Annotated in this window: 93 protein-coding genes, 4 tRNA genes, 3 other RNA genes and 2 pseudogenes (1 of these 102 running past the window's edge); 78 read left to right on the top strand and 24 right to left on the bottom strand. The window is 52.4% G+C overall.

Annotated elements, in window-relative coordinates; translation table 11 throughout:
• The 12 genes from dppA to MUG06_RS19425 form a co-directional block, all read left to right on the top strand.
• Positions 1–871, top strand: partial view of a dipeptide ABC transporter periplasmic-binding protein DppA gene (gene dppA, locus MUG06_RS19480; protein WP_215848020.1) — the 3' portion only. The gene continues 740 nt to the left of window position 1, outside the view; only the last 871 of its 1,611 coding nucleotides appear in the window; its start codon lies off the left edge, out of view; it ends in the stop codon at positions 869–871.
• 172 nt (positions 872–1,043) lie between these two features.
• Entirely contained in the window at positions 1,044–2,063 is a 1,020-nt protein-coding gene (gene dppB, locus MUG06_RS19475; protein ID WP_215848019.1) for a dipeptide ABC transporter permease DppB, read from the top strand.
• Between the two features lie 9 nt (positions 2,064–2,072).
• Complete coding sequence (gene dppC, locus MUG06_RS19470) at positions 2,073–2,975, top strand: dipeptide ABC transporter permease DppC (protein WP_243079747.1); 903 nt, start codon at positions 2,073–2,075, stop codon at positions 2,973–2,975.
• A gap of 12 nt (positions 2,976–2,987) precedes the next feature.
• Complete coding sequence (gene dppD / locus MUG06_RS19465; RefSeq protein ID WP_215848017.1) at positions 2,988–3,974, top strand: dipeptide ABC transporter ATP-binding protein; 987 nt, start codon at positions 2,988–2,990, stop codon at positions 3,972–3,974.
• Positions 3,964–4,986, top strand: coding sequence for a dipeptide ABC transporter ATP-binding subunit DppF (gene dppF / locus MUG06_RS19460; RefSeq protein ID WP_215848016.1), 1,023 nt, complete (start codon positions 3,964–3,966; stop codon positions 4,984–4,986). Before dppD ends, dppF begins: the two co-directional genes overlap by 11 nt.
• A gap of 521 nt (positions 4,987–5,507) precedes the next feature.
• Positions 5,508–6,167 (top strand): cellulose biosynthesis protein BcsO, encoded by a 660-nt coding sequence (gene bcsO / locus MUG06_RS19455; RefSeq protein ID WP_215848015.1) that lies wholly within the window; start codon positions 5,508–5,510, stop codon positions 6,165–6,167.
• A complete protein-coding gene (gene bcsQ / locus MUG06_RS19450; RefSeq protein ID WP_243079746.1) occupies positions 6,158–6,961 on the top strand; it encodes a cellulose biosynthesis protein BcsQ in 804 nt (267 codons plus the stop codon). Before bcsO ends, bcsQ (MUG06_RS19450) begins: the two co-directional genes overlap by 10 nt.
• A gap of 53 nt (positions 6,962–7,014) precedes the next feature.
• On the top strand, positions 7,015–9,123 hold the full coding sequence (gene bcsA / locus MUG06_RS19445) for a UDP-forming cellulose synthase catalytic subunit (RefSeq protein ID WP_215848013.1): 2,109 nt from the start codon (positions 7,015–7,017) through the stop codon (positions 9,121–9,123).
• Positions 9,120–11,600 (top strand): cellulose biosynthesis cyclic di-GMP-binding regulatory protein BcsB, encoded by a 2,481-nt coding sequence (gene bcsB, locus MUG06_RS19440; protein WP_243079745.1) that lies wholly within the window; start codon positions 9,120–9,122, stop codon positions 11,598–11,600. The genes bcsA (MUG06_RS19445) and bcsB (MUG06_RS19440) overlap by 4 nt, the downstream gene beginning before the upstream one ends.
• A gap of 9 nt (positions 11,601–11,609) precedes the next feature.
• Positions 11,610–15,413 carry a cellulose biosynthesis protein BcsC gene (locus tag MUG06_RS19435; protein WP_243079744.1) on the top strand — a complete coding sequence of 1,268 codons (3,804 nt, stop codon included), beginning with the start codon at positions 11,610–11,612 and terminating at the stop codon, positions 15,411–15,413.
• Positions 15,413–15,859: a cellulose biosynthesis protein BcsD gene (gene bcsD / locus MUG06_RS19430; protein WP_243079743.1), complete on the top strand. Its 447-nt coding sequence runs from the start codon at positions 15,413–15,415 to the stop codon at positions 15,857–15,859. The genes MUG06_RS19435 and bcsD overlap by 1 nt, the downstream gene beginning before the upstream one ends.
• A 9-nt stretch (positions 15,860–15,868) precedes the next feature.
• Entirely contained in the window at positions 15,869–16,873 is a 1,005-nt protein-coding gene (locus MUG06_RS19425; RefSeq protein WP_243079742.1) for a glycosyl hydrolase family 8, read from the top strand.
• 416 nt (positions 16,874–17,289) lie between these two features.
• On the opposite strand, the gene bcsG is transcribed toward MUG06_RS19425, so the two are convergent.
• From bcsG to bcsE, 3 genes are read right to left on the bottom strand one after another with little or no spacing between them, the layout of a single operon-like run.
• Positions 17,290–18,951 carry a cellulose biosynthesis protein BcsG gene (gene bcsG / locus MUG06_RS19420; protein ID WP_243079741.1) on the bottom strand — a complete coding sequence of 554 codons (1,662 nt, stop codon included), beginning with the start codon at positions 18,949–18,951 and terminating at the stop codon, positions 17,290–17,292.
• Entirely contained in the window at positions 18,951–19,139 is a 189-nt protein-coding gene (bcsF, locus tag MUG06_RS19415; protein ID WP_243079740.1) for a cellulose biosynthesis protein BcsF, read from the bottom strand. The genes bcsG and bcsF overlap by 1 nt, the downstream gene beginning before the upstream one ends.
• The gene (gene bcsE / locus MUG06_RS19410) at positions 19,139–20,689 is read right to left on the bottom strand and encodes a cellulose biosynthesis protein BcsE (protein WP_243079739.1); all 1,551 of its coding nucleotides are present in this window, start codon (positions 20,687–20,689) and stop codon (positions 19,139–19,141) included. The genes bcsF and bcsE overlap by 1 nt, the downstream gene beginning before the upstream one ends.
• A gap of 236 nt (positions 20,690–20,925) precedes the next feature.
• On the opposite strand from bcsE, the gene bcsR reads away from it, so the two are divergent.
• The 8 genes from bcsR to MUG06_RS19370 all read left to right on the top strand — a co-directional run bounded on the left by bcsR (position 20,926) and on the right by MUG06_RS19370 (position 35,663).
• The gene (gene bcsR, locus MUG06_RS19405) at positions 20,926–21,123 is read left to right on the top strand and encodes a cellulose biosynthesis protein BcsR (protein WP_215848007.1); all 198 of its coding nucleotides are present in this window, start codon (positions 20,926–20,928) and stop codon (positions 21,121–21,123) included.
• Entirely contained in the window at positions 21,123–21,854 is a 732-nt protein-coding gene (gene bcsQ, locus MUG06_RS19400; protein WP_243079738.1) for a cellulose biosynthesis protein BcsQ, read from the top strand. Before bcsR ends, bcsQ (MUG06_RS19400) begins: the two co-directional genes overlap by 1 nt.
• Complete coding sequence (bcsA, locus tag MUG06_RS19395; RefSeq protein WP_243079737.1) at positions 21,851–24,448, top strand: UDP-forming cellulose synthase catalytic subunit; 2,598 nt, start codon at positions 21,851–21,853, stop codon at positions 24,446–24,448. The genes bcsQ (MUG06_RS19400) and bcsA (MUG06_RS19395) overlap by 4 nt, the downstream gene beginning before the upstream one ends.
• Positions 24,449–24,475: 27 nt before the next feature.
• Entirely contained in the window at positions 24,476–26,773 is a 2,298-nt protein-coding gene (gene bcsB / locus MUG06_RS19390; protein ID WP_243079736.1) for a cellulose biosynthesis cyclic di-GMP-binding regulatory protein BcsB, read from the top strand.
• Positions 26,766–30,236 carry a cellulose synthase complex outer membrane protein BcsC gene (gene bcsC / locus MUG06_RS19385; RefSeq protein WP_243079735.1) on the top strand — a complete coding sequence of 1,157 codons (3,471 nt, stop codon included), beginning with the start codon at positions 26,766–26,768 and terminating at the stop codon, positions 30,234–30,236. The genes bcsB (MUG06_RS19390) and bcsC overlap by 8 nt, the downstream gene beginning before the upstream one ends.
• Before the next feature lie 148 nt (positions 30,237–30,384).
• Positions 30,385–32,391 carry a biofilm formation regulator HmsP gene (gene hmsP, locus MUG06_RS19380; RefSeq protein ID WP_243079734.1) on the top strand — a complete coding sequence of 669 codons (2,007 nt, stop codon included), beginning with the start codon at positions 30,385–30,387 and terminating at the stop codon, positions 32,389–32,391.
• A gap of 229 nt (positions 32,392–32,620) precedes the next feature.
• Positions 32,621–33,907, top strand: coding sequence for a dicarboxylate/amino acid:cation symporter (locus tag MUG06_RS19375; RefSeq protein WP_215848004.1), 1,287 nt, complete (start codon positions 32,621–32,623; stop codon positions 33,905–33,907).
• 238 nt (positions 33,908–34,145) lie between these two features.
• Complete coding sequence (locus MUG06_RS19370; protein WP_243079733.1) at positions 34,146–35,663, top strand: pitrilysin family protein; 1,518 nt, start codon at positions 34,146–34,148, stop codon at positions 35,661–35,663.
• A gap of 4 nt (positions 35,664–35,667) precedes the next feature.
• Here MUG06_RS19370 and MUG06_RS19365 read toward each other — a convergent pair whose 3' ends face one another.
• The 4 genes from MUG06_RS19365 to MUG06_RS19350 form a co-directional block, all read right to left on the bottom strand.
• Positions 35,668–36,540, bottom strand: coding sequence for an alpha/beta hydrolase (locus MUG06_RS19365; protein ID WP_215848003.1), 873 nt, complete (start codon positions 36,538–36,540; stop codon positions 35,668–35,670).
• Positions 36,541–36,924: 384 nt separating this feature from the next.
• On the bottom strand, positions 36,925–37,146 hold the full coding sequence (locus tag MUG06_RS19360) for a hypothetical protein (RefSeq protein ID WP_215848002.1): 222 nt from the start codon (positions 37,144–37,146) through the stop codon (positions 36,925–36,927).
• Positions 37,147–37,175: 29 nt separating this feature from the next.
• Positions 37,176–37,496: a hypothetical protein gene (locus MUG06_RS19355; RefSeq protein WP_215848001.1), complete on the bottom strand. Its 321-nt coding sequence runs from the start codon at positions 37,494–37,496 to the stop codon at positions 37,176–37,178.
• 280 nt (positions 37,497–37,776) lie between these two features.
• Positions 37,777–38,709, bottom strand: coding sequence for a sugar kinase (locus tag MUG06_RS19350; RefSeq protein ID WP_243079732.1), 933 nt, complete (start codon positions 38,707–38,709; stop codon positions 37,777–37,779).
• Positions 38,710–38,979: 270 nt separating this feature from the next.
• Between MUG06_RS19350 and pdeH the strand changes: the two genes are divergently transcribed.
• A complete protein-coding gene (pdeH, locus tag MUG06_RS19345) occupies positions 38,980–39,753 on the top strand; it encodes a cyclic-guanylate-specific phosphodiesterase (protein WP_243079731.1) in 774 nt (257 codons plus the stop codon).
• Between the two features lie 63 nt (positions 39,754–39,816).
• Positions 39,817–41,877, top strand: a complete 2,061-nt coding sequence (locus tag MUG06_RS19340) for an AsmA family protein (RefSeq protein ID WP_243079730.1) — start codon at positions 39,817–39,819, stop codon at positions 41,875–41,877.
• Here MUG06_RS19340 and ppiC read toward each other — a convergent pair whose 3' ends face one another.
• Positions 41,878–42,159 carry a peptidylprolyl isomerase PpiC gene (gene ppiC, locus MUG06_RS19335; protein ID WP_243079729.1) on the bottom strand — a complete coding sequence of 94 codons (282 nt, stop codon included), beginning with the start codon at positions 42,157–42,159 and terminating at the stop codon, positions 41,878–41,880. It lies immediately after the preceding gene.
• A gap of 139 nt (positions 42,160–42,298) precedes the next feature.
• Between ppiC and rep the strand changes: the two genes are divergently transcribed.
• Entirely contained in the window at positions 42,299–44,320 is a 2,022-nt protein-coding gene (gene rep, locus MUG06_RS19330; RefSeq protein ID WP_243079728.1) for a DNA helicase Rep, read from the top strand.
• A gap of 97 nt (positions 44,321–44,417) precedes the next feature.
• On the opposite strand, the gene gppA is transcribed toward rep, so the two are convergent.
• Positions 44,418–45,902: a guanosine-5'-triphosphate,3'-diphosphate diphosphatase gene (gppA, locus tag MUG06_RS19325; RefSeq protein WP_243079824.1), complete on the bottom strand. Its 1,485-nt coding sequence runs from the start codon at positions 45,900–45,902 to the stop codon at positions 44,418–44,420.
• A 7-nt stretch (positions 45,903–45,909) separates the two neighbouring features.
• Entirely contained in the window at positions 45,910–47,202 is a 1,293-nt protein-coding gene (rhlB, locus tag MUG06_RS19320) for an ATP-dependent RNA helicase RhlB (protein WP_215847997.1), read from the bottom strand.
• Between the two features lie 117 nt (positions 47,203–47,319).
• Between rhlB and trxA the strand changes: the two genes are divergently transcribed.
• The 21 genes and pseudogenes from trxA to MUG06_RS19215 all read left to right on the top strand — a co-directional run bounded on the left by trxA (position 47,320) and on the right by MUG06_RS19215 (position 63,399).
• A complete protein-coding gene (trxA, locus tag MUG06_RS19315; protein WP_003851963.1) occupies positions 47,320–47,652 on the top strand; it encodes a thioredoxin TrxA in 333 nt (110 codons plus the stop codon).
• 346 nt (positions 47,653–47,998) lie between these two features.
• Positions 47,999–49,258 carry a transcription termination factor Rho gene (gene rho / locus MUG06_RS19310; protein WP_215847996.1) on the top strand — a complete coding sequence of 420 codons (1,260 nt, stop codon included), beginning with the start codon at positions 47,999–48,001 and terminating at the stop codon, positions 49,256–49,258.
• A 280-nt stretch (positions 49,259–49,538) separates the two neighbouring features.
• The gene (gene wecA / locus MUG06_RS19305) at positions 49,539–50,618 is read left to right on the top strand and encodes a UDP-N-acetylglucosamine--undecaprenyl-phosphate N-acetylglucosaminephosphotransferase (RefSeq protein WP_215847995.1); all 1,080 of its coding nucleotides are present in this window, start codon (positions 49,539–49,541) and stop codon (positions 50,616–50,618) included.
• A 30-nt stretch (positions 50,619–50,648) separates the two neighbouring features.
• Positions 50,649–51,701, top strand: a pseudogene (wzzE, locus tag MUG06_RS19300) (ECA polysaccharide chain length modulation protein); the annotation flags it as partial.
• A gap of 10 nt (positions 51,702–51,711) precedes the next feature.
• Positions 51,712–52,842, top strand: a complete 1,131-nt coding sequence (gene wecB, locus MUG06_RS19295) for a UDP-N-acetylglucosamine 2-epimerase (non-hydrolyzing) (protein WP_215847993.1) — start codon at positions 51,712–51,714, stop codon at positions 52,840–52,842.
• The gene (wecC, locus tag MUG06_RS19290; RefSeq protein ID WP_243079726.1) at positions 52,839–54,098 is read left to right on the top strand and encodes a UDP-N-acetyl-D-mannosamine dehydrogenase; all 1,260 of its coding nucleotides are present in this window, start codon (positions 52,839–52,841) and stop codon (positions 54,096–54,098) included. The genes wecB and wecC overlap by 4 nt, the downstream gene beginning before the upstream one ends.
• Positions 54,095–55,165, top strand: a complete 1,071-nt coding sequence (gene rfbB / locus MUG06_RS19285; protein ID WP_243079725.1) for a dTDP-glucose 4,6-dehydratase — start codon at positions 54,095–54,097, stop codon at positions 55,163–55,165. Before wecC ends, rfbB begins: the two co-directional genes overlap by 4 nt.
• 18 nt (positions 55,166–55,183) lie before the next feature.
• Positions 55,184–56,065, top strand: a complete 882-nt coding sequence (gene rfbA, locus MUG06_RS19280; RefSeq protein ID WP_243079724.1) for a glucose-1-phosphate thymidylyltransferase RfbA — start codon at positions 55,184–55,186, stop codon at positions 56,063–56,065.
• Positions 56,043–56,750 (top strand): dTDP-4-amino-4,6-dideoxy-D-galactose acyltransferase, encoded by a 708-nt coding sequence (gene rffC / locus MUG06_RS19275; RefSeq protein ID WP_243079723.1) that lies wholly within the window; start codon positions 56,043–56,045, stop codon positions 56,748–56,750. Before rfbA ends, rffC begins: the two co-directional genes overlap by 23 nt.
• On the top strand, positions 56,737–57,867 hold the full coding sequence (gene rffA, locus MUG06_RS19270; protein ID WP_243079722.1) for a dTDP-4-amino-4,6-dideoxygalactose transaminase: 1,131 nt from the start codon (positions 56,737–56,739) through the stop codon (positions 57,865–57,867). The genes rffC and rffA overlap by 14 nt, the downstream gene beginning before the upstream one ends.
• Entirely contained in the window at positions 57,867–59,117 is a 1,251-nt protein-coding gene (wzxE, locus tag MUG06_RS19265) for a lipid III flippase WzxE (protein WP_215847990.1), read from the top strand. Before rffA ends, wzxE begins: the two co-directional genes overlap by 1 nt.
• Complete coding sequence (locus MUG06_RS19260) at positions 59,114–60,181, top strand: TDP-N-acetylfucosamine:lipid II N-acetylfucosaminyltransferase (RefSeq protein WP_243079721.1); 1,068 nt, start codon at positions 59,114–59,116, stop codon at positions 60,179–60,181. Before wzxE ends, MUG06_RS19260 begins: the two co-directional genes overlap by 4 nt.
• The gene (gene wzyE / locus MUG06_RS19255; RefSeq protein WP_243079720.1) at positions 60,178–61,521 is read left to right on the top strand and encodes an ECA oligosaccharide polymerase; all 1,344 of its coding nucleotides are present in this window, start codon (positions 60,178–60,180) and stop codon (positions 61,519–61,521) included. Before MUG06_RS19260 ends, wzyE begins: the two co-directional genes overlap by 4 nt.
• A 37-nt stretch (positions 61,522–61,558) precedes the next feature.
• Positions 61,559–62,299, top strand: a complete 741-nt coding sequence (gene wecG, locus MUG06_RS19250; protein ID WP_215847988.1) for a lipopolysaccharide N-acetylmannosaminouronosyltransferase — start codon at positions 61,559–61,561, stop codon at positions 62,297–62,299.
• Positions 62,300–62,457: 158 nt separating this feature from the next.
• A tRNA-Arg gene (locus MUG06_RS19245) sits at positions 62,458–62,534 on the top strand.
• 97 nt (positions 62,535–62,631) lie between these two features.
• Positions 62,632–62,707: transfer RNA gene (locus MUG06_RS19240), tRNA-His, on the top strand.
• A gap of 16 nt (positions 62,708–62,723) precedes the next feature.
• Positions 62,724–62,810: transfer RNA gene (locus MUG06_RS19235), tRNA-Leu, on the top strand.
• A gap of 21 nt (positions 62,811–62,831) precedes the next feature.
• Positions 62,832–62,908, top strand: a tRNA-Pro gene (locus tag MUG06_RS19230).
• Between the two features lie 34 nt (positions 62,909–62,942).
• Positions 62,943–63,072, top strand: a non-coding RNA gene (locus tag MUG06_RS19225) — RtT sRNA.
• Positions 63,073–63,105: 33 nt separating this feature from the next.
• Positions 63,106–63,235, top strand: a non-coding RNA gene (locus MUG06_RS19220) — RtT sRNA.
• A gap of 34 nt (positions 63,236–63,269) precedes the next feature.
• Positions 63,270–63,399: non-coding RNA, RtT sRNA (locus MUG06_RS19215), on the top strand.
• A gap of 572 nt (positions 63,400–63,971) precedes the next feature.
• Here the strand turns inward: MUG06_RS19215 and hemY are convergent.
• From hemY to hemC, 4 genes are read right to left on the bottom strand one after another with little or no spacing between them, the layout of a single operon-like run.
• A complete protein-coding gene (gene hemY / locus MUG06_RS19210; RefSeq protein ID WP_243079719.1) occupies positions 63,972–65,168 on the bottom strand; it encodes a protoheme IX biogenesis protein HemY in 1,197 nt (398 codons plus the stop codon).
• A gap of 2 nt (positions 65,169–65,170) precedes the next feature.
• Complete coding sequence (hemX, locus tag MUG06_RS19205) at positions 65,171–66,304, bottom strand: uroporphyrinogen-III C-methyltransferase (RefSeq protein WP_243079718.1); 1,134 nt, start codon at positions 66,302–66,304, stop codon at positions 65,171–65,173.
• 24 nt (positions 66,305–66,328) lie between these two features.
• Positions 66,329–67,069 carry a uroporphyrinogen-III synthase gene (gene hemD, locus MUG06_RS19200; RefSeq protein WP_243079717.1) on the bottom strand — a complete coding sequence of 247 codons (741 nt, stop codon included), beginning with the start codon at positions 67,067–67,069 and terminating at the stop codon, positions 66,329–66,331.
• A complete protein-coding gene (hemC, locus tag MUG06_RS19195) occupies positions 67,066–68,007 on the bottom strand; it encodes a hydroxymethylbilane synthase (protein ID WP_243079716.1) in 942 nt (313 codons plus the stop codon). The genes hemD and hemC overlap by 4 nt, the downstream gene beginning before the upstream one ends.
• A gap of 316 nt (positions 68,008–68,323) precedes the next feature.
• Here hemC and MUG06_RS19190 point away from each other — a divergent pair, with 316 nt between their 5' ends.
• The 9 genes from MUG06_RS19190 to MUG06_RS19150 all read left to right on the top strand — a co-directional run bounded on the left by MUG06_RS19190 (position 68,324) and on the right by MUG06_RS19150 (position 79,038).
• The gene (locus MUG06_RS19190) at positions 68,324–70,882 is read left to right on the top strand and encodes a class I adenylate cyclase (protein ID WP_215847984.1); all 2,559 of its coding nucleotides are present in this window, start codon (positions 68,324–68,326) and stop codon (positions 70,880–70,882) included.
• A gap of 147 nt (positions 70,883–71,029) precedes the next feature.
• Positions 71,030–71,230: a lipoprotein gene (locus MUG06_RS19185; RefSeq protein WP_243079715.1), complete on the top strand. Its 201-nt coding sequence runs from the start codon at positions 71,030–71,032 to the stop codon at positions 71,228–71,230.
• A 29-nt stretch (positions 71,231–71,259) separates the two neighbouring features.
• Entirely contained in the window at positions 71,260–72,084 is an 825-nt protein-coding gene (dapF, locus tag MUG06_RS19180) for a diaminopimelate epimerase (protein WP_243079714.1), read from the top strand.
• Positions 72,081–72,785 carry a DUF484 domain-containing protein gene (locus MUG06_RS19175; RefSeq protein ID WP_215847982.1) on the top strand — a complete coding sequence of 235 codons (705 nt, stop codon included), beginning with the start codon at positions 72,081–72,083 and terminating at the stop codon, positions 72,783–72,785. Before dapF ends, MUG06_RS19175 begins: the two co-directional genes overlap by 4 nt.
• Positions 72,782–73,687 carry a tyrosine recombinase XerC gene (xerC, locus tag MUG06_RS19170; RefSeq protein WP_243079713.1) on the top strand — a complete coding sequence of 302 codons (906 nt, stop codon included), beginning with the start codon at positions 72,782–72,784 and terminating at the stop codon, positions 73,685–73,687. Before MUG06_RS19175 ends, xerC begins: the two co-directional genes overlap by 4 nt.
• Complete coding sequence (gene yigB, locus MUG06_RS19165) at positions 73,684–74,400, top strand: 5-amino-6-(5-phospho-D-ribitylamino)uracil phosphatase YigB (RefSeq protein ID WP_243079712.1); 717 nt, start codon at positions 73,684–73,686, stop codon at positions 74,398–74,400. Before xerC ends, yigB begins: the two co-directional genes overlap by 4 nt.
• A 54-nt stretch (positions 74,401–74,454) precedes the next feature.
• Positions 74,455–76,617, top strand: coding sequence for a DNA helicase II (gene uvrD, locus MUG06_RS19160; protein ID WP_243079711.1), 2,163 nt, complete (start codon positions 74,455–74,457; stop codon positions 76,615–76,617).
• Positions 76,618–76,928: 311 nt separating this feature from the next.
• A complete protein-coding gene (gene corA / locus MUG06_RS19155; RefSeq protein WP_215847978.1) occupies positions 76,929–77,882 on the top strand; it encodes a magnesium/cobalt transporter CorA in 954 nt (317 codons plus the stop codon).
• Positions 77,883–77,979: 97 nt separating this feature from the next.
• Positions 77,980–79,038, top strand: a complete 1,059-nt coding sequence (locus tag MUG06_RS19150) for an AbrB family transcriptional regulator (protein WP_243079710.1) — start codon at positions 77,980–77,982, stop codon at positions 79,036–79,038.
• Here MUG06_RS19150 and rarD read toward each other — a convergent pair.
• Both rarD and MUG06_RS19140 read right to left on the bottom strand, forming a co-directional pair.
• Entirely contained in the window at positions 79,003–79,908 is a 906-nt protein-coding gene (rarD, locus tag MUG06_RS19145) for an EamA family transporter RarD (RefSeq protein WP_215847977.1), read from the bottom strand. The genes MUG06_RS19150 and rarD overlap by 36 nt on opposite strands.
• Before the next feature lie 54 nt (positions 79,909–79,962).
• Complete coding sequence (locus MUG06_RS19140) at positions 79,963–80,433, bottom strand: thioesterase family protein (RefSeq protein WP_243079709.1); 471 nt, start codon at positions 80,431–80,433, stop codon at positions 79,963–79,965.
• 195 nt (positions 80,434–80,628) lie between these two features.
• On the opposite strand from MUG06_RS19140, the gene pldA reads away from it, so the two are divergent.
• From pldA to rhtC, 3 genes are read left to right on the top strand one after another with little or no spacing between them, the layout of a single operon-like run.
• Complete coding sequence (pldA, locus tag MUG06_RS19135; protein ID WP_215847975.1) at positions 80,629–81,507, top strand: phospholipase A; 879 nt, start codon at positions 80,629–80,631, stop codon at positions 81,505–81,507.
• A 24-nt stretch (positions 81,508–81,531) separates the two neighbouring features.
• Positions 81,532–83,358 carry an ATP-dependent DNA helicase RecQ gene (recQ, locus tag MUG06_RS19130; protein ID WP_215847974.1) on the top strand — a complete coding sequence of 609 codons (1,827 nt, stop codon included), beginning with the start codon at positions 81,532–81,534 and terminating at the stop codon, positions 83,356–83,358.
• A gap of 12 nt (positions 83,359–83,370) precedes the next feature.
• Positions 83,371–83,994, top strand: a complete 624-nt coding sequence (gene rhtC / locus MUG06_RS19125) for a threonine export protein RhtC (RefSeq protein ID WP_243079708.1) — start codon at positions 83,371–83,373, stop codon at positions 83,992–83,994.
• A 59-nt stretch (positions 83,995–84,053) separates the two neighbouring features.
• Here the strand turns inward: rhtC and rhtB are convergent, their stop codons facing one another.
• Positions 84,054–84,677 (bottom strand): homoserine/homoserine lactone efflux protein, encoded by a 624-nt coding sequence (gene rhtB / locus MUG06_RS19120; RefSeq protein WP_215847973.1) that lies wholly within the window; start codon positions 84,675–84,677, stop codon positions 84,054–84,056.
• Between the two features lie 113 nt (positions 84,678–84,790).
• Here rhtB and pldB point away from each other — a divergent pair, with 113 nt between their 5' ends.
• Together pldB and yigL are read left to right on the top strand one after the other, a co-directional pair.
• Positions 84,791–85,783 carry a lysophospholipase L2 gene (gene pldB, locus MUG06_RS19115; RefSeq protein WP_243079707.1) on the top strand — a complete coding sequence of 331 codons (993 nt, stop codon included), beginning with the start codon at positions 84,791–84,793 and terminating at the stop codon, positions 85,781–85,783.
• Between the two features lie 55 nt (positions 85,784–85,838).
• A complete protein-coding gene (yigL, locus tag MUG06_RS19110) occupies positions 85,839–86,639 on the top strand; it encodes a sugar/pyridoxal phosphate phosphatase YigL (RefSeq protein WP_243079706.1) in 801 nt (266 codons plus the stop codon).
• Between the two features lie 50 nt (positions 86,640–86,689).
• On the opposite strand, the gene glpT is transcribed toward yigL, so the two are convergent.
• The gene (gene glpT, locus MUG06_RS19105) at positions 86,690–88,030 is read right to left on the bottom strand and encodes a glycerol-3-phosphate transporter (protein ID WP_243079705.1); all 1,341 of its coding nucleotides are present in this window, start codon (positions 88,028–88,030) and stop codon (positions 86,690–86,692) included.
• A 365-nt stretch (positions 88,031–88,395) separates the two neighbouring features.
• Between glpT and MUG06_RS19100 the strand changes: the two genes are divergently transcribed.
• Positions 88,396–89,256: a carboxylate/amino acid/amine transporter gene (locus tag MUG06_RS19100; RefSeq protein WP_215847970.1), complete on the top strand. Its 861-nt coding sequence runs from the start codon at positions 88,396–88,398 to the stop codon at positions 89,254–89,256.
• A 115-nt stretch (positions 89,257–89,371) separates the two neighbouring features.
• Here MUG06_RS19100 and MUG06_RS19095 read toward each other — a convergent pair whose 3' ends face one another.
• Both MUG06_RS19095 and metR read right to left on the bottom strand, forming a co-directional pair.
• On the bottom strand, positions 89,372–89,851 hold the full coding sequence (locus MUG06_RS19095) for a DUF1456 family protein (RefSeq protein ID WP_243079704.1): 480 nt from the start codon (positions 89,849–89,851) through the stop codon (positions 89,372–89,374).
• Between the two features lie 82 nt (positions 89,852–89,933).
• Positions 89,934–90,860, bottom strand: coding sequence for an HTH-type transcriptional regulator MetR (metR, locus tag MUG06_RS19090; RefSeq protein WP_215847969.1), 927 nt, complete (start codon positions 90,858–90,860; stop codon positions 89,934–89,936).
• A gap of 144 nt (positions 90,861–91,004) precedes the next feature.
• Here metR and metE point away from each other — a divergent pair, with 144 nt between their 5' ends.
• Positions 91,005–93,275 (top strand): 5-methyltetrahydropteroyltriglutamate--homocysteine S-methyltransferase, encoded by a 2,271-nt coding sequence (metE, locus tag MUG06_RS19085; protein WP_243079703.1) that lies wholly within the window; start codon positions 91,005–91,007, stop codon positions 93,273–93,275.
• A gap of 51 nt (positions 93,276–93,326) precedes the next feature.
• Here the strand turns inward: metE and MUG06_RS19080 are convergent, their stop codons facing one another.
• On the bottom strand, positions 93,327–94,163 hold the full coding sequence (locus MUG06_RS19080; protein WP_243079702.1) for a dienelactone hydrolase family protein: 837 nt from the start codon (positions 94,161–94,163) through the stop codon (positions 93,327–93,329).
• A 304-nt stretch (positions 94,164–94,467) separates the two neighbouring features.
• On the opposite strand from MUG06_RS19080, the gene udp reads away from it, so the two are divergent.
• The 10 genes from udp to tatD all read left to right on the top strand — a co-directional run bounded on the left by udp (position 94,468) and on the right by tatD (position 103,804).
• Positions 94,468–95,229 carry a uridine phosphorylase gene (gene udp, locus MUG06_RS19075; protein ID WP_215847968.1) on the top strand — a complete coding sequence of 254 codons (762 nt, stop codon included), beginning with the start codon at positions 94,468–94,470 and terminating at the stop codon, positions 95,227–95,229.
• 97 nt (positions 95,230–95,326) lie between these two features.
• Positions 95,327–96,595, top strand: coding sequence for a tetratricopeptide repeat protein (locus MUG06_RS19070; protein WP_243079701.1), 1,269 nt, complete (start codon positions 95,327–95,329; stop codon positions 96,593–96,595).
• Positions 96,596–96,680: 85 nt separating this feature from the next.
• Entirely contained in the window at positions 96,681–98,180 is a 1,500-nt protein-coding gene (rmuC, locus tag MUG06_RS19065) for a DNA recombination protein RmuC (RefSeq protein WP_243079700.1), read from the top strand.
• A gap of 75 nt (positions 98,181–98,255) precedes the next feature.
• Positions 98,256–99,014, top strand: coding sequence for a bifunctional demethylmenaquinone methyltransferase/2-methoxy-6-polyprenyl-1,4-benzoquinol methylase UbiE (ubiE, locus tag MUG06_RS19060; RefSeq protein WP_243079699.1), 759 nt, complete (start codon positions 98,256–98,258; stop codon positions 99,012–99,014).
• A 12-nt stretch (positions 99,015–99,026) separates the two neighbouring features.
• Positions 99,027–99,632, top strand: a complete 606-nt coding sequence (locus MUG06_RS19055) for an SCP2 domain-containing protein (RefSeq protein WP_243079698.1) — start codon at positions 99,027–99,029, stop codon at positions 99,630–99,632.
• Complete coding sequence (gene ubiB / locus MUG06_RS19050; RefSeq protein WP_243079697.1) at positions 99,629–101,266, top strand: ubiquinone biosynthesis regulatory protein kinase UbiB; 1,638 nt, start codon at positions 99,629–99,631, stop codon at positions 101,264–101,266. Before MUG06_RS19055 ends, ubiB begins: the two co-directional genes overlap by 4 nt.
• Before the next feature lie 111 nt (positions 101,267–101,377).
• Positions 101,378–101,632 (top strand): Sec-independent protein translocase subunit TatA, encoded by a 255-nt coding sequence (tatA, locus tag MUG06_RS19045; RefSeq protein ID WP_215847963.1) that lies wholly within the window; start codon positions 101,378–101,380, stop codon positions 101,630–101,632.
• 3 nt (positions 101,633–101,635) lie between these two features.
• The gene (tatB, locus tag MUG06_RS19040; RefSeq protein WP_215847962.1) at positions 101,636–102,163 is read left to right on the top strand and encodes a Sec-independent protein translocase protein TatB; all 528 of its coding nucleotides are present in this window, start codon (positions 101,636–101,638) and stop codon (positions 102,161–102,163) included.
• Positions 102,163–102,921 (top strand): Sec-independent protein translocase subunit TatC, encoded by a 759-nt coding sequence (gene tatC, locus MUG06_RS19035; RefSeq protein WP_243079696.1) that lies wholly within the window; start codon positions 102,163–102,165, stop codon positions 102,919–102,921. The genes tatB and tatC overlap by 1 nt, the downstream gene beginning before the upstream one ends.
• A gap of 100 nt (positions 102,922–103,021) precedes the next feature.
• On the top strand, positions 103,022–103,804 hold the full coding sequence (tatD, locus tag MUG06_RS19030) for a 3'-5' ssDNA/RNA exonuclease TatD (protein ID WP_243079695.1): 783 nt from the start codon (positions 103,022–103,024) through the stop codon (positions 103,802–103,804).
• Here tatD and rfaH read toward each other — a convergent pair.
• Positions 103,801–104,289 (bottom strand): transcription/translation regulatory transformer protein RfaH, encoded by a 489-nt coding sequence (gene rfaH / locus MUG06_RS19025; RefSeq protein ID WP_215847959.1) that lies wholly within the window; start codon positions 104,287–104,289, stop codon positions 103,801–103,803. The two genes, tatD and rfaH, sit on opposite strands and share 4 nt — an antisense overlap.
• A gap of 208 nt (positions 104,290–104,497) precedes the next feature.
• Here rfaH and pepE point away from each other — a divergent pair, with 208 nt between their 5' ends.
• The 3 genes from pepE (at position 104,498) to fre (ending at position 107,531) form a co-directional block, all read left to right on the top strand.
• Positions 104,498–105,223, top strand: coding sequence for a dipeptidase PepE (gene pepE, locus MUG06_RS19020; RefSeq protein WP_215847958.1), 726 nt, complete (start codon positions 104,498–104,500; stop codon positions 105,221–105,223).
• A gap of 80 nt (positions 105,224–105,303) precedes the next feature.
• Complete coding sequence (gene ubiD / locus MUG06_RS19015; RefSeq protein ID WP_215847957.1) at positions 105,304–106,788, top strand: 4-hydroxy-3-polyprenylbenzoate decarboxylase; 1,485 nt, start codon at positions 105,304–105,306, stop codon at positions 106,786–106,788.
• A gap of 41 nt (positions 106,789–106,829) precedes the next feature.
• On the top strand, positions 106,830–107,531 hold the full coding sequence (fre, locus tag MUG06_RS19010) for an NAD(P)H-flavin reductase (protein WP_215847956.1): 702 nt from the start codon (positions 106,830–106,832) through the stop codon (positions 107,529–107,531).
• Between the two features lie 72 nt (positions 107,532–107,603).
• Here the strand turns inward: fre and fadA are convergent, their stop codons facing one another.
• Both fadA and fadB read right to left on the bottom strand, forming a co-directional pair.
• Entirely contained in the window at positions 107,604–108,767 is a 1,164-nt protein-coding gene (fadA, locus tag MUG06_RS19005; protein WP_243079694.1) for an acetyl-CoA C-acyltransferase FadA, read from the bottom strand.
• 10 nt (positions 108,768–108,777) lie between these two features.
• Positions 108,778–110,961 carry a fatty acid oxidation complex subunit alpha FadB gene (fadB, locus tag MUG06_RS19000; protein WP_243079693.1) on the bottom strand — a complete coding sequence of 728 codons (2,184 nt, stop codon included), beginning with the start codon at positions 110,959–110,961 and terminating at the stop codon, positions 108,778–108,780.
• 186 nt (positions 110,962–111,147) lie between these two features.
• On the opposite strand from fadB, the gene pepQ reads away from it, so the two are divergent.
• The 5 genes and pseudogenes from pepQ to MUG06_RS18975 form a co-directional block, all read left to right on the top strand.
• The gene (gene pepQ / locus MUG06_RS18995; RefSeq protein ID WP_243079692.1) at positions 111,148–112,479 is read left to right on the top strand and encodes a Xaa-Pro dipeptidase; all 1,332 of its coding nucleotides are present in this window, start codon (positions 111,148–111,150) and stop codon (positions 112,477–112,479) included.
• Positions 112,479–113,096, top strand: a complete 618-nt coding sequence (locus MUG06_RS18990) for an IMPACT family protein (RefSeq protein WP_243079691.1) — start codon at positions 112,479–112,481, stop codon at positions 113,094–113,096. Before pepQ ends, MUG06_RS18990 begins: the two co-directional genes overlap by 1 nt.
• A gap of 32 nt (positions 113,097–113,128) precedes the next feature.
• A complete protein-coding gene (gene trkH / locus MUG06_RS18985) occupies positions 113,129–114,580 on the top strand; it encodes a Trk system potassium transporter TrkH (RefSeq protein WP_215847952.1) in 1,452 nt (483 codons plus the stop codon).
• Positions 114,581–114,598: 18 nt separating this feature from the next.
• The gene (gene hemG / locus MUG06_RS18980) at positions 114,599–115,135 is read left to right on the top strand and encodes a menaquinone-dependent protoporphyrinogen IX dehydrogenase (protein ID WP_243079690.1); all 537 of its coding nucleotides are present in this window, start codon (positions 114,599–114,601) and stop codon (positions 115,133–115,135) included.
• An 11-nt stretch (positions 115,136–115,146) separates the two neighbouring features.
• Positions 115,147–115,343, top strand: a pseudogene (locus MUG06_RS18975) (hypothetical protein); the annotation flags it as partial.

Raw genomic sequence — 115,343 nt, 5'->3', positions numbered from 1 at the left:
GCCAGATGCATCGGTTCGTTACGCAAAACTGCAGAAGGGCGAATGCCAGGTAATGCCGTATCCAAATCCGGCAGACATTGCGCGCATGAAGCAGGATAAGAACATCAACCTGTATGAGCAGGCTGGCCTGAACGTCGGCTATCTCTCCTATAACGTTGAGAAAAAACCGCTGGATAACCTGAAAGTGCGTCAGGCACTGACCATGGCGGTCAACAAAAAAGCGATCATCCAGGCGGTTTATCAAGGTGCGGGCCAGCCGGCTAAAAACCTGATCCCACCAACGATGTGGGGCTATAACGATGCCGTTGAGGATTATCCTTACGATGTTGAAAAAGCCAAAGCGCTGCTGAAAGAAGCGGGTATGTCGGATGGTTTCTCCATCGATCTGTGGGCAATGCCGGTTCAGCGTCCTTACAACCCGAACGCGCGCCGTATGGCGGAGATGATTCAGTCCGACTGGGCGAAGATTGGCGTAAAAGCCAAAATCGTTACCTATGAGTGGGGCGAGTATCTGAAGCGTGCCAAAGCGGGTGAACATCAGACTGTGATGATGGGTTGGACGGGCGACAATGGGGATCCGGATAACTTCCTCGCTACGCTGTTCAGCTGTTCAGCGGCGAAAGATGGCTCTAACTACTCGCGCTGGTGTGATAAATCCTTTGAGGATCAAATCCAACCGGCACGTGCGACCGCCGACCAGGCGAAGCGCATCGAGTATTACAAGCAGGCTCAAGTTGTGATGCATGACCAGGCACCGGCGCTGATGATCGCGCACTCAACGGTATTTGAACCGGTCAGCAAAAAAGTCACCGGCTATAAAGTCGATCCGCTTGGCGGACACTACTTTGCTCAGGTAGACATTCAAGAGTAATCATTGCCCTTTTCCGGGGTGGCTACGCGTCACCCCGGCTTTATCTCCCTGTTTTACTGGAAACGGTAGAGGCGCAGCCAGTCTGCGTCGCGGTCGAGGCTACTCGATCGTCAGATGTAAGCAATAACTAACCTCGCGACGACGGTCGCGTGGGCAAGAGAGAACCCGGAATATGCTGCAGTTCGTACTCCGACGTCTGGGACTTGTCATCCCGACATTTATCGGTATTACCCTGTTGACCTTCGCGTTTGTTCACATGATCCCGGGCGATCCGGTGCTGATCATGGCGGGCGAACGTGGTATTTCCCCTGAACGCCACGCGCAGTTAATGGCGATGTTTGGCCTCGATCAACCGCTGTGGAAACAATACCTGCACTATATCAATGGTGTGATGCACGGCGACTTAGGTATTTCGCTGAAAAGCCGCATTCCGGTATGGGATGAGTTCGTGCCACGCTTCCAGGCCACGCTTGAGCTGGGTTTCTGCGCCATGCTTTTCGCTGTCGCTGTAGGCATTCCGGTGGGTGTGCTGGCTGCGGTGAAACGTGGCTCTATCTTTGATCACACGGCGGTAGGCATCGCGCTGACCGGCTACTCCATGCCGATTTTCTGGTGGGGCATCATGCTGATCATGCTGGTATCGGTGCAGCTGAACCTGACGCCAGTATCAGGGCGCGTTGGCGACACGGTGTTTCTTGATGACACCAATCCGCTGACCGGTTTCATGCTGATCGACACCCTGATTTGGGGCGAGCCAGGCGATTTCAAAGATGCTGTGATGCACATGATTTTGCCAGCCATCGTGCTCGGCACCATTCCGCTGGCGGTGATTGTGCGTATGACGCGCTCCGCCATGTTGGAAGTACTCAGTGAAGATTACATCCGTACCGCGCGCGCCAAAGGGCTAACGCGTATGCGCGTGATTGTGGTTCACGCCCTGCGTAATGCTATGTTGCCGGTCGTGACGGTGATTGGTTTGCAGGTGGGGACGTTGCTGGCGGGTGCGATTCTGACCGAAACCATCTTCTCCTGGCCGGGCCTTGGTCGCTGGCTGATCGAAGCATTGCAGCGCCGCGATTATCCGGTGGTGCAGGGCGGCGTGCTGTTGGTCGCGGTGCTGATTATCGTGGTCAACCTGCTGGTTGATTTGCTGTATGGCGTGGTTAACCCGCGCATACGTCATAAGAAATAAGGGGGAATCATGTCAATTGTTGATCCCGCGAGCGTAACCGCTGCACCGAAGCCGATGACCCCCGTTCAGGAATTCTGGCACTACTTCAAACGTAATAAAGGTGCAGTGATTGGCCTGGTTTACATCGTTATTATGCTGCTGATCGCCATCTTCGCTGATGTGCTGGCACCGCATGCGCCTGCCGAGCAGTTCCGAGATGCATTGCTTCATCCGCCAGTTTGGCAGGAAGGCGGTAGCTGGAGTTATATCCTTGGTACGGATGACGTAGGCCGCGACGTGCTGTCGCGTCTGATGTACGGCGCGCGCCTGTCGCTGCTGGTCGGGTGTCTGGTGGTGGTGCTGTCACTGATCTTTGGGGTGATATTCGGCTTGATGGCCGGTTATCTTGGCGGCGTGGTTGATAACACGATCATGCGTCTGGTGGATATCATGCTGGCGCTGCCAAGCCTGCTGCTGGCGCTGGTGCTGGTGGCTATTTTCGGACCGTCGATCGTCAATGCCTCTATCGCACTGACTTTTGTGGCGCTGCCGCACTACATTCGTCTAACGCGCGCGGCGGTATTGGTCGAAGTGAACCGTGATTACGTCACCGCGTCGAGCGTGGCAGGTGCCGGTACGCTGCGTCAGATGTTCGTTAATATTCTGCCTAACTGCATGGCACCGCTGATCGTGCAGGCATCATTAGGTTTCTCCAACGCCATTCTGGATATGGCGGCGTTGGGCTTTCTCGGTATGGGTGCGCAACCGCCAACGCCGGAGTGGGGCACCATGCTCTCCGACGTATTGCAGTACGCGCAAAGTGCCTGGTGGGTGGTGACTTTCCCTGGATTAGTCATTCTGCTTACCGTGCTGGCATTTAACCTGATGGGCGATGGTTTGCGTGATGCACTCGACCCGAAACTCAAGCAGTAAAGAGGCACCGAGATGGCGTTATTAAATGTAGACAAATTGTCGGTGCATTTCGGCGACGATAAAGCACCGTTTCGTGCGGTAGACCGCATCAGTTATCAAGTTGAGCAAGGCCAGGTTGTTGGGATTGTAGGTGAATCCGGTTCAGGTAAATCGGTAAGCTCGCTGGCCATTATGGGGCTGATCGACTTTCCCGGCAAAGTCATGGCTGAGAAGCTCGAGTTTAATCAGAGCGACCTGAAGCGCATCTCCGAGAAAGAGCGCCGCCAGCTGGTGGGTGCGGAAGTGGCGATGATTTTTCAGGACCCGATGACCAGCCTGAACCCGTGTTACACCGTGGGCTTTCAGATTATGGAAGCGATTAAAGTGCATCAGGGTGGCAACAAGAAAACGCGACGTCAGCGTGCCATTGATCTGCTGAATCAGGTCGGCATTCCCGATCCCGCTTCGCGTCTGGATGTTTATCCGCATCAGCTGTCGGGTGGGATGAGCCAGCGCGTCATGATTGCGATGGCAATTGCCTGTCGCCCAAAACTGCTGATTGCCGATGAGCCAACGACCGCGCTCGACGTAACCATTCAGGCGCAAATCATTGAGCTGCTGCTGGAGTTGCAGCAGCAGGAAAACATGGCGTTGATCCTGATTACTCACGATCTGGCGCTGGTGGCTGAAGCTGCACATCACATTATTGTGATGTATGCCGGTCAGGTGGTGGAAAGCGGGAAAGCGACGGACATCTTTAAAGCGCCTCGCCATCCTTATACGCAAGCCTTGCTGCGTGCGCTGCCAGAGTTTGCGGCGGATAAAGCGCGTCTGGCGTCATTGCCTGGCGTGGTGCCGGGTAAATATGATCGTCCGCTCGGCTGCCTGCTTAATCCACGCTGTCCTTATGCCACCGATCATTGCCGTCAGGTAGAGCCTGAATTACGCGATATTCCAGGGCGTCAGTCCAAATGTCACTATCCGCTGGACGATGCCGGGAGACCAACTTATGAGTCTTGAGAAAACCAAGCAGGATTACCTGCTGCAGGCCATTGACCTGAAAAAACACTACCCCGTGAAAAAAGGACTTTTCGGTCAGGAACGTCTGGTTAAAGCGCTGGATGGGGTTTCATTCAATCTCGAACGCGGCAAAACATTGGCTGTGGTGGGCGAATCGGGCTGTGGTAAATCCACGCTGGGCCGCTTGCTGACGATGATCGAAACGCCAACCGAAGGGCAACTTTACTGGCATGGCCAGGATTTGTTGAAGCACGATCCGCAGGCACAGAAGCTGCGTCGACAGAAAATCCAGATTGTGTTCCAGAATCCTTACGGTTCGCTCAATCCGCGCAAAAAAGTCAGTCAGATTCTTGAAGAGCCACTGGTGATCAACACTTCACTGACTAAAGCGGAGCGCCGCGAAAAAACGCTGGAGATGATGGCGAAGGTCGGCCTGAAAACAGAACACTATGATCGCTACCCGCATATGTTCTCGGGCGGCCAGCGTCAGCGTATCGCCATTGCGCGTGGCTTGATGCTCGATCCCGATGTGCTGATCGCTGATGAACCGGTTTCGGCGCTCGACGTTTCAGTGCGTGCTCAGGTGCTGAACCTGATGATGGATCTGCAGCAGGACATGGGTTTGTCATACGTCTTTATTTCGCATGATTTGTCAGTGGTGGAGCACATTGCTGATGAAGTCATGGTGATGTACCTCGGACGTTGTGTCGAGAAGGGCAGTAAAGAGGCGATTTTCTCAAACCCGCGCCATCCGTATACCCAGGCGCTGTTATCGGCGACGCCGCGTCTCAATCCAGACGATCGCCGCGAGCGCATCAAACTGACCGGCGAATTGCCAAGTCCGCTGAGTCCGCCGCCGGGCTGCGCCTTTAACGCGCGCTGCCGTCGTCGTTTCGGCACTTGCGTACAGTTACAGCCGAAGCTGAAGCTGTATGGCGAACAGCAAATTGCCTGCTTCGCTGTCGACCAGGATGAAAATCAACCGGTCGGCGCGGCTGAAAAAGTCAGTTAATCAAAGTAATAAGGCTCCTTCTGGAGCCTTTTTTTTAAGCCAATTTTCCGCCAAAACCCTTACCAAAGCTGTTTCCCGCCCGACATGACAAACCAAAAGCCGTGAAAATCATTTATGAAGATTAACCCTTGGTAAACTTGCCGAAAAAAACAGCGAAAGAGTTAACCTGCCATAACGCAGTCAATCTCAGCTAATAACGTCTGTTTAACGTTAAGAGTCAGTCTGAATTTAGTCAGTATTTGGGACTAAAAGCGCTGTTAACAACGATGGTCGTGCCAGCTCAAGGTCGGATGAATGACTACACAGTTTTGTTAATGTTATGTTGCTTGATTTAACTTAAGGCTATCTTATTAATTTCCAGGCATAAACAGTTAACAACCGCGTTTTATCGTTAAATTTCAATCTATCTGATTAAACTCTTTTATTGAATGTGCTGTTTTTGTAATCAGATTTATCTCACTGTGTTTAAAGGGATGTGATATATTCCAGGATAATTCCCCCCTTGTTGTAGGCCACGGCCAATGAAGAATTACGACGATTTACAGCGTTTTAAAGAGAAGACGCAGACGCTCGATATCGCCTTTAAAGATATGTCTGGCCAGACGCAGGAAGCGGCGGAACAGAGTAAATGGGCATTGATTCGCCAGTTGGCAAAAGATGACCAAACCACCCCTTTTGATAGCAATCAGCGTATCGATCTGCCGCAGCCGCAGCCGATTCGTGGTGACGAATTCAGCGATCCCGCGCAAGGCGTGACGTCGCGCCCTGCTGGATTGGCGACGCCTTCCTCGGCACGTGGCTCAATTCTGGATAGCCTAACGCCTAACGCGTCGGTTGCCCCTGTTGCCGCGCCTACATCGGGTTTGTCTTCACTGTTTCCACCACCGCTTGCTCAAGCTCAGCCGGTTGCAGAGCCTGTCACTCAACCTGCGCCCGCCGCTTTTCAGCCTGCTCCGGCTATGATTCAACCCGTGGCTGTTCCCGCACAAGCTGCACCTGTTGCTCAACCTAAGCCTGTGTTTGCCGCAGCGTCTGCGCCTGTGGCGGCACCTGCCGCTGTTTCCAGCGCCGAGCCCGGACGTTTCGGTGCGCTGTTCCGTTCACGTAATAGCGAACCGGTCAGCCTGTCCAAAGAGACTTTACTGAAACCGTTATTGGAGAAGATTGCGTTATGCCGTTAGTTTGTGTGTGCTCGCCGAAAGGGGGTGTTGGAAAAACCACGATGGCGGCCAACCTGGCCTGGAGTCTGGCGCGTTCAGGTAGCAAAGTTCTGGCAATCGATTTCGATGTGCAGAATGCGTTACGCCTTCATTTTGGTGTGCCACTTCACGATGGGCGCGGTTTTGTGGCGCGTTCAGAAGAGCAGGCAGACTGGAGTCAGTCGATTCTCACCACTGGCGGCAACATTTTTGTGCTGCCGTATGGCGATGTTACCGAACCACAACGTGAACGGTTTGAAGAGAATCTGTCAAAAGATCCGCATTTCCTCCGCCGCGGTCTTGATACGGTACTGAATTACCCTGGCTTAGTGATCGTCGCCGATTTTCCGCCCGGCCCAGGCCCGGCGCTTAAAGCAATCAGCGCATTAGCCGATATGCATTTAGTGGTGATGTTAGCGGATACCGCATCGGTCTCATTATTGCCGCATATTGAGGAGAACCGAATGATTGGTCAGCCCCTCAATACTAAACAAGGACATTATTTCGTTCTGAACCAATGCGACAATCGCCGCAATATTAACCGTGACGTTACGGCATTTATACAGCAGCGCCTGGGCGATAATTTGTTAGGTGTGGTTCATCGTGATGAAAGCGTGGGTGAAGCGAATGCCTCACAGCAATCTGTTTATGATTTCAGTCCTGCTTCCGCTGCAGCGTTTGATATTGAACTGATTGCTAAACGCGTCGCCAATATTCTGGATATCACCGTAGGTAACGGCGAAGTTCAGGCCCCCATTCGCACCAGCCACTATTAATCGCCTGGCCTCGCCAGGTGCGTTAAAAAAACAGAGCTCTTTTAGGGTGATTCATGAGTAAAATCGGGTTTTACCTGCTGCTGCTGGTGCTTGCACCGGTCGCTGCGGTGATCATCATCACGCCGATGGATAGCCAAAAGCAGTATATTTTTGGCTTAATCAGCATCGTTATGATGTTTTTATTGGGTTTCAGTAAAAGCCGCAAAATAACTGTGGTCATGGTGATTCTTTCCGCGCTGATGTCCACCCGATATATTTGGTGGCGCACCACTGAGACGCTGCATTTTAATTCAGAAATTGAAGCCATCATGGGCATCGGCTTATATTTAGCGGAGCTTTATGTCTGGCTGATATTAATTTTGGGCTTTCTGCAAACCACCTGGCCATTAAAGCGCACCATTGAACCGCTGCCGGATGATACTAGCCTGTGGCCAACGGTCGATATTTACGTGCCGAGCTATAACGAAAGTCTGGACGTCGTGCGCGACACCGTTCTGGCCGCACAGTGCATCGACTATCCGCGCGACAAGTTAAAAGTCTATTTGCTGGATGATGGCAAGCGCAGCGAGTTTGCGGTATTCGCCGCCGATGTTGGCGTGGGTTACATCACCCGTGACAACAATAATCACGCAAAAGCCGGCAACCTCAACCATGCGATGAAAATCACCAAAGGTGAGCTGATTTGCATTTTTGACTGTGACCACGTTGCGACCCGCACCTTTTTGCAGGCGACTGTGGGCCCGTTCCTGAAAGATCCCAAGCTGGCGCTGTTACAGACGCCACACTACTTCTATTCTCCCGATCCATTCGAGCGCAACCTGCGCGCAGCGCGCAGTATTCCCAACGAAGGCTCGCTGTTTTACGGCCCGGTTCAGCAGGGTAACGACAACTGGAACGCAACCTTTTTCTGCGGTTCTTGTGCGGTGATTCGCCGTTCAGCGCTGGAAGAGATTGGCGGCTTTGCGGTTGAAACCGTGACCGAAGATGCGCACACCGCATTGAAAATGCAGCGTCTGGGTTGGGGATCGGCGTTCCTGTCGATTCCACTGGCGGCGGGCCTCGCGACAGAGCGCCTGGGTTTGCACATTGTTCAGCGTACCCGCTGGGCGCGTGGCATGACGCAGATCTTTCGCGTCGATAATCCGCTGTTTGGTCGTGGGCTGAAATGGCAGCAGCGTTTGTGCTATCTCAACGCCATGTTGCACTTCCAGTTTGGTCTGCCGCGCGTTGCCTTTCTAACGGCACCGCTGGCTTACTTGCTGTTTAATCTCAATATTATTCACTCCTCTGCCTCGTTGATCTTTGCCTATGTTTTGCCGCATCTGGTGATGTCGCTTTACGTCAACTCGCGGATGAATGGCCGTTTCCGTTACACCTTCTGGGGTGAAATCTATGAAACGGTGATGTGTTTCCATCTGATCATCCCGACGATTTTGACCATGCTGTCACCCAAGCACGGCAAATTTAACGTGACCGATAAAGGCGGTGTGCTGGATCAGGGCTTCTTCGATTTCCACATTGTGCGTCCTCACGTCATCGTGGCGGTGCTGCTGACCGTCGGCATCGTTGCTGGCGTGGTACGTGCGGTGATGCATGATTATTTCGGTGTCGATCCTTACGTTATTGCCCTCAACGTAGGTTGGGCGGTGTTCAGCCTGATTATCCTAATGGCGGCGATTGCGGTGGCCCGTGAAACCAAACAGGTCCGTAAAACAATCCGTATTGAGGTGCAGATCCCGGCGATTATTCACTACGCCAGCGGAATTTCCTCGCGCACCATGACCAGCGATATGTCGATGGGTGGCGCGCAGTTGGATGCACCCGATAATCGTCATGAGACGGATGAAATCGAAGAGATCGATCTGTTGCTGAAGTCCGGCACCATTACCATTCCCGTGAGTAAAATTTCCGGCGATGAAAAAACCATTCGCCTGCGTTTTGGCGCCATGCCGCTGTCACGTCGCCGCGAGTTGGTTCGCGTGGTATTGGCGCGTGCCGATGCCTGGATTCAGCCGGAGTATAAGAAAGATAATCCGCTGGTTTCGCTCGGCACTATCGTTCGCACGGTATTTGAACTGTTCTGGCTGACCTGGAAAGGCCGCCACGACAAGCGGAAACACGCCGAACAGGCCGCCGCCGCGAAAGAGGACAGCGCAGCATGAAAACCTTGACGCAAACTCTGCTGGCAAGCTCGCTGGCAGCTGCGCTGTTGCTGACGCCCGCCTGGGCAGAAACGCCGCCCACAGAAAACAACGGCTATGATGCGCCGGTGAACAGTGCAGCGCCCAGCGACCAACCCGTTAACGATGCCGCGCCTGCGGTGACGCAGGACAGCAGTGCGCTTTCACAAGTGCCGCCGCCAGAAGGGCTGCAAAATGCCGATCCGCAACTGGAAGCGGCAGCCAGCGCGCTGCCTTACGCACCAGGTCAGGAAATCACTGCGCCTGAGCCGCTGCCGGTGATCAGCGCGGCCCTGAATCAGCCGATCAGCAGCGCCATTACCGTGGCGCAAATGGGCCAGACTCAAGGCATCACGCTGACTGGCGGTCAGCTGCAATCCGGTATTGTCTTTACGCTGCCAAATGATGAAGTCATCACCAATGCGCATCTCAATTTGTCTTTGCGCGTGTCGCAAGCGCTGGCTGCGCGTAACACCTCGCTGCAACTGATGCTCAATGGTCAGCCGCTGGGGACGCTGCCGCTGGGTTCCAGCGACAGCGATGTCAGCGACTACCAGCTGGATATTCCCGCAGCGATGGTGGTGTCGAGCAATAATCTCAGCTTTAAAATCAACGATGCAGACAAACTGCTGTGCGAGAAAGAGAGCGCCGAGCAGTATCAGGTAACGATTTTGCCGAAAACTACGCTGACGCTTGAAGGGCAACAGCTGAACATTGGCACTGCTCTGCGTAACTTCCCGCGCCCGTTCCTCGATCCGCAACGTATGACGGCAAGCGCCGTAACCATGGGATTTGCCAGCAACGTTGCGCCAGATTCGATTAGCGCGGCGGCGTTGGTGGCGTCCTGGTTGGGCATTCAGAGTGATTATCGCGGCATCCGTTTTCCGGTGATGCGCGGTGAACTGCCAGAGAAAAACGGCATTCTGTTCGGTCATCCGGGCGACAAGATCGGCACGCTGACCTTCCCGGCGGTCACTGGCCCGCATCTGCAGGTAGTCGATAATCCGAACAACCCGGTTTACAAGCTGTTGCTGGTGAGCGGCGAAGATGAGAAGCAGCTGCGTCAGGCGGCTTACCGTTTGACTTCACAGCCGCTGACCACCGATGGCAGCGCGCTGCAAGTGCAGCCGCAGTCAATCGCCAACCGTCAGCCTTACGATGCGCCACGCTGGATCAACACCAGCCGCCCGGTGCGTCTGAGTGAGCTGTTGCGTAAAGATCAGAGCCTGACCAGCACCGGAATCTGGCACGATGCGATGCGCGTTAACTTCCGCGCCGCGCCCGACCTGTTCCTGTGGGATGGCGACACTGTGCCGGTTAATCTGCACTATCGCTTCCCGTCAGAAAGCTGGATTGATGAAAACGCCTCGTTACTCAACGTGACGCTGAACGGCACCTTCCTGCGTAATCTGACGGTAAACAAAGTCGGCCTGCTGGAAAATGCCTGGCATCGTTTGGGCGGTGATGCGCGTCAGGAGCAGTATCAGCTCAACCTCGATCCTTACCTGATCTACGGCGACAACCAGTTGGCGCTCTATTTCAACATCAAGCCAAAGGCCGATGCGCCATGCGGTGTACTGCTGAATAACAACATTAAGAGCCGCATCGAAGAGGATTCTTGGATTGATTTAAGCCATACGCGTCACTTCAGCATGTTGCCGAATCTCTCCTACTTTGTTGGTGCATCATTCCCGTTCACGCGGCTGGCGGACTTTGGCCAGACCACACTGCTGCTGCCAGAAGAGCCCACCGATGCGGAGATCTCTACCCTGCTGGATCTGGCTGCGCGAGCCGGTAACGCAACGGGCGTAGCACTGGCTCAGAATCAGGTGCTGTTTGGCCTGCCAAACGGCGGCACCAACCTGGCGCGTTTACAGCAGAGTGATGTGCTTGCCATTAGCACCACCGGCAACAGCGCGTTTAATCAGGCGATGCTGGCAAATTCACCTTACGAAGCCAGCGGCAGCACCTTTGGCGTGAAAGAGCCGAGTGCGTTGGAAAAAGCCCGCGCCTGGCTGATGGGGGATTGGTATCGCCAGCAGCTGGACGCCGATCGTTATTTCTCTTCGAATGAGTCATGGCGTGGCTTCCTGAGCTATCGCTCACCCTGGAACCCGGATCGCCTGGTGGTGATGACGGTTGCAAGCAGTGACGATCAGCTGCTGCGTCTGCATAACGATTTAAGTTCAGCGCGCATCAATGCCGGCATTCGTGGCGATACCGCCATCATTACTGATGAAAACGGTATCCGCAGCTTCCGCGTCGGGCCGCAGTTCCCGAGCGGAGAAATGCCGTGGTACATGATGGTGGTGTGGTATGCCAACCAGCATTCTGTGCTGTTGGCGATGACGGCGCTGTTGCTTTCGGCATTGGTGGGAAGCGCGGTGTGGGTAATGTTGAAACGTCACGCAGGACGCCGCCTCAACTACAAAAATGATCGTGATTCCGGCAAGAAGTAAGGAACAATAATGAAAAAAAATCTGTTGAGTGCCGGCATACGTCACGCGCTGTTTCTGGGCGGCGCACTGACACTTTCTCAGCCGCTGTTGGCGGCTGAGTCCACCAATCCTGCGTTACAGGCCCTGTTTGATCAGGCGGCTTACTGGCATCAAAAAGCGCATGACGATCTGGCTAAGTCCTCGCTGCAAAAAGTATTGATGGTTGAACCCAACAATACGCAGGCGCTCTATTTGCTGGCGCTCTATTCGCAGCAGGGCGGTGATAACGCCAGCGCGGCGCAGTATCGCGCACGCCTGAGTCAGGTTTCACCCAATGATGCCCATCTGAGCGAGCTGGATAACGCTCGCCAATTGCAAACCATTCCGCAGGCGCAGCTGTCGCTGGCTCGCCAGCAGGCGCGCAGCGGCAATATCGCGGCGGCGTTGCAAACCTGGCGCAATACCTTTAGCGGCAATGAACCCCCTGCCAGCGTGGCGGCAGAATATTATCTGACCATGGCGGGCGATCGCACGCTGCTGCCGCAGGCAGTTGAAGCGCTGCGTCAGTTCTCCGCAGAACACCCGCAAGATACCGGCGCTAAGCTGGCGCTGGGTAAAGCGATGACTTATCAAGAGTCGACACGCCGTGAAGGGGTTGATGTGTTGGGATCGCTGGCGGACGGCAATAAAGATGCCGATCGATCGCTGCGTCAGGCGCTGTTGTGGCTCGCACCACAAGCCACGGATGCGGCGATCTATCAAACCTGGCAGCAGCGTCACCCGCAGGATGCTGAGGTGCTGGATTATTACCGTAAAAACGTCGGCGGTGCTGAGAAAGGCGCAGGTTTCACCGCGCTGAACAGTGGCGACGTGAGCGGTGCCCAAAGTAACTTTGAAAAAGTGCTGACTGCCAATCCGCAAGATGCCGACGCGCTGGCGGGCATGGGGTATGTCGCGCAGCGTGCAGGACGTTATCAGGACGCCGCAGATTATCTGCAACGCGCTGCTCAGATGGGAGGCGATCAAGGTGCCGAGCGTCAGAAACAGGCAGCGGATGCTCGCTTCTATGCGCAGTTGGCTAACGCACAGCAAGCGCTGAAAAGCGGTGACAGCGCGCAGGCTTTGGCTTTGAGCGAGCCGTTAACGCAGGCCGAAGGCGAAAAAGGGATTTCTGCAAAACTGTTCCGCGCCGATGTGCAGCGACGCAGTAATCAGCTGGAGCAGGCAGAACAAACTTATCGCACTGTTTTACAAAGCGATGCGGACAACCGCAGCGCGAAAGAGGGCTTGTTCTACGTGCTGCGTCAGCAGAATCGCAGTGCAGAAGCCAATACCTTGCTCTCTTCTTTACCGGACAGCGTGCGTCAAAGCGTGACGCCGCGTGGCAGCAGCATCGATCCGATTCGTCAGCAGGCCAAACGCCAGCTGGCGGCGGGCAATACCCGTGCCGCAATCGCTACACTACAACAGGGCATTCAGCGTTATCCAAACGAAGGCTGGTTGCGTCTCGACCTGGCGCGTCTCTATCGCCAGCAGGGCGACAGCCTACAAGCGGCTAACGTGATGCAGCCGGTGATGCGTAACGGCGCCAGCAGCAGCGAGCTTTACGCGGGCGCACTGAATGCCAGCGAAAGTGGTGCCTGGCAACAGGCCAGCGTGCTGCTGTCGCGGATTCCGTCCAGCGCACAAACGCGTGAGATGCGAGACCTGGCGCAGCGCGTGAACTTCAATTTGCAGATGAACACCGCCGATCAATATCTGGCGCAGGGTTCGAACGCGGCAGCAGCGAATACGCTAAAAGCGCTGGCGGCCCATCCGCCAACTAATCCAGTGGATGCGGGCAACCTGGCGCAGAAGCTGGCGAAAGCGGGCGATGTCACTACGGCGGTTGCTGTGGTGCGCGGCAACATGCAGCGCGGTGTACAGGGCAATGTAGGCGATTACGCCGCGCAGGTTAACGTGCTGAATCAGGCGGGTCTGGGCAGCGAAGCGCAGAGCTTCCTTAGCAGCCCAGAACTGCAGGCGCGCAGCACGCCAACCCAGCTGGCCGGTATTCGTAACGGTTATTTGATCAATGAAGTAGATCGCTTGCGTCAGCAGAAACAGTACGCGGCCGCTTACGACAAGCTGATCGGCGCGCTGCAACACGATCCGCAAAACCGCGATCTGATGTTCGCTATGGCACGTCTCTATCAAGACGGCAAGATGAACAAAGATGCGGGCGTGGTGTATGACTATCTGATGACGCAGGACACGCCAACGCAAGATGCGCGAGTCGGTGCCATCAATGTTGCACTGGCGCAGAACAACGTCCAGCGTGCCAATGATTTGTCACGCGGCCTGAACAGCGTGCAGACGCCCGATCGGCAACTGCTGATGGCACGCGTGGCTGAAGCCAACGGTGACCATTCACAAGCGATGGTTTATCTGCGCTCGGCGCGTGGGCAGCTGATTGGTTTGCAAGGTGCACAAGGCGGCACGCCAACCGTGGGCGGCCTGGCCTTAGCGGATAATCCGTTTATCAACCGCAGCACCTCGCCAGTAGGGCGCTCGCCGTCCAGCTACGGCACCGTGTTGCCGTGGCAAAGTGCACCGGCTGCTACCAGCAGCGCTGAAGGCGTCACGCTGGCGAGCGGCGCGAGTATGCCGTCACCGCAGACGCAGATGCTGCATCAGATCGACACCATGATGGACGATCTGCAAGAAAAAACCGGCACCTGGGCGCAGGGCACGGTGCAGGTGCGTGGACGTGATGGTGAATCGGGCCTGAGCAAACTGACCGAAGCCAAAGCGCCGCTGACCTTCTCTACCGTGCCGTTTGGTGAGTCGCGCTTCGACTTCACCCTGACGCCTGTTTCCCTGACCGCAGGCAGCGCATCGGGTGATGCATGGCGCCGTTTCGGCACCAACGCGATCACGCAAGGCAACGTTGTGGCGGCAGGCGGGGCAACCGTAACCGATCAGCCAAGCGCCACCACCGATTCACAAACCGCATCGGGCGTTGAACTGAACCTCGCCTTGAAAGGCGACAGTTACAAAGTTGATTTAGGCAGTACGCCATTGGGCCAGGATCTCAGCACGCTGGTGGGTGGCGTTCAATGGTCGCCGAAGCTGACAGACTTCCTGACGCTGATCTTGACGGGTGAACGTCGCGCAATGACTGACAGCCTGCTCTCCTACGTGGGTTTGGAAGATAAAACCAGCGGCAAGAAATGGGGCCGCGTCACCAAGAACGGCGGCAACGCTTTGCTGAGTTACGACAACGGCGATGCGGGTTTCTATGTCGGCGCGGGCGGCTACAGCTATATTGGTGAAAACGTGGCCAGCAACACCAGTATGCAGGCAACCGCTGGCGCGTATGTGCGTCCTTATCATTACGACGACCGCGAGCTGAAAGTGGGCATGAGCCTGTCGTGGATGGATTTTTCGAAAAACCTGAGCTATTTCAGCTACGGTCAGGGCGGTTACTTCAGCCCGCAGAACTATGCTTCGGTGTCGTTCCCGGTCGATTTCTCACGCAAGTTTGATGACCTGAAAGTCAACGTTGGCGGTTCGGTCGGTTATCAATCCTACAGCCAGGATAAGAGCGCCTACTTCCCGGACGATCCAAACCTTCAGTCACAAATGGAAGCGCTGGCTGCCTCGGGTAGCGCGAAGAGCGCCTTCTATTCGGGCGACAGCAAAAACGGCATCGGCTATAACCTGCATGCTGGCGCGGATTACAAGATCAACAAAGACGTGACGATTGGTGGCCAGCTTGGCTATGACACCTTTGGCGATTACAACGAAAGCACGGCGCAGTTGAATGTCCGTTACATGTTCGGAGAAAAGTAATGAGTGAACATTTTGGTGGGGCATCGCATCCGCATCAACCCGGCTGGTTTGATCTGGTCAGCGTATTGCTGGAAGGCATGGTCGCCAACGCCGGCCAGGCTGAAGCAGAAGCCTTTTTACAGAATAGGGGTGAATCACTGGCTGCGCGCTACCCTTTGCCAGAAGCACGCACTGTCCAGGATCTGGAGCGCGAAATTAACCTACAACTGGCACGTTTTAACTGGGGTTTTGTGCAGCTGCAACCGCAAGATAACGCGCTGCTGCTGAAGCATCATGCGTTGCCAGCCGGTGATAATGCGCAGGCAGTAGCAGACTGGCAATCTGCTTTTGGCGCGGTACTGGCCGGATTATATTCGGGCTGGCTGCAAGGCCAGGGCGGTAGCGCAGCAGTACAAATCGTACTTGAACTGAATGACGGCAATACGCTGCATTATCGATATCAATAGGACGTTGGAATGAGAGCGAAGTTCTGCCTGAGATGGCTATTTTGTTGTTTGATAATGGCTTTTAGCGTGCAAGCTAGTGCAAGTGGCTGGGATACGTTCAAAAGCCGCTTTGTGATGCCAGAAGGGCGCATCATTGATACCGCGAATAACAACGTCAGCCATACCGAAGGTCAGGGTTATGGCATGTTGCTGGCGGTAGCTAATGATGATCGCGCCACTTTTGACCAGCTTTGGCTGTGGACGCAAACGCATTTGCGCAATGCACAAAACGACCTGTTTTACTGGCGCTACACACCGGGCAACGACAATCCTGTTGCGGATAAAAACAATGCTTCAGACGGCGATGTCTTGATTGCCTGGGCGCTGCAACGTGCAGCGCAGAAATGGCAGGCAAATGAGTATCAGCAGGCTTCGGATCGTATTCAGCGCGCCATTGTGAAGCTCAATGTGATCACCTTTGGCGGCCATACCGTGATGCTGCCGGGTGCGCAGGGCTTTAATAAAAACAGCTATGTGGTGCTGAATCCGTCTTATTTCCTGTTTGCGGCCTGGCAGGCGTTCGCGCAGCGCAGCCATCTTCAGGTCTGGAGCAAACTGATCGATGATGGCAACGATTTGCTGAGCGAAATGCATTTCGGCAAAACCGGCCTGCCGCTGGATTGGGTAGCCTTGAACGCGGATGGATCGCTGGCACCCGCATTGGGCTATTCCAACCGCTTTAGTTATGACGCGATTCGTATTCCGCTCAATATCTGGTGGTACGATCCGCAAAGCCTGGCATTGGGGCCGTTCCAGCGTGTCTGGCAGGGTTACAGTCGTCAGCAAACGCCTGCCTGGTTTGATGTGTTGGCCAATACGCCGGCACCTTATAACCTCGAGGGTGGATTGTTAGCGGTGCGGGATTTGACGATGAATCAAACCGGTTACATCAGCGATACCCTCGCCCCGGATCAGAACTACTTCTCCTCTAGCCTGCAGTTACTGACGTGGCTGGCGCTTCAGGATAAGCACTGAGTTAAGTGCTCTGCGCATGTTTTTTTGTTCTCTGCGCGCTGTCCCCCATCCCAGCCTTCCCCCGCGACGCGGGGGAAGGAGACGCTGCCACATGCAGCTTTAATACTCGCATATGGCAGCATCTTCCTCCCCCATTTATGGGGGAGGATTGAGGTGGGGGGCAAACGACCTCGCCCTTATGAGGATTGAGGTGGGGGGCAAACGACCTCCTCTGCGCGCTGTCCCCCATCCCGGCCTTCCCCCGCGACGCGGGGGAAGGAGACGCTGCCACATGCAGCCTCATCACTAACATATGGCAGCATCTTCCTCCCCCATTTATGGGGAGGACCGAGGTGGGGGACAAACGACCTCACACTTATGAGGATTGAGGTGGGGGACAGACGACCTCGCACTTAAAAAGGTTGGGACCAGCATCCCTACTGCGGATAAGCCACCCAATCGCCGCCATTAAGGCGAATCCAGGGTTTGCCCTGATACATCACCACCACCGCATTATCATTTTCAGAGACCACAGGCGTTTGCGGCAGATTGTCGGTCAAGGCTGACATATTCACATTCGGCGCATTAAATACCTGGCCATCAATTACCCGCGAAACCAGCGCTGAAATCGCCTGCAAGCTGGTGGGCGTATCAATCGTTAACGGCTGCCCCTGATGGGGTGCTTTCATGCCGACAAATTTAATGCCTACCGGCACATGTGTGATGCTGGGGCTGGGAATGTCGCGTAAACCTGACATCTGCATTTTGTCACCCTGCAACGCTGCGCCATGCTCCGGCACCACCACCACCATGACTCGACGGCCCGATTTCTCCAGATTATTCAGGAAGCTATCGAGTTGGTTAAACAGTTGCTGCGCACGCGGTTTCCAGGCGGCGGTTTGGCTACTGCCCAGTTCACGCGTGCCGTCATGCAGCGGAATCAGGTTATAAAAAGTCGCGCTGCGGGCATCATTACTTTTGCTGCGTTCATCTAACCAGCGCTGCATAAGCTGCGCATCATTGAACACTGTCGACCCTTCAAACGACGTCAGCGCAGGTGCGATACCCACTTGCGACATCAGCGGTGCCTGCAAATCACCATAATCACGCAGCTCTTTAAGATAGCCACCAAACACGCCGGTGTGATCCATCATCAACTGCTGTTTAAAACCCAGCTTAGCGAGATTATCAAACAGGTAGCAGCGCTGATCGGTGGGCTTATAGAGATCGCTGTGCGAGGTTTGCCCACAGCTGGCGCGCAGTAAACGCAGGCCGGCCGGGCCGCTGTAACCGGTTGCCGAGTTATAGTTATTCAACACAATATCAAAGTGCTGCCACAGTGGATGATTGCGCAGTTGAGCGCTATCAACATCTGACCAGGCCAGCGAGCAAATGTTGACGATTAAAATATCAAACGGCTGCGAATCCGCCGGAAGCGCGGCAGGGAATTCTGTCACACGCTGGCGTTCACTGTCGTAAAAACGGTTGAGCCAGGCCGTCAAGTTAGCGCTGCTGGGCGGTGCAGACTGATCGAGCGGGTCTGACGAATTAACGACGGCTTTTTCGCCTGGCGCAACGTTACGTGCCACTTCTGGCGTGGCGGCTTTCGTCGGCAGTAACGCGAACGAGGGACCGGCAAAATTCATGACATTGAGCCAAATCAGCATCAGCGAAACCAGCACTGAAATGCGAACCCACTGCGAAACAAACAGGTACAGCACCAGTAACACGAAAGCCGCACCGATCATCTGCCAGTTAATAAACCGGTTAGTCAGATCAAGCAGATACGCGCCAGAGAATCCCGCCAGCTGATCGCCCTGACTGAGCAGGGAATGCATGCCTGGCAACCAGGTATCGTGCCAGAACAGCGCAATACTCAGCGGAATTGATAGCCCATTGCGCAGACGATGCAGGCGTAAAGAGGGCAGCGGAAACAGCAGCCAGGCAAGGAAGACAAGGTTAGTCAGCGCATGGAAATTCAGATAGCCGTACCATAACAGGCCAAACTTGAGCAGAAAGTAGAAATTCCAGCCGCCCAACCCACGCCAGCCGTTCCACAGCAACGTAGAGGAGGCAGAATCATGTGTGTGGTGATGCATTAACGTTTCACATCCTTTTTCGAGGATTCTCGCTGCCAGTAACCGTGAGACTTCAACACACGTGCAGGCAACAGGCGGTTCAGGAATCCGTTCCAGCGGCGTGGCAACCAGTGGCGATATAACGGCTTCAAAAATAACAAAAGAAACAGAACAAGCAGCGCAATCTGCACGCTATCCATCAAGTTCATCAGCGTCTTTTCCCCTCAAGATTGAGTGAGACGGGTTGCGGTATGCGGCGCAACGGCATACGCGTCGCGCCAGTCGTGATTTTTTCAACAGTCGTCGATTCCACCAACAGCGGCATTTCGCGCAGGGAATCAGGCACGACATTTTTTATCTTGCCAACCTCAGCGAGGATTTGATGATCTTCAAACCACAGCACCCGATTAGCAAAAAGCTGATCGTGCGGCAGCGAAAAGATAAACGTCAGCGCGGTATCGAGATCGTTGAAACGGCAAGACGACAAAAACAGATAGACGCGATCGTCCAGCGTGGTGACTAAATCACCGTAGCGGCGCGGCTTACACAGCGTCAGAATCTGTTCCGTCTTTAGCTCTGGGACGGGACGCAGCGCGACCAACAAGCCTTTATCGTTTTCTGGCAGCAGCGTATTCGACATCAACTGCGACACCGCCAGGCAAAAGGCATCCAACCGGAGATACCCCTTTTGCTGCAAGGGCTGCAATGCGCTGATCAACGCGTCAAGATTGCCCGGCACGTGTCGGCTGAATTGCAAACCCTGCAAGCCTTCCAGCGTCGTCAGGAAACGTGACATCGGTGCCGTTGACGGCACGATGGCATTGACACCGCACGCCAGCAGCAGGCGTTCATCGCTGTAGCGCAGGCTGGTTTTCATCTCACGTATGACAATCTTTAAGCCGTTACCGCGTGAACGGCGCAGGCTATGCACACGTTTTGCCAGCGAGTTGATCTCTTCTGTGTGCGTCAGGCTAAAAATGACCGTTGCCGCACTGGCTTGTTGTGCGCGGGAAAAAACCTGCTCATTATCCGCGAATAAAACCCACTGTTTTGATAGCGGTGGGGCTCCTTCCAGTACAATTTTATCGGCCAGATAATGGGTTACATCATCACGGCTTAAAGGTTCAGGCTGTTCTTTTTCATTAACGGCAATAAAACATTCATTATGCTGTTTTAATCGCAATGCACGATCTGCCAACAATCTATCGGTCGAATACCACCAATTAATTCGATATTGCCAACTATCTTGCTGGAATTCTAAATGTGCGACGCCGTCAATCTGCCGAAAATACCGTTGAAGATTGTCACGAAGGTTAATAATTGTGGAGCCAAAGGTGATGATTAAAAAGGTGAATGCTTTTTTTGTTATTACCCTACGGATACGTTTCATCCATAACGTCAATTCTTCAGCGGATAATTTATCCCATAGAAGCGAATCCGTATAAAACAGCACCAGGCCGCTTTTATTACTGAGAGTTCGCGCTAAATCGCTGTCGAGTTTTAGCAGGCTTTTTTTATTTTTTGGTAGCGAAAACAGCGGAATACGATCGGGGCCCGCTGCGGGTGTGGGTGTCAGTAAGGCGCGAGGTGCTTCATCAGCACTGATTAGCGTTGCTGACTGTTGAGCACTGATCACCTGACGAATAAAGTGTCGGGCATCTTCCTGACGCTGGCAGGTAACCCAATAACATCCCGGTGATTGCATTGCCATTAATTCTGGCTGAACCTGTTGCAGGCCCAGTAGAGAGGAGTTTTTCATTTAAGTATCGCGATTCATTCAGTCAGCGCTAGCTTATTATAGAAAGCGGCGAATGTAACCGAAGATATTTAAAAATACGCTATGACAGAATACCTCTGAATGATTTATGATCGGCGTAACGCAGCATGCCTGTATTAAATTTAAATAATAAAACTGCACATTAACTTGCGTCGCTTATTTGTGACAAAAAGTTCTGTGGCGAACGCTTTGTGACAAACTTTTTGTAGTGAAGAGTAATGAATATTGAAAACACCTTTTCAGTGGTGACCTCTGCCAGTGAGCAGCAAGATGATATCAGTGCCTTGAGAGAAGCTTTTGCGATCAAGACTTTTCACTATATTGATATTGCGCGTGAAGAACGGCTGGCGGGCATCGTGGCGCGCTGGCCATTGCTGACGGAATTAGCGTCTGTTGTCGCGGAGCAGCAGCGCTAATGCCAACGGTGGTGATTCAGGGTTTGCGCGGCGGGACTGGCGCGACGTCACTCACTGCGGCGCTGAGTTGGGCGCTTTCCGCGTTGGGCGAATCGGTATTAGCCATTGATGGTGATGCTGAAAACCAGCTGGCGGCGCATTTCAACGCGCCGCTTACCGCGACACGCGGTTGGATGCAGGCAATCCGAGACGGACAACGCTGGCAGGAGAGCGCACTGCGCTATCAGGCTGGCCTTGATCTGCTGCCGTTTGGTCAGCTCATTCATCAATCTGACTTAACGCTTTTACAGCAGGATGGCGAGATCGCCGCCGAACTGCTCAACGCCATTCCGGTCCTGAAACGCAACTATCAATGGCTTTTTTTGGATATCCCAGCCATCAGCTTGCCCTGGCATCACACTCTGCTGGCGCAGGCTGACTGCGTACTTAAGGTATTAACGCCGGATGCCAATTGCCACTTGCGTTTACATCAACATACCTTTGCGGCCAATACGCGTTTTTTACTCAACCAATTTAATGCTAACAGCAAATTGCAGCAGGATTTGCATCAGCTGTGGCTGGCATCGCTCACCCACCTGATCCCGGTGCTGATTCATCGGGATGAAGCACTGGCAGAATCACTGATGATGAAGCAGCCGCTGGGTGAGTATCGTCCACACGCCTTGGCGAGCGAAGAGATCACCACGTTAGCGAACTGGCTGATTTTGCATATAGCGGGAGTGCGTCAGTGAATCCGCTGCGCTGGCTATTGATCCCTCAGGTTTGTCAGGCGCTGCAACGGCGTTATAGCGGCGCACGTCAACATGACGCGTCTGTCATTGCCAGCGTGTTGCAGCTGTTATGGTGCACGCTGGGCTGGGCCTTTTTACGCTTTGAAACGCCAGCCTGGCAACGTGTGATTCAGGATCGCCGTCGTCTTTATCCTCATATCTCGCCCGAACGGCCGCGGCCACTTGATATTCTGCGTTATCTGCTACAAAGCTTCTGGCTGCTGCTGTTTTTGCCGCTGGATAGCAGCGTCCGCAGCGAACGTCTGCGACTTAACGCGTTTCAGCCGCTGTTCCGCTGGCGTCAACGTTTGTATCAATGGCTGGGACAATTGCCTGAACGCATGGATGCGCAAGGCGTTAGTCAACGCGCAGAAAAACGGTTACGCCGTCTTTCACCCACCCTGCGTCGCGTGTTGTTTATCATCGTTGCTATGGGTACGACGCTGCTGGCGCTGCTCTGTATCTCTCAGCCGTTTGGCTTGATGACGCAATTTATTTTTGTGCTATTGCTGTGGGGATTGGCGATGCTGGTGCGTCGTGTACCGGGCCGTTTATCCACCATCATGTTGATTGTGCTGTCGTTAACCGTTTCCTGCCGCTATTTGTGGTGGCGCTATACCTCAACGCTTAACGGGGACGATCCGCTGAGTCTGAGCTTTGGCGTGTTGCTGATTGCGGCGGAAACCTATTCGTGGACGGTGCTGGTGCTGGGTTACTTCCAGACGCTTTGGCCGCTCAATCGTCAGCCGATGACAATGCCGATTCCCGTCGATCAGTGGCCGAGCGTGGATTTGCTGGTGCCGACGTTTAACGAACCCTTGAGCGTGGTGAAGCCGACGATTTATGCCGCGCTGGGTATCGACTGGCCGAAAGAGAAGCTGAATATCTACCTGCTGGATGACGGCACGCGCGACGATTTTGGCGAGTTTGCGGCCAGCGTTGGCGTGCATTACGTGGTACGTCCAACCCATGAACACGCCAAGGCGGGCAACATCAATCATGCCTTACAAACCCGCTGTCAGGGTGATTACGTTGCTATTTTCGACTGCGATCACGTTCCAACCCGCTCGTTTTTACAGATGACGATGGGCTGGTTCATAAAAGAAGAAAGAATGGCGATGCTGCAAACGCCGCATCACTTTTTCTCTCCCGATCCGTTTGAACGCAATCTGGGTCGCTTTCGTCGTACACCTAACGAAGGTTCGCTGTTTTATGGCCTGGTACAGGATGGCAACGATACCTGGGACGCGACATTCTTCTGCGGTTCCTGTGCGGTGTTGCGCCGTAGCGCGCTGGATGAGATTGGTGGCATCGCCGTTGAAACCGTGACAGAAGATGCTCACACGTCGCTGCGTTTACATCGTCGCGGCTACAAGTCTGCGTATATTCGTATTCCGCAAGCGGCGGGGCTGGCGACAGAAAATCTCTCTGCGCATATTAGTCAGCGTATTCGCTGGGCGCGTGGCATGGTGCAAATCTTCCGGCTGGATAATCCCCTGTTTGGCAAAGGGCTGAAACTGGTACAACGGCTCTGTTATGCCAACGCGATGCTGCATTTTCTGGCGGGGATTCCACGGCTGATCTTCCTGCTCGCGCCGTTAGCGTTTTTGCTGTTCCACGCCTACATCATTTATGCGCCCGCACTGGCGATCGCCCTCTATGTCTTGCCGCACATGCTGCACACCAGCATGACCAACTCACGTATTCAGGGCCGCTGGCGTCACTCTTTCTGGAGCGAGGTCTATGAAACCGTGCTTGCCTGGTATATCGCCCGGCCAACGACGGTGGCGCTGTTTAATCCACACAAAGGTAATTTTAACGTCACGGCCAAAGGTGGACTGGTGGCGGAACAGCATCTCGATTGGGTCATCACGCGTCCTTATATGTGCCTGGTGCTGATCAACCTGGCGGGCATTGGCATGGCGTTTTGGCGCATGGCAAATGGCCCAACCACAGAAATCCTCACCGTTTGGGTCAGCTTGATCTGGGTGATTTACAACATGGTGATTCTGGGCGGTGCGGTCGCGGTATCGGTAGAGGCGCGGCAGATACGCGAAGCGCACCGCGTAGAAATTGCCATGCCCGCTGCGATTGCCCGCAAAGATGGTCACATGGTGCCGTGTACGCTGCGCGACTATTCGGATGGTGGCGTCGGCGTTGAACTGCGCGAAGCCGACGCGCTGGTGGAAGATGAAGCGGTGCACTTACTGTTACGGCGCGGACAGCAGGAGTTCAGTTTCCCCTGCCACGTACAGCGCGTATTTGGGCGTCGCGCCGGGATTCGGCTGCATCAACTGAGCACCGAACAACATATCGAATTTATCCAGTGCACGTTTGCTCGCGCCGATACCTGGGCGTTGTGGCAGGACGGTTTCCCCGAAGATAAACCGGTGCAAAGTCTTGCCGATATTATGGTGCTGGGCTTCAAAGGCTATCTGCGCCTGGCAGAGTATGGGCCGCCGCAATTACGTCAGCTGTTTACGCTGCTTACCGGACTACTGAGTTGGCTGGCCTCGCTGCTGCCAAAAAGCGTCAGTGCGCGCCAACAGGCGTGACAGTTCAACACATTGATTGAGATAACCATGACAAGATTAACCGGTTGGTTCACCGCCCTGCTGATGGGCACCGCGACGCTGAGCTGTTTAGCAGTCCAACCCGCGAGTCCGATGATGCCAACTTACGCTGCAGCAGCACCGATTGCGTTGACAGCGACAGCCAGCGATCCGAATGCGCCACTGCGTGACAGCCTACTGAATTTTGCTCAGGTTGCCCCTTCGCCAGGCAGCATGGCGCTGCGCGGTACCCAGCCCACCAGCCAGATTGAATTTGGTGTGCGCAGTGATGAAGTGGTAACGCGAGCCTTGCTGAATCTCAGCTATCGCCCGTCTCCCGCGCTGATCCCGACGCTATCACAGCTGAAAATTTACCTTAATGATGAGATGGTGGGGCTGGTGACGCTAACAGCCGACCAGCTGGGAAAACGCAACCAAACGCAGATTTCACTCGATCCGCGCTTCATTGCTGATTTCAACCGTATTCGGCTTGAGCTGGTAGGCCATTACGCGAACGTCTGCGAAAACCCGGCCAACAGCACCATTTGGCTGGATATTGGCAAAGAGAGCCGCCTTGATTTAACGCTGCAAAAACTGCCGTTAAAAGATGATCTTTCGCATTTCCCGGAACCGTTCTTTGATACCCGCGATGCGCGTCCGCTGACGTTGCCGATGGTATTCGGCACCCAACCCACGCTAAACCAACAGCGCGCTGCGGCAATGCTGGCCTCGTGGTTTGGCAGTAAAGCTGCGTGGCGTGGTCAAACATTTCCGGTGTTGTATAACCAGCTACCCGAGCAGCAGCATGCGGTGGTGTTTGCCACCAACGCGCAGCGCCCAGATTTCCTCAACGATCATCCGTCAGTCAGCAAGCCAACGGTAGAGATTGTCAGCCAGCCCGGCAATCCCTATGAAAAAATGCTGCTGATTCTGGGGCGTGATGACAATGATTTGATCACGGCCGTGCAAGGGATTGCGCAGGGTGAATTGCTGCTGCGTGGCGACACCTCCACAATCGACAGCGTCAAATTACGTGAACCGCGCAAAGCGTATGACGCGCCGAGCTGGGTGCGAACTGACCGACGCACTACGTTTGCGGAGCTCACGCAGTATCAAAATCAGCTGCAATCTGACGGACTGCAGCCCAATCCGATTAGCCTGACGCTTAACCTGCCGCCTGATCTCTTTTTAGTGCGCGCACGCGGCATCGATATGGATCTGATTTACCGCTACAGTGCGCCGATCCAACAAGATGGATCGCGGCTGGCGGTGCATCTTAACAACCAGTTTATGCAGGATTATCCGCTGCAACCCAAAGATACTGCGGATAAACAGATCCTGCGCCTTTCATTGATTCAGGGTTTGCAGGACAGCAGTCGCCAGCTCACTATTCCGGCGCTGCGGTTGGGCGTAGTGAATCAGCTGCGTTTTGATTTCGATTACGCCAACACCTTTATTGGCGGCACCGCCGACGGACGCTGCGAAACTGTCGCGCCGGTTGGGCATCATGTGGTAATTGACGAAAGTTCAAGCATCGATTTTTCCGGTTATCGCCATTACATCGAAATGCCGTCGCTGCGCGCCTTTGCCAATGCCGGTTTCCCGTTCAGCCGATACGCTGACTTATCACAAACGCTGGTGCTGGTGAATAAAAATCCCGGCCAGCAACAGATGACCACGTTGCTCGATGCGCTAGGCAATATGGGTGCGCAAACCGGTTATCCGGCGCTGCGGGTGCAGTTGACGGACGACTGGCGCAACGCGAAAGAGCAGGACAGGGATCTTCTGATGATCGGCACTATTCCGGCGGATCTGCAGGATGAACGCACGATCAATACGCTGGTTGAAGCCGCGCAGGGCTGGATGAACAAGCCGATGCGCCAGCCGCTGTCGGATATCACGGCGCAAAACAGCAGCGATCGTCAGGTCGAAAGCACCACCACGATTGGCTCACGCGGCCCGCTGGCAGCGATTATCGGCTTCCAGTCGCCGTTTAATGCGCAGCGTAGCGTGGTGGCTTTGCTGGCGGATGGCAGCCCGCGCGCCTGGGATTTGCTGAACAGCGCCATGCTCGACAGCAGCAAGCGTGGCAACGTGTTTGGTTCAGCCGCCATTATTCGTGAATCGGGTGTTGATAGCCTGCGCGTTGGCGAAAGTTATTACGTTGGGCATCTGCCGTGGTGGGAACGTTTATGGAACGCGCTGGCAACGCATCCTTTCTGGCTGGCTTCCTGCGCGGTGATTGTGGTGGTGCTGTTTGCGCTGATGGCATGGCGCCTGATGCGAATGGTGAGCCGCCGCCGTTTAGCTGAAGATGATGATGAATAATATTCGTCTGAGCCTGCTGTTGAGCGGATTGCTGGGCGCGTTAACCGCCCAGGCTTCGGGCCCACAGGTTTCGCCGGTGGCGTGGTTGCTTACGCAGATTCGCACCGGTGAATCGATCAACAAGTACGACTTAGTTCAGCAATCGCTCTATCGACTGGAAAAAATCGACCCTGAAAATCCGCAGGTGCTGGCGGCACGCCTGCGCGTGTCACTGCATCAGGGCGATTTGACGCAGGCGCAGAGCCTGATGGCGCAACTGCGTCATGTCGCGCCAGATTCTGAAGCCGCACGTGAGTCGGCGGCGGGACTGAAGATGATGTCAGGCGAGGGGCGGCAAAAATTGCAGGAAGCACGCTTGTTGGCGGCGTCGGGAAGGCTGGCAGAAGCTAAAGCCGCTTACGATGCGCAATTTGCCGGGATTTTTCCTGATGTCAGTATGGCACTGGAATATTGGCGTTTGGTGGCGCGCTTACCCAGCAATGAAATGACGGCATACCAACAGTTGCAGGCGCTGGAAAAGCGTTATCCGGGCAACATCAGCGTTGAACTGCAGTTGGCACGCATGGCGTTTGAACACCAACAGCCTGCTGAAGCGGTGACGCAACTGCGTCGTCTTGCCAACATCAATGAAGGTCGCGTGGCCGCAGCAGAGCTGTGGCTGACGCAAATCCGTAATCAGCCCGTCAGCGACAGCAGCGTGGCTGCATTGCAACACTATCTCAGTCTCTTCAACAGCGGTGACGAGCAGCGGCAAGGTGAAGAAGAGCTTACGCGCCAGCAAACGTTGCTGGCCGATCCCGCTTATCGCCAGCGCGTACGTGGTTTGGCATTAGTCGAGGCTGGCGGCGGCGCGAATGCTATTCCCTCGCTGACGGCAGCGATCAAAGCGCATCCCGACGATGCCGAATTGCTGGGTGCAATGGGTCAGGCACAGGCGCGAGTCAATCATCGTGCCAGTGCAATCAGCTGGCTGGAACGCGCAGTAAAAGCTGGGCAGCAAAGTACACAGCTTGGCAAATGGCAATCGCTGCTGCAAACCAACCGTTACTGGCTGGCGATTGAGAACGGCGATCAGGCGCTGGCAAAAAAGGATATCGACAGGGCAGAACAGTACTATCGTACGGCGCAGACGCTTGACGATCGCGACAGTTATGCGCTGATTGGCCTCGGTGACGTGGCGCTGGCGCGTAAAAATAGCCAGAAAGCAGAGCAGCTTTGGCAGCAGGCATTGACGCGTGATCGTAGCAATATCACCACCATTCGTCGCTTGATTGGGCTTTATCAAAGCGAATCTCCGGCACGTGCGCTGCAATTTATGAGTAGCCTGCCCGCCGCGCAGCAGCCTGCATTAGCAGAAACATTACGTGATTTACATAGCGATACCTTGCGTGCAGAAGGTGATGCGCTGGCGCAGCAAACCCATTGGGCGCAGGCTGCGGTGAAGTATCAACAGGCGGCACAGTTAACCCCGAATGATGTCTGGCTTAACTATCGCCTTGCGGGTGCGCTGCACAACGGCGGCGAGAAGAAGCAGGGCGATGGCATCATGCACGCGCTGCTGAATCACCATCCTGACGATGTGACTGCTCATTATGCCGCTGCGCTTTATCTTTCCAGCCATGATGATGGCGATGCCGCGCTTTCCGCCATGCACCGGCTGCCGTCGGCAAAATGGGACGATAATATGCGGGCGTTGGCGGCTAGGTTGATGCAGGACAAGCTGCTGGCTGAGGCGCGTGCGCTGCGTGAAAAGGGCCAGGAAGAGGCCGCAACGGCTTTGCTGCTTCAGCAGCCTGTATCAACGCGCCGCGACATGCTGTTAGCGGATTGGGCGTTGGAGCGAGGCGATGCGCGACAGGCGCTGGATACCTATCAAAAAGTTTTAATAAAAGAACCGAATAACAGCGATGCCAGATTAGGCCGTATCGACGCGCTAATTGCTTTAAAACACAGGTCGGAAGCGTACAAGGCGTTGCAAAAACTGCCTTCTACTGAACGGCAAACCAGTAACAGCGAACGTCGTATCGCGCTGGCCTGGCAGCAGGTGGGCGAAACGGCACGCGCGCAGCAGTTGTTTCAGGCGCTAAAGCTTCGCGTGGCTTCTGATCCGCCTTCACCCGATAAGGCGTTGATTTACCGCGATGCGGCACGCGTTGAACTGGCGCAGCAGCAATCCACGGCGGCGCTTAATGATTATCGTGACGCGATGGTCGCCAGCGGCATCACGGCAACACGGCCGGAAAATAGCGAGAGCTTAACGGCGTTAACGCGCAATGAATTGCAGGATAACTGGCTAAAACGCAGCATTCGCCGCGATGCCGCCGATCTTTATCGTCAGCAAGAGACGACGCTGACGCTGGAACAGGATTATTCACGTAATAAAGGCAGCGGCGGACTTTCTGATTTCACCGCGCACACCACCTTGTTGCAGGCCGACACGCCGCTGGCAGCAGGACGCACTTTTGTCCGGCTCGATCATGTACAGCTCTCGGCGGGGAGCTTTGCTCACGCGAACGGTACGCATGACGCCCTGTTCGGCAGTTGTAATGACGCCAACTCTGGCGGCTGTAGCCGAGACTTTACCCAACGCGATGAAGGCACGGCTGTCGGCATCGGTTGGAAGAGTGATCGCTGGTCGGCGGATGTCGGCACCACGCCGCTGGGCTTTGCGGTGACAAATTGGGTCGGCGGCATCAGCTGGAAAACCGATCTGAAAGAGGTTGGCATTGTTATCAACGCTTCACGGCGTCCCATCTCCAGTTCGTTACTGGCTTTTGCGGGTACGCGTGATCCCTCGGCGCAGGGCGGAAAAACTGTTGGCGGCGTGGTCGCCACCGGCGGGGGAATGGGGTTGAGTTACGATCGCGGCGGCGCACAAGGCATATGGGGCGATGTCAGCGCGCACCAGATTAGCGGTGAAAACGTTGCGGATAATAGCCGCGAACGTGTAATGGGCGGCTATTACTACAAGCTGATTAATGAAGACAATCGCCGCGCTACCGTCGGATTGAACAGCATGCTGTGGCATTACCAGAAGGATCTCAGCGGTTACAGCTTTGGTCAGGGCGGTTATTACAGTCCGCAGCGCTACCTCTCTTTCTCGCTGCCGGTGAGCTGGCGGCAGCGCATGGAAAACTGGTCGTATGAACTCGGCGGTTCAGCTTCATGGTCGCAATCTCATCGTGATGCGCAGCGGCGCTATCCGCTGAATCCGGGCTTTATGCTGGCCTCGAATCCCCTGTCAGAAAGCAGCACCAGTCGCGGTATCGGTTACACTTTGCAGGCGCTGCTAGAGCGACGCGTGACCGCAAACTGGTTTATTGGCGCGGGCATTGATATCCAGCAAGCTGAAGATTACACGCCAAGCCACGGTTTGATTTATCTGCGTTATTCAGCCGCAGGATGGCAAGGCGATCTGGCGATGCCACCGCAGGCGTTGGTGCCTTATGCCGATTTTAAATAGCGCGCCTTGTCTGAGGAGAATCTGGCGCGCTGGTCTGATTCTGCGTCGACTTGCCGCATAAGCATCAAAAAAAACATTGCGTTGGGATATACTTGCTGCGCATTTTCCTGTCTGATATCTGAGCTTTTTTGTAGTCGGGAGAGAATTTTTGCGGGTAAGTCGGTCACTTACGATAAAGCAGATGGCGACAGTTTCGCTGGTTGCCGTTATCACGGTCAGCATTTTTATCGTCATTCAACTGTTTCATTTTGTGCAGCAGCGCAGGATTGACTACGCCCAGCAAATGGAAACGATTGCGCATAGCGTGCGTCAGCCGCTGTCGGAAGCGGTACTGCGAGCCGATATACCGCAAGCTGAACACATTTTACATTCGCTGAAACCTGCCGGGATTTTATCCCGCGCGGATGTGGTATTACCCAACGCTTTTCAGGCGCTGCATGCGGATTTCGAACCCGAAAAACCGGTGCCGCGCTTAGTGGCGCGCCTGTTTGAACTGCCGGTGCAAATTACACTGCCGCTCTATTCCGTTGAAAATACCGGTTCGCCTAAACCGCTGGCGTATCTGGTGTTGCAAGCGAACTCCTCGCGCGTGTATCAATTTATTCTCAGCACGCTCTCGACCATGATCATCACCTATTTGCTGCTGGCGCTGATTCTTTCGGTAGCGATCAGCTGGTGTATCAACCGTTTAATCATTCATCCTCTGCGGAATATCTCCCGCGAGCTACAGGAACTGCCGCCGCAATCTATTCTGGCGCACAAGCTGACGCTGCCGCAGGGACATCGCGATGATGAAATAGGCATGCTGATCCGCAGTTACAATCGCAATCAGCAGGTGCTGGAGTCAGTGCATGATGAAATGAGTCGCCTGACGACCCACTTTGCCGTGACTGATTTACCGAATCGCACCCTGTTTCTCGCCCTGGTTGATCAACACATGCGTCATCCTTGTCGACCGTTTGGTTTGATGGTGATCCGCGTAGAAACGCTACAGGAAGCCAACGGCGTGTTGAGTGACGAACAGCGCGACACGCTGATGCTGACGCTGGTGGAGAAAATACGCAGCACACTCGACGATCACACCTTACTGGCGCAAACCGGCCCCAGTGATTTTGCGCTGCTCATGAAGCGCGCCAATAATCCGTTCCGGGCGATACGACTGGCGCGCAACCTGATCATTCGACTTAATCAGCCGGTGAATTTGCAGCAGCTGCAATTACGCCCCAATGCCAGTATCGGATTGGCATTACGCGATGATGAGCCGTTGGGCGCCAATGAACTGCTGGACCGCGCGACCTCGGCAATGATGTCGGCACGCCATCAAGGCAAAAACCAAATCCTGTTCTTTGATGCTGCCTTAACGGAGCGGGCGCAAAAGCGTTTAACCCAAGAGCACGATATTTTGCAGGGCCTGCATGACGAGCAGTTTGCGCTCTACCTCCAGCCGCAAATCAACATGCAAACCGGTGAATTGGCAGGTGCGGAAGCGCTACTGCGCATGCGCCAACCGGATGGCAGCTACGGATTGTCGGAAGAATTTATTGCCAGCGCCGAAGAGATTGGCGTGATCTCCGCCATTGGCCGTTGGGTATTCGAAGAAGCCTGCCGCATTCTGGCGGGTTGGCAAAAGCATGGCGTGATGATTCCACTCAGCGTGAACATTTCAGCCGTGCAACTGCGTGATGCCAGCATGGTGACGCATCTCCAGTCGCTGTTAGAGCGCCATCGTATTGCGCCCGGCACTTTTGTGGTGGAGATTACCGAAACGGCACAGATTGGCGATGCAGAACAGGCGATTTCGCTATTGCGAATGCTTCAGCAAACCGGCGTGGCCGTAGCGCTGGATGATTTTGGCATGGGCTATTCCAATCTGAATTACCTGCATCAGTTCAAAGCCCTGCCTGTGAATAAACTGAAGATGGACCGCAGTTTTGTCTCAGCTCTGCCCGATGATGACACCATGGTGCGTATTGTGGCGGCAATCGCGGACATCATTAATCTGGATGTGATTGCTGAAGGTGTTGAAACGAATGAGCAGCGCGACTGGCTACTGGCGCGCGGTATTCATATTGGTCAAGGCTACCTCTACTCTGAAGCTGTGAATCTGCCACGTTTCAATCAACAATGGATTGTGAAACCGTCACGAACAGAATAATCACCTGATACATTGATTTTGCGAGAATTTTAGTTACAAAAGTCGCAGCTGAAGCGTTTCAGTTCAGAATTATGTCTGTATCATTTCCCTGGGCTTTGTCAGCCTGTATTAATCACGTAAACAGAGTGTTATTTTTCGGCTACCGGTTGATGTCTGGTTTTTCCAGCCTGACGGTCATGATAACGAATACGACAATATCGTCATTTCTGTCGCTAGTGGACTCCTGTTTATGAAAACCTCGCTATTTAAAAGCCTTTACTTCCAGGTGCTGGTTGCCATCGGCATCGGCGTTTTAATGGGTCATTTTTATCCCGAGTTAGGTACTCAGATGAAGCCGTTGGGTGATGGCTTCGTAAAACTGATCAAGATGATCATCGCTCCCGTAATCTTTTGTACGGTAGTGACCGGCATTGCTGGCATGGAAAGCATGAAAGCAGTTGGACGGACTGGCGCAGTCGCGCTGCTCTATTTTGAGATCGTCAGTACCATTGCGCTGATTATCGGGCTGATCGTGGTCAACGTGGTGCAGCCAGGTGCAGGAATGAATGTTGATCCGGCCACGCTGGATGCCAAAGCCGTGGCGGTTTATGCGCAGCAGGCTGAGCAGCAAGGTATCGTCGCCTTCTTATTGGATGTGATTCCTAATAGCGTGATCGGTGCGTTTGCTGGCGGCAATATTTTACAGGTGCTGCTGTTTGCCGTGCTGTTCGGTTTTGCGCTACATCGTATGGGCAACGCCGGTACGCTGATTTTCAACGTTATCGAAAGCTTCTCGGGTGTGATCTTCGGCATTATCAATATGATTATGCGCCTTGCGCCAATCGGTGCTTTCGGTGCGATGGCCTTCACCATTGGTAAATATGGCGTTGGCTCGCTGGTCCAGCTTGGTCAGTTGATCGTCTGCTTCTATATCACCTGTGTTCTGTTCGTGGTGATAGTTTTAGGGCTAATTGCGCGCGTAGTGGGCTTTAACATCTTCAAGTTCATCGCCTATATCAAAGAAGAGTTGTTGATTGTGCTGGGCACGTCTTCTTCCGAGTCAGCGCTGCCGCGCATGTTGGATAAGATGGAACGTCTCGGATGCAAGAAATCGGTAGTGGGGCTGGTTATTCCAACGGGTTACTCGTTTAACCTTGATGGGACCTCTATTTATCTCACCATGGCGGCGGTATTTATCGCGCAAGCAACCAATGCGCATATGGATATCTTCCACCAAATCACCTTGCTGGTGGTATTGCTGCTCTCCTCAAAAGGAGCGGCGGGCGTAACGGGCAGCGGATTTATTGTGCTGGCAGCGACGCTTTCAGCGGTGGGGCATTTACCGGTAGCAGGCCTGGCGTTGATTCTCGGTATTGACCGCTTTATGTCCGAAGCGCGTGCGCTGACCAATTTGGTCGGCAACGGTGTGGCAACGGTGGTAGTCGCGAAGTGGGTAGGTCAGCTGGATGAAAACCAGTTGAAGGAGACACTTTCAGGTAGCAATAAGACGAAAAAAACGTCTGAATCCTCTGTTTAATCACTGATTTCCATTTAAATCCCCACAAATGCCCGCTGTCGCTTGCCCTGACAGCGGGCATTTGGATAATGAACCCCAGTTAATGTTTTTCACTTCGTTGCGCGACATCATGACCTTCCTGTGGTCAAAGACTTTGTTGTTGGATAACAGCGCGGTCCGGCGCCTGCCGGTTCGTTAATAACAGCGGCAGTATGCGCCAGTGATAACGATTTTTTGAATTGTTTGAGTAGGGGTTCACATGCAGGGCACCAGAATTCGGCTTTTAGTTGGTGGATTAGTGCTGGCGGCAACCAGTTATGGTGTACAAGCAGAAACGCTGCAACCCGATCCTGCCTGGCAGGAAGGGAAACTGGATAACGGTTTCAACTGGCAGTTGCTGGCGACACCACAACGCCCCAGCGATCGCATTGAACTGCGTATGGTGGTAAACACCGGTTCGCTGGTGGAAGGGACGCAACAGGCAGGTTTCAGTCATCTGCTGCCGCGCCTTGCCATGGTGCACAACACTGCGCTCGACACTAATCAACAACGCGCCTTATGGCAGCAAGCGATGGACCCGCAGCATCCGCTCCCGCCGGTCATCGCATCTTATGATTACACCCAATTTAACCTTAGCCTGCCCAATAACCGGCCAGAATTGTTGAAAGAAGCATTGAACTGGTTGGCGGCAACGGCAGGTAATATGGCCATTACCGATCAAGTGGTTAACACCGCGCTTTCCGCTTCCGATCCTATTGCGACCTGGCCAGCAAACACCCAGGATGTCTGGTGGCGCTTTCGTCTGAAAGGGTCGGCGCTACTGGCACATGACCCCGCCGAGCAGCCACGCGCGCCGGTGGATTTGGCTCAGCTGGAAACCTTTTATCGTCAATGGTATACACCCGATGCAATGACGCTCTATGTGGTTGGCAATGTCGACAGCCGCAGTCTGTCGGAACAGATCAATAAAGCTTTCTCACCGCTAAAAGGCAAGCGCGATGCGCCTGCGCCGTTGCCGACGCTTTCTCCGTTGCCGCATGAGCCGGTGAATCTGGTCAATGGCAAGATGAGCCAGGATCGCCTGTCGCTGGTGTGGGATACGCCATGGCAGCCGATTCGTGATTCGCAAAATTTGCAGCGTTACTGGCAAGGTGATCTGGCTCGTGAAGCGTTGTTCTGGCATGTGCAGCGTGCGCTAAGCGACAGCAAAGCGCAGGGCGTACAGGTTGGTTTCGATTGCCGTGTGCTATACCAACGCGCGCAATGCTCAATCAACATGGATGCGCGCAACGATACGCTGTCCCAGAATATGAATCTGGTGGCGCGTGAGCTGGCGAAAGTGCGTGATAAAGGTTTACCGCAGGAAGAGTTTGATGCGCTGATGGCGCAAAAACTGCTGGAGCTGAACAAACTGTTTACCACCTATGCCCGCACCGATACTGACGTGTTAATCAGTCAGCGTCTGCGTTCGCAGCAAAATTCCGTGGTGGATATTGCGCCTGAACAATATCAAAAACTGCGTCAGGCTTTTTTGGCTGGATTAACGCGCGAGCAGCTGAATCAGGAACTGCGTCAGCAACTCAGTCAGGAATTGATGATGGTGTTGATTCAGCCGGAAGGCGAAGCGGAAACCAACGTGAAAATGTTGCAAAGCGACTGGGATAAGGTGATGGCTCCACCGGCAACGCCTGCAACCAGCAGCGATGCCAGCCAGCCGGACAGCAGCACTAGCCAACCCGATGGTAACGCCAGCGACGTTGCGCCGCCGGCTTCTTAACGACTCAGGTTTTTGCCCTGAGCCATTCGGTCACTAACATTGGCCAACTGGCGAGGGGCAAATCTGCCACACCTCGGATACCAAAGCCGTGTCCGCCTTTCTGATAGAAATGCACTTCTGTTGGAACGTTGTGTTCCCGTAATGCGCTAAAGAACACCATGCTGTTATTGACCGATACCGATTCGTCATCAGCAGCGTGGATCAATAACGTCGGCGGGACTTGCGCATGGACGCGTGTTTCCATTGAATAAGCATCAATGGTTTGCTGATCTGGCCAGGCACCAAGCAGGCGAGTACGAGAGCCTTCATGGGCCAATCCTTCACGCATACTGATTACCGGATACACCAGCACCATGGCATCTGGGCGCGGCGAGTGGTTTTCAGCGTTGTCCTGCACCGGATAAAGCTTTTCCGCGAAACGTGTGCCCAAGCTGGCAGCTACGTGACCTCCCGCTGAAAAACCCATCATCACGATATATTTACCGTTCAAGCCGCGCTGCGCACGTTCACGCAATACGCGTACCGCACGCTGCGCGTCTGCCAGCGGTGCATCCGGGCCTTCATGATGCCCATCGTAGGGCAGGCGATACGTCATGACCGCCAGCGTATAGCCCATGGAAGTGAAAAAAGTGGCAAGCGCGCTGCCTTCACGATCAATCATTACGCGGTGATAACCACCACCGGGCGCAACAAGCAATGTAATGCCGTTGGACTCAATCGGATGCCAAATGGCCATTTCTGGACAGCGCACGCCCGAAGCGGCACGATCAAAAGGTTCATACGGCTTCGCCATATCAACGATCTGAGGCTGAGCGCGCGAGTCGCTCGCACCTGGCGCATCGCCTTGCGGCCAGATATTAATAATTTCTGTGTTCATAAATAGGTCCTGATGCGAGAGCTGTTGTAATTGTTTTGTTCGCGGCCGGGTAAACAGCGTCCTGCTGTTGTTGATTAAAAGATGGTCTTTTTTAGCAGCGACGTCCATCCGAAAACGGTAAAAATAAGCAGATTAGGACTATGCCTGGTGGTAAGGTTAGTTTGTAACTTAATGATTTTTAAGATTATTAATAATAAATCTATAACGGGGTTTTATATGTTGCAGAGAAGAAAGGGTAGAACCGTTGAAATTTGAGTTAATAACTAAAATACAAAGCGTAAAATTTTATCGACACTGAAATTTTCAGTTTTTTTAACGCGGCAATTATCAATGTTATTGATGTTTCAGACCTTGAAAAAAGGCAGCACAGCGCTGCCTGATTTATTAAGGTTGCCTTGATTTTCCGTTATACCAATCAAGTGCGCGGAAAATTGCAGCAAAAAAACTATAAACGCCAACAATCATAAAAAACCACATTAAAAGATCGTAAGGGTTTTTTGTAACTGAAAAACGACATAAGCTGGTGTTATAAGCAATATGCATTGCTATAAATAATGAAAGCAGACTGATTATTGTTCTACGGGTGCGTGGATCGTTTAAGCGCATTTTCATCACCGCAACGGCTTATTCAAACGTTACCAGGAACATTGTCCGCCAATCCCGCTGTTGTTATTACTATTATTATTTTTGTTGCCACCGTACGGGCTATTATTGCACCCTAAAGACGCACCCAGTGCGCCCGCAGTAGCACCCATTGCCATTCCCGCCGGGCCGCCAGGAATACCACCGATTAATCCTATGATAGCGCCTGCGCCGACGTCGTTAGCGCAACTTTTTGGCGCGCCACCCCTTTTGCCGCCGTTGTAGCCACTGGAGATGGTTCCACCGCTGGATTTGTCTGCAAAGTTGCCCGCGCCAGAGATGATCTCGACTTCTTTTAAAGTCAGTTCACGCATGGAAATTTCCTTATTTTAGTGGTCAGATTTATAGATTTGTCTTTCTCAAGACCAAAAAAATATAAAATAAATGGGCTGCAGAGTAAATCTAAAGCAGGAAGTTAATTATTTTTTTCAGACGCAGATCTACTATTTTATTGAAAATGACAGGTTATATTATTCATATATTTAACGTGTTCAGGTAACAGTAATTATTAATATTATTATCGGAGGACGCAATTTAATGAATGGATTTTTTAACGCGTTGTTATAATAACGCCCCAATAAATGAGGCGAGATATTAATTCGGCATGGCATTTAGCGGAATGATGGCACCGCGATGTTGGATCACCGTGCTGGCAGTGAGATGGCCTCGCTCGGCCGCCGCCTGAGGCGATGCACCGACCAAACGTTGAGAAAGGTAGCCCGCGCTGAATGAGTCACCTGCTGCCGTCGTATCAATGATTTTTTCTTTCGCCAGACGTACCGCAGCGACATCAATCAAAGGATCATCACCGATAGCAACCAGGCAAGATTCTGCGCCGCGTTTGATGACGATTTCACTGGCACCAGCCTCGCGCGTTCGGGCAATAACCGCTTCAAGCGTCTGTTCACCCCATAGCAAATGCTCATCATCCAGAGTCAAGAAGGCGATATCAGTGCAATTTAGCATGGCGCGATAGGCCGCTTGTGCCTGGGATTTATCAGCCCACAAGCGTGGACGGTAGTTGTTATCAAATATCACCTTGCCGCCGTTGGCGCGACAACGCGACAGCAGATCCATTAATTTCTCACGGCTGGCATCAGGCAAAATCGCCAGGCTGATGCCGCTTAAATAGAGGTAATCATAATTTTCGAGCTGCTGGCAAACCACGTCGCTGTTTGCACTGTCGAGCCAATACCGTGCGGCAGCATCGCTGCGCCAGTACCAGAAGGTGCGTTCGCCGTGTGGATCAGTTTCAATCACATACAGGCCCGGCATTTTGTTATCTAGCCGCTGAATCAGATCGGTTTTAACCTTTTCCTGCTGCCAGGCGGCGATCATTTGATCGCTGAACGAATCTGTACCCAGCGCGGTAACGTAATCTACGCTTAGCTGCGCGTCATCAACCTGGCGGGCGATATAAACTGCGGTGTTGAGCGTATCACCGCCAAAACCACGTTTAATGTTCTCACCCTTTTCGGACAGCTCAATCATGCATTCGCCAATAACGGCGATTTTTTTCTGCGTCATGGTTTTCGGCCTGTAGTGAAATATTGCATTAGTCTCGCGTCTGGTATGGCAGACGTCAACGATTTTTAAAACGCCGTTTTGATTCCACTTAAGTCGCGATTAGGGTGCGATCTGATTGATAAAGCGAATAAATGCAGGCTTTTTTCGCCGATTGTTTAGGTTGGTGGGTTGGTACACTCATCGCTTTATTGCGGCCCTAAAATAAAGTAATTACCAAAATTGCCGTTGGGTTGCCGCATTGAGGCGCTCGCCACCAACCAGGAAAATACCATGGTGATGGAGAATATTAGTCCCAGACTACCTTCTTCGACTGACATCAATCCCCCGCAGGAAACGCGCCTTTTCTGGCAGCAATGCCAACGGTTTTATACTTTCCAGCCGATCTATCAGACAACGGGTCGGCTGTTAGCGATTGAATTGTTGACCGCCATCACCCATCCGTCTACGCCGGAGGAAAAGTTATCGTCTGAAGCCTATTTCGCGGCGCTCGATATTCCTCAACGCCTGTATGTTGTGCATGAACAGCTGGAACTCTTAACGCAGTGGGCCACTTTTTTCGAACGCACCGGCATTGTCGCATCCGTGAATATTGACGGCCCTTCGCTGCTGTCGATTCAAAATCATCCCGCTATTCGCAATTTAATTGCGCGCTTGCCTTGGGTGCGATTCGAACTGACCGAACACCATGTTTTGCCGCAGGAAGAGATGGTGGCGCAGATGCCGGAACTCGGCCCGCTTTGGCTGGATGATTTCGGTTCCGGCATGGCAAATTTCTCTGCTCTGACTGAACTCAAGTACGACTACATCAAGCTTTCGCGTGAACTGTTCATCCTGCTGCGCGCCAGCGAAGAGGGATGTAGCTTGTTTTCTATGTTGTTGGCTTTGATTAACCGTTACTGCAATGGCGTGATTGTTGAAGGTGTAGAAACAGAAGAGGAGTGGCAACAAGTGCAATCTTCTCCTGCTATGGCGGCGCAAGGCTATTTTTTTTCGCGCCCAGTGCCCTTTTCTGAATTGAATCATCTTCCTATCCAGCTTCCCTGATGCCGTTCCCCACGCTCTCGACTATCTTTAACGGAGACCGGGGAAGGGCAAGGAGAATGCAAAATGTCACGTACGGGAAAAATAGTAAGCTGGATTATTGGGATTTTTTTATTGTTGGTTGTGGTGATCATCGTGGTGATTGCCACGTTTGACTGGAATCGCCTGAAGCCAACCATCAACCAGAAAGTCTCCACGGAACTGAACCGTCCTTTCGCCATTCGCGGCGATTTAGGCGTGGCCTGGGAGCGCAATCGCGACGAACCGGGCTGGCGCAGCTGGGTGCCGTGGCCGCATCTGCATGCGCAGGACATCATGCTGGGCAATCCGCCCGAAATTCCAGAAGTGACGATGGTACATTTACAACGCGTGGACGCCACGCTGGCACCGTTGGCTCTGCTGCATAAAGAAGTTTTTATTCCGTGGATCAAACTGGAAGCGCCCGATGCACGCCTGATCCAAACAGCGGATAAGAAAAATAACTGGACCTTCAATCTTGCCAACAGTGACAGCAAAGATGAAAACGCGCCGCCGTCAGCCTGGTCATTCCGTCTCGACAATATCCTGTTTGATCAAGGTCAGATTCGTTATCGCGACGCCGTCAATAAAGCCGATGTCACGGTAAAAGTGAATCCGCTGGGTAAACCGTTACCTTATGCACAAATTGCTGGCGGCGATGACAAGCAAAAAGGCGCGGGTGATTTTATCTTTGGCTGGCAGGCGAACGGCACCTATAACAATGAGCGGCTGGTTGGCGAAGGCAAAATTGGTGGCATGTTATCGCTGCGCAGCCAGACAACGCCATTCCCTCTCCAGGCAGATATTCGCAACGGCAGTACACGCGTGCAGGTCACGGGCGGGTTGCAAGATCCGATGAATCTTGGTGGATTGGATGTGCGTCTGCGCTTCTCGGGTGACACCTTAGCCAACTTGTATGGTTTAACCGGCGTGTTGCTGCCTGATACCCCGCCGTACGAAACCGATGGTCATCTGATCGCCAAGTTTGCGGGTGAGAAGGGGCCGGTTTTCCACTATGAGAATTTTAATGGACATATTGGCGACAGCGATATTCACGGATCGCTGACTTATACCCAAGGCAAACCGCGGCCTAAACTGGCTGGCGAACTGACATCTCGTCAGCTGCGCATGGCTGATTTGGGGCCGCTGATTGGGGTAGATTCCGGTAAAGGCAGTGAAAAAACCGTGCAGGCTAAAGCGCAGCGCGGTGAAAAATCGACGCAGCCTGCCGATCGTGTCTTGCCGCATGACACGTTTGATACCAAAAGCTGGGATGTCATGGACGCTGATGTGAAGTTCAGCGGAAAGCGCATCGAACACAGTAATTCGCTGCCGTTAAGCGATCTTTATACCCATTTACAGCTTAAAAACGGTGATTTGCTGTTAGATCCGCTGCGCTTTGGTATGGCGGGCGGCAGTCTGAACAGCACCATACATCTGGAAGGCGATCGAACCCCGATGCGGGGACGCGCGGATATACATGCACGTAAATTGCATCTGCGTCAGTTGTTCCCGGATGTGACTGCCATGCAAAACAGCATGGGTCAGCTAAACGGTGATGCCAGCTTTACCGGCAACGGCAACTCAGTGGCGGATTTGCTGGCGACCAGTAATGGTCAACTCAAGTTGCTGATGAACGATGGTTTGATTAGCCGCAGCCTGATGGAAATAGCCGGGCTGAATGTCGGTAATTACGTGGTGGGTAAACTCTTCGGTGATGATGAAGTGCGTATCAACTGCGCTGCGACCGATATCAAACTGCAAAACGGCTTAGCAACGCCGAACCTCTTTGTGTTCGATACCGAGAACGCGGTGATTAATATTACCGGCAACGCCAACTTTGCCAACGAACGCATGGATCTCACCGTTAATCCTGAGAGCAAAGGTGTGCGCATTATCACGCTGCGATCGCCGCTTTACGTGCGCGGCACGTTTAAAAGCCCGGATGCGGGGGTGAAAGCGGGGCCGTTAATTGCACGTGGCGCGGCAGCGGTAGCATTGGGCGCGGTGGTTGCGCCTGCCGCCGCATTGCTGGCACTGATTTCTCCAAGTGATAATGAAGACAATCAGTGCAGCACTATTTTGCAGCAGATGAAGAGCAAGAAGTAATCAGTTACGGTAGATCACTTTGATGATGTGATAACCAAAGGCGGTTTTCACCGGTCCGTAAGGTTTCAGTAGCGGGCAGGTGAAGACCGCTTTATCAAAGGCCGGCACCATTTGCCCCTGACGAAACTCCCCTAAATCACCGCCGTTACGCCCTGATGGGCAGGTTGAATGTTTCTTCGCCAACTGCTGGAAATTTTCGCCTTTTTCCAGTTTTGCCAGTAACTCTTTAGCCAGCGCTTCCTCTTTCACGAGGATGTGTAAAGCCGCCGCGGTTTTCGCCATGATAGTGTCTCGTTGTGTATAATCGTCGCCCATTATAACCCTATCTTTCGAACTGTAGGTGCGTTGCTCACCGCTGTGGTTCTGGTTCGAGATCGGGTGTCTGCCTCCTTTTTCATTTTCTACTGAGTGATATTCCGTTATGCGTTTAAACCCCGGTCAACAACGTGCTGTCGAATTTGTCACCGGACCTTGCCTGGTGCTGGCGGGTGCGGGATCGGGTAAAACCCGTGTTATTACCAATAAGATTGCGCATCTGATTCGTGAGTGCGGCTACCAGGCACGCCACATTGCGGCGGTAACATTTACCAATAAAGCGTCTCGCGAGATGAAAGAGCGAGTGGCGCAGACATTGGGCCGCAAAGAAGCTCGTGGGCTGATGATCTCAACGTTCCATACCTTGGGGCTTGAGATCATTAAGCGCGAATACGTCGCGTTGGGCATGAAATCAAACTTCTCGCTGTTTGACGACCAAGACCAGCTCGCCTTGCTGAAGGAGCTAACCAAACAGTGGCTAGAAGAAGATAAAGCACTGGTACAGCAGCTTATTTCAACGATCTCAAACTGGAAAAACGATCTTGTCGATCCGCCTCGGGCCGCCGCTCTGGCGCGTTCCGAGCGAGATACTATTTTTGCGCACTGTTATAGCTTGTACGACCAGCACCTTAAAGCCTGCAACGTGTTGGACTTTGATGATTTGATTCTGCTGCCTACGCTCTTGTTGCAGCGCAACCAGGAAGTGCGTGAACGCTGGCAGCAGCGCATTCGTTATCTGCTGGTCGATGAGTATCAGGACACCAACACCAGCCAATACGAATTGGTGAAATTGCTGGTAGGGGCGCGGGCGCGTTTTACCGTGGTTGGCGATGACGACCAGTCGATCTATTCGTGGCGTGGCGCACGTCCACAAAATCTGGTTCTGCTGAAAGAAGATTTTCCCGCGTTGGAGGTCGTCAAGCTGGAGCAAAATTACCGCTCCTCGCAGCGCATTCTGAAAGCGGCGAATATCTTGATTGCCAACAATCCGCATGTGTTTGAAAAACGTCTTTTTTCCGAGCTGGGCATCGGCAATGAATTAAAAGTGCTGAGTGCGAATAATGAAGATCATGAAGCAGAGCGCGTAGCGGGTGAAATGATTGCGCATCACTTCATTAATAAAACGGCCTACAAAGATTACGCCATTCTTTACCGTGGCAATCATCAGTCGCGCGTGTTTGAAAAGCAGCTGATGCAAAACCGTATTCCTTATCGTATTTCAGGTGGCACTTCGTTCTTCTCGCGCCCGGAAATCAAAGATTTATTAGCCTATTTGCGCGTGTTAACCAATCCCGATGACGACAGCGCTTTTCTGCGAATCGTCAATACGCCACGCCGTGAAATTGGGCCGGCCACGCTGCAAAAGCTGGGTGAATGGGCCAATCTGCGCAATAAAAGTTTATTTAACGCCAGCTTTGATGTGGGGCTGAGACAAACGCTGACGGGGCGCGGACTGGAGCATTTGCAGCGTTTTACCCAATGGTTGAATACGCTGATCCAACTGACCGAACGTGAACCGGTGAATGCCGTGCGCGACTTGATCCGCGGTATCGATTACGAAAGTTGGCTGTTTGAAACGTCAGGCAGCCCTAAAGCCGCTGAAATGCGCATGAAAAACGTCAATACGCTGTTTCAGTGGATGACTGAGATGCTTGAAGGCACCGATCTGGATGAGCCAATGACGCTGGCGCAGGTTGTTACGCGCTTTACCTTGCGTGACATGATGGAGCGCGGTGAAAGCGATGAAGAGCTGGATCAGGTGCAACTGATGACGCTGCATGCTTCGAAAGGGCTGGAGTTCCCGTACGTTTATCTGGTCGGCATGGAAGAGGGTTTGCTGCCACATCAGAGCAGCATCGATGAAAATAATATCGAGGAAGAACGCCGCCTTGCTTACGTGGGCATCACCCGTGCGCAAAAGGAGCTGACGTTCACTTTATGCCGCGAACGTCGCCAATATGGCGAGTTAATGCGCCCAGAACCTAGCCGCTTCTTACTTGAGCTGCCGCAAGATGATGTGGTGTGGGAAACCGAACGTAAAGTGGTAAGTGCGGAAGAACGCATGAAAACCGGCCAGAGTCGCGTGGCAGGATTAAGAGCGATGCTGGAAAAGGCGAAGAAAGCGTAGTTGAAACCGAGTGATCAAGAGGCCAAATCTGGCCTCTGATCGCTAAATCACATTGAATGCAGGCTTAAGGTTGCTTTGACAAGTTCAGCGGCTGCGATCAGGAAATCGTTAACAGCCAGTGGACGTAAGATTGATAATGGCTTTCCTGCTCGAGCAACTCAGCGCGTAGCGGATGCATATCAAGCCAGCCCGCTGGCAACGTAAGGTGCAGGGCATCATCATCGGCCCGTAATCGCACCGCTGGCAATGTGTCGTCGCGTCGGCGGCTCGAAAAAATAATCGCTAAACGCAGTAAGCGACACATGCGCTCCGCCAGGCGCGGCGGTACGGCATTTTGCTGCGTGAGCAACGCTAAATCGATGCTGCCACTTTGGTTTTGCAGCAGGCAAGCCAGCAATTTTTTCTGAGCAGGCGTAAAACCGGGAAGGTCGAGATGGCGAATCAGATAAGCAGCGTGTTGCGGAGCATGGCGGAAATCAACGCTCAGGCCTATTTCGTGAATGGCGCAGGCGCTAAGCAGTAAATCGCGACAGCGCTGATCGAGCTTCCACAGCGCGCTGACCTGACGGAAAAACGTTTCCCCCAGCTGACGTACGCGGCTCGCCTGTTCGACGTCAATGTTGAAGCGGCGCTGAACATTTTGCAGCGTGCGGGTACGAATATCGCGATCGATGGGCAGATGCAGCATGCCGTAAACCAACCCTTCGCGCAGTGCGCCGCCCGCCAGCGTCATGCTTTCGATATGCAGCTCCTGAAAAATGGCGATTAAAATCGACAGGCCGCTGGGGAAAACCAGCGCACGCTCCAACGTCAATCCTTCAATCTCCAACTCTTCCAGCTTGCCGCATTGAATTGCACGCTGTTTTAGTTGCTGCAATTTGCTTAAGGTGATGCGCTCGTCCATACCTTGCGCCACCATAATCTCTTGCAGCGCCTGAACGGTGCCTGATGCGCCAACACAAGCTTGCCAGCCTTGTTCGCGCAGCCGAGACGCCACAGGGTGAATCATTTCACGCGCCGCTTGTTCAGCCTGATCAAAATTTTCTTTTGCCAGATGGCGATCGCTGAAAAAACGCTCCAGCCAGGTGACGCAACCCATTGATAAGCTAAATAACACCGTAGCGTGAGACCCGTCGCCGGTTGCCAGTTCTGTGCTGCCGCCACCGATATCGACCACCAATCGTTGATCGGAACCACCTGTGGTGTGAGCCACACCTTGATAAATCAGGCGGGCTTCTTCTTCTCCGCTGATCACGTTGATGTCACAGCCGAGAATTTTTTGGGCGGTTTCAAGGAATTGTTGCGCATTGGACGCAAGACGCAGCGTGGCAGTTGCCACGACGCGAATTTGATCAAGAGGAATATCTTGTAGCTGTTCCGAAAACAGTTTGAGGCATTGCCAGCCGCGCGTCATCGCTTCAGCTGACAACTGGTTGCTCTTATCCAGACCTGCAGCAAGGCGTACCTTGCGCTTAATTTTCGCAACGGTCTGAATACTGCCAGACACTTCGCGCACCACCAACATATGAAAGCTGTTAGATCCTAAATCAATCGCAGCATAAAGTGACGATGCGCTTAGCATGGTGAGCTTAACTCGAACGTTTACGGTTATTGTTGCGTGGTGCACCGCGACGGTTGGCGTTGTTACCGCCACGACGTGGACCATTGCCCGTGCGGCTACGCGCCAGACGTTTTGGTGGCGGCAGATCGCTCATCAACGCGTCACTGTTGTATTTACTGACCGGAATGCTGTGACCAATGTACTCTTCAATGCCAGGCAAATTCAGTGCGTATTCTTCGCACGCCAGGCTGATTGAATGGCCGCTGGCACCTGCGCGTCCGGTACGACCAATGCGGTGAACGTAATCTTCACGATCGTCCGGCAGGTCATAGTTAAAGACGTGAGTTACCGCAGGAATGTGCAGGCCACGTGCGGCAACATCGGTAGCGACAAGAATGTCAACATCACCTTTGGTGAAGTCATCCAGAATGCGCAGACGCTTCTTCTGTGCCACATCACCCGTCAACAAACCAACGCGATGACCATCGGCAGCCAAATGGCCCCAGATATCTTCACAACGATGCTTGGTGTTGGCGAAAATGATCGCGCGGTCTGGCCACTCTTCTTCCAGCAAAGTCTGCAGCAGGCGCATTTTCTCTTCGTTAGACGGATAGAAAAGTTCTTCCTGAATGCGGTGACCGGTTTTTTGCTCGGGTTCTACTTCAACATATTCGGCGCTGTTCATGTGTTCGAACGCCAGTTCACGCACTCGGTAGGAGAGCGTGGCGGAGAACAACATACTCAGACGTTGGGACGCAGCCGGCATGCGGCGGAATAACCAGCGAATATCTTTAATAAAGCCGAGATCAAACATGCGATCGGCTTCGTCCAGCACCATGACCTGAATAGCACCGAGGTTAACGTGATTTTGCTTTGCGTAATCGATTAAACGACCGGTGGTGGCGATAAGAATATCAACGCCGTTTTCCAGCACTTTAAGCTGTTTATCATAGCCGTCGCCGCCATATGCCAGGCCAAGTTTCAACCCGGTTGTGGCTGCCAGCGGTTCTGCGTCGGCATGAATTTGCACCGCAAGTTCACGCGTTGGGGCCAGAATTAATGCGCGTGGCTGATTGACCTGACGGCCTTCCGCCGCAGGATTTGAGAGAAGATGATGAAACGTTGACGTTAAAAACGCCATCGTTTTGCCGGTACCGGTTTGCGCCTGACCTGCGACATCACGCCCTGAAAGCGTAAAAGGCAGTGCTAACGCCTGAATCGGCGTGCAATGCTGAAAGCCTTTAATATCAAGGGCTTCCACCACCGTAGGGTGCAGGGCGAAGTCGGAAAACTTCTGTTCGGTTAAGTGTGTTTTGCTCATAGTGTGGTAGAATATCAGCTTACTATCGCTTTACGAAAGCGTATCCGATGAAATAAAGTCAACCTACATTGGTATATTTTACGCCAATTCGCCAGGCATAATCTTGTGGAGTAAAACATGAGCAGCGATAAAATCGTTCATCTGACCGATGACAGTTTCGACACCGACGTGCTAAAAGCCGACGGCGTTACACTGGTAGATTTCTGGGCTGAATGGTGTGGTCCTTGTAAAATGATCGCCCCTATCCTTGATGAAGTCGCAGAAGAGTACGATGGCAAATTGACCATCGCTAAGCTGAACATCGACGACAATCCGGGCACTGCACCGAAATACGGTATTCGTGGTATTCCGACGCTGCTACTGTTTAAAAACGGTGAAGTCGCCGCGACCAAAGTGGGCGCCTTGTCCAAAGGTCAATTGAAAGAGTTCCTGAACGCCAATCTGGCTTAATCAGGACTGAACGTTCAGCATTGGTGAATTTTTTGCCTGCTGCTGGACGTTCTCTTTCAAGCATGCTAAGTTACCAAGACTGCATTACGCACTTACCTTGTAGTTAGCATCTAAAAGTTTTCCCTTGTTAAACCCTGTCGCACTGTACCTATAACAGCGGTTTTGCAATCTGACGGTTAGCTCCAACTTTGGCATAGCAATCGAACCCTCTCCACGCTTCCAGTCGCCATCCCTGACGATGATCGTCGAGAAGAGTCGAAAAAAGCCATTAACAGGCATGGATTAATTGCCATACCACTCACGACAAACATTCCGAGTATTACCCCGAGTTTAAGAACCCATCACTATGAATCTTACCGAATTAAAGAACACGCCGGTTTCTGAGCTGATTACCCTCGGCGAAAATATGGGGCTGGAAAACCAGGCTCGCATGCGCAAGCAGGACATTATTTTCTCAATCCTGAAGCAGCACGCGAAAAGCGGCGAAGACATCTTTGGTGATGGCGTGCTGGAGATATTGCAGGATGGATTTGGTTTCCTCCGCTCTGGAGACAGCTCCTACCTCGCCGGTCCCGATGATATCTACGTTTCCCCTAGCCAAATCCGCCGCTTTAACCTTCGCACTGGTGACACCATTTCTGGCAAAATTCGCCCACCTAAAGAAGGTGAGCGCTACTTTGCCCTGCTGAAAGTTAACGAAGTCAACTATGACAAGCCGGAGAACGCGCGGAACAAGATTCTGTTCGAAAACCTCACGCCGCTGCACGCTAACAGCCGTATGCGTATGGAGCGGGGTAATGGCTCAACTGAAGATTTGACAGCTCGCGTACTGGATCTGGCTTCGCCAATTGGTCGCGGTCAACGTGGTCTGATCGTCGCACCGCCGAAAGCCGGTAAAACCATGCTGCTGCAGAACATTGCACAGAGCCTGGCGTATAACCATCCCGATTGCGTGCTGATGGTGTTGCTGATTGACGAACGTCCAGAAGAAGTGACTGAGATGCAGCGTCTGGTTAAAGGTGAAGTTATCGCTTCGACCTTTGATGAGCCAGCCTCTCGCCACGTTCAGGTTGCTGAAATGGTGATCGAAAAGGCCAAGCGCCTGGTCGAACACAAGAAAGACGTGATCATTCTGCTCGACTCCATTACGCGTCTGGCGCGTGCCTACAACACCGTGGTACCCGCTTCTGGTAAAGTATTGACCGGTGGTGTGGACGCTAACGCCCTGCATCGTCCGAAGCGTTTCTTCGGTGCAGCACGTAACGTAGAAGAGGGCGGCAGCCTGACCATCATCGCGACCGCTCTGGTTGATACGGGCTCGAAGATGGACGAAGTGATTTACGAAGAGTTTAAAGGCACCGGTAACATGGAATTGCACCTCTCACGTAAAATCGCTGAAAAACGTGTCTTCCCAGCGATTGATTACAATCGTTCAGGTACGCGTAAAGAAGAGCTGCTTACCACTCAGGAAGAGCTGCAGAAAATGTGGATCCTGCGCAAGATTATTCACCCAATGGGCGAAATCGATGCCATGGAATTCCTCATTAACAAGTTGGCGATGACCAAAACCAACGACGAATTCTTCGATATGATGAAGCGTTCCTGATTTTATAAAAAATAAGCCGAACGCGAGTTTCGGCTTTTTTAGTAAAATGAGCAGGAAATCGTAACAACGCCACGTCTTAACGTGGCGTTTTTCATTTCTGGGCTATAGGATTGAACTCTGACAGGAGCATTTATAATGACTGTGGTAGCGGTGGTGAATTATTAAGCATTCACGCACCTCTTCATGCAGAATTCGGATTCTGGAGCAGCAGTAAAAGTGGATTTTCGCGTATTGTTGCCCAAGATGTTAGCTGAGAGCGTTTAACGTGAATTTACTCACTATGAGTACTGAGCTTGGTTTAATTTTTCTCTTTTCTTTAGTCTTCCTCTTTTTTGCTCGTAAAGCAGCTAAAAAAATTGGTTTGGTTGATACGCCGAATTCGCGTAAACGTCATCATGGGGCGATTCCGCTGGTTGGCGGCATATCCGTATATGCAGGGATCTGTTTTACCTTCGCGATTACAAATTATTATTTGCCGCACGCGCTGCTGTTTTTAGCCTGCGCGGGTGTTCTGGTATTGGTAGGCGCGCTAGACGATCGCTTTGATATCAGCGTGAAAATTCGCGCCGTGGTGCAAGCCATTGTTGCTGTTGTGATGATGGTGGGTGCCAAACTCTACTTACTCAGCCTTGGGTTTATTATCGGTCCGGTTGAGTTGATTGTTGGGCCGTTTGGCTATGTGCTAACGCTGTTTGCCGTATGGGCGGCCATTAACGCCTTTAATATGGTGGATGGCATTGACGGCCTGCTGGGTGGCCTTGCGTCTGTTACTTTTGCGGCGATGGGTATCATCCTCTATTTCGATGGTCAGTTCAGCCTCGCCATGTGGTGCTTTGCGATGATCGCCGCCACGCTGCCTTATATCCTGCTTAATCTCGGTTTTCTGGGGCGCCGCTATAAAGTCTTTATGGGCGATGCCGGCAGTACGATGATTGGCTTCACCATCATCTGGATTTTGCTGGAAACGACTCAAGGATTAAGCCATCCCATCACCCCTGTTACCGCGCTGTGGTTAATTGCCATTCCTCTGATGGACATGGTTGCGATCATGTATCGTCGCCTGCGCAAAGGTATGAGTCCGTTTTCTGCCGACCGCCAGCACATTCATCACCTGATCATGCGGGCCGGTTTTAGCTCGCGTCAGGCCTTTATGTTGATCACCGTTGCTGCCGCGATTCTCGCGGGTATTGGTGTGTTAGGCGAATATCTCGCCTTTATCCCCGAATGGGTGATGCTGGTGCTGTTCCTGTTTGCCTTTATGGTTTACGGCTATTGCCTGAAGCATGCCTGGCGTGTAGCGCGACGTATTCGACGCATCAAGCGCCGTATTAATAGCGCCCGAGACGCGAAGAAAAAATGACTCTGATAAGACCTTACAAAGGATAACCCTGTTATGCCCTCTGACGTTGTGGAGAACGAACTGGATATTCGCGGCCTGTGCTGCTGCTTATGGCGTGGAAAGCGCTGGATTATTGGTCTTGCGTTGCTGTTTGCCGTGATCGCCTGGCTAGCCACGCTGTTGATGAAACAGGTATGGAGCACCACGGCGATGACTGAACGCCCAACGGTGAATATGCTGGGTTCTTACTACGCTCAGCAGCAGTTTCTCAGTAACCTGGACGTGCATAACAATGCGCTGACGCTGAGTGCACCGTCGCCTACGATCATGGATGAGGTTTACCAGGAATTTGTCATGCAGCTCTCATCCTGGGATACGCGCCGGGAGTTCTGGCAGCAAACGGACTATTTCAAAAGCCGTAAAACGGGGAATGCGCATAATGATGCGGCGCTGCTGGACGATTTAATCGGTAATGTCCAGTTTACACCCGCTGACACCGCGCACAGTACCTTCGATAACGTCAAATTAAAGGCGGAAACGGCCAGCGATGCTAACAATCTGCTGCGGCAATATATCGCCTACGCCAGCGAACGTGCTGCACGTCATCTCAACACTGAACTTACCGGCGCATGGCAAGTGCGCAGTGCACAGCTGCAAGCCCAGGTTAAACGTCAGGAAGATGTGGCAAAAGCGGTGTTTCAGCGTCAGGAGCATCGCCTGCAACAGGCGTTAAAAATTGCAGACCAGCAAGGTATTCGTGAAAAGCAGCCGCGTGATATTGGAGAAAACCTGGCGGACAGCGATCTGTTTTTGTTAGGTCAACCGATGCTGCAAGGTCAGCTAGAGACTTTGCAGGCAACGGGCCCGACCTACGATATAAGCTATGATCAAAACAGAGCAATGCTTACCACGTTGCAGGCAGGTCCGGCGCTGAACAGCAAATTTCAAACCTACCGCTATTTACGCACACCGGAAGAGCCGGTCTCGCGTGACAGCCCGCGTCGTCTGTTTATGATGATCATGTGGGGCGCCATTGGCGCGTTGGTGGGTGCAGGTGTGGCGCTGATGCGTCGGCCGCGTCCGATGTTAGAACCGCGTCATTGAGAGAAACAGAGTGAAAGTTCTGACAGTATTTGGTACTCGCCCCGAAGCCATCAAGATGGCGCCGCTTGTGAAAGCATTGGCGCAGGATCCCGCCTTTGAATCACGTCTGTGCGTGACTGCGCAGCATCGTGAAATGCTTGATCAGGTGCTGCGTTTATTTCAACTGCAACCCGATTACGATCTCAACATCATGCGCCCTGAACAGGGGTTGACTGAAATCACCTGCCGCATTTTGCAGGGCATGAAAACCGTATTGCTCGATTTCAAACCTGATGTCGTGCTGGTACATGGTGATACCACCACCACGCTGGCGGCAAGCCTGGCCGCATTTTATCAACAGATTCCCGTCGCGCATGTTGAGGCGGGACTGCGTACCGGCGATTTATCATCGCCGTGGCCGGAAGAGGCTAACCGCAAGTTGACGGGACACCTCGCCAGTCTGCATTTCACGCCAACGTTACGTTCACGGCAGAATCTGCTGCAGGAGAACCTGCCGGATGCGCGCATCTTTGTTACCGGCAATACGGTTATAGATGCGCTGCTGTGGGTGCGCGATCGGGTGTTAGATGACAGCGATCTCAATGCGCAATTAACCGCACGTTACCCTTTCCTTGATGAAAGTAAAAAGCTGATTCTGGTTACAGGCCATCGTCGTGAAAGCTTCGGTGAGGGTTTTGAACGCATCTGTAGCGCGCTGGCACAAATCGCTCGTCAGCATCCTGATGCGCAAATTGTTTATCCGGTTCACCTTAATCCCAACGTCAGCGAACCGGTAAACCGCATTCTCAGCGGCATTGAAAACATCATTCTTATTGAACCGCAAGAGTACTTGCCTTTTGTCTGGCTGATGAATCGTGCCTGGCTGATTCTTACCGATTCGGGCGGTGTTCAGGAAGAAGCGCCCTCGCTGGGTAAACCGGTGCTGGTAATGCGTGATACCACTGAACGACCTGAAGCTGTGGAAGCGGGAACCGTGAGATTGGTTGGCACCGATATTGAAAAAATCGTTAATGAAGTGAGCCAGTTGCTGACGGATGAAGCCGCCTGGCAGGCAATGAGCCGCGCCCATAACCCCTATGGTGATGGCGCCGCCTGCGGACGCATTTTGCAAGCCTTAAAAGATAACAGAGTCGACTTATGAGTTTTGAAACCATTTCCATCATTGGACTGGGTTACATTGGGCTGCCAACCGCAGCCGTTTTTGCCTCTAAAGGGAAAAAGGTAGTAGGCGTAGATATCAATGCGCGTGCTGTTGAAACCATCAATCGTGGTGAGATTCATATTATTGAGCCCGATTTAGATCGCGTAGTGCATGACGCTGTGGCGCGCGGTGATCTACGGGCAACCACAAAACCCGAAGCCGCAGAGGCTTTTCTGATTGCCGTACCCACACCGTTTAGGGATGAGCACCAACCCGATTTACGCTTCGTCAAAGCGGCCGCAGAATCCATCGCACCGGTGCTTAAAAAGGGCGATTTAGTGATTCTCGAATCGACTTCGCCCGTCGGCAGCACCGAACAAATGGCGGAATGGTTAGCCGCAGCGCGTCCTGATTTGCGCTTTCCGCAGCAGAGTGAAGCACCTGATATTTTTATTGCCTATTGCCCGGAACGCGTCTTGCCTGGGCAGGTCATGGTTGAGCTTATCAATAACGATCGCGTCATTGGTGGCATGTCAGCCGCCTGTTCTGCGCACGCCAGCGAGTTGTATCGCATTTTCCTTAAAGGTGAATGTGTTGAAACCAACGCCCGCACCGCTGAAATGTGCAAGCTAACGGAAAACAGTTTCCGTGACGTCAATATCGCCTTCGCCAACGAGCTATCGCTGATTTGCGCCGATCAAGGGATTAACGTGTGGGAACTGATCGCATTGGCAAATCGCCACCCGCGCGTCAATATTCTCCAGCCCGGACCCGGCGTAGGCGGTCACTGTATCGCTGTCGATCCTTGGTTTATCGTGGCACAAAATCCTGAACTGGCGCGGCTGATTCGCACTGCGCGCGAAGTCAATGATGCCAAACCGCAGTGGGTATTAGATCAGGTGAAAAAAGCCTTAGCCGATTGCCTGGTGCAAACCGGTAAACGTGCCAGTGAGCTCACCATCGCCTGTTTTGGTCTGGCGTTTAAACCGAATATCGATGATTTACGCGAAAGCCCGGCGATGGGCGTAGCACAGCTGATTGCCGAATGGCACAGCGGCGCTACATGGGTTGTTGAGCCCAATATTACCCAGATTCCGTCTGCGCTGGCTGAACATGCCACGTTAGTTGCCTGCGAAGAGGCGCTTAACCAAGCTGATTTGCTGGTGATGCTGGTTGATCACCGTGCTTTCCGTGCCATTGATGCTGCGCAAGTTACGCAATCCTGGATTGTAGATACCAAAGGCGTGTGGCGATGAAGCAGTTTCTGGTGACGGGCGGCGCTGGTTTTATTGGCTCAGCGCTGGTGAGATATTTGATCAACGAAACTGATCATCAAGTCTTGGTGGTGGATAAACTGAGTTACGCTGGCAACCTTACGTCCTTGGCCAGCGTTATTCACCATCCGCGTTTCAAGTTTGAACAGGTAGATATCTGCGACCGGTCAGAATTAGACCGTGTGATGAAACAGTATCAACCCGATTGCATCATGCATCTGGCTGCGGAAAGCCATGTTGATCGTTCAATCGATGGGCCGATCGCTTTTATTGAAACCAATATTATCGGCACTTATCAGCTGCTTGAAGCTGCGCGCTTTTACTGGAATTCGATGGAAGATGAGCGCAAAAAGGCTTTTATCTTCCATCATATTTCAACGGATGAAGTATTTGGCGATCTTCATGACCAGAGCGCATTTTTCACTGAAACGACGCCGTATGCACCGAGCAGCCCTTATTCTGCAACCAAAGCCAGCAGCGACCATTTGGTTCGCGCCTGGCTACGCACTTACGGCTTGCCGATTATCGTCACGAACTGCTCAAACAATTACGGCCCTTACCATTTTCCCGAAAAGCTGATTCCGCTCACCATCATCAATGCACTGGCAGGCAAATCCTTACCGATTTATGGCAATGGGCAGCAAGTACGCGATTGGTTATTTGTGGACGATCATGCGCGCGCGCTTTATCGCGTGGTGAGCAGAGGTAAAGTGGGTGAAACTTACAATATTGGTGGTCACAACGAACGCAAAAATATTGAGGTAGTGGAAACGATTTGCTCGCTGTTGGAAGAGCTGGCTGCAGATCGCAAACCAACAAATACCGCACATTTCCGTGACCTTATTACCTACGTGACTGACCGTCCTGGCCACGATCAGCGTTATGCCATCGACGCCAGCAAGATCGCACGTGAACTTGGCTGGACGCCACAGGAAACCTTTGAAAGCGGCATGCGTAAAACCGTGGCATGGTATCTCGATAATCCCGCTTGGTGGCAGGCTATTCTTGATGGCCGTTATCGTGGTGAACGCCTCGGCTTAACGCAATAACAGGCGCAAGGAGCAGAGATGAAAGGCATTATTTTGGCTGGAGGTTCGGGCACGCGGCTACATCCCATCACCCGCGCCGTTTCGAAGCAGTTGCTACCCGTATACGATAAGCCGATGATTTACTATCCATTATCGGTATTAATGCTGGCGGGAATTCGCGATATTTTGCTCATTACGACGCCAGAAGATCGTGACCAGTTTCAACGATTATTAGGTGATGGCAGCGAATTTGGCCTTCAGATTACCTATGCAGTACAACCCAGCCCGGATGGATTAGCGCAAGCCTTTATCATTGGCGAAACCTTCATCGGCAACGACAGTTGCTGTTTGGTGCTGGGCGATAATCTCTATTTCGGCCAGGGTTTCAGCCCTAAGCTCAAGAAAGTTGTCGAGCAGAATCAGGGTGCCACGGTATTTGGTTATCAGGTCATGGATCCAGAACGGTTTGGTGTGGTGGAATTTGACGATAACTTTCATGCGTTATCGATCGAAGAGAAGCCAAAGCAACCCAAATCGCGCTGGGCTGTCACCGGACTCTATTTTTACGATAATCAAGTGGTTGAATTCGCTAAACAGGTTCAGCCCTCCGAGCGTGGCGAGTTGGAAATTACCGCCATCAATCAAATGTATCTTGAGCGTGGTGCCCTCTCGGTTGAGCTGCTTGGCCGTGGATTCGCCTGGCTTGATACGGGCACCCACGACAGCCTGATTGAAGCCAGTATGTTTGTGCAAACGGTTGAAAAGCGACAGGGATTTAAAATTGCCTGTCTGGAAGAGATTGCCTGGCGCAACGGTTGGTTGAGTGACGATCAGTTGCGTGCTGCCGGTGAAGCCTTAACTAAGACTGGCTACGGCCAGTATTTGCTGGATTTATTGCATGCCCGTCCTCGTCAATATTAATCCCCTTGCATGGGAGAGCCAGTTCTTCGGCCTTGATACGGTACGGCTGGAGCTTGATGGTGAAACGCCGTTGGCTACTGCCGTGCAACATCCCTGCGCGCTGCTACACATTAAAGTGCCTGCAGAACAAGCGGAAGTGATTGATGCGCTCGGCCAACAAGGTTTTCAACTGGTGGAAGGCGAGGCAGATTTAGCGCTCACCCTTAAACACACTGAACGCCAAACCGGCATTCGCATTGCCCGGGAATCTCAGATCCCTGCGCTACGCGACGCAGCGATGCAGGTTTTTAATCAAAGCCGCTTTCGTGCGCCTTGGTATGCCGCAGATGACAGTGGCCGCTTCTATGCTCAGTGGATTGAAAATGCCGTACGCGGCACGTTCGATAATCAATGCCTGGTTGCCAGCGATGAAGCCGGTGCTTTGCAGGGATTTGTCTCGATGCGTGAAGTTGACGGGGATGCGCGTATCGGTTTGCTGGCGGTGCTGCCGGAAGCGCAAGGCAACGGCGTTGGCCTGCGCTTGATGCTCGCTGCCGCCGATTGGGCGCGGGTTCGGCAATTAAAGCAATTACGTGTTGCCACCCAACTTAGCAATCTCACGGCGATGCGCCTTTATTTACGCAGCGGTGCGCGGCTGGAAAGCACGGCGTACTGGTTCTACAGGAAAGGTCATGATTCCATTTAATGCGCCCCCGATTGTGGGCACTGAAATCGACTATATGCAGTCGGCGATGAGCAGCGGCAAACTCTGCGGTGATGGCGGTTTTACACGTCGTTGCCAACAGTGGATGGAACAACGCTTCAGCAGTAAAAAAGTCCTGCTAACGCCGTCCTGCACCGCATCACTGGAAATGGCCGCGCTGCTGATTGATATTCAGCCCGGCGATGAAGTGATCATGCCGAGCTATACCTTTGTTTCAACGGCCAATGCGTTCGTGCTGCGTGGCGCAAAAATCGTCTTTGTCGATGTCCGGCCTGATACGCTGAATATTGATGAAAACCTGATTGAAGCGGCAATCACAGATAAGACCCGGGCTATTGTGCCGGTGCATTACGCGGGTGTGGCTTGCGAAATGGATACCATTATGGCGCTGGCGACTCAACACCGATTATTCGTGATTGAAGATGCAGCGCAGGGCGTGATGTCGAGTTACAAAGGTCGGGCGCTCGGCAGTATTGGTCATATTGGCTGCTTTAGTTTTCACGAAACCAAAAATTACACGGCGGGCGGTGAAGGCGGTGCCACGCTAATCAATGATGCGAGTCTGGTTGAGCGCGCTGAAATCATTCGTGAAAAAGGCACCAACCGCAGCCAGTTCTTTCGTGGTCAGGTAGACAAATATACCTGGCGCGATATGGGGTCTAGCTATTTGATGTCTGACCTGCAAGCAGCCTATCTCTGGGCGCAACTGGAAGCCGCGGAACGCATTAACCAGCAGCGTTTGCGTCTGTGGCAGCGTTATCATGATGCCTTGCAACCGTTAGCCGCTAAAGGTCGTATCACGCTCCCTACCATCCCAGTGGACTGTAAACATAACGCGCACATGTTTTATCTGAAATTGCACGATCAAGACGATCGCCAGGCGTTGATTAACTGGATGAAAGAAGCGGAAATTCTTACTGTTTTTCATTACATCCCACTGCATAGCTCGCCTGCTGGAGAACGTTTTTCACGCTTTTTTGGCAACGATCGCTTTACGACCAAAGAAAGTGAGCGCCTGTTACGTCTGCCGTTGTTCTACAACCTTTCGGACAATAACCAAAACACAGTGATCAGCTCTCTGCTGAGCTTCTTTTCCTGATGTCATTAGCTAAAGCCTCAGTGTGGACGGCATCGTCTACGCTGGTAAAAATTGCTGCGGGCTTGTTGGTGGTAAAACTGCTGGCGGTGAGTTTCGGGCCAGAAGGCGTAGGGCAGGCCGGGAATTTCCGTCAGTTGATCACCGTCCTGGGCGTCTTAGCGGGAGCGGGAATTTTCAATGGCGTGACGACTTACGTCGCGCAATCACAGCAGGAAACAGAACGGCTACGCGCGGTGGTGGGCACGGCGTCGGCGATGGTGTTGGGTTTTTCAACCCTGGTGGCGCTGATATTTTTACTGGCCGCTACGCCGATCAGTGAAGCGCTGTTTGGTCACGATCGCTTTCAAAACGTGATTCGCGTTGTGGCATTTTTGCAGCTTGGTATTGCCTGGGCCAATTTGACGCTGGCGTTAATCAAAGGGTATCGCGACGCGCGTGGTAATGCGCTGGCGTTGATACTTGGCAGCTTAATCGGCTTGGCGGGTTACGTGTTGTGCTGGTGGCTTGGCGGCTATCAGGGCGCGCTTATCGGCCTGGCGCTGGTGCCTGCATTACTGGTTTTACCGGCAATGATTATCCTAAAGCGGCGCGTACCGCTGCCGCTGAGTTGGCTGCGGCCACAATGGCAACCCGATATTGCCCGCAGGCTGGCGAAATACACTGTCATGGCGCTGATCACCGCTGTCACATTACCGGTTGCCTGGGTGATGATGCGTAATTTACTCGCCGATCAGCAAGGCTGGGCTCAGGTTGGGCTGTGGCAAGGCGTCACCAGCATCTCAGATGCCTACCTGCAATTTATCACCGCGACATTTAGCGTCTGGCTTTTACCCACGCTGGCACGTCTGGAGCACAAGCGGGACATCGCCCGCGAAATAGGTCGTGCGATACGTTTTGTTTTACCTGCAGTAGCCGCTGCCAGTTTCTGCGTTTGGCTGCTGCGCGATATGGCGATCAGTTTACTGTTCTCTGATGCCTTTCGTGGTATGCGCGACCTGTTTGTCTGGCAACTTTGCGGTGACGTATTTAAAGTCGGCGCTTACGTTTTCGGATATCTGGTGATCGCCAAAGCTTCGCTGCGCTTCTATATTTTGACCGAAATCAGCCAGTTCACATTACTGACACTTTTTTCGCGTTGGCTCATACCGCTTCACGGTGCCACCGGCGCTGCGCAAGCCTATATGTTCACTTATGTGGCCTATTTCGCCCTTTGCTGTGGCGCTTTCATTGTTTATTGTCGGAAAAAATGATTTTGATTCACGTTTTGGGATCCGATATTCCCCATCACAATCTGACGGTGCTGCGCTTTTTTAACGATGTTATGCACGTTGAACAGCCAACCGCATCGCCACGCCATTTTATGGTGGTCACGCAGCAGCCTGAACACTTTCAGTCCCTGAACGCGCTGCAGATAGAAACATTCAGCAGCAAGAAAGCGCTGGCGCAAAAACTGATTGAGCGGGCGAAACATCGTCAGCAGCGCTTCTTTTGTCATGGGCAGTTTAATCCCTGGATCTGGCTGGCGCTGCTAAGCGGCAAAGTGCGCCGTTCGCAGTTGTTTTGGCATGTGTGGGGTGCTGACTTATATGAAGACTCGCGCAGCCTGAAATTCCGCCTGTTTTATCTGTTGCGGCGTATCGCGCAGGGTAGGGTGGCGCGCGTGTTTGCCACGCGTGGTGATTTGCATCACTACCAACAACAGCATCCCAACGTTGCGACATCGTTGCTCTATTTCCCGACCAAAATGCCTGATGCGGCGGTAACAGCTGAACCGGGAGAAACGTTCACTCTCCTGCTCGGTAACTCCGGCGACGTCAGTAACCGTCATATTGCGGGTTTAAACGCCATTCGTGAGCAGTTTGGCGAACAGGTAAAAGTAATGGTGCCGCTCGGCTATCCGCCCAATAACGATCTTTATATTGAGCAAGTACAGGCCACAGCGGACAGGTTGTTCCCGGCTGAGCAAGTACGCTTGCTACGCGATAACCTGGCCTTTGATGCCTATTTAAATCTGCTCTCACGCTGCCATTTAGGTTATTTTATGTTCGAGCGTCAGCAGGGCATTGGCACGCTATCTTTACTGATACAGGCCAATGTGCCCTTTGTGTTGAGTCGAAAAAATCCTTTTTGGCGCGATGTCAGTGAGCAGCAACTGCCGGTGTTGTTTAGTGAAGATGCCCTCAATCCAGCCGTTGTGGCGGAAGCGCGACGTCAATTGATGGGATGTGATAAACAGGCAATCGCCTTCTTTGCTCCCGGTTATCTGACGGGCTGGCGTGAAGCGTTATATTTTTGCGAAGAGGAATCTTCATGAGCCTGATGCAGTTTAGCGGTCTGCTGGTGGTTTATCTGCTCTCACTCGGTTTTATTCTTACCCTGACCTGGCGGGAATTTAAGCGTGTGCGTTTCAATTTCCATCTGTTTTTTACCTTGCTGTTTTTACTTACTTTTTATTTTGGTTTTCCATTAAGCTGCGTGCTGGTGTTTCGTTTTGATACGTCGGTGGTGCCCCCTCAGTTTCTGTTGCAGGCGCTGCTGTCGGCGAGCGCTTTTTACGCAATCTATTACGTCAGTTATAAAGTGCGGCTCAAACCGATTAATGCGCCGCCAGCGAAACCCTGGCTGCAGATGAATCGAGTAGAAACACATTTAACCTGTGTGATCCTGGCGCTGGTGGCGTTGGGCACCGTGACAGTTTTTTTCCTGCACAATGGTTTTCTTCTGTTCCGTCTGACCGCTTACAACCAGATTTTCTCCAGCGAAGTCTCTGGCGTTGCGCTTAAGCGTTTCTTCTATTTCTTTATACCCGCAATGCTGATCCCCTATTTCTTGCGCCCAACCCAGCGCAACTGGATGCTGTTTCTGATTATCACCGCAGCCTTCGGTTTGCTCACCTATGCGCTGGTCGGCGGCACGCGAGCCAATATCATCATTGCCTTTGCACTGTTTCTTTTTATAGGCATTACGCGTGGCTGGATTACGTTATGGATGTTGGCGGCGGCAGGTGTAATGGCCATTTGCGGCATGTTTTGGCTGGCGTTGCGGCGTTACAACCTGGACGTGATGGGTGCAGAAGCGTTTTACACTTTTCTTTACCTGACGCGCGATACGTTCTCGCCGTGGGAAAATCTGGCCTTGTTGCTGGAGAATTACCACAAGATTGAGTTTCAGGGCCTCGCGCCACTGTGGCGTGACTTTTATGTGTTTATCCCAAGCTGGTTGTGGCCAGGTCGCCCGGTTATGGTGCTGAACAGTGCCAATTACTTTACCTGGGAAGTGCTGAATAACCATTCCGGGCTGGCAATTTCGCCAACGTTGATTGGCTCGCTGCTGGTGATGGGGGGTGTTTGGGCTATTCCTGTAGGTGCGGTCGCGGTTGGCATGATCATCAAAGGTTTTGATGGGCTGTATGAACGCGGGCGCACTGAAACGAATCGCTATAGTGGCGCTATTTTGCAGAGCTTCTGCTTTGGTGCGGTGTTTAACATGATTGTGCTGGCGCGCGAAGGCCTGGATGCTTTTGGTTCGCGCGTGGTGTTTTTCTGCCTCATTTTTGCTGCCTGTTTAGGCATTGCGAAATTAATTTTTAGGTTACTGGATCACGCCGGACTGATTCGCAGTCGCGGCGTACGGGCATTACACAGCCCATCCTGATCAGCCTTTGGGATTCACAGGAAGATATAGAATAACTATGACTATGTTACCTGACACGCCGCAGTATCAGATTCGCGGCGTGGCGCTGTATGGCTTTAACAGCATGGCGTCTTTTGTTGATTTTCTTATGCCGGAAAAGGGCATACGGACGGGCACGTTGGTCGCGATCAATGCGGAAAAGATATTAACCGCTGAGCAGGATGAAGGGCTTAATACCTTACTGCAACATGCTGAGTTCAAATATCCTGATGGCATTAGCATTGTGCGTTCCATTCGCAAAAAATACCCAGGTGCGCCGGTAAACCGAATTGCGGGTGCAGATTTATGGGAAGCGCTAATGGAACGCGCTGGCCGTGAAGGGACGCCGGTTTTTCTGATTGGTGGCCGCCAGGCGGTGCTGGATGAAACGTGTGACAAGCTGCGTCGCCAATGGAATGTGAATATTGTTGGTGCTCAGGATGGGTACTTTACCCCGGCTGAGCGTGATGCGCTGTTTATGCGTGTGGCTGCCAGCGGCGCAAAGCTGGTGACGGTGGCGTTGGGATCACCGCGTCAGGAACAGTTAATGCTGGCGTGCCGCGAACATTGGACTCATGCGCTCTACATGGGTGTAGGCGGCACCTATGACGTTTTTACTGGGCATGTGAAGCGTGCGCCGAAAATGTGGCAAAATATGGGGCTAGAGTGGCTTTATAGGCTGATCAAACAACCCAGCCGCTGGCGCAGGCAGTTAAAGCTGCTGAAATACCTGCGCTATCATTGGCGCGGCGATCTCTGATATTGCTGAAAAATGCAGCGTTTTCATGCGTGCGAGCAAGATAAATGGTCTATTTGTCGACGAAATGCACAAAGCGTAATCAAACGCGTTTTTTTATTTAAAAAGCACTAGACACGATGGGCGCTTATCTCTAGTATGCACATCCGCAACGGCGCTACGCGCCCGTAGCTCAGCTGGATAGAGCGCTGCCCTCCGGAGGCAGAGGTCTCAGGTTCGAATCCTGTCGGGCGCGCCATTAACTTTGTGCGCAAGAGCTGCGGTGGTTTGATTACCGAGTTAGTAGTAAAGATTTATATGATGTAGGTTTTTGGCTTGCAACATTAAGTATTGTGGTGGCTATAGCTCAGTTGGTAGAGCCCTGGATTGTGATTCCAGTTGTCGTGGGTTCGAGTCCCATTAGCCACCCCAGATTTTGCTGGGATACGCGAAGGTGGCGGAATTGGTAGACGCGCTAGCTTCAGGTGTTAGTGTCTTAACGGACGTGAGGGTTCAAGTCCCTCTCTTCGCACCAGGCAAAACAAATTAAAAAAATCGGCGAGTAGCGCAGCTTGGTAGCGCATCTGGTTTGGGACCAGAGGGTCGGAGGTTCGAATCCTCTCTCGCCGACCACTTTTAGAAACCTGCTTCTTGAAGCAGGTTTTTTTTCGCCTGTAGCAAACAGAGGATGAGAACCTCCGAAGGAGGTTTGAGCCGAGCGCAGCGAGACCACGTTGCTTCAGCAACGGCCCGCAGGGCGCTTCTCAGCGAGAAGCGTAATCCTCTCTCGCCGACCACTTTTAGAAACCTGCTTTTAAAGCAGGTTTTTTTTCGTCTGTAGTAAACAGAGGATGAGAACCTCCGAAGGAGGTTTGAGCCGAGCGTAGCGAGACCACGTTGCTTCAGCAACGGCCCGCAGGGCGCTTCTCAGCGAGAAGCGTAATCCTCTCTCACCGACCACTTTTAGAAACCTGCTTCCTGAAGCAGGTTTTTTTTCGTCTGTAGCAAACAGAGGATGAGAACCTCCGAAGGAGGTTTGAGCCGAGCGTAGCGAGACCACGTTGCTTCAGCAACGGCCCGCAGGGCGCTTCTCAGCGAGAAGCGTAATCCTCTCTCGCCGACCACTTTTAGAAACCTGCTTCCTGAAGCAGGTTTTTTTTCGCCTGTAGAAAAGTCGCGGAGTGATTTAAGCGTGCTGTCGTTGATGTGAGACGAATAATCTTTTGTTTAATAAGGTATTTACTTGGTTTTACTAAGATTGTCTCTGAATGGATACAGCCTTTCTCTTACCTGTCGCTTTTAACCGACACACTTTTCGTTTCCCGTAATTTTCTCTCTTGTCTGTCAGTTTTAACCTACAGATAGATAATGATTTTTTAGGGATATCCCAATCTGGCACGATTTATGCAATAATATCTTTGTAGATGCTCATTCCACCTCTTATGTTAGCGGATGCTACATAAACCTGGGAATGACGCAGAGCCAATTTTGGGTACCTGTTGTCTGCCTGCCTGTATCGCGTGAGCTTTACAGGATCAACAGACACCACGTTGAGTCGGGTACCGTCCAGTTGTCTTATCGACCTGATCTTACACCTGCTTATGGCAGGTGTTTTTTTATCTGCAATATGGCAATAGACAATAAAAGTGACAGGCAAAAAAAAGCCGGGCAAGCCCGGCTGTACACATCCTACCTATTACGCGTTAGGATTATTTTTTAACGTCAGCAATAAACCTTCCCGCCGCATTTTCGCCGCTTCTTCTGGGCGACGCAGACGATCGTATACATCTGCCAGCCAGGCGTAATCAAAAGCATCTGGGCGCTGCGCCAAGGCTTGCTGTAGCGCTTCGGCGGCCTGCTGCCATTCACCATGACGCATTAACAACTGACCCAGCGTACTGTGCAGTAGTGGCGTTGCGCCGTGTTGCTTGATCTGCAGTCGTAACGCTTTTTCCAACGCTTCTGGGTTTCCGCTTTTGATGCGAGGCATCAGCAGCACCAGACGATCGTCGTAGTGGCGTTTCAATCCTTCCAGCACGATTTCCTGCGCAGTGTCGTGGTCATCACATTCAATAAGATGGTCCGCCATCGCCACCTGCAGTGCCGTTTCCTGACGCGTTTTGCGGCTCAGGTTATTCCACCAGCGCTTCAGGCCATCGCTGCCTTGATCGGCCATCGCCTGACTCATCAGGCCAAGCCAGGCTTGCTGTTGCAGTGCGGTACGTTGGTTGTCATCGCTAACCTGCGCTTTCTGCATTGCAGGCAGAATATCTAACAATGCGCTCCACGCTCCGGTACGGATGTAGGCCTGTACTGCAAGACGTAACACTTCAGGATGGCGCGGCGCCACTTCCAGCAAGCGATCTATGCTATGACGCGCGGCATGATCTTCATTGCGGGCCAGTTGAATGCGGGCGCGAGTAATTTCGACAGGAATAGTATTGTTTTCAGAGAGTTCAGATGCACGTTCAAGATGCTGATTTGCTCGCACTTCATCACCACGCTGTTGCGCTGCTTCCGCTGCCAGCAAGTAGTTCGCTACGGGCACATCCGCATGATCGGCATCTTTCGACAACAGTTTCTCGACCTGCTTATGATCGCCTTCTGCCAGTTTCATTAATGCTGATTGCGTATGTCGCTGAGCACGGCGACGTTTACGTCCGGTAAACCAGCCGCGTGTACGCGCGCCAGTACGGAACAGACGACGCAACAGCCATTCCACCGCCAGAATCACCAACAAACTAATAATCAAGATGATCACTAAACCGGTCACGCTGGTTTCGACGTTCCAGTTATCCGTTTGAATCAGCACGTAACCTTGATGGCCAGCGATCATCGGTCCAAGGACCACGCCAGCAATCAGCAGCACAAAGAGGATAAATACCTTGAGCATGCTTAGCCTCCCTGCTGATTAGCATCGACGGAAGGTTGCGCTAACAGGTTCCGCACACGGGTCTGCATCAACTGTTCCAGCAGCGGCTGGCTTTCCAGGTTTTCGGGTAAATCCATGTTGATGTTCTGTTGGCTCAACTCATCCAGCTGGGCGAGAAAGGCTTTGGTGGCGGCGTCGTTGGTGTCATACCAGGCACGCACCCAAGTCGAAACGGTATCGATTGATTGTTTGTAGATTTCGTCTTGATGGCGTGGAACAGCCTGCGCAGCAATCAGCAGGCGTGAACGGATATTTTCGCGTAAGTAGACATCCTGGTTCGGTGCCAGCAACGGCTGCGCAGTATTGTCGCGGCGGCGGATGGTAATGAAATCATCCATAAAGTTGTGCCAGCTTTTAACCAGATTTTGACGCCATTCACGAACCGAGCTGGAAAGCTCGCCGCCGTCGCTGTCCATCGGGGCATCATCGCTGTCGTTGTCGGCCAAACGCAGATTATCCACGCCGTTCGATAACTGATTCAGCTTGAGAATCGTGCCGTCATAATCGACCTGCGTTACTGCTGACAAGGTACTGATATCTTGCGTTAGCGCACGACGTACATTCATTACGCTAGGATCGTTCATGTCAGCCAAACTGGCATCAGCGCTTTTCAACAACGCTGCTGCCGTGGTGACATCCTGATCGCTCCACAATTTGCGGCCCGCCAGTTTCACCAGATAATCTGCCTGGGCTAACAACCAGCTGCGTACATCATTGCCAGAAATCACCGCCACTTTCTCACGCAGCGTTGTCAGTTCTTTCGCGGAACCTTCCAGCTGAGCCTGCGCCGTTTTCAAGGCGCTTTCAGTGCTGATTAACTGCTGCGTCAGCTGCTGTTTGTCGCTGTTGGCCTGCTGTTGCAGGGCACTAAGTTGTTCGCTCAGGCTTTGGTTGGTTTGTGCTTGTAAATCGGCCTGATGTTTCCCATTAAGGTATAAACCGGCGCCAATTGCCAGGGCGATCACAATCGCTACCGCACCCAGCACCATGCCACCGTTTTTATTATTACGCGGTGGTTTGTTGCTGGCGGAAGGAGAGCGTTCAACCGCTGGGGTGGTTTCTTCAACCATGGCGGAGGAGTCTTTTTGTTCCGTCATATGTGGCACATCCCATTGTTAAGTTCAGCGTAACGCACGCAGCAGCGCGTCGTTATCGGCACCATCGGCTACCTGAATATCCTGCCAACCCAAATTTGCGGCCAGGGTAGCCAAACGTTCACTGACGACTAGCAGCCGACAGTTAAGCAACCATTCCTCACGGTCAATTGCGGGGAACAGCAAAAAAAGTTGTTGTAACATTTCACCGCTGGTCACGACTAAAGTAGTAACACCGCGCTCTCGCCAGCGTTTGCCTTCTATCGCCCCGTCATAATGCTTTTGGCAGCGCTGATAACATTCACTAAACAGGACGTCCGCGCCCCGGCTGCGTAAAGTGTCTGCGAGCAACTCCCGACCCTGATTACCCCGCAATATCAAGGCGCGCTTATGGCCTACACGCTGCAACACATTCAGCTGGATAAGTTCTTCGCTGGTTTCTTGCGCGTGGGGATAGGTCACATGCAGGCCGCTAATAGTGTGAAACGCCAGCGCGGTGCTGCGGCCAATTGCATAATAGTCTACGTCGGCGGGCCACGCTGCGCCTGCGTGTTGCATCGCGGGATGGACAAAGTGGATAACCTGCTGCGACAGCATGAAAACCAAATCGCCGGGACGTAAACCTGCCAATTGTTGTGGCAGACGATCAAGATCGCCGCCCGGCGCGAATTCAATCAGCGGCAGGCTCCAGGCCTGTTTACCCAGCGCATGCAGACGTGTTACTAATTCTGCCGCAGCGGGCTCCGGGCGGGTCACCAAAATGGTCATGCCGGCGGTTGGCCTTGATAAACGTCACGCAGAATTTCACGCGCGCCACCTTCTAACAACTCTTCCGCCAGTGAGGTTCCCATTTGCTCAGCTTGATCGCGTGGGCCACGGCGCTCGCCGCTGACCATCACGCTACCATCCGGCGCACCTACCATGCCGCGCAGCCAAAGTTGATCACCTTCTAGCAGCGCAAAGCTGCCGATAGGAACCTGACAACCGCCTTCGAGGCGTGTATTCATCGCACGCTCAGCTTTTACACACACGGCCGTGTCTTCGTGATTCAGCGCTTGCAGCAAGCCAATCAGCGTTGTGTCATCAAGGCGGCATTCTATGCCCACCGCACCTTGGCCCACCGCAGGCAGAGAAATCTCTGCAGGCAAGGGTTGGCGAATGCGATCGGCCAGACCTAAACGTTTTAGCCCGGCTGCGGCGAGAATAATGGCATCATATTCACCGGCATCCAGCTTGCCCAGGCGCGTTCCAACATTGCCGCGTAAGGTTTTAATCACTAAATCAGGACGGCGTGCGCTGATCTGACATTGGCGTCGCAAACTGGAGGTACCCACTATCGCACCCTGCGGCAGTTCGTCGATTGAGGCATAATGATGAGAGACAAACGCGTCACGCGGATCGTCGCGTTCACAAATGGTCACCAGTCCCAAACCTTCGGGGAAATCCACCGGCACATCTTTCATTGAATGCACCGCCAGATCGGCACGATTTTCCAGCATAGCCTGTTCGAGTTCTTTAACGAACAAGCCTTTACCGCCGACCTTAGCCAGCGGCGTATCAAGAATAATGTCACCTTTGGTGACCATCGGAACCAGCTCAACGCGTAAGCCTGGATGGGCGCTCATGAGGCGCTGCTGTACATATTGTGCCTGCCACAAAGCGAGTGGACTCTGTCTTGTAGCAATTCTGAAAATTTTGTCTAACATGCTGTTAACCATTTTGATCGTTCACCGAATATCCTATCATCGATAGGGGAATGCTGTCAGTTTCAACGGATTGAAAACAGTCCGCTCTCAGATTTCGCCCGTGTTTATCGCGGTGGAGCTTTGAGCCAGAGTCTGAAAAGGCAGGACGCCAGCAGGAACGTGCTAAACTGTTAAGTAGCGCAACTTTCTTTACGGTCAATCTGCCGAGTGATAGATTGATCACGTTTCCAGCAATAATCTGCACGACATCTTGATTATAAAGCGGCAGATTTTGGAAACAGGGTGCTTAAACATTAGGACAATCAGGCGAAACGTCTTGTACCTCTACATTGAGACACTGAAACAGAGACTGGATGCTATCAACCAGCTGCGTATTGATCGCGCGCTGGCTGCCATGGGACCCGCTTTCCAGCGCGTCTACAGTCTGCTGCCAACCTTATTACATTATCAACATCCGCTGATGCCGGGTTACCTTGAAGGTAACGTTCCACATGGCATCAGCTTCTTCACGCCTGAAGAAAACCAGCACCGTTTGCTGGCTGACTTGACCGGCGATCATGACCTTACGTTGGCTGATACGCCGAAAGGGCAAATGCCGATTACCGGCATCTATTCCATGGGCAGTACGTCATCCGTAGGACAAAACAGCATATCGGATCTTGATATCTGGGTTTGCCATCAATCCTGGCTCGACAATGAAGAGCGCCTCAATCTGCAACGTAAGTGTACCTTGCTGCAGAAATGGTGTGTGTCGATGGGCGTAGAAGTCAGTTTCTTCCTGATTGATGAAAACCGTTTTCGACATAACGAAAGCGGTAACCTCGGCGGCGAAGACTGTGGTTCAACACAACATATTTTGTTGCTGGATGAATTCTACCGCACCGCGGTTCGCATGGCAGGCAAACGTATTCTGTGGAATATGGTTCCAGGCGAAGAAGAGCATCATTATGACGAATACGTCATGTCGCTTTATGCCAAAGGTGTGCTGACACCCAACGAATGGTTGGATTTAGGCGGCCTCGGGACGCTGTCGGCAGAAGAGTACTTCGGTGCCAGCTTGTGGCAGCTCTATAAAAGTATCGACTCGCCTTATAAAGCGGTGTTGAAAACCTTGCTGCTGGAAGCGTACAGCTGGGAATACCCCAACACGCAGTTGCTGGCGATGGATATCAAGCAACGTCTGCATGATGGTGAAATCGTCTGCTTTGGTCTTGATCCTTATTGCATGATGCTGGAACGCGTCACGCACTATTTGACCAGCGTTGACGATCAGCCACGCCTTGATTTAGTGCGCCGCTGCTTCTATCTCAAAGTGTGTGAAAAGCTCACCAGTGAAGAGCATTCACATCGCACCGGCTGGCGTCGTGAGATTTTGTCGCAGCTGGTTAAAGAGTGGGGCTGGGACGAAGAAAAACTGGCCATTCTCGATAATCGTGCAGGCTGGAAAATCGAGCGGGTTCGTGAAGCCCATAATGAATTACTGGATGCGATGATGCAGAGTTATCGCAACTTGATCCGCTTTGCGCGCCGCAACAATTTAAGTGTCAGCGCCAGCCCGCAGGATATCGGCGTGCTGACACGTAAACTGTACGCAGCGTTTGAAGCGTTGCCGGGTAAAGTCACCTTGGTTAACCCGCAAATTTCGCCCGATCTTTCGGAAGAGAATCTGACCTTTATCCATGTGCCGCCGGGACGTGCCAATCGTTCCGGCTGGTATTTGTATAATCAGTCGCCGGACATGAACTCGATCATCAGCCATCAGCCGCTGGAATATAACCGCTACCTCAATAAACTGGTGGCGTGGGCGTGGTTCAACGGGTTAATGACCAGCAAAACGCGGCTGCATATAAAAGGTAATGAGATTTGCGACTTGGCACGTTTGCAGGAGCTGGTGAATGATGTTTCCAGCCATTTCCCGCTGCGTGTGCCTTCACCTACGCCAAAAGCGTTGTACAGCCCGTGCGAAATTCGTCATCTCGCGATCATTGTGAATCTTGAATACGATCCCACCTCGGCGTTTCGTAATCAGGTAGTGCATTTTGATTTCCGTAAGCTGGATGTGTTCAGCTTTGGTCAACAGCAGCAATGTCTGATTGGCAGCATCGATCTGCTGTATCGCAACTCGTGGAATGAAGTACGTACGCTGCATTTCAGCGGCGAGCAGGCGATGATTGAAGGATTGAAAACCATTCTGGGCAAAATGCATCAAGATGCCGCGCCACCCGATACGGTAGAAGTATTCTGCTACAGCCAGCATCTGCGTGGTTTAATTCGTACTCGTGTGCAGCAACTGGTGTCGGAATGCATCGAATTGCGCCTTTCCAGTACGCGACAGGAGCCGGGCCGCTTTAAAGCCTTGCGTATGGCGGGTGAAACCTGGGGCCTGTTCTTCGAACGCATGAGCGTCTCGGTGCAGAAGTTGGAAAATGCCGTCGAGTTTTATGGGGCGATTTCCAACAACAAACTGCATGGCTTGTCGATTAAAGTCGAAACCAATCAGACGCCGCTACCGCCGGTCGTCAACGCTTATGCGAGTGAAGGCATCATCCAGTTCTTCTTTGAAGACACCACCGATGAGCGTGGTTTTAATATCTATATTCTGGATGAAACTAATCGGGTTGAGGTTTATCACCACTGTGAAGGCAGTAAAGAGGAGCTGGTGCGTGACGTTAGCCGATTCTATTCATCTTCGCATGACCGGTTTACCTACGGCTCCAGCTTTATCAACTTTAACCTGCCGCAGTTCTATCAAATTGTGAACACCGGCGAGCGTTTCCAGGTGATTCCTTTCCGCAGCCAGACGCTGACGCAGTTGTGTGCTTCTCAGCCAGACAACGACAACAGCGACTACCAGCCGCGTTATCAGATGCATTGATTCTGGTGGGCCGCACAGCATGAATGCGCGGCCGCCATCTTCACAGCTTGTCACAACGCTCACGCTATTTACGGGGATTTCCTGTTGCTTTTCCGACTTCAACTGCGATGATAAGCATCCAGGTAAAGGACATGAAGAGCATAAAGAATGAAGAAAGTAATTAGCCTGTTGGGAATTGCCTTGGCATTAACGAGCCTTGCAGGCTGTGGGTTAAAAGGACCGCTTTACTTCCCGCCGAAGGATAAGCCGCAAACGCAAAAAACACCGACTGAGTCGCAAAAAACAGAGGCTTCCAAAGCGGATGTGAGCGGATTAGTGACTGACGATTCGAGCACTCAAGCGAACTAATTTCAATGGCGCATCCGGCGGAGCAAAAAATGCAGTTCTCCAAAATGCACGGCCTCGGCAACGATTTCATGGTTGTGGACGCTGTGACGCAAAATGTCTTTTTTTCGCCCGAACTGATTCGCCGATTGGCCGATCGTCATTTGGGTATCGGCTTTGATCAGTTGCTTATCGTTGAGCCACCTTACGATCCTGACCTCGATTTTCACTATCGTATCTTCAACGCAGATGGCAGCGAAGTGTCGCAATGCGGCAACGGCGCACGCTGTTTTGCCCGCTTTGTGCAACTGAAAGGCTTGACCAACAAGAGCGACATCCGCGTCAGCACGCAGGCGGGCCGCATGGTGTTAAGCGTAACGCCGGACGATCTGGTCTGCGTCAACATGGGCTTGCCTGACTTTGAGCCTCAGCAGGTGCCTTTTCGCGCCAACAAAGCGGAAAACATTTATCTGCTCCGCGTTGCTGAACAAACTGTGATGTTTGGCGCGGTATCGATGGGGAATCCGCACTGCGTGATTCAGGTCGAAAGTGTAAAAACGGCACAGGTTGAAGTATTAGGGCCAATTCTTGAAGGCCATGAACGTTTCCCAGAGCGCGTCAACGTTGGCTTTATGGAAATCGTCAATCCTGAACATATTCGTCTGCGCGTGTATGAACGCGGTGCGGGCGAAACCCAGGCGTGCGGTAGCGGTGCATGTGCAGCCGTTGCTTGTGGCATCCAGCAGGGAATTTTGGCACCAAAAGTGCGTGTTGATTTACCCGGCGGCACGCTGCACATCGCCTGGAAAGGGGCTGGAGAACCACTTTACATGACCGGCCCAGCCACACACGTCTACGATGGGTTTATTCATCTATGAAAAATATCGAAGAGCAAGCCGATAATACGGTCTTGCTGGACGATCAAGCCGTTAACGATTACCTGCGGCAAAATCCCGATTTCTTTATCCGCAATGCGCGCCAGGTCGAACAAATGGCGGTGCCGCATCCGGTACGTGGCAGCGTGTCGCTGGTGGAATGGCACATGGCACGTCAGCGCAATCATATCCAGCAGCTGGAAGAAGAGATCACGCTGCTGATGGAGCAAGCCACTAATAATCACCAGCTGTTTGATCGTCTGCTGTCGTTACAGGGACATTTAGCGGCGGCCGATTCTCTGCAGGAGATGTTAAATCGCCTGCACCGCTGGGCGCGTGAGCTGGGCCTAGCGGGTGCAAACATTCGTTTGTTCAATGATCAATGGCGTCTTGGCGCGCCGTCTGATTTTATTCAGCTAAGCCTTTCACGCCAGCTGTTTGAGCCGCTGCGTATTCAACGTTTTGGCAATGAACACCATTATCTCGGCAGCATTAATGGCCCGGAATTGCTGTTGCTGCTGCCGCAAGCCAAAGCGATTGGCTCGGTGGCGATGTCGTTAATGGGCGAACATGGCGATTTGGGCGTGCTGATTTTCAGCAGCCGCGACAGCCAGCATTATCAATCGGGCATGGGCACGTTGCTGTTGCAGCATCTGTCACAAATGATGCCTGAACTGTTGATGCGCTGGGTAGAGCGCGCATGAGTCATTCGCTGCAGGATGCCGTCGACGGATTTCTGCGCTATCTGAAAGTGGAGCGCCAGCTCAGTCCGCTCACGCAAAGCAACTATGCGCGCCAGCTCGCCGCGTTGGTGATTATTGCGAATGAGATGAAAATCAGCGCCTGGGCGACGCTGGAACCGGCACAGGTGCGCAGCATGGCGGCACGCAGTCGCCGCACCGGTCTTTCCGCCAGCAGCCTCGCGCTGCGTCTTTCGGCGTTGCGCAGTTTTCTTGACTGGCAAGTCAGTCAGGGCATGTTAAGTGCCAATCCTGCAAAAGGCATTGTTACCCCGAGAAAAGCGCGTCATTTACCTAAAAATATTGATGTTGATGAAGTGAATCAGCTGCTTGAGATCGATCTTGATGATCCGCTAGCGGTACGCGATCGCGCCATGCTGGAAGTGATGTATGGCGGTGGATTGCGTCTTTCTGAACTGGTAGGCATGGATTGTCGCCATGTCGATATGGCTTCAGGTGAAGTCTGGGTAACAGGTAAAGGCAGCAAAGAACGCCGCGTACCGATTGGTCGTACTGCTGTAACCTGGCTTGAACATTGGCTGCCGCTGCGCGCCAGCTTTGGCTGCGAGGATGATGCGCTGTTTCTCTCCACGCGTGGCTGTCGTATATCGGCGCGTAACGTGCAGAAGCGCTTTGCGGAGTGGGGCATCAAGCAGGGCGTAGCCAGCCATATCCATCCGCACAAGCTTCGCCACTCTTTTGCGACCCATTTACTTGAGTCGAGTGGCGATCTCCGTGCGGTGCAGGAGCTGTTGGGGCATGCCAACCTTGCGACTACGCAAATTTATACCCATCTCGACTTCCAACATCTGGCTTCGGTGTACGATGCTGCCCATCCCCGCGCCAAACGAGGAAAGAAAGAATGAAGTTTTATCGTCCCTTACGTGCCATCAAAGCCATGACTTTTGATCTCGATGACACGCTTTACGACAATTATCCGGTAATACGTAAAACCACCGAAGAATCCCACGCTGCGCTACAGGCGTTCCATCCCTCGCTGCAAACTTTCACGGCGGAAGCGTATCAGGCGTTGCGTGATGAATTGCTGCTGCGGGAGCCCGATATCTACCATGATGTGTCGGAATGGCGTCGTCGTTCGGTTGAGCTGGCGATGTTGAATGCTGGCATTCCCGCAGAACAAGCCTTTGCCGGGGCTGCGCAGGTGATGGAGGTTTTCCATCAATGGCGTAGCGAAGTGAAAATGCCAGAAGAGACGCATCAAACGCTGAAAATGTTGGCGGAAAAAGTGCCGCTGGTGGCCATCACCAACGGCAATGCGAAGTTAGAAAAGTTGGGAATTGCTGACTACTTCCAGTTTGCGTTGCGTGCCGGCCCGGATGGTCGCGCTAAGCCATGGGAAGATATGTATCATCTGGCCGCAAAACGTTTGAACATCGCGCCGGAACACATCCTGCACGTGGGTGACGATCTCACTACCGATGTGGCCGGATCGCTGCGCTGCGGCATGCAAGCCTGCTGGATCAACCTGCGCCAAGGCAATCTTATGCACATCAATGATGCGCGCCTGCTGCCGCATGTTGAAATTTCACAGTTGGCATCGCTCACCTCACTGCTATAATGGCTGTAAATATATCCAGTCTTTTGCTTTACACTCTCTGACTTATTGGTGCTTATGGACGTTTCTGAACTGCTCGACGGTTTGAATGACAAACAGCGCGAGGCCGTTGCGGCCCCGCGCAATAACCTGCTGGTATTAGCAGGCGCGGGCAGCGGAAAAACGCGCGTTCTGGTGCACCGTATCGCCTGGCTGCTCTCGGTGGAAAACTGCTCGCCTTACTCAATCATGGCGGTAACGTTCACCAATAAAGCCGCCGCAGAGATGCGTCACCGTATCGAACAGCTGATTGGCACCAGCCAGGGCGGAATGTGGATCGGCACTTTCCACGGTTTAGCGCACCGCTTGCTGCGTGCGCATCATCTGGATGCTAATTTGCCGCAGGATTTTCAGATCCTCGATAGCGAAGACCAGCTGCGTCTGTTAAAGCGTCTGATCAAAGCGATGAATCTTGATGATAAGCAATGGCCTGCGCGTCAGGGCATGTGGTACATCAACGGCAAAAAAGATGAAGGGCTGCGTCCAAAGCATATCGAAAGCTATGGCAATCCGGTGGAGCAAACCTGGCTGCGTATTTATCAGGCTTATCAGGAAGCGTGTGATCGTGCTGGATTGGTGGATTTTGCCGAGCTGCTGCTGCGTGCGCATGAACTCTGGCTTAACAAGCCGCACATTCTGAATCACTACCGCGAACGTTTTACCAACGTGCTGGTGGACGAGTTTCAGGATACCAACAACATTCAGTATGCATGGATCCGCATGCTGGCAGGTGACAGCGGACGCGTCATTATTGTCGGTGATGACGATCAGTCGATTTACGGCTGGCGTGGTGCGCAGGTCGAGAACATCCAGCGCTTTCTGCAAGATTTTACTGGCGCAGAAACTATCCGCCTTGAGCAAAACTATCGCTCAACCAATAATATTCTGAAATCGGCTAACGCCTTGATCGCGAATAACAACGGTCGCCTCGGCAAAGAGCTGTGGACCGATGGCAGCGACGGCGAGCCGATTTCAATTTACTGCGCCTTTAATGAGCTGGATGAAGCGCGCTTTGTGGTGAATCGCATCAAAGCCTGGCACGAAAACGGCAATGCGCTGATAGATTGCGCCATTCTCTATCGCAGCAATGCTCAGTCACGCGTACTGGAAGAAGCCTTGCTGCAAAGCAGTATGCCGTACCGTATTTATGGCGGTATGCGCTTCTTCGAGCGTCAGGAAATCAAAGACGCACTGGCCTATTTGCGACTGATGGCCAACCGTAACGATGACGCGGCCTACGAGCGCGTCGTCAATACCCCCGTTCGTGGCGTGGGCGATCGTACGCTGGATGTCGTGCGGCAAACTGCGCGGGAAAAACAGCTGACGCTGTGGCAAGCGACGCGTGAATTATTGCAGACGCGCGCCTTAGCGGGTCGAGCGGCGTCCGCGCTGCAACGCTTTTGTGAGCTGGTTGATTCGCTGGCAACCGAAACCGCAGAAATGCCGCTGCATGTACAAACCGATCGGGTCATAAAAGATTCAGGTCTGTGGATGATGTACGAGCAGGAAAAAGGCGAAAAAGGCCAGGCGCGTATCGAAAACCTTGAGGAACTGGTCACGGCAACACGCCAGTTCAGCTATCAAGATGAAGACGAAGATTTGATGCCGCTGCAGGCATTTTTATCGCATGCTGCGCTGGAAGCGGGCGAAGGCCAGGCGGATAAATGGCAGGATGCGGTGCAGTTAATGACGCTGCACTCAGCTAAAGGGCTGGAGTTTAGCCAGGTCTTTATCGTTGGCATGGAAGAGGGCATGTTCCCTAGCCAGATGTCGCTGGATGAAGGCGGACGTTTGGAAGAAGAGCGTCGTCTTGCCTACGTTGGCGTGACGCGCGCCATGCAAAAACTGACGCTGACCTACGCTGAAACCCGTCGTTTATATGGTAAAGAGGTGTATCACCGTCCTTCGCGCTTTATCGGCGAATTACCGGAAGCCTGCATTGAAGAAGTACGTTTGCGTGCCAGCGTAACGCGCCCGGTCAACCATCAACGTATGGGAACGCCAATAACGAAAAACGACAGCGGCTTCGCGCTGGGGCAGCGAGTAAAACATGCCAAATTTGGTGAAGGAACCATCATCAATCTGGAAGGCAGCGGCGAACACAGCCGACTTCAGGTGGCGTTTCAGGGGCAGGGAATCAAATGGTTAGTTGCTGCTTACGCCAAACTGGAAACGCTTTAGCATCGGTTGACGACTTTTTCGTCTCAGCGTAACATGCGCCCACTATTATCATGAGAGGACAATGCCTTGGACACGCCCAGTCGATGCTGGCTCGAATACCTGGTTAACAGGAATAACATCTAAGGCTACCTCTTTACGCGGGTAGCCTTAGCGGTTATCAGCGACCTCCCTTCTTTAATCTCGTCGCATGAGTCAGCACTGATTTACCCTTGAAACGTGAGTTTCCGTGTTCAGGTGTTAGCCGTGCCCGTTCTGCTTTGTAGAACGGCGTACTGGCTTGTCCCATTAAGTCTGCAATGGGGAGTATTGCTATGCTGAGCGCATTTAAACTTGATCACAGCCGCCTGACGCGTCTTGAACTGGAAGACGAAACGCACCAACTCACTTCTTCAGTCTGGGTCGATTTGATCGAACCGGAAGAGGGCGAGCGTGAGCGGGTACAAACTGAGTTAGGCCAAAGTCTGGCGACGCGTCCTGAACTGGAAGATATCGAAGCCTCTGCGCGTTTCTTCGAAGATGAAGATGGCCTGCATATTCACTCCTTCTTCTTTTATGAAGATGCAGAAGATCACGCTGGTAACTCCACTGTGGCGTTTACCATTCGTGAAGGCCGTCTTTATACGCTGCGTGAGCGCGAACTGCCGGCGTTTCGCCTCTATCGCATGCGCGCCCGTAATCAAACGCTGATCGACGGCAACGCCTTTGAACTGCTGCTCGATCTGTTTGAAACCAAAATCGAACAGCTGGCGGATGAAATCGAAAACATCTACAGCGCGCTGGAAAAACTGAGCCGGGTGATCATGGAAGGTCAGCAGGGCGAAGAGTACGATCAGGCGCTGTCGCGTTTGGCAGAGCTGGAAGATATCGGCTGGAAAGTGCGTTTGTGTTTGATGGATACCCAGCGTGCGCTCAACTTCCTGGTGCGCAAGGCGCGTTTACCGGGCAATCAGCTGGAGCAGGCGCGTGAAATCCTGCGCGATATCGAATCACTGTTGCCACATAATGAATCGCTGTTCCAGAAAGTGAACTTCCTGATGCAGGCGGCAATGGGTTTTATCAACATTGAACAGAACCGCATCATCAAGATCTTCTCGGTGGTTTCCGTGGTCTTCCTGCCGCCGACGCTGGTGGCATCAAGCTATGGCATGAACTTCGAATTCATGCCTGAGCTGAAATGGAGCTTTGGTTATCCGGCAGCAATTGGCCTGATGATCCTTGCGGGGCTGGCGCCTTATCTCTATTTCAAACGTAAAAACTGGTTGTAATCTTTGTTACGGGCCGTTTATTACGGCCCGTTTTACTGGCTCCCGCTGGCAATTCTGCGTAATCTAAATCCTCGTTTCCTCAATACATTTCTCCCTTATGGATTCTCTCTCGTTGCGCGCGCAATGGACTTTGCTGCTGTTCGCGTCAATTTTATTGGGTGCGCTGTTCCACTATTTTCATGTTCCTGCCGCGCTGTTGCTTGGGCCGATGATTGTCGGCGTGGTAATGGGATTGTCAGGCGCAACGCTACGTATCAATAAGCGTTTTTTCCTGCTGGCGCAGGCAGTATTGGGCTGCATGATTGCGCAAAGCCTGTCGCCATCCATCCTGACGCCGCTGCTGCAAGACTGGCCGATCGTGTTAGCGGTATTAGTGTTGACGCTGGCCGCTAGCGGTTTATCTGGTTTTCTGCTGGTGCGTTTTAGCCATTTACCCGGACCAACGGGTGCATGGGGATCGTCGCCCGGTGGCGCTTCTGCGATGGTCGCAATGGCGGGGGATTTTGGCGCGGACGTCCGTCTGGTGGCTTTCATGCAATATTTACGCGTACTTTTTGTCGCCACGGCGGCGGCGATTGTGGCGCGTATAGGGCTGGGTGATACCGCGCACAGTGTTGAGCTGCTCTGGTTCCCGCCGCTGAATCAGGGGTTTTGGGTCACGCTCGGCGTGATGTTTGCTGGCGCATGGCTCGGCACCCGGCTGCGTATTCCTTCTGGTGCGCTGCTTCTGCCTGCGTTGGTCGGTGCCGCTCTGCACTCAACCGGTGTCGCGCTGTTGCAGGTGCCTGAATGGCTACTGGCGCTGGCGTATGCGTTGATTGGCTGGAGCGTCGGCCTGCGCTTTACCCGACCGGTGTTTTTATTGGCGCTACGGACTTTGCCGCAAATGATCATCTCAATCATCGGGCTGATGCTGTTGTGTGGCGGTTTAGCCTGGATGCTCACGCGGGTATTACACATTGATTTGATGACAGCCTATCTCGCCACCAGCCCCGGCGGGCTTGATACGGTGGCGATCATCGCGGCGGGTAGCCGGGTCGATATTGCTTTTGTGATGGCGTTACAAACGCTGCGCTTGTTCACCATTTTGCTGACCGGCCCAGCATTAGCCCGCTTTATTTCACGCTACGCCCACACGCGAGCGAGCGCGAATTGAGGTGGAAACCGCATCGTAGACAAACACCAGCAGTGCCAGCCAGATGAAACCAAAAGTCACCATTTTATCTGGCGTGATGGTTTCACCATAAAAAAGCACCGCCAGTAAAAACATCAGCGTTGGACCGAGATACTGGAAAAAGCCGACGGTGGAAAGGCGCAGGCGACTACACGCGGCGGCGAACAGCATCAGCGGAATGGTAGTAATAATACCGGCTGCAATCAGCTTTATATTCAGGCTCATTGGGTTCGCGCCCAAATGGCTGGTGCTGCTGTCGGCAAAACCAAACAGGTAAATTGCCGCCAGCGGAAACAGCCACAGCGTTTCGATCAACATTCCGCTCTGCGCATCAACCTGAATCTTTTTACGCACCAGACCGTAAAAAGAGAAGCTCAAGGCCAGGCCCAGCGCGATAATGGGCAGCGATCCAAACTGCCACAGCTGCACGACAACACCCAGCGTCGCCAGAAATACCGCCAGCCATTGCAGACGACGGAAGCGCTCGCGCAGAAACAGCATGCCAAATACCACGTTGATCAGCGGATTAATAAAGTAGCCAAGGCTGGCTTCCAGCATGTGCTGATTATTTACCGCCCAGATGAACAGCAGCCAGTTGCCGCCGATAGTCAGCGCGGTGGCCGCTAAAATCAGCACTTTTTTGGGCTGACGTAATACACCGCGAACGACTCCCCAACTGCGGCTTAGGGTGATCAAAAGCAACATAAACAGTGCAGACCAGATCACCCGATGCGTCATGATTTCAGTCGGTGGGACTTCTTTTACCAGTTTGAAATAGGCGGGTGCGATGCCCCAAATAAAATAAGCGCCAAGAGCAAAGCCAATGCCCTGGCGCGTTTGTTGCGTATCCATAGACCTTCCGAAAACGACTATCCAAAAAACGGCGACGCTTGCACGTCGTATAAGTTATCCAATCAAATAGGTCGCGGTTGCCGTGGCGATGTAATCGCCTTGCTGGTTATGCAGCTCAACGCGTGCGACCGCCACTTTATTACCGGCGCGCAACAGGCTGCTGGTGGCGGTAAATCGTTCACCGCGCCCAGGCCGTAAATAATCCACGCGCATATCAATGGTTCCCATGCGCGACAGACGCTGACGCAACTCATCTTCGCCGATACTTTCCTGACGAGTCAGAGCATTGCTCACACAAACCATGCCTGCTGCAACGTCCAGCACTGAAGCGATAACGCCGCCATGCAAAATTGCCTGAGCAGCGTTACCCACCAGCATGGTTTTATTAGCGAAACTCAGCTCCGCATAATCTGGCTCCAGTCGTTCCAGCTCAAGTCCTAACGCCTGGTTAAAGGGCATATGATAAACAAAAATTTCGCCGATAAGACGGCGCGCTTCCTGCTGAGTCAGCAGTACTGATGACATGGTTTTTTTCCTGAAAAATAACGCTAACGTGGCGCCCAAATGTTAATGAGATGTGTATTCTATGCCGCTAGCGAGAGGCTTTCCAGTTTAGGAAATCAGCGCTCATATTAAGCGCCATTTGCGTGTAGAATGGCCTGCTTTTTAAGACACCCACACCGCTCTTTTCAAATACGCAGCGTTTCACCGGAGAATTTTATGCGTAAGCATCGCGCCTTGTTGGCGGCAACGTTGTTACTTCCTACTTTGGCGCAAGCAGAAGAAGCCACGGTTAAAGAGATCCATGACGTACCGCAGGTTCGCGGCAGCATTATTGCGAACATGTTGGAAAAACATGATAACCCGTTTGTGCTGTATCCGTATGAGAGCAACTATCTACTCTATACCTATACCAGTGATATCAATAAAGAGGCGATCTCCTCTTACAATTGGGCCAAAGAAGCGCGTAAAGATGAAGTGAAGTTCCAGCTCAGCCTGGCCTTTCCGCTGTGGCGCGGGATTTTGGGTGACAACTCGGTGCTGGGTGCATCTTATACACAACGTTCATGGTGGCAGCTGTCGAACCAAAGCCAGTCTGCTCCGTTTCGTGAAACCAACTACGAACCGCAAATTTTCCTTGGCTGGGCGACCGATTACTCGTTCGCAGGCTGGACGTTACGTGATGTTGAAATGGGCTTTAACCATCAATCGAATGGTCGCAGCGATCCCACTTCGCGTAGCTGGAACCGTCTGTATGCCCGCCTGATGGCACAAAACGGCAACTTCCTCGCCGAAGTGAAGCCGTGGTACCGTTTACCGGAAAGCAGCAGCCGCGATGATAACCCCGATATCACCAAATATATGGGCTATTACCGTCTCAAACTCGGCTATATGATGGGCGACAGTATTTTCAGTATGGAAGGTAACTACAACTGGAACTCCGGCTTCGGTGGCGCGCAGTTGGGTTGGAGTTATCCCATCACGGAACACGTGCGTTTTTACACCCAATTATTTAGCGGTTATGGTGAATCGCTGATCGACTACGATCATCGCCAGACGCGTATTGGTGTCGGCGTGACGCTGAACGACCTCTTCTGACCAACGACTTAAAGCAGGAATAGCGTGGCAACCTCGGCAGTTCTTAATCAGGAAGCGCTGGCACAGCAAGTATTACAAGATACTTTCGGCTACCAGCAGTTTCGTCCCGGTCAGCAAAGCATTATTAATGAAGCGCTGAACGGGCGAGATTGTCTGGTGGTGATGCCTACTGGCGGCGGTAAATCGCTGTGTTATCAGATCCCCGCGCTGGTGCAGGAAGGGCTGACGCTGGTGGTATCGCCGCTGATTTCACTGATGAAAGATCAGGTGGATCAGCTGCTGGCAAACGGTGTGGCGGCGGCTTGCCTGAATTCGACGATGACGCGTGAGCAGCAGCAAGCGGTAATGGCAGATTGCCGTACTGGCCGCATTAAGCTGCTCTATATCGCACCAGAGCGCCTGATGATGGATAACTTCCTCGACAGTCTGGCGCACTGGCAGCCAGCAATGTTGGCTGTTGACGAAGCACACTGTATTTCGCAATGGGGCCACGATTTCCGCCCGGAATATGGTGCATTGGGAAAAATGCGTCAGCGCTTTCCCGATTTGCCGGTAATGGCCTTGACCGCTACCGCCGACGAAACCACGCGTAATGACATCATTAACCTGCTGCACATGCACGATCCGCTTATCCAGATCAGCAGCTTTGATCGTCCCAATATTCGCTACACGCTGGTGGAAAAATTCAAACCCACCGAGCAGCTGTTGCGTTACGTCCAGGATCAGCGAGGCAAGTGCGGCATCATTTACTGCAACAGCCGAGCAAAGGTTGAAGACACCGCTGCGCGTTTGCAGAGCCGTGGCCTGAGCGCAGGTGCCTATCACGCAGGCATCGACAGTGAACAGCGCGCTCGCGTGCAGGAAGCGTTCCAACGTGACGACTTACAAATAGTGGTCGCCACGGTGGCGTTTGGTATGGGAATCAACAAGCCCAACGTACGTTTTGTGGTGCACTTCGATATTCCGCGCAATATCGAATCCTATTATCAGGAAACCGGTCGTGCCGGGCGTGATGGGTTGCCGGCAGAAGCGATGATGCTGTACGACCCGGCTGATATGGCATGGCTACGTAAATGTCTGGAAGAGAAAGTACCCGGTCCATTGCAGGACATTGAAAGGCACAAGCTGAATGCGATGAATGCGTTTGCAGAAGCACAAACCTGTCGCCGTCTGGTGCTGCTTAATTACTTTGGCGAGGGTCGCCAGCAGCCGTGCGGCAACTGCGATATCTGCCTTGATCCTCCTAAGCGGTATGACGGTTTAGTTGAGGCGCAAAAAGCGTTGTCAGGTATTTATCGTGTCGGTCAGCGTTTCGGCATGGGTTACATTGTCGAAGTGCTGCGTGGGGCAAACAATCTGCGTATTCGCGAACAGGGCCACGATAAATTACCGGTTTATGGACTCGGCAAAGATCACAGCCATGAGCATTGGGTCAGCGTGCTGCGTCAGCTCATCCATTTGGGATTTGTGACGCAAAACATTGCCATGCATTCCGCTTTGCAGCTGACGGAAGCGGCGCGACCGGTATTACGCGGTGAAGTACCGTTGATGCTGGCGGTACCGCGACTGATTACTGCCAAACCCAAGAGTAATAGCTCAGCGAAATTTCATGGCGGCAATTACGATCGCAAGCTGTTTGCCAAATTGCGCAAGCTGCGTAAAGCCATTGCCGACGAAGAGAACATCCCGCCCTACGTGGTATTCAACGATGCAACGCTGATTGAAATGGCAGAACAGATGCCGGTGAGCGCATCAGAGATGTTAAGCATCAACGGTGTAGGTCAACGCAAGCTGGAGCGTTTTGGTAAGCCATTTTTGGTGATGATTAAAGAACATCTTGATGAAGAGTAAAGGACGCTAATTATGTTGTTGTTATTCGCTACCGTTGCGCTGGTTCATTTGGTTGCACTGATGAGCCCTGGCCCGGATTTCTTTTTTGTCTCTCAAACTGCCGCCAGTCGCTCACGTAAAGAGGCGATGATGGGTGTGTTTGGTATCACGCTAGGTATTGTAATCTGGGCGGGTGTGGCGCTGATGGGCTTGCATCTGATTCTGGAAAAAATGGCCTGGCTGCATCAGATCATTATGGTCGGCGGCGGTCTTTATCTGCTGTGGATGGGGTGGCAGCTGATGTGCTCAGCACGCCAGCGCCACAAGCAGCCTCAGCCCTCTGAGCCGACGGTCGCGCTGCCGAAAAAAGGCATGAGCTTCCTGAAAGGTTTTCTTACTAACCTTTCGAATCCGAAAGCGATCATCTACTTCGGCAGCGTGTTCTCGCTGTTTGTTGGTAATGATGTCGGCGCGATGGAGCGCTGGGGGTTATTCCTGCTGATCATCGGCGAGACGTTTGCGTGGTTTGCGTTGGTAGCGGCTATTTTTGCCATGCCGTGGATGCGTAGCAGGTATCAGCGTTTAGCGAAATGGATAGATGGTATGGCAGGCGTACTGTTTGCTGGATTCGGCATTCACTTGATTATTTCGCGGTAAGAACGGCTTTGCTTGCCCGTTCACTCCCGAACGGGCTGGGCAATATTCAGCAGGATAAATCAGGCAATCTTTCTCGCGCTGGCCAGCAACACACCAACGGCCATAAACATCCCACCAAATAGACGATTCAGCAATTTCATCTGCTTTGGCCCCTTAATCCACACGGCAATGCGTGTCGCTAAGGTGGCATAACCAATCATCACGATGATATCGACGACCACTGTGGTGATGCCCAGCACCAGAAATTGTGCCAGCTGTGGCTGATGCGGCAGAATGAACTGCGGAAACAGCGCGGCCAGGAACACAATACTTTTCGGGTTGGTGAGATTCACCAACACGGCACGTTTGAACAGACGGCGTCGCGGCATGGCTTTAGAAACCGCATTGAGATCAATGGCACCGGCGGAGCGCCATTGTTGTATGCCAAGCCAAACCAGATAAGCGGCGCCAGCCCATTTCAACATCTCGAACGCCAGCAGCGATTGAGAAAACAGTGCGCCGAGACCCACGCCCACCAAAACAATGTGCAGCGACAGCCCAAGCTGCAGGCCCGCTATCGAGGCAACTGTCCCGCGATAGCCGTGACTGATGCCCGTGCTCATGGTGTTAATTGCGCCAGAACCTGGCGATAAACTGAGAATTGAGGTGGTGAGAAGATAGGTCAGCCACCATTCGATGGTCATGGGTTACGTTCCCTGTATCGACGGAAGTGTGACACAATACGCCAGAAATAAGCGCGGCGCTATGGGCGACACGCGGCGAATCAGACTCTTTTTCAGGGCAAACAGGAGGGTGAATGAATCAACACAAAGCCAGTTGGCTTCGGCGTGAAAAAGCATTTGCCGCCTTTGCAACCGGGCCTTTACTGGATTTTTGGCACGGCCGAGAAGAGTGTGAGTTTATTGGGGTAGAAAACCTGACTTTGCGCTATGTGCGCTTCACCTCGCCGCAACATAAGCGCGTTATCTTGATTGTGCCGGGCCGCATCGAGAGTTACGTAAAATATCCCGAGCTGGCGTACGATCTGTTTCATTGCGGTTTCGATGTGATCATTCTCGATCATCGTGGTCAGGGAAGATCGGATCGTTTACTGGAAGATTCGCATCGTGGACATGTGGACGAATTTACCCACTACGTTGATGATTTGGAAACGCTCTACTTAAAAGAGATCGTTGGTGGCCATTATCAACAGCGCTATGCTTTAGCGCACTCTATGGGCGGCGCAATTTTGACGCTGTTTTTGGCGCGTCAGCCGCAGGCTTTTCACGGTGTGGCATTGGTTGCCCCGATGTTCGGTATTGCCTTGCCGTTACCGGAGTGGATGGCGCACCGTATTCTTGATTGGGCTGAAAAACGCCCGACCCTGCGCGATGGTTATGCACTAGGCACAGGACGCTGGCGAGCGCATCCGTTTGGCATTAACCGCCTGACACACAGCGCGGAACGTTATCGCCGTAATTTGCGTTTTTACGCTGACGATCCGGCGATTCGCGTCGGCGGGCCCACCTATCATTGGGTTCGCGAAGGGATTCATGCCGGACGTAACATTATTAGTCAGGCCGATAAAATCACGACGCCGGTGCTGCTGTTACAAGCCAGCGACGATCGTGTCGTCGATAACCGTTCGCAGGATCTCTTCTGCGCCGCGATGGCGTCTGCAGGTCATCCATGCGCAGGCGATAAGCCGCTAGTTATAGAAGGTGCGCGGCATGAGATCTTGTTTGAAAAAGACGAAATGCGCGCCGAAGCGCTGAACGCCGTGGTCGACTTTTTTTCAGCCCACTGCTAACTCTTTCATTTACCTTGCTGGCTGCAGCCACCTGAATTAAATACCCGAGGTTTTCATGTATTACATCGTTGCATCCGACCTGGATGGCACGCTGCTTTCTCCCGAACATCGCATCACACCGTTTGCTCGCGAAACATTGCAACAACTGGTGGCACGCAATATTCACTTCGTTTTCGCTACGGGCCGCCATCACATTGATGTTGGTCAGATGCGCGATAAACTGGGTATCCCGGCTTACATGATCACGTCTAACGGTGCGCGTGTTCACAATGCCGATGGTGAACTGATCTTTAGTCACAATCTGGATCAGGACATCGCGGGCGATCTTTACGGCCTGCAATATCATCACCCTGAAATTCTGACGCACGTTTATCGTGACGACGAATGGTTTGTTAGCCGTTCGCGCCCGGCAGAACAAGATTATTTCCGCGAATCGGTGTTCAATTATCAGGTTTACGAGCCAGGCATGCTGCCAACCGACGGTATCAGCAAGGTCTTTTTTACCTGTGAAAATCCTGAGCATCTGATTCCCATGGAGCAGGCGATTGAAGCACGGTGGGGCGACCGCGTTAACGTTAGCTTCTCGCTGCCGACGTGCCTGGAAGTGATGGCGGGCGGCGTTTCCAAGGGCCATGCGTTGGAAGCGGTGTCAAAGCTGCTCAACTACTCCTTGAAAGAGTGCATCGCTTTTGGGGACGGCATGAATGATGTTGAAATGCTGAGTATGGCGGGCAAAAGCTGCATCATGCTGAATGCTGCCCAGCGTTTAAAAGATACCTTGCCTGAAGTCGAAGTGATTGGCAGTAATGTCGAGGACGCTGTGCCGCAAACCTTGCGCGCTCTGTTTTTATCATAGATAAACGTTTGAAAGAAAAAGGCCGGTTAACCGGCCTTTTTTGTGTCGACTCAGGCCAACTGTTTTTTGTGTTTATGTTCGCTGACCATTGTCAGCAGCAGCAGAATCACTGCTAACACACAGCCGACAATCATCACTAAAAATCCACCGTCCCAGCCGAAATAATCCACCGTGTAACCCACGATAGCGCTGGCTGCAACCGAACCGCCCAGATAGCCGAATAAACCCGTAAAACCTGCCGCTGTGCCTGCCGCTTTTTTCGGTGCCAACTCCAGCGCATGCAGGCCAATCAGCATTACCGGGCCGTAAATCAAGAAGCCGATAACGATCATACAAGCCATATCAATGCCGGGATTACCTGGCGGATTTAGCCAGTAAACCACTGTAGCGATGGTCACCAATGTCATGAAGAACACACCGGTTGCACCACGATTGCCACGGAAGACTTTATCTGACATCCAGCCGCACAGCAGGGTGCCGGGAATGCCAGCGTATTCATATAAGAAGTAAGCCCAGGAAGATTTATCCAGGCTGAAATGTTTGACCTCTTTGAGGTAAGTCGGTGACCAGTCAAGAATGCCGTAACGCAGCAGATAAACAAACACGTTAGCCAATGCGATGTACCACAACAGTTTGTTGGGTAAAACATACTTCATGAAGATCTGTTTAGCCGTGAGTTCCTCTTCATGGCTGGCGTCGTAATCCACCGGATAATCGTTTTTATACTCTTCAATAGGCGGTAAACCACAGGATTGGGGCGTGTCGCGCATTAAAGCAAAAGCAATAATTGCGATCGCAATCGCACCAAAAGCAGGCATATACAGCGCCGCTTTCCAGTCATTGAACCAAGCCATGCCGAGCAGGAAAAGCAGTGGAGGAATGCCGCCGCCCACGTTATGTGCGCAGTTCCACACCGAAACAATGCCGCCGCGCTCTTTTTGCGACCACCAATGCACCATAGTACGACCACACGGTGGCCAGCCCATTCCCTGAAACCAGCCACACACGAACAGCAGCACAAACATCACCATGATGCTGGACGTTGCCCAAGGCACAAAGCCCATTATCAGCATCACAGCCGCAGCCAGAATCAATCCAGCCGGTAAGAAAACGCGTGGATTCGAGCGATCCGAAACGGAACCCATGATGAATTTGGAAAAGCCATACGCGATGGAAATACCGGAAAGCGCGAAACCCAGATCGCCACGGGAAAATCCTTGTTCTACCAAATAAGGCATGGCGAGAGCGAAGTTTTTTCTGACGAGGTAGTAAGCGGCGTAGCCAAAAAAGATGCCAATGAAAATTTGCCAGCGCAGGCGGCGGTAAAGCGGATCGATATATTCGTCAGCAACCTGCGACTTATGGGGCGCGGGTTTAAAGATACTCAGCATAGGAGTGGCCCTCCGGGCGCATTATGGTTTTCGTTCCCAGCAACGTGGATTATAAAAATAAGATTTACTCTGGTGTTCCATTTCGCGCACAGAATAATAATGGTTGCGTAGCGTTACTGTGATGAATCGCGCATTTGTTACAGTTTTGTGACAGCAAAGCGCGTTTAAATCCAAAAAATGGATCATTACGCGCGTTTTATCGAGAGGGCATGAAGTGATGGATTTTCATTGAAGTGTAAAGGGTTTACAAAACAGCAAGCAAAGGTTTGATTGCTCCATTAATACTCAGTTGTAAACCAAATAGCGCAACCTTATCAAAGCACATTGTTTACACTGGCCACTTCGTTTATATCGGGGTCGTTAGCGTGCTGTTATTGATTGTTACCACCATACTTTGGGCTTTTTCATTCAGCCTGATTGGCGAATATCTGGCGGGACAGGTGGATACCTGGTTCTCAGTTTTAATGCGATTGGCTTTGGCGGCATTGGTGTTTTTACCCTTCCTGCGCTGGCGTGGTTATCGCCCTTCAACGCTGTTGCTTTATATGTTGGTGGGCATGTTGCAGCTCGGCATCATGTATTTGATCAGTTTCGAAGCCTATCTCTATCTCAGCGTGTCAGAATTTTTGTTGTTCACGGTGATGACGCCGCTCTATGTCACGTTGATTTATGACGTGATAAGCAAGCGTCCACTGCGTATCGGCTATATCTTTAGCGCTCTATTGGCCGTAGCGGGTGCAGCGATTATTCGTTACGACAAAGTCAGCGAAAATTTCTGGTTTGGTCTGCTGCTGGTGCAGCTGGCAAATATCTGTTTTGCGGCTGGCATGGTGGGTTACAAACGCCTGCAAGAAACGCGTCCAATGCCGCAACACACCGCCTTTTCCTGGTTCTATCTTGGCGCGGTGCTGATTGCCGCGATCGCCTGGTGCATTTGGGGAAATCCGAATAAATTACCGACGACTTCGCTGCAGTGGAGCATTCTGGTGTGGTTAGGCGTAGCAGCCTCGGGTCTGGGTTATTTCATGTGGAACTATGGCGCAACGCAGGTCGATGCAGGCACGCTGGGCATCATGAACAATATGCATGTGCCGGCTGGATTACTGGTGAATCTGGCGATTTGGCAGCAGCAGCCGCATTGGCCGAGTTTTATCGCGGGGGCAGCGGTAATTATTGCCTCGTTATGGGTGCATAAACGCTGGGTTATTGGAAAGAGTCCGACATAATTATTGATTGTGGCCAGGCGGCTTTTCGTCGAAAAGGCGAAGCAGCAACGTAAAAACGGCGAAGCCTTTACTCAGGGCTTCGCCGTTATATTTTTGCAATGAGCGTGAGGCGAACTTAAGCCGGTTTACCCGTCTTTGGACGATGAATCATCGCGAGTCCCTTCAGGAAATTACGCATAATCTGATCGCCGCACTCGCGGTAGTTTTTGTGATCAGGTTTACGGAAGATCGCGCCAATTTCAGCTTGAGAAACGGTGAAGTTAGCCTTTTTCAGTACGTCAGAAATGTCAGTAGTTTTCAAATCGAAAGCGATGCGCAGTTTTTTCATAAAGATGTTGTTGTTCATTTTGCGCTCAATGGAAGGCGCTGGCATATCTTCACTTTTGCCACGGCGATGGAAAATAAGCCCGTTAAGGAAATAACCCATCAACACGTCAGGACAGGGACGATACGCGGCGTCGTCATCTTTTTTTAACCACGTCTGCACATCGGTTTCTGGCACATCGCAACCTGCCAGCGCAAAAATCGCCACCACTTTGGCATCGCTCAAATTGAGCATGTAGCGCACGCTGCGCAGAATATCATTGTTAGTCATGGTGAAATCTTCTTATGGTCAGTCGACAGGCTGCGCATTATAGGGGATTTTACCCGCGCTCGCGCAGGTTTGTGGCGATTGATTAGCGTTGCAGTACGGTACCCGGAAGCTGGGCATTGCGCACAAACGGCAGATGCTCACAGGCGTGCTGGCGAGCGAAACGAATAAAGGCTTCCAGCACCGGCTGGCGCTGCTCGCCGTCACGTACGGCGGCGTAAAGCCGACTCCATAATCCATCACCCAAGGTTTTAGTTACCACCAATCCCTGTTTCTCAAAACTCTCAACCACCCAATGTGGCAAGGCGGCAATGCCCATGCGCGCCGACACCATCTGAATCAACAACAACGTGTTATCAACGCTTTTCAGTGCCGGGCTGACGCCGGCGGGTTGTAGGAAGTTACGCCAGATATCAAGGCGTTGTCGCTGCACCGGATAGATCATTAATACCTCGTCAGCGAGATCGTCTGGCGAAATATGCTCAACCTGCGCCAGCGGGTGATCCGGCGCCAGAACAAGGCGGACTTCAAAATCAAACATCGGTGAATAAAACAGGCCAGAGCGCGGCAGGATATCGGACGTCAGCACCACGTCCAGCTCGCCTTGTTGCAGGGCGGGTTGCGGATCAAAGGTGACGCCAGATTTGAAGTCCATTACCACTTGCGGCCAGCTTTGGCGGAAATTATCCAGCGCAGGTGTTAACCACTGAATACAGCTGTGACATTCAATTGCGATGCGCAGCGTGGTTTGATGCGGCTCATGGCAGGCTTGCAGCGCTTGCTGTATTTGCGGCAGAACCTGCTCAGCCAGCTGCAATAAAATTTCTCCCTGCGGCGTAAATCGCAACGGCTGACTTTTACGGACGAACAGGCGGAATCCCAGCCGCTGTTCCAGATCGCTGAACTGATGTGACAACGCAGATTGCGTCTGATGAAGCTGGGCAGCAGCAGCAGCCAGCGAGCCAGTATTACGCAGAGCCTGAAGCGTCCGCAGGTGCTTGAGTTCGATCATGAGAGTCCTTCACATCGAAATGAACAAATTGCGCTTGAGGAACATACAGTACCCGCAGAATATAGCGGTGTAAACATCTGGACGGCTAAACATCTTTGGCTGCCAGCTTCAAGCCAAAGAGAAAGAATATCTGGAGAACAGCAAATGACCATTCTGAACCATACTCTCGGCTTCCCTCGTGTTGGTCTGCGTCGTGAACTGAAGAAAGCGCAGGAAAGCTACTGGGCGGGTAACAGCAGCCAGGAAGCGTTACTGGCAGTGGGCCGCGAGCTGCGTGCACGTCACTGGCAACAACAGAAAGATGCCGGCGTGGATCTGCTACCGGTTGGCGATTTCGCTTGGTACGATCATGTTTTGACCACCAGCTTGCTGCTGGGCAACGTGCCTGCTCGTCACCAGAACAAAGAGGGTTCAGTTGATCTCGATACGCTGTTCCGTTTGGGACGTGGCCGTGCACCGACCGGCGAACCGGCTGCAGCCGCTGAAATGACCAAATGGTTTAACACCAATTATCACTATATGGTGCCGGAATTCACTCAAGGTCAGCAGTTCAAACTGACCTGGACGCAGCTGCTGGATGAAGTAGACGAAGCGCTGTCACTGGGCCATAAAATCAAACCCGTAGTGCTTGGTCCGGTGACCTATTTGTGGCTGGGTAAAGTCAAGGGCGAGCAATTTGATCGTTTATCACTGCTGGACGATATTCTGCCGGTGTATAAGCAGGTTCTGGATGAGCTGGCTAAGCGTGGTATTGAGTGGGTGCAAATTGATGAGCCTGCGCTATCACTGGAACTGCCGCAGGCCTGGCGCGACGCTTTTAAAGTGGCTTACGCTGTGCTGCAAGGCCAAAGCAAAATACTGCTAACGACCTATTTCGACAGTATTAGTCAGAATCTTGATGTGATTCGTGAACTGCCGGTACAGGGTTTGCACGTTGACCTGGTTCACGGTCGTGATGACATTCAGCAACTGAACCAGCAACTTCCTGCTTCCTGGTTACTTTCGCTCGGCGTGATTAATGGCCGCAACGTATGGCGTGCTGATCTGAGTAGCTGGTTTAAACGCCTGCAACCGCTGGTGAGTCAGCGTGAGCAATTGTGGATCGGCTCTTCCTGTTCACTGCTGCACAGTCCGATTGATCTGAGCGTGGAAACACGTCTGGATGAAGAAGTGAAAAGCTGGTTTGCTTTTGCCCTACAGAAATGTGCTGAGCTTTCACTGCTGAGTCAGGCATTAAATAATGATGATGCCGCCTCGCTGGAAGCCTGGAGCGCGCCGATTCGTGCTCGTGCTCACTCTAGCCGTGTACACAACGCTGCAGTGGGTCAACGTCTGCAAGCGATCACCGCGCAGGATAGTGAACGACAAAGCCCTTATGGCGAGCGTGCTAAGGCACAGCGTCAACGCTTTAACCTTCCAGCCTGGCCAACCACCACCATCGGTTCTTTCCCGCAAACCACAGAGATTCGTGGCCTGCGTCTGGATTTCAAACAGGGTCGTCTGGATGGCAACCACTATCGCACCGGCATTGCCGGGCACATCAAGCAGGCGATTGTTGAGCAAGAGCGCTTAGGTCTGGACGTACTGGTGCACGGTGAAGCTGAACGTAACGACATGGTCGAATATTTCGGTGAACATCTTGATGGCTTCGTCTTTACACAAAACGGTTGGGTACAAAGTTACGGTTCTCGCTGCGTTAAGCCGCCGGTAATCATTGGTGACATAAGCCGTCCTGAAGCGATCACCGTTGAGTGGGCGAAGTATGCGCAATCACTGACGGACAAGCCGGTAAAAGGCATGTTGACCGGTCCCGTAACCATTCTTTGCTGGTCATTTCCCCGTGAAGATGTGACGCGTGAAACCATCGCTAAGCAAATTGCGCTGGCGCTGCGTGATGAAGTAGTCGATTTGGAAAAGGCGGGTATCGGCATCATCCAGATCGACGAACCCGCACTGCGCGAAGGTCTGCCGCTGCATCAATCTGATTGGGCTGCATACCTGACATGGGCCGTTGATGCTTTCCGTCTGAATGCTGCCGTAGCGCAAGACGACACGCAGATTCACACCCACATGTGTTATTGCGAGTTCAACGACATCATGGATTCTATTGCGGCGCTGGATGCGGACGTGATCACCATCGAAACCTCACGTTCAGATATGGATCTGCTGGAGTCGTTTAGAGACTTCGAATATCCGAACGAAATTGGTCCAGGCGTGTATGACATTCACTCGCCAAATGTACCAAGCGTTGAATGGATAGAAGCGCTGTTGCAGAAGGCGGCTAAGCGTATTCCAGAAGAGCGTCTGTGGGTGAACCCAGATTGCGGCCTGAAAACGCGTGGCTGGACCGAAACGCGCCAAGCGCTGGCGAACATGGTCACAGCAGCGAAAAACCTGCGTGGTGAAAAAGTGTAAAGGTGTGTTGAGTTGAATCTTTGGGGCGCTCAGGCGCCCCCTTTTTATTGGTTAAGCGGATGGCGCAACACCGTATTGTTTAAACCAGGCCAGCATGCGCGCCCAGCCATCTTTGGCTGACTCTGCGTGGTAGCTGGGTCGATAATCGGCATTAAAAGCATGGCCTGCTTCGGGATAAACGATGATTTCAGCTTTGGCATTTGCAGCATGTATCGCCTGACGCATCTGCTCCACGCTTTCCAGGGGGATGCTCTCATCCTGCCCGCCATATAAACCCAGCACCGGCGCGGAAAGATCGACAGCAATATCAATTGGATGTTTTTGCTGCTTCATGGTTTTGTCTCCCATTACGCGGCCATACCACGCCACGGCGGCACGCAACTGTGGATTATGTGCTGCGTAAAGCCAACTGATACGACCGCCCCAGCAGAAGCCGGTAATGCCCATCCGGCGAATATCACCGCCGTTACGCGCTGCCCAATTGGCCGCGTGATCGAGATCGGCGAGCACTTGTGTGTCGGGCACTTTGCTCACAAGTTCTTTAAATAGCGTGGGAATATCGGTGTACTCGTTCGGGTCGCCTTCGCGAAAATAGAGCTCAGGTGCAACCGCCAGATAACCCTCTAGCGCCAGACGGCGGCAAATATCGCGAATATGTTCATGTACGCCAAAAATTTCCTGCACGACGAGCACGACCGGCAATGGGCCTTCAGCACCTTTGGGTTTGGCAAAAAAAGCAGGCATGTTCTCGCCCTGGCTTGGGACTGAGGTTTCGCCGAATTGAATGTCGGGGCTTTCAGTAAAAATGGTCGTAGAAGCAGTCGGCTGCACTGCAGGTGCAAAGCCGCCTCCCGCTGATTTTTGTGCCATATTATCTTCGGTTTTCATTGTTTTCTCCGTGCAAGCAATAGCGCAATCACGTAACTATAGCCTGGCCAGATTTCGCGCGGACCAGACAAGGGGTAACAGAGTCAGCAACAGATAAAATCACCTACCTCTTTAACATTGCGCTGACTGGCTTCACAGTACAGCTTGTAGCAGTGCGGGATTACTTAAACTCAAGGTGTGATATTGATCGCTTTTTTTCTGATAAAAAATGTAACTTTCATTTTATGAAGTGAGTGTTATCACATATTTATCGGGCGGGCTGACGTAAAGTGGCGCGCTACTTTCTTTTAATCAGGAGTCTGAAATGACACAGTCTGACGTTTTCCACCTTGGTCTTACCAAAGCCGATCTGCAAGGGGCGACTTTAGCCATTGTGCCCGGCGATCCGGAGCGCGTTAAGAAAATCGCCGGACTGATGGACGATGCGCAGCATCTGGCTTCGCACCGTGAATTTACCTCATGGCTAGCAAAACTGGATGGTAAACCGGTGATTGTTTGCTCAACCGGTATCGGCGGGCCTTCCACTTCCATTGCGGTTGAAGAGCTGGCCCAGCTTGGGGTGCGCACCTTCTTGCGTGTTGGTACCACCGGCGCGATTCAACCGCACATTAATGTAGGTGACGTATTAGTCACAACCGCATCAGTGCGTTTAGATGGTGCCAGCCTGCACTTTGCACCGATGGAATTCCCCGCAGTAGCGGATTTTGCCTGCACGACTGCCTTGGTTGCGGCAGCAGAGGAGTGTGGCGCAGCTACCCATATTGGTATCACGGCATCTTCCGACACCTTTTATCCAGGTCAGGAACGCTATGACACTGTTTCAGGACGCGTCGTCAGCCGCTTTCAGGGTTCAATGAAAGAGTGGCAACAGATGGGTGTTCTCAACTATGAGATGGAATCCGCTACACTGTTAACCATGTGCGCCAGCCAAGGGCTGCGAGCCGGTATGGTGGCGGGCGTTATCGTGAATCGTACGCAGAAAGAGATTCCAGATGCGGCGACCATGAAACAGACCGAAAGCGATGCGGTGAAGATTGTTGTAGAAGCGGCGCGTCGCTTGCTATAACGCGCGCGGCAGCAGGTTTCAAGACCGGGCTTATAAAGGTTAACCTGCTGCTTCCCTTAAGATGCGCGCCATTTCAGCTGAACCTGAGAACTTTCTTATGCGCAATACGATTCCTGTACGTCGACCTTCCTTTGGACCTAATCCCGCTGCGTTGCAAGCGCAAATGGAAAATAGCGCCGCGCGCTTCCGCGTCGCGATGAGCCAGAATAATTTCCAGCAGGCGATGAAATGCTGTGAAGAAGTTCTGCGTTTTATGCCTAATCAAATGCAAGTGCTGAGCGATTATGCGCTCTGCCTGATGCGTCTGGGTCAATACAATAAATCCTACAAGATTTACCAAAAAATCTATCAGGCACCTGCTGCATTGCGTGCCACCGCTTCGGAAACCTGGTTGGATGGCCTGACAGAAGTCTGCGGTTGGTTAGGTAAAAATGAAGAAGTGGCGCGTTATGGCCTGGAATCACTGAATCAGTCAGATGCACGTTTTAGTCAAGGCCAGCGCTACGCTTATCCTGCACCGCAACCCGAACCCATCGATCTTAGCCAGCCTGAACAAAACGTGATTTCGTTTAGCCTTTATGGTGGTCAGCCGCGCTATTGCGAAACGCTGATCAAAAACGTGGAGGTGGCACAAGAGTTCTATCCGGGCTGGGTTTGCCGAGTCTATCTTGACGACACCGTGCCGAAACATGTCTGGCAGCGCCTTGAGCAGCGGCATGTACAGTTAGTAGATATGTCGCATGAAAAAACTATTTTCCCTACGCTTTGGCGTTTCCTGGTGATGGATGATCCTGCGGTAAAACGCTACATCGTGCGTGACGCAGATTCCTTGCTTTCGGAACGTGAAGTGGCGGCGGTTAATGCCTGGCTAGCTTCGCCATACTGGTTCCACCATATGCGTGACTATTATTCACACACCGAATTATTGCTGGCAGGAATGTGGGGCGGCTGTCATGGCGTATTTAACAACGTTGAACAGTCGATGCGTAACTTCATTGCACAATATGAAGGCAGCGAACGCTTTACCGATCAGTACTTCCTGAAAGTCGCCTTATGGCCAACAGTGCGAGAAAGTATTCTCAATCACGATGATATCTTTAATTTTTATCAGGCGCAGCCTTGGCCAGCACATGCACCGATACGTTGGAAAACGGACAGTTTCCATGTAGGCAGCAACGCTGGTTTTGCCAGCATGGCAGGAAAAACCAATGGCGTTGACGGCGAAGAGCAGCAGGTTGAAATCACTTACGGCGGCAATACCTGGAATTATCCGGCGAAAGTTAAAAAAGGAGAATGGATGCTGCCGATGCCGTTTTTCCTGATTGATGACTGGCAAGCAGGCACGCTGAGCGTCAGAGCGTTATAACGCCTTAACGCCGGGCAGAATTGTCTGGACATTCATACAGTGCGACTCTACCTTTTCCCTCAGCAACGCATCTGGCGAGGGAATCATGGATCAGCACATCATTATCAGCGCCTGCCTGGCGCTGGCAGGCTTGGGCATTGGCTGGATACTGGCGCAACTGCGCGCCAGTCAACAACTCGCCAGTTTTGCTACCGAGCGTCGCTTGTTGGAAGCAGCACAACAGCGCCAGCAGCTGCATATCGACCAACTTCAACAACAATCTCAGCAACGCGAGCAAGAACTTCGTCAACTGCATGGTGCGTTGAGCGGGGCGAATGAGCGTCTGCAACAGTTGGATTATTGGCGCAGCGAAAGCGAGCAGCTGAATCGCGAGTTGCGTAATCAGCTGGAAGTTAATAGTGCTCAGGAAGCTGAGCTGCGTGAAGTCACCATCCGACTGGAAGAGACGCGTTTCGCCACGGAAGAGAAGCAGCGTCTGCTGACCAACAGTGAACAGCGCCTGAGCGCCCAGTTTGAAAATCTCGCTAACCGCATTTTTGAAAACAGCGGGCGGCGCGTCGATGAACAGAACCGCCAAAGTCTAAACAGCCTGATTAGCCCGCTGCGTGAACAGCTGGATGGTTTTCGTCGTCAGGTTCATGAAAGTTTTGGCCTTGAGGCGCGCGAACGCCATACGCTCACACATGAAATTCGTCAGCTCCAGCAGCTGAATGCCCAGATGGCGCAGGAAGCGGTTAACCTCACTAAAGCGCTGAAAGGCGATAATAAAATCCAGGGAAACTGGGGCGAAGTGGTGTTGAGCCGGGTGCTGGAAGCATCAGGTCTGCGCGAAGGCTACGAATATGAAACTCAAGTCAGCATTCAGTCGGAACAGCAGGGCAGGATGCAACCGGATGTGATCGTTCGTTTACCGCAAGATAAGGATGTGGTGATTGACGCTAAAATGACGCTGGTTGCCTATGAACGCTACTTCAACGCGGAAGATGAAGCTGATCGCGAGCAGGCGATTCAGGAACATATCAGCGCAATGCGCGGACACATTCGCTTGCTCGGGCGCAAAGATTATCAACAATTGCCGGGTTTACGATCGCTGGATTATGTGTTGATGTTCATTCCGGTTGAGCCAGCCTTTTTGTTGGCTATTGATCGCCAGCCAGAACTGATCAGTGAAGCGCTACAGCAGAACATCATGCTCGTTAGCCCAACCACGCTGCTGGTGGCGCTACGTACCATCAATAATCTGTGGCGTTATGAACATCAAAGCCGCAATGCGCAGCGTATCGCCGAGCGTGCGGCAAAACTGTATGACAAGATGCGGCTGTTTGTGGATGACATGAGCGGGATTGGCGTCAATCTGGATAAAGCGCAAAACAGCTATCGCGAGGCGATGAAGAAGTTGGCAGAAGGGCGCGGAAATCTCATTGCGCAAAGCGAAGGTTTTCGGGACCTTGGGGTTGAAGTGAAGCGCTCAATCAATCCTTTGCTGGTGGAACGTGCAAAGCCAGAAAGCGATGCTGAAGATGAGTTAGAAGATGAAAACGAAGCGGATGACAGCGACTTACGTGTGAGACGCCTCCATGAATAACATGGGCGCTGCGTGCCTGACTTCCGTGACTCTGATACACTTCGTGAAGAATTGTTTGTGGAGCAGGTAAAACCGATGGCAGATGAATCACAGCAGGAAACTACCCATTTTGGCTTTCAGACGGTCGCTAAAAGCGAGAAGGCTGACAAAGTCGCGGACGTGTTTCATTCCGTAGCGGCAAAATATGACGTGATGAATGACTTAATGTCGTTTGGCGTTCATCGCATCTGGAAGCGTTTTACCATTGACAGCAGCGGCGTGCGCCGTGGTCAACGTGTATTAGATTTGGCGGGCGGAACCGGTGATTTAACCGCAAAGTTCTCTCGTTTGGTTGGTGAAACGGGTCAGGTTGTACTGGCTGACATCAACAGTTCCATGCTGAAAATGGGTCGCGAAAAACTGCGCAATCTCGGCGTGGTTGGCAACGTCAATTACGTGCAGGCAAATGCCGAAGCGCTGCCGTTCCCGGATAACTATTTTGACTGCATCACCATCTCTTTTGGTCTGCGTAACGTGACCGAAAAAGAGAAAGCGCTGGCGTCGATGTTTCGCGTATTAAAGCCGGGCGGACGTTTACTGGTGTTGGAGTTTTCTAAGCCGTTGCTTGAGCCATTAAGCAAAGCTTACGATGCGTATTCTTTCCACATCCTGCCGCGTATTGGCCAGCTGGTGGCACAAGACGCAGAAAGCTATCGCTATCTGGCCGAGTCAATCCGTATGCATCCCGATCAGGAAACCCTGAAGGCGATGATGAACGATGTTGGGTTTGAAAATACCACCTACTCCAATATGACCGGCGGCATCGTTGCGCTGCACCGTGGATTTAAGTTCTAAACGACTATGGTGATGACCTTAACGCCCCTAATCACTGCCGGACTTGAGAGTGCACTGAACCGTGTGCTGTATCGCGACCGCGGCCTGAAAGCTGCGCGCCAACGTTTGGCAGGTAAAGTACTGACGCTGCGTTTGAGCGAATTTTCCAATCCTTTAGTGCTGGTGTTCAGCGAGCAACAGCTGGATGTGTTGGGTGATTGGCAGGATGTCAGCGATTGCACGGTGATCACCCAGCTAAAAACATTGCCGAAACTGCGCGATCGTCAACAGCTCACCAGCCTGATCCGCAGCGGTGAACTGGAGGTTGAAGGCGACTTGCAGGTGGTGCAGCAATTTTCTGCACTTATGGATCTGGCTGAGCTGGATCCCGCCGAATATTTGGCACCCTGGATCGGTGATATCGCGGCCCAAGGCATTAGCCAAGGCGCACAGCGTGCTTTGCGTTTTGTAAAAGGTGAAGTGCAACGGCGCCAAGATTATTTAGGTCAGGCGATTACTGAAGAGTGGCGCGTTGCACCCGGCGCGCTGGAGTTAGCCTGGTTTTCCGAAGAGGTAGACGCGATGGAACGTTCGCTTGATGCGCTCACTGCGCGTTTAGCGCAGCTGGAGGCGAAATGAGTTTTGGTGAGATCCGCCGCTTGTATTTCATTATCAAGGTTTTTTTAACTTACGGCCTTGATGAATTAATCCCTCAAATGCGCATTACCCTTCCGCTTCGTCTGTGGCGTCGCTGCGTTTTCTGGATTCCCAATAAGCACGTTGAAGAGCCGATTGGTGCGCGTTTGCGTATGGCCATGGAGCAGCTTGGGCCAGTGTGGATTAAATTTGGCCAGATGCTATCAACGCGTCGCGATCTATTCCCGCCAATGATTGCTGACCAACTGGCTATTTTGCAGGACCGTGTTGCGCCTTTTGATGGCGTCAAAGCGAAAGCGCAGATTGAAGCCTCGATGGGTGCACCGATTGAAACCTGGTTTGATGATTTTGAGATCAAACCGCTGGCGTCGGCCTCGATAGCGCAAGTTCACACCGCGACGCTGAAATCCAATGGTAAGAAAATCGTTATCAAGGTGATCCGCCCAGACATCCTGCCTGTGATCAAAGCAGATATGCAGCTGATCTATCGCTTAGCGCGTTGGGTGCCGCGCTTGCTGCCAGATGGTCGCCGTTTGCGCCCGCTTGAAGTGGTGCGTGATTATGAAAAAACCTTGATTGATGAATTGAATTTGCTGCGTGAAGCGGCGAATGCTATTCAGCTGCGTCGTAACTTTGAAGATAGCCGCATGCTGTATGTGCCTGAGATTTATTCAGACTACTGCAGCGAAACAATGCTGGTGATGGAGCGCATTTATGGCATCCCTATCTCAGATGTAGTGACGCTTGAACAACACGGCGTGAACATGAAATTGCTCGCCGAGCGCGGCGTTCAGGTGTTCTTCACGCAGGTTTTTCGCGACAGTTTTTTCCATGCAGACATGCATCCCGGCAATATCTTCGTGAGCTACGATCATCCAGAAGATCCGCAATATATCGGCATCGACTGCGGCATTGTGGGCTCGCTTAACAAAGAAGATAAACGCTATTTAGCTGAAAATTTCATCGCCTTTTTTAACCGTGATTACAAAAAGGTCGCTGAATTACACGTCGACTCTGGTTGGGTTCCGCCAGATACGAATGTTGAAGATTTTGAATTTGCTATCCGTACCGTCTGCGAACCGATTTTTGAGAAGCCGCTGGCTGAGATTTCTTTTGGTCACGTGCTGCTGAATCTGTTTAATACGGCACGCCGCTTCAATATGGAAGTACAGCCGCAGCTGGTTTTGCTGCAAAAAACGCTACTCTATGTAGAAGGGATTGGACGTCAGCTCTATCCGCAACTGGATTTGTGGAAGACGGCAAAACCTTTCCTTGAAGACTGGATCAAGGATCAGATCGGTATCCCGGCAATCATTCGTGCGGTGAAAGAGAAAGCGCCATTCTGGGCAGAAAAATTGCCTGAACTGCCGGAACTGTTTTACGACAGCATGCGTCAGCATAAGCTTTTGCGGCATAGCGTCGATAAGTTAGTGGTCGATCTCAATGCGCAGCGTACCCGCCATCATCAGGCGAAGTATCTGTTTGGCGTCGGTGCCACGCTGTTGTTAAGCGGCACGGCGGTACTCTTGAGTCGACCGGAATGGGACTTCTTTCCTGCCGTGTTAATGGCAGCGGGGATTGTCTCTTGGTTAATTGGCTGGCGTAAGACAAACTGATTGTCACTTCAGCACAAAACGCGGTAATGTCGCTGGCTCAGGCCTGAATTTATACAGGCTCTCTGTGGTGCATTATTCAACAGTTTTTCACAGAATATTAGAGGCTATCCCATGGGCGGTATCAGTATTTGGCAATTGTTAATTATTGCCGTGATTGTTGTACTTCTTTTCGGTACCAATAAATTACGCAATCTGGGTTCGGATTTGGGCTCCTCAATTCGTGGCTTCAAAAAAGCCATGGGTGATGAGGACAACAAAAAGGATCACCCGAACGAGCAGGACGCTGACTTCAACGCCAAAACGCTGGCGGACAAACAGCAAACCTCGGCTAACAAAGAAGAAGCCAAGAACGACAAGCAGGTGTAAACCGTGTTCGATATTGGTTTTAGTGAACTGGTATTGGTGTTCGTTATCGGGCTGATTGTTCTCGGCCCGCAACGTTTACCGGTTGCGGTGAAAACCGTAGTCGGCTGGATCAGGGCGATACGTTCGCTGGCAGCCAATGTGCAAAACGAGCTGGCGCAAGAGCTGAAACTGCAAGAGTTGCAAGACAGCCTGAAGAAGGTCGAAGAAGCGGGCCGCGGCACGCTTTCGCCTGAGCTAAAAGACTCAATGGAAGAGCTGCGTAAAACGGCGGATTCGATGAAGCGCTCCTATCAACAGAGCATTGATATCGAAAAAGAGGAAGACGAAGCGAACACCATTCATGCTCCGCAGCAGAAACCTGTCGAGTCAGCGCAGGTTTCTCATCCTGTGACGCCGGCGACAGCGGAAGGCCAGGCCAGCGCGCCTGCCCAGGCTCCCGGTAGCGTCGAAGCCACGCCAGCGGTGAAACTTGAAAAGTCAGCCACCGCCCACAGCACAGCAACAACCTCTTCTGCAAGTGATGAACGATAATGGCCGTTGAAGATACCCAACCGCTCATCAGCCATCTGATTGAGCTGCGCAAGCGCCTGCTGAACTGTATCATCGCCGTTTTGGTGATCTTCCTGGCGCTGATTTACTTTGCTAACGATATCTATCATCTGGTTGCCTCGCCGCTGATTAGTCAGATGCCGGCCGGCGCTAGCATGATCGCAACGGATGTCGCATCACCGTTTTTTACTCCGATAAAGCTGACTATTATTGTGTCGGTATTTTTCGCAGTGCCGGTGATTCTGTATCAGGTTTGGGCCTTTATAGCGCCAGCGTTATATCGTCATGAACGCAAGCTGGTCATGCCGCTGCTGTTCTCCAGTACGCTGCTGTTTTATATCGGTGTAGCTTTTGCCTACTTCATTGTGTTTCCGCTGGCCTTTGGCTTTTTTGCCAAAACGGCACCGCAGGGCGTTACCATCGCGACCGATATCACCAACTATCTCGATTTCGTCATGACGTTATTTATGGCGTTTGGTGTAGCGTTTGAGGTGCCGGTAGCGATTGTGCTGCTTTGCTGGACTGGTATCACTAATCCAGATGATTTAAGAAAAAAACGCCCTTATATTTTGGTGGGTGCCTTTGTCGTTGGCATGCTGCTGACGCCGCCGGACGTTTTTTCCCAAACTTTGCTCGCTATTCCGATGTACTGCCTGTTTGAAGTCGGCGTATTCTTCTCACGTTACTATGTGGGGAAAGGCCGCCGAGAGCAGGATGAGGAACAGAACACCGAATCCTGATGTCTCTATTAAGAGCGCCCCGCATCGGCGGGATAAAGTTGAATCCAAACCGCCTTCTGGGCGGTTTTTGTTTATATCTCTCTTACAAATGGGAAAAAGTATGTTTGATATCGGTGTAAACCTGACCAGCACGCAATTCGCCTCCGACCGGGAAAAGGTGGTTAAACGCGCGCGCGAAGCGGGCGTCACCGGCATGCTGATTACCGGCACCAATGCGCTGGAAAGCCAGCAAGCGCAGCGGCTTGCGGCGGGCCAGCCAAACTTCTGCTGGTCTACGGCAGGCGTACATCCGCATCATGCCAGCGAATGGTCAGCTGAAATCGCCAGCTCAATACGCCGTTTGGCGGAAAAACCCGAAGTGGTGGCGATTGGTGAATGCGGGCTCGACTTCAATCGCAATTTATCGGCGCATCAACAGCAGGAATATGCTTTTGATGCTCAGTTGGCTTTAGCGGCGGAATTGAATATGCCGGTTTTCCTGCACTGCCGTGAAGCGCACGATCGCTTCGTTGCGGTACTGGAGCCTTGGTTGCCTAAACTGCCCGGCGCGGTGTTGCACTGTTTTACCGGCACGCGTGACGAACTGGAGGCTTGCCTGAGTTTAGGCTTGTCGGTAGGCATTACTGGTTGGGTATGCGATGAGCGTCGAGGACTGGAACTGCGTGAGATGCTGCCGTTGATTCCAGCGGATCGTCTGCTGCTGGAAACCGACTCGCCTTATTTGTTGCCGCGTGATATGCGGCCACGTCCGACTTCCCGTCGCAATGAGCCCTGTTTTTTACCGCATATTGTTCAACAGGTTGCTACCTGGCGAGGAGAGGATGTTAAGGCGTTGACTGCGCGCGTCGATCACAATGCGCGAACGCTATTCCGTCTGCTTTAAGCCTTGCGAAACTGCTTGTTATCTACGCTACGCATGACCTGCTTGTTGAGCAGGTTTAGCAGCAATATAGAACGCGTTTCTCCATCTGGTTCCGCAAAAATAGCGCGCAGACCTTCAAAAGTGCCTTCGATGATGATGACTTCGTCACCGATTTGCGGCGTCTCTGGGTCGAGCAAAATTTGCGGTGCATCGGTTTGCAGCGCTTCGATAACAGCAGAGGGGACGGTTGCGGGTGTTGTGCCAAAACGCACAAAGTGGCTGACGCCGCGTGTGCTGCTAATGGTCGTAGTATGAATGGCTTCTGGATCAAATTCGATAAACAGATAGTTAGGGAACAGCGGTTCACTTACTGTAGTGCGTTTGCCGCGCACAATTTTTTCCAGCGCGATCATCGGGCTGAGGCAATTGACTTCTTGCCGCTCCAGGTGTTCCTTAGCGCGCAAGAGCTGTCCACGTTTGCAATAAAGTAAGTACCAGGATTCCATAACTGCTCCCATCGAATGGACGCTAAGAATACCAAACCTGCTGCCAGAGTTATAGCGCATCGAAACGCTGAAAGGGGTGAGACGCTAAAATAAACTGAGACTTTTCCTAACATGCGGAATGGCTTCAGAAAAGCGGATTGGAAATTGACGTCCCGCTATCCTCTGTATCAGACTCGATGCCCATTACCTATGCGAAAAGGATCACCTGATGGAACTGTTTCTGTTGAGCAATGGCAAGTTAGCGGATGATGCACCGCTGTTAGGTTATGCGCAGCCTCAGCTGCACGCGATGATTGCCCAGCGCGGCATCACTTCTGCTGTGCTTATTCCCTATGCGATTATTCGCGGCGACCAGCAACAGCGTGCCGTCGATCTTAGCGTTTCGCTGGGAATTTCAGTGCGCTCTATCCAGGATTTTTCATCCGCTGTTGAGGCGATTGAACAGGCAGAACTGATTCTGGTCAGTGGCGGAAACACCTGGTTTTTGAATCAGATGCTGCATGAAAAAGGGCTGGTTGTGCCGATTCAGCGCGCAGTCCGTGAGCGTAACGTGCCTTACGTCGGTTGGAGCGCGGGTTGTAACGTGGCGACACCGTCGATCCGCACCACCAATGACATGCCAGTTCGCAGCACTGTGGTGTTGCCTGCACTAGGTTTGTTCCCGGTTCAAATCAATCCTCATTATATTGACGCACACGTCAGCGGTCACATGGGTGAAACGCGCGATGAGCGGCTGGCAGAGTTCTGCGCCGTTAATCCTGATGAATCCGTAATAGCGCTGCGTGAAGGCAGTTTTCTGCACGTCAGCGAAGATCGTCTCAATTACTTCAGCGTGCGTGATGAAGATTTTAAACTGTTCCGTCACAACCAGCCGATTCAGCGTTGTTACGATGTCAGCGCACTGCAATCGCTGGTTCCTTTTCGCTGCGATTAAGGTTGTCGCATAAACCTCAACATACCAAGATATTCGGCCTTATAATGGCCGCTTCACTCTGGCCGGAAAGCTAAAGCCGCATGAAATATCATGATTTAAGAGATTTCCTCGCGCTGTTAGAGCAGCGTGGTGAATTAAAGCGCATCACCCAAGAGATCGATCCCATACTGGAAATGACGGAGGTTGCCGACCGTACCTTACGTGCTGGCGGGCCTGCATTGTTGTTTGAAAACCCAAAAGGGTATGACATGCCGGTACTGTGCAACCTGTTTGGCACACCAAAACGTGTGGCGATGGGCATGGGACAGGAAGAGGTGAGCGCCCTGCGTGAAGTTGGCAAATTGCTGGCATTTTTAAAAGAACCTGAGCCGCCTAAAGGGTTCCGCGATCTGTTCGACAAGATGCCGCAGTTCAAACAAGTGCTGAACATGCCGACTAAACGTCTGCGCAATGCGCCTTGTCAGGAAGTGGTGTTCAGCGGTGATGAAGTGGATTTATCGCGTATCCCGGTAATGAAATGTTGGCCTGGTGATGCCGCGCCGCTTATTACCTGGGGGTTAACCGTAACGCGTGGCCCTCATAAAGAGCGTCAAAATCTGGGCATTTATCGCCAGCAGGTCATCGGCAAAAATCGGTTGATCATGCGCTGGCTTTCGCATCGCGGTGGCGCACTCGACTTTCAGGAGTGGAGCAAAGCGCATCCGGGTGAGCGCTTTCCGGTTTCTGTCGCGCTGGGTGCGGATCCTGCTACCATCCTTGGTGCAGTGACACCGGTGCCAGATACGTTGTCTGAATATGCCTTTGCCGGCTTACTTCGTGGCAATAAGACCGAAGTCGTGAAATGCCTCTCCAACGATCTTGAAGTTCCGGCCAGCGCGGAAATCGTTTTGGAAGGCTATATCGAACCTGGCGACATGGCACCTGAAGGCCCTTACGGCGACCACACTGGCTACTACAATGAAGTAGACAGTTTCCCGGTATTTACCGTGACGCATATAACGCAGCGTCATCAAGCGATCTATCATTCAACCTATACCGGACGCCCACCAGATGAACCTGCGGTTTTAGGTGTGGCGTTGAATGAAGTACTGGTACCGATCCTTATCAAGCAGTTCCCGGAGATTGTTGATTTCTATTTACCGCCTGAAGGCTGCTCATATCGCCTGGCAGTAGTCACGATCAAAAAACAGTACGCGGGACATGCTAAACGGGTAATGTTTGGCGTCTGGTCATTCCTACGGCAGTTCATGTACACCAAATTTGTTATTGTGTGTGACGACGACGTTAATGCGCGTGACTGGAACGATGTGATTTGGGCGATTACAACCCGTATGGACCCCGCGCGTGATACGGTATTAGTTGAGAATACGCCGATCGATTACCTCGATTTCGCCTCACCGGTTTCCGGTTTGGGATCGAAAATGGGACTTGATGCGACCAACAAATGGCCGGGTGAAACGCAGCGTGAATGGGGAACGCCCATTGAGAAAGATCCTGCGGTCACGGCGCGCATTGACGCCATCTGGGATGAGTTAGGTATTTTCGATCAGCCGCCACAACGCTGACGGCGAGCACAACCATAAAGACGACCCGACAGAGGGAACGCATGACAACGTTAAGCTGTAAAGTAACTTCAGTTGAAGCGATTACCGACACGGTGTATCGCGTTCGTCTGATTCCAGAAGCGGATTTTAATTTTCGCGCGGGACAGTATTTGATGGTGGTGATGGACGAACGCGATAAGCGCCCGTTTTCGCTGGCATCGACGCCGATGGAAAAAGAAATTATTGAGCTGCATATCGGGGCTTCCGACCTGAACCTGTATGCAATGGCCGTGATGGATCGTATTCGTGACGATCGCCAAATTACTGTGGATATTCCGCATGGTGATGCCTGGCTGCGTGAAGAGAGTACTAAGCCGGTAATTTTGATCGCAGGTGGAACAGGCTTCTCTTATGCGCGTTCTATTCTGCTTACCGCACTGGCGCAGCAGCCGAACCGCGATATTGCCATTTACTGGGGCGGCCGTGAGTTGAAACACTTGTACGATTTGGAAGAGCTCAATGCGCTGTCAGTTAAGCATCCTAATCTCAAAGTGATCCCGGTCGTTGAACAGCCAGAACAGGGCTGGCAAGGTCGATCCGGCACGGTGCTTACCGCAGTAATGCAGGATTTCAGTACGCTGAGCGAGCATGAAATTTATATTGCCGGCCGTTTTGAGATGGCGAAAATTGCCCGCGATCGCTTCTGTGCCGAACGCGGCGCGGTTGAAGCACAAATGTACGGTGATGCTTTCGCCTTCATTTGATAACGCATTGGCAAACAGAAAAAACCCGCCTCTGACAGGCGGGTAAAAACAGCCAGGTTGAGACTCAACGTATTAAAGACGTTCGAATACGGTAGCGATGCCCTGACCTAAGCCGATGCACATTGTTGCAAGGCCAAATTGGGCATCGCGTCGTTCCATGATGTTCAGTAATGTGGTGCTGATACGTGCGCCTGAACAACCCAGCGGATGTCCGAGTGCAATAGCGCCGCCATTCAAATTGATTTTGTCATCCATCTGCTCCAACAATCCCAAATCTTTAATGCACGGCAGCGTTTGCGCTGCAAATGCTTCATTCAACTCAAAAATATCGATATCGCTGATGCTTAGCCCGGCGCGTTTTAATGCCAACTTGCTGGCAGGAACCGGACCATAACCCATGATAGAAGGATCGCAACCCACCACCGCCATGCTTCTTATGCGTGCACGTGGCGTCAGGCCCAGTTCACGCGCGCGGCTTTCGCTCATCACCAACATGGCCGCTGCGCCATCTGATAATGCAGATGATGTGCCTGCTGTGACGGTACCATTTACCGGATCGAACGCCGGTTTCAGTGCTGCCAGCCCTTCAAGACTGGTCTCTTCACGAATCACTTCATCAAAGTCATAGCGCTTCAAGACACCATCAACATCGTGGCCGTAAGTAGCGACAATCTCGCGCTGAAAATCGCCACGTTGTGTGGCTTGCCATGCGCGCTGATGTGAGCGTAGCGCGAAAGCATCTTGCTGCTCACGGCTGATGTGATGCATGTGTGCCAGCATTTCGGCAGTTAATCCCATCATACCTGCGGCTTTCGCCACCGTGCGGCCTAATCCGGGATGAAAATCTACGCCGTGGCTCATGGGCACATGCCCCATATGCTCAACGCCGCCAATCAGGCAACTGTGGGCATCGCCAACCATAATGGTGCGTGCCGCATCGTGTAATGCCTGCATAGAAGAACCGCATAAACGATTGACGGTTGTTGCCGGCACGCGGTGCGGAATCTCTGCCAACAGCGCCGCATTACGAGCAATATTAAAACCTTGCTCCAGCGTTTGTTGAACGCAGCCCCAGATAATGTCATCCAGTGTAGAGGCATTTACCGCGGGATTGCGACTCAGCAATTCACGCATCAGGTGTGCCGAAAGATCCTCGGCGCGTATATGGCGGAACGCGCCGCCTTTCGAGCGGCCCATTGGTGTACGCACCGCATCAATAATCACCACATTTTCCATATTCTTTACCTCAGGCGCTTTTCAGCGCAGCTTCATCAATGGGTTTGGCGGCGGGGTACCAGCTTTCATGCTGGTGAGCTTTCTGCAGCAGCAACGCGGGCAGCTCGTAGAGAGCACCGAGCGAGGTATAACGTTTCGCTTGATCAACCACATTGCTATTGCCCAGCGTATCGAGATAGCGCAACGCGCCACCACGGAATGGTGGGAAGCCCAAGCCATAAACCAAGGCCATGTCCGCTTCGGCAGGTGAGGCGACAATCTGTTCTTCCAGGCAGCGCACCACTTCGTTCAGCATCGGCAGCATCATGCGGTTAAGAATCTCTTCATCCGTAAACTCGCGTTTCGGCTGGCAAACCTGTTGCAGCAGCGTATCCACTTCCGCATCTGCCACTTTTTTCAGCTTTCCTTTCTTATCTTCTTCCCAATGCCAGAAACCTTTGCCGTTCTTTTGGCCGTAACGATTGGCATCAAACAGGGCATCGATGGCATCGCGATAATTTTTCTTCATGCGCTGTGGAAAACCATCGGCCATGACGCTTTGCGCATGATGTGCAGTATCAATGCCGACCACATCCAGCAGCCACGCTGGGCCCATCGGCCAACCGAACTGTTTTTCCATGACTTTATCAATGTGACGGAAGTCCGCTCCATCGCGTAGCAGCAAGCTAAAAGCGGCGAAGTAGGGGAACAATACGCGGTTGACGAAAAAACCGGGGCAATCATTTACCACAATCGGCGTTTTACCCATTTTGCTGGCCCAGGCCACCACTTTACCGATCGTCGCTTCGCTGGTTTTCTCACCACGCACGACTTCAACCAGTGGCATACGCGGCACGGGATTAAAGAAGTGCATCCCGCAGAAATTCTCGGGACGTTGCAGCGCTTGTGCCAGTTGGCTGATAGGGATGGTGGAGGTGTTTGAGGCCAGAATGGCGTCCTGACGCAAATGAAGTTCGGTTTCAGCCAGTACCTTAGCTTTAACCAGCGGATTTTCTACCACGGCTTCCACCACGATATCGGCCTGCTCAAAGCCAGAGTAATCCAATGTCGGTTGGATGGTAGCAATGACGCTCGCCAGTTTGCTGCCATCAATTCTTCCGCGCTCCAGCAGCTTATTAAGCAACTTGCTGGCTTCATTCATGCCAAGTGTTAGCGCCTGCGGATTGATGTCTTTCATTTTAACCGGCACGCCTTTCCACGCTGACTGGTAGCTAATGCCGCCACCCATAATGCCAGCGCCCAGAACCGCAGCCTGTGATGGCGTACCGCTTTCACTACTGCGTTTTTTTGCCAACGCTTTGACATATTGATCGTTAAGGAAGATACCGACTAAAGCACGAGCTTCATCCGATTGCGCCAGCGGTACAAACGCAGCCGTTTCCAGCTTTAGCGCATCGTTACGATCCAGCGCAGCAGCGGCTTCAATGGTTTTAACTGCAGTCAGCGGTGCAGGATAATGTTTTCCGGCAGTTTGCATCACCATGCTTTTGGCAATAGTGAAACTCATCGCTGCTTCAATCGGGCTGAGTTTCAAGGGGGCCAGCTTTGGCGCGCGGCGTTGACGCCAGCTATTATTCACCGCAGCCTCTTTGACCATAGTGATTGCAGCCTGGCGCAGCTTGTCGCTTTCAACCACCGCGTCCACTAAACCGAGTTTTAGTGCGCTCAAACCATCAACATCTTTACCTGCCGCAATAATTTCTAAGGCGCTGTCGGCACCGAGCAAGCGGGGTAAACGTACGCTACCGCCAAAACCTGGCATGATGCCCAGTTTGGTTTCGGGTAAGCCAATACGTGCGGTGGGCGTGGCGACACGGAGATCGGTGGCCAGAATACATTCACAGCCGCCACCTAAGGCATAACCGTCAATAGCGGCAATGGTTGGAACCGGTAAATCCTCGAGTCGATTAAATATGCTGTTTGCAAAAGTTAGCCACTGGCTGAGCTTTTCGGTCGGCGCATCAAATAGTGACAGAAATTCCGTGATATCTGCGCCCACAATAAACGCTGGTTTTGCCGAGCTCAGCACCAGACCACGTAAAGTTGGTTGCTGTTCCAGTACGGCGATGGCTTCGCCCAAACTTGCCACCGTTTTTGTGTCGAGTTTATTTACCGAACCGGGTGCATCAAAAACCAGCTCGGCGATGCCGTCGTCCAGCCAGTGAAGAGAAAGATTTGCGCCTTGGTAGAGCATGTGCGTCTCCTGAAACCACGAAAGGTGATCTGGTCATACCAGATGATCGTGAGTGTGGAAGTGATGTTAATTTTTTGCAAACGGCTCTTCAGGTATTTGCTAACAAGATCACAACCTCCCGGAACACGGCATCCACTTTGCGGCTGTGCTAAACTGCGGCGATTTCGCGACTCTGGAGAAACGGCCATGGATTCACTGAAAACCCTGTATCACGCGCATATCGCTACGTTGCAAAAACGGGCACAGCAGGTGCTGGCGCACAATAAGCTTGATGCAATGCTGATTCACTCCGGCGAATTGCTGACGGTATTTCTGGATGATCACAGTTATCCCTTCAAAGTGAATCCACAGTTCAAAGCCTGGGTTCCTGTCACTCAAGTTCCTAACTGTTGGCTTTGGATTGATGGCGTAAATAAACCCAAGCTCTGGTTTTATTCTCCGGTTGATTACTGGCACAACGTCGAGCCGCTGCCGAACAGTTTTTGGACTGATGACGTTGAAGTTATTGGTCTGAAAAAAGCGGATGAGATTGGACAACTGCTGCCCGCGCAGCGCGATAACGTTGCGTATATCGGCCCGGTTATTGAGCGAGCTGGGCAGTTGGGTATTTCTTCGGGCAATGTGAACCCTAAAGCGGTGATCGATTTCCTGCATTATCATCGCAGCATCAAAACCGAATATGAGTTGGCCTGCATGCGTCAGGCGCAAAAAGTGGCGATTGCGGGGCATCGTGCGGCAAAAGAAGCCTTTTCTGCTGGTCTCAGCGAGTTTGACATCAATCAGTCTTACCTGACGGCAACGGGCCATCGCGATACCGATGTGCCTTACGGTAATATTATCGCCTTAAATGAACATGCTGCGGTGTTGCATTACACCAAGTTGGATCATCAACCACCGGCGAAACGCCACAGCTTTCTGATTGATGCTGGCGCTGAATATCTTGGTTACGCTGCTGATCTAACCCGTAGCTATGCAGCGCAAAGCGGATCGCTCTATGCCAGCTTGGTAGAAGCGATGAATGCAGAAGAACTGGCGCTGATTGCTACTTTGAAAGCAGGTGTGCGTTATACCGACTACCATCTGCAAATGCACCAGCGTATTGCCAAACTGCTGCTGAAGTTCGATTTAGTTCAGGGGCTCAGTGAAGAAGCGCTGGTGGCTGAAGATATTACTGGGCCATTTATGCCGCACGGCTTGGGCCATCCGCTGGGATTACAGGTGCATGATGTGGCTGGTTTTATGCAGGATGATCACGGCACTCATCTTGCAGCACCTTCACAATATCCTTATCTCCGTTGTACTCGCGTGCTGGAGCCGGGCATGGTGATCACTATTGAGCCGGGTTTCTATATCATTGACTCTCTGCTTGCTTCGTTGCGTGCCGGTAAGTTTAGCCAGCACATTAACTGGCAAGCCATTGATGCGCTGAAGCCGTTTGGGGGCGTGCGCATCGAAGATAATGTAGTGATTCATGCCAATCGTATTGAAAACATGACGCGCGATTTGAATCTTGCCTGATGAACGCCTTCGACATTCCCGCTGACGCGGTAAACGTCAGTGAGGAGACGATTAAAAAAAGCCGCTTTATTACTCTGTTAGCTCATACCGACGGGGTAGAAGCGGCACGTGCCTTTGTTCAGCAGGTCAGAAATGAACATCCCGGTGCGCGTCATCATTGTTGGGCTTGGGTTGCTGGTGCTCCCAATGACTCGCAGCAGCTGGGTTTCTCCGATGATGGCGAGCCTTCCGGAACGGCGGGTAAACCGATGCTGGCACAGCTGATGGGTGCAAACATCGGTGAAATTACTGCCGTCGTGGTGCGCTATTACGGCGGCATTATGTTGGGTACTGGTGGATTAGTAAAAGCCTATGGCGGCGGCGTACAGCAAGGTTTGAAACAGCTGACGCGCACCCTAAAGGTGCCAATGAAACTCTTTTCGCTTCAGTGTGATTACGCACAACTCAGTGATATTGAACGTCTGTTGCTTCGCTTTGAGGGCAAGATCGCAGAGAGTCATTATCAAGATCGCATTTCCCTGACGCTGGCCTTACCTTATGGACAAATTGATGGATTCAGACAAAATCTGTCAGACTTTAGTCGAGGCGCGTTGACGCTTTTCTCGCTCACACCTTGATCTGTTTACTCTCTTTTTAAAGGAACGGCTGAATGCATTTTCGCGCCATTACCCGCATTGTCGGTCTGCTGGTGATCCTCTTTTCGGTCACGATGATCTTGCCAGGTTTGGTCGCGCTGATCTATCGCGACGGTGCCGGTCGTGCTTTTAGTCAGACGTTTATGATGGCATTAGTTATTGGTTCACTGCTGTGGTGGCCAAACCGCAAACAGAAGACCGAGCTAAAACCACGAGAAGGGTTTCTTATTGTGGTGCTGTTTTGGACGGTGCTGGGCAGCGTGGGTGCGATGCCGTTCATTTTTGCCGAGCAACCCCATCTTTCTATTACTGATGCGTTCTTTGAATCCTTCTCTGGATTGACCACTACCGGCGCAACCACGCTGGTGGGATTAGATTCTCTTCCTAAAGCGATTCTCTTCTATCGCCAAATGCTGCAATGGCTCGGCGGGATGGGAATCATTGTTTTAGCCGTGGCGATTCTGCCTATTTTGGGCGTGGGCGGAATGCAGTTATATCGTGCTGAAATGCCCGGTCCGCTGAAAGATAACAAAATGCGGCCACGTATCGCTGAAACGGCCAAAACGTTGTGGTTAATCTATGTGTTATTAACTATTGCCTGCGCAATCGCGCTTTGGCTGGCGGGTATGCCCGTATTTGATGCTATAGGCCACAGTTTTTCGACCATCGCTATCGGCGGCTTTTCTACTCATGATGCCAGCCTCGGTTACTTTAATAGTGGAACTATCAACACTATCGTGGCGGTATTTTTGCTGATCTCAGGCTGTAATTATGGTTTGCACTTTTCACTGTTAAGTGGACGCAACTTACGTGTTTACTGGCGTGACCCTGAATTTCGCATGTTTATTGGTGTGCAGCTCACGCTGGTTATGATTTGTACGCTGGTGCTGTGGTTTCATAATGTTTATGCCAGCGGCTGGCAAACGTTGAACCAGGCTTTCTTTCAGGTCGTTTCTATGGCGACAACCGCTGGCTTTACTACTGATAGCATTGCGCGGTGGCCACTGTTTTTACCAGTGCTGCTGCTTTGCTCTGCTTTTATCGGTGGCTGTGCGGGCTCAACGGGCGGTGGGTTAAAGGTCATTCGTATCCTGTTGCTGTGTAAGCAGGGCAATCGCGAATTGAAGCGTCTCGTCCATCCCAATGCGGTTTATACCATCAAGCTAGGTAACCGCGCGTTGCCGGAACGTATTCTTGAAGCGGTTTGGGGATTCTTTTCTGCGTATGCGCTGGTGTTCCTGATCAGCATGCTAGCAATTATCGCCACAGGCGTAGACGACTTCTCAGCATTTGCGGCAGTCGCCGCAACGCTGAATAATCTAGGCCCGGGCTTGGGGGTGGTGGCAGATAACTTCACCTCAATGAATGATGTGGCTAAATGGATTTTGATCTCCACGATGCTGTTTGGTCGTCTCGAAGTATTCACGCTGTTGGTGCTGTTTACGCCAACTTTCTGGCGTGAGTAATAAATAAGGATACTAACAATGAAAGCACTGATTCTTTTTTCCAGCCGCGATGGGCAAACGCAACTCATCGCTTCTTCTATAGCGAAAGAGCTGGAAGGGAAGCAGGCATGCGATGTGCTGAATATTTTGGATACGACCAATGTGGAATGGACACAGTATGATCGCGTGCTGATTGGGGCCTCAATTCGCTATGGGCATTTTCATCCGGCAGTAGCAGAGTTTGTTAAGCGCCATCAGCGTGAACTACAGCAACGTTCCAGTGGCTTCTTCTCCGTAAACCTAACTGCGCGCAAACCAGAGAAACGCTCGCCTGAAACAAATGCGTATACCGCTAAGTTTCTTAATCAGTCTCCTTGGCAACCAGATTGCTGTGCTGTGTTTGCTGGCGCGTTACGTTATCCGCGTTATCGCTGGTTCGATCGCATTATGATTCAGCTTATTATGCGAATGACCGGTGGCGAAACTGATTCAAGTAAAGAAGTTGAATACACTGACTGGCAACAAGTGACGCGTTTCGCCCAAGAATTTGCACGTTTACCAGGCAAGACGAGTTAAAAAAACACGATTTGTTGAAAATTAAATCGAACGATAATTTATTTGAAATAAACTCTTGTCAGCCCGGAAGAACTCCCTATAATGCGCCTCCACTGACACGGCAAACCGGCAACGGGATGGCGGTTCAGGAGACGCAGGAAACTGCGTCGCCGGAGAAAACTTCTGAAAAAGGGGTTGACTCTGAAGGAGAGAAGCGTAATATACGCCA

Origin of the sequence: Pantoea sp. MQR6 (genome assembly GCF_022761075.1) — a bacterium.
GTDB lineage: Bacteria > Pseudomonadota > Gammaproteobacteria > Enterobacterales > Enterobacteriaceae > Pantoea > Pantoea phytostimulans.
This window is presented reverse-complemented; position numbering and strand designations above follow the sequence as displayed.

Bases quoted from the DNA above. Each gene is read 5' to 3' on its own strand.
- dppB (WP_215848019.1), top strand. From the start codon at position 1,044: ATGCTGCAGTTCGTACTCCGACGTCTGGGACTTGTCATCCCGACATTT.
- dppC (WP_243079747.1), top strand. From the start codon at position 2,073: ATGTCAATTGTTGATCCCGCGAGCGTAACCGCTGCACCGAAGCCGATG.
- dppD (WP_215848017.1), top strand. From the start codon at position 2,988: ATGGCGTTATTAAATGTAGACAAATTGTCGGTGCATTTCGGCGACGAT.
- dppF (WP_215848016.1), top strand. From the start codon at position 3,964: ATGAGTCTTGAGAAAACCAAGCAGGATTACCTGCTGCAGGCCATTGAC.
- bcsO (WP_215848015.1), top strand. From the start codon at position 5,508: ATGAAGAATTACGACGATTTACAGCGTTTTAAAGAGAAGACGCAGACG.
- bcsQ (WP_243079746.1), top strand. From the start codon at position 6,158: ATGCCGTTAGTTTGTGTGTGCTCGCCGAAAGGGGGTGTTGGAAAAACC.
- bcsA (WP_215848013.1), top strand. From the start codon at position 7,015: ATGAGTAAAATCGGGTTTTACCTGCTGCTGCTGGTGCTTGCACCGGTC.
- bcsB (WP_243079745.1), top strand. From the start codon at position 9,120: ATGAAAACCTTGACGCAAACTCTGCTGGCAAGCTCGCTGGCAGCTGCG.
- MUG06_RS19435 (WP_243079744.1), top strand. From the start codon at position 11,610: ATGAAAAAAAATCTGTTGAGTGCCGGCATACGTCACGCGCTGTTTCTG.
- bcsD (WP_243079743.1), top strand. From the start codon at position 15,413: ATGAGTGAACATTTTGGTGGGGCATCGCATCCGCATCAACCCGGCTGG.
- MUG06_RS19425 (WP_243079742.1), top strand. From the start codon at position 15,869: ATGAGAGCGAAGTTCTGCCTGAGATGGCTATTTTGTTGTTTGATAATG.
- bcsG (WP_243079741.1), bottom strand. From the start codon at position 18,951: ATGCATCACCACACACATGATTCTGCCTCCTCTACGTTGCTGTGGAAC.
- bcsF (WP_243079740.1), bottom strand. From the start codon at position 19,139: ATGAACTTGATGGATAGCGTGCAGATTGCGCTGCTTGTTCTGTTTCTT.
- bcsE (WP_243079739.1), bottom strand. From the start codon at position 20,689: ATGAAAAACTCCTCTCTACTGGGCCTGCAACAGGTTCAGCCAGAATTA.
- bcsR (WP_215848007.1), top strand. From the start codon at position 20,926: ATGAATATTGAAAACACCTTTTCAGTGGTGACCTCTGCCAGTGAGCAG.
- bcsQ (WP_243079738.1), top strand. From the start codon at position 21,123: ATGCCAACGGTGGTGATTCAGGGTTTGCGCGGCGGGACTGGCGCGACG.
- bcsB (WP_243079736.1), top strand. From the start codon at position 24,476: ATGACAAGATTAACCGGTTGGTTCACCGCCCTGCTGATGGGCACCGCG.
- bcsC (WP_243079735.1), top strand. From the start codon at position 26,766: ATGAATAATATTCGTCTGAGCCTGCTGTTGAGCGGATTGCTGGGCGCG.
- MUG06_RS19375 (WP_215848004.1), top strand. From the start codon at position 32,621: ATGAAAACCTCGCTATTTAAAAGCCTTTACTTCCAGGTGCTGGTTGCC.
- MUG06_RS19370 (WP_243079733.1), top strand. From the start codon at position 34,146: ATGCAGGGCACCAGAATTCGGCTTTTAGTTGGTGGATTAGTGCTGGCG.
- MUG06_RS19365 (WP_215848003.1), bottom strand. From the start codon at position 36,540: ATGAACACAGAAATTATTAATATCTGGCCGCAAGGCGATGCGCCAGGT.
- MUG06_RS19360 (WP_215848002.1), bottom strand. From the start codon at position 37,146: ATGCGCTTAAACGATCCACGCACCCGTAGAACAATAATCAGTCTGCTT.
- MUG06_RS19355 (WP_215848001.1), bottom strand. From the start codon at position 37,496: ATGCGTGAACTGACTTTAAAAGAAGTCGAGATCATCTCTGGCGCGGGC.
- MUG06_RS19350 (WP_243079732.1), bottom strand. From the start codon at position 38,709: ATGACGCAGAAAAAAATCGCCGTTATTGGCGAATGCATGATTGAGCTG.
- pdeH (WP_243079731.1), top strand. From the start codon at position 38,980: ATGGTGATGGAGAATATTAGTCCCAGACTACCTTCTTCGACTGACATC.
- MUG06_RS19340 (WP_243079730.1), top strand. From the start codon at position 39,817: ATGTCACGTACGGGAAAAATAGTAAGCTGGATTATTGGGATTTTTTTA.
- ppiC (WP_243079729.1), bottom strand. From the start codon at position 42,159: ATGGCGAAAACCGCGGCGGCTTTACACATCCTCGTGAAAGAGGAAGCG.
- rep (WP_243079728.1), top strand. From the start codon at position 42,299: ATGCGTTTAAACCCCGGTCAACAACGTGCTGTCGAATTTGTCACCGGA.
- gppA (WP_243079824.1), bottom strand. From the start codon at position 45,902: ATGCTAAGCGCATCGTCACTTTATGCTGCGATTGATTTAGGATCTAAC.
- rhlB (WP_215847997.1), bottom strand. From the start codon at position 47,202: ATGAGCAAAACACACTTAACCGAACAGAAGTTTTCCGACTTCGCCCTG.
- trxA (WP_003851963.1), top strand. From the start codon at position 47,320: ATGAGCAGCGATAAAATCGTTCATCTGACCGATGACAGTTTCGACACC.
- rho (WP_215847996.1), top strand. From the start codon at position 47,999: ATGAATCTTACCGAATTAAAGAACACGCCGGTTTCTGAGCTGATTACC.
- wecA (WP_215847995.1), top strand. From the start codon at position 49,539: ATGAGTACTGAGCTTGGTTTAATTTTTCTCTTTTCTTTAGTCTTCCTC.
- wecC (WP_243079726.1), top strand. From the start codon at position 52,839: ATGAGTTTTGAAACCATTTCCATCATTGGACTGGGTTACATTGGGCTG.
- rfbB (WP_243079725.1), top strand. From the start codon at position 54,095: ATGAAGCAGTTTCTGGTGACGGGCGGCGCTGGTTTTATTGGCTCAGCG.
- rfbA (WP_243079724.1), top strand. From the start codon at position 55,184: ATGAAAGGCATTATTTTGGCTGGAGGTTCGGGCACGCGGCTACATCCC.
- rffC (WP_243079723.1), top strand. From the start codon at position 56,043: ATGCCCGTCCTCGTCAATATTAATCCCCTTGCATGGGAGAGCCAGTTC.
- rffA (WP_243079722.1), top strand. From the start codon at position 56,737: ATGATTCCATTTAATGCGCCCCCGATTGTGGGCACTGAAATCGACTAT.
- wzxE (WP_215847990.1), top strand. From the start codon at position 57,867: ATGTCATTAGCTAAAGCCTCAGTGTGGACGGCATCGTCTACGCTGGTA.
- MUG06_RS19260 (WP_243079721.1), top strand. From the start codon at position 59,114: ATGATTTTGATTCACGTTTTGGGATCCGATATTCCCCATCACAATCTG.
- wzyE (WP_243079720.1), top strand. From the start codon at position 60,178: ATGAGCCTGATGCAGTTTAGCGGTCTGCTGGTGGTTTATCTGCTCTCA.
- wecG (WP_215847988.1), top strand. From the start codon at position 61,559: ATGACTATGTTACCTGACACGCCGCAGTATCAGATTCGCGGCGTGGCG.
- hemY (WP_243079719.1), bottom strand. From the start codon at position 65,168: ATGCTCAAGGTATTTATCCTCTTTGTGCTGCTGATTGCTGGCGTGGTC.
- hemX (WP_243079718.1), bottom strand. From the start codon at position 66,304: ATGACGGAACAAAAAGACTCCTCCGCCATGGTTGAAGAAACCACCCCA.
- hemD (WP_243079717.1), bottom strand. From the start codon at position 67,069: ATGACCATTTTGGTGACCCGCCCGGAGCCCGCTGCGGCAGAATTAGTA.
- hemC (WP_243079716.1), bottom strand. From the start codon at position 68,007: ATGTTAGACAAAATTTTCAGAATTGCTACAAGACAGAGTCCACTCGCT.
- MUG06_RS19185 (WP_243079715.1), top strand. From the start codon at position 71,030: ATGAAGAAAGTAATTAGCCTGTTGGGAATTGCCTTGGCATTAACGAGC.
- dapF (WP_243079714.1), top strand. From the start codon at position 71,260: ATGCAGTTCTCCAAAATGCACGGCCTCGGCAACGATTTCATGGTTGTG.
- MUG06_RS19175 (WP_215847982.1), top strand. From the start codon at position 72,081: ATGAAAAATATCGAAGAGCAAGCCGATAATACGGTCTTGCTGGACGAT.
- xerC (WP_243079713.1), top strand. From the start codon at position 72,782: ATGAGTCATTCGCTGCAGGATGCCGTCGACGGATTTCTGCGCTATCTG.
- yigB (WP_243079712.1), top strand. From the start codon at position 73,684: ATGAAGTTTTATCGTCCCTTACGTGCCATCAAAGCCATGACTTTTGAT.
- uvrD (WP_243079711.1), top strand. From the start codon at position 74,455: ATGGACGTTTCTGAACTGCTCGACGGTTTGAATGACAAACAGCGCGAG.
- corA (WP_215847978.1), top strand. From the start codon at position 76,929: ATGCTGAGCGCATTTAAACTTGATCACAGCCGCCTGACGCGTCTTGAA.
- MUG06_RS19150 (WP_243079710.1), top strand. From the start codon at position 77,980: ATGGATTCTCTCTCGTTGCGCGCGCAATGGACTTTGCTGCTGTTCGCG.
- rarD (WP_215847977.1), bottom strand. From the start codon at position 79,908: ATGGATACGCAACAAACGCGCCAGGGCATTGGCTTTGCTCTTGGCGCT.
- MUG06_RS19140 (WP_243079709.1), bottom strand. From the start codon at position 80,433: ATGTCATCAGTACTGCTGACTCAGCAGGAAGCGCGCCGTCTTATCGGC.
- pldA (WP_215847975.1), top strand. From the start codon at position 80,629: ATGCGTAAGCATCGCGCCTTGTTGGCGGCAACGTTGTTACTTCCTACT.
- rhtC (WP_243079708.1), top strand. From the start codon at position 83,371: ATGTTGTTGTTATTCGCTACCGTTGCGCTGGTTCATTTGGTTGCACTG.
- rhtB (WP_215847973.1), bottom strand. From the start codon at position 84,677: ATGACCATCGAATGGTGGCTGACCTATCTTCTCACCACCTCAATTCTC.
- pldB (WP_243079707.1), top strand. From the start codon at position 84,791: ATGAATCAACACAAAGCCAGTTGGCTTCGGCGTGAAAAAGCATTTGCC.
- yigL (WP_243079706.1), top strand. From the start codon at position 85,839: ATGTATTACATCGTTGCATCCGACCTGGATGGCACGCTGCTTTCTCCC.
- glpT (WP_243079705.1), bottom strand. From the start codon at position 88,030: ATGCTGAGTATCTTTAAACCCGCGCCCCATAAGTCGCAGGTTGCTGAC.
- MUG06_RS19095 (WP_243079704.1), bottom strand. From the start codon at position 89,851: ATGACTAACAATGATATTCTGCGCAGCGTGCGCTACATGCTCAATTTG.
- metR (WP_215847969.1), bottom strand. From the start codon at position 90,860: ATGATCGAACTCAAGCACCTGCGGACGCTTCAGGCTCTGCGTAATACT.
- metE (WP_243079703.1), top strand. From the start codon at position 91,005: ATGACCATTCTGAACCATACTCTCGGCTTCCCTCGTGTTGGTCTGCGT.
- MUG06_RS19080 (WP_243079702.1), bottom strand. From the start codon at position 94,163: ATGAAAACCGAAGATAATATGGCACAAAAATCAGCGGGAGGCGGCTTT.
- udp (WP_215847968.1), top strand. From the start codon at position 94,468: ATGACACAGTCTGACGTTTTCCACCTTGGTCTTACCAAAGCCGATCTG.
- MUG06_RS19070 (WP_243079701.1), top strand. From the start codon at position 95,327: ATGCGCAATACGATTCCTGTACGTCGACCTTCCTTTGGACCTAATCCC.
- rmuC (WP_243079700.1), top strand. From the start codon at position 96,681: ATGGATCAGCACATCATTATCAGCGCCTGCCTGGCGCTGGCAGGCTTG.
- ubiE (WP_243079699.1), top strand. From the start codon at position 98,256: ATGGCAGATGAATCACAGCAGGAAACTACCCATTTTGGCTTTCAGACG.
- MUG06_RS19055 (WP_243079698.1), top strand. From the start codon at position 99,027: ATGACCTTAACGCCCCTAATCACTGCCGGACTTGAGAGTGCACTGAAC.
- ubiB (WP_243079697.1), top strand. From the start codon at position 99,629: ATGAGTTTTGGTGAGATCCGCCGCTTGTATTTCATTATCAAGGTTTTT.
- tatA (WP_215847963.1), top strand. From the start codon at position 101,378: ATGGGCGGTATCAGTATTTGGCAATTGTTAATTATTGCCGTGATTGTT.
- tatC (WP_243079696.1), top strand. From the start codon at position 102,163: ATGGCCGTTGAAGATACCCAACCGCTCATCAGCCATCTGATTGAGCTG.
- tatD (WP_243079695.1), top strand. From the start codon at position 103,022: ATGTTTGATATCGGTGTAAACCTGACCAGCACGCAATTCGCCTCCGAC.
- rfaH (WP_215847959.1), bottom strand. From the start codon at position 104,289: ATGGAATCCTGGTACTTACTTTATTGCAAACGTGGACAGCTCTTGCGC.
- pepE (WP_215847958.1), top strand. From the start codon at position 104,498: ATGGAACTGTTTCTGTTGAGCAATGGCAAGTTAGCGGATGATGCACCG.
- ubiD (WP_215847957.1), top strand. From the start codon at position 105,304: ATGAAATATCATGATTTAAGAGATTTCCTCGCGCTGTTAGAGCAGCGT.
- fre (WP_215847956.1), top strand. From the start codon at position 106,830: ATGACAACGTTAAGCTGTAAAGTAACTTCAGTTGAAGCGATTACCGAC.
- fadA (WP_243079694.1), bottom strand. From the start codon at position 108,767: ATGGAAAATGTGGTGATTATTGATGCGGTGCGTACACCAATGGGCCGC.
- fadB (WP_243079693.1), bottom strand. From the start codon at position 110,961: ATGCTCTACCAAGGCGCAAATCTTTCTCTTCACTGGCTGGACGACGGC.
- pepQ (WP_243079692.1), top strand. From the start codon at position 111,148: ATGGATTCACTGAAAACCCTGTATCACGCGCATATCGCTACGTTGCAA.
- MUG06_RS18990 (WP_243079691.1), top strand. From the start codon at position 112,479: ATGAACGCCTTCGACATTCCCGCTGACGCGGTAAACGTCAGTGAGGAG.
- trkH (WP_215847952.1), top strand. From the start codon at position 113,129: ATGCATTTTCGCGCCATTACCCGCATTGTCGGTCTGCTGGTGATCCTC.
- hemG (WP_243079690.1), top strand. From the start codon at position 114,599: ATGAAAGCACTGATTCTTTTTTCCAGCCGCGATGGGCAAACGCAACTC.